Below are 115,343 nucleotides of genomic sequence, written 5' to 3' on the forward strand. Positions count from 1 at the left end.
TGCTGGGCCGGCGGCTCTCCTCGCCCGCGATCACCGGCACCGTGCACGAGACGACGCTCAACCCGGCCGCCCACCCGCTGCTGACCGAACACCGCATCTACGGCCAGATCGTGGTGCCCGGCGCTCACCACCTGGTGATGCTGGCCGCCGCGATCGACGGCCGGCACGCCGCGCCCGCCCTGACGGACGTCGTCTTCCCGCAGCCGATGCTGCTCGACCCCGGACAGGACCGGACGGTGCAGGTCGTCCTCGACGCGTCGGCCGACCAGAGCGGGACGATCCAACTGGTCAGCCGGAACACCGACGAGCCGGACTGGACCGTCCACGCCACCGGCTCGTACGACGACACCCCGACCGGCGGCGACGACACCCCGACGGACGGCGACGACGCGCACGAGACGCCGGCCGACATCCAGCGGCGCTGCGCCCCCGACCCGGAACACGTCGACTGGTTCTACCAGACCGGCTGGCGCGACGGCCTGGAACTGGAGGCCGGTTTCCGCTGGCAGAGCCGCATCTGGCGACGCGACGGCGAGGCGCTCTGCCAGATGCGGCAGGCGCAGGACACCGACCGGCACGACCGGTACGTCCTGCACCCGGGTCTGGTCGACGCCAGCTTCCAGATCGTCGGCGCGGCGCTGCCGGCCAGCGGCCAGGAATTCGCCGTGTACGTGCCGTTGGGCGTGGACCGCTTCCGCCTGCGCCGGGGCGCTGACGGGCCGATCTGGGGCCACGCCCGACTCCGACCCGGTAGCCGACCCGACGACGAGACCCTCACCGCCGACGTCTGGCTGATCGACGACGACGGTCGGATCGTCGCCGAATCCCAGGGGCTGCGACTCAAACGCGCCGAACGCTCCGCCCTGCTGCGCGCCGGACGCTCCCGTACCCCCGGGCTGTTCCACCAGGTGCGCTGGCAGCCCCGGCCGCTGCCGGCCGCCGGCCCGGACACCCCCGGCCGGTGGCTGGTCTGCGCCGACCCGTCCGACAGCACGGCGGCCCTGCTCACCGAACAGCTCCGGGTACGGGGGCAGGAGGTCGTCCTGATCCACCCGGAGCTGCCCGACGGCGGGCCCGACCTGGCCACCCTGCTCGACGCGACCACCGTCGACGCCACGCCCGCCTGGCGGGGCGCCGTCCTGCTCTGCGCGGCTGACCCGACCGGCGTCGAGCCCGAACCGGCCGACCTCACCGCCCGGCAGGACCGGACGTTGCGCACGGCGCTGCGTCTGCTCCGCGGGCTGGCCACCGTGACCGGCGGTGACACCCCGCCGCGGCTGCGTCTGGTCACCCGGGGCGCGTGCGCCACCACCGCCGGAGCGCCGGTCACGGTGACCCAGACCGCCCTGTGGGGGCTGGGCAACGTCGTCGAGCTGGAGCACCCCGAACTGTGGGGCGGCCAGGTCGACCTGGCGCCGGACGCCGACGCCACCGACGCCGTACCGGCCCTGGTCGGTGAGCTGCTCGCCCCGCCCACCGGCGACCGGATCGCGGTACGGGGCGCCGAACGGCTGGTCGCCGGCCTCGTGCCGTCTTCGGACGCCCCGCCGACGGGACCGGCGGTGACCGTCGACGCCGACGGGACGTACCTGGTCACCGGTGGCCTCGGGGCGCTCGGCCTGACCGTCGCCGACTGGCTGGTGACGCGCGGCGCCCGGCGCCTGCTCCTGGTGGGCCGGCGGGCGCCGGCCGGCGCGACGCTGACCGCGCTCGACGACCTGCGCCGCTCGGGCGCCGAGGTCACGGTGGCGTCGGTCGACGTCGCCCGACCCGACGAGGTGGCCGGGCTGGTCGCGGCGATCCCGGCCGACCGGCCGCTGCGGGGCGTGGTCCACGCGGCCGGAGTCCTGGCCGACGGCGTGCTGCTCCAGCAGACCTGGACGGACTTCGCCCGGGTGCTGGCCCCCAAGGTCGACGGCGGATGGAACCTGCACCGCGCCACCCGGGACCTGCCGCTGGACTTCTTCGTGCTGTTCTCCTCGGCGGCGTCCCTGCTGGGCACCACCGGCCAGGCCAACTACGCCGCTGCCAACGCGTTCCTCGACGGGCTCGCCCACCACCGCCGGTCCCGGGGCCTGCCGGCGGTCAGCGTGAACTGGGGGCCGTGGACCGAAGCCGGGATGGCCGCCCGCGCCGGCCAGGCCGACGGGCGGTGGGCCGCGCAGGGCATCGGCGGGATCAGCCCCGAGCAGGGGATCGAGGCGCTGGAGCAGATCCTGCGGACCGACCTGGCGCAGGTGGGCGTCCTGCCGGTTACCTGGCCGACCTACCTGCGAGGGTTCGCGCCGGGAGCGGAGCCGGCGCTGCTGCGTGAGCTGGGCCGCGCCGTGCGAACCTCCGGCCCACGTGCCGCCGACCCGACCCCGCCGGAGCTGCTGCCCGACCGGCTCGCCGCCGTCCCGCCGCAGGACCGCCTGGACCTGCTCCGCCGGCACGTGCGGGACCAGGTGGTCGGGGTGCTCGGTCTGCCGGCGACGTACCACCTGGAGCCCCGGCAGAAGCTCTTCGAGATCGGCCTCGACTCGCTGATGGCCGTCGAGCTGAAGAACAACCTCCAGCACCAACTCGGCCGCACGCTGCCCGCCACGGTCGTCTTCGAGTACCCGACCGTCGAAGCGCTCACCGAATACCTGGCCGGGGACGTCCTGGCCCTGGAGACCACGACACCGGACCCACCGGCCCCGGAGCCGACCAGCCGGGCCACGGAGACCGCCGAACGGCTCAAGGACCTCTCCGAGGACGCCCTGGAAGACCTGTTGGCGAAGAAACTCGCCTCCCTTGCCCAGCGGAGAAGGAAATGACCGAAGACCCGAAGCGCGGAGAACAGTCCGCGCTGCTGCGCGCGTTCCTCGCCATCGAGGAGCTGGAAGCCGAGCTGGACGAGGTACGGCGGGCCCGGCACGAGCCGATCGCCATCATCGGGGCGGGCTGCCGTTTCCCCGGCGGCGGTGACGGTCCGGCCGCCTTCTGGCGGTTGCTGCGCGACGGCGTCGACGCGGCCGGCGACGTGCCTGCCGACCGCTGGGACCTCGCCGACTTCTACGACCCGGACCCGGACCGCCCCGGCCGGATGTACACCCGGCAAGGGCACTTCGTCGACGGCGTCGACCAGTTCGACCCGGCGTTCTTCGGCATCGCCCCCCGCGAGGCCGCCAGCCTCGACCCGCAGCAGCGGATGCTGCTGGAGGTCGCGTGGGAGGCGCTGGAACACGCCGGGCAGGTGCCGGACCGGCTCGTCGGCAGCCCCACCGGGGTGTTCGTCGGGATCATGACCAACGACTACCTCCAGTTGCAGACCGGCGCCGGCGACCCCACCCAGCTCGACCTCTACGCCGGCACCGGCAACGACCTGAGCTTCCCGGCCGGGCGGCTGTCGTACCTGCTGGGGTTGCAGGGGCCGAGCATGGCGGTCACCACGGCGTGCTCGTCGTCGCTGGTGGCGCTGCACCTCGCCGTACGGAGTCTGCGGGCCGGCGAGTGTGACCAGGCACTGGTGGGCGGGGTCAACGCGATGCTCGCCCCGGACGCGTTCGTGACGCTGTCGAAGATGAAGGCGCTGGCCGTGGACGGCCGGTGCAAGACGTTCGACGCGTCCGCCGACGGCTACGGCCGGGGTGAGGGCTGCGGCGTGGTCGTCGTGAAACGGCTGTCCGACGCGCAGCGCGACGGTGACCGGGTTCTCGCCGTGGTGCGGGGCACCGCCGTCAACCACGACGGCCCGAGCGGCGGGCTGACCGTGCCGAACGGGTTGGCGCAGCAGGCGTTGCTGCGGGCGGCGTTGGCGGATGCGGGTGTCGAGCCGGCTGATGTGGACTATGTGGAGGCGCACGGCACCGGCACCTCCCTCGGCGACCCGATCGAGGTACGCGCCCTCGCGTCGGTGCTGGGCCGGGGCCGGCCGGTCGATCGTCCGGTGTTGGTGGGTTCGGTGAAGACGAACATCGGGCATCTGGAGGCTGCCGCCGGGGTGGCGGGTCTGATCAAGTTGGTGTTGGCGTTGCGGCACGAGCAGGTGCCGCCGCATCTGCACTTCCGCACCCCGAACCCGCACATCGACTGGGACGGCCTGCCGATCCAGGTGCCGGTGGCCCCCAGGCCCTGGCCGCGCGGTGAGCGGCCCCGGATCGCCGGGCTCAGTTCGTTCGGGATGAGTGGGACGAATGCGCATGTGGTGGTTGGTGAGGCGCCGGAGGCTGTTGAGGTGGGGGTGTCGGAGCGTTCGGTTCATGTGTTGCCGTTGTCGGCGCGGGATGAGGTGGCGTTGCGGGTGTTGGCGCAGCGGTATGTGGATTTGTTGGATAGGCCGGGTGGGCCTGCTTGGGGTGTGGTGTGTGCGGGTGCGGCGGTGACGCGTTCGCGTTTTGGGTGTCGGTTGGCGGTGGTGGCGTCTGATGTGGTGGAGGGGGTGTCGCGTTTGCGGGGGTGGTTGGCGGGTGAGGCGGATCCTCGTTTCGTGGTGTCGGGTGTGGTGGTGCCGGGTTCGGGGGTGCGGGTGGGGTGGTTGTTTACGGGTCAGGGTGCGCAGTATGTGGGTATGGCGCGTGGGTTGTATGAGTCGGTGTCGGTGTTTCGGGTGGAGTTGGATCGGTGTGCGGCGGTGTTGGATGTGGAGTTGGGTCGGTCGTTGTTGGAGGTGTTGTTTTCGTCGGGTGATGATGCGTCGGTTTTGGATGGGACGGGTTTTACGCAGCCGGTGTTGTTTGCGGTGGAGTGGGCTTTGGCGGCGGTGTGGCGGTCGTGGGGTGTGGTGCCGGATGTGGTGGGGGGTCATAGTGTGGGTGAGTTGGTGGCGGCGTGTGTGGCGGGTGTGTTGTCGGTGGAGGATGGGTTGCGTTTGGTGGTGGCGCGGGCTGGTTTGATGCAGGGGTTGCCGTCGGGTGGGGGGATGGTGGCGGTGGCTTTGTCGGAGGATGCGGTGTTGCCGTTGTTGGTGGGTTCGGGTGTGGTGGTGGCGGCGGTGAATAGTCCGGTGGAGACGGTGGTGGCGGGTTCGGTTGAGGCGTTGGATGTGTTGCGGGGGCGGTTGGCGGTGGATGGGGTGAAGTCGTCGGTGTTGCGGGTGTCGCATGCGTTTCATTCGCCGTTGATGGAGCCGATGGTGTCGGCGTTTCGGGATGTTGCTGGTTCGGTGGAGTTTCGGCGGCCGGAGCGGACGGTGGTGTCGGGTGTGACTGGTGCGGTGGCTGATGGGTCGATGGGGTCGGCGGATTATTGGGTGGGGCATGTGTTGGCGCCGGTGCGGTTTGCTGATGGTGTGCGGGCGTTGGTGGGTGAGGGTTGTTCGGTGGTGCAGGAGATTGGTCCGCATCCGGTGTTGTTGGCGTCGGCGCGGCTGTGTGTGGATGACGATGGTGGGGTGTTGTGGTTGCCGTCGTTGCGGCGTGGTCGTGATGACTGGCGGCAGATGATGACGGCGGTGGCGAATCTTTTTGTGCGGGGTGTGGAGTTGGATTGGGTGGCGGTGACGGCGGGGGTTCCGTCCCGGGTGGTGGATCTGCCGACGTACCCGTTCCAACGCCAACGCTACTGGTCCGCGCCGAAGCCGGGCAGCCAGAGCCGTCGCCGTGCCGGCGGTCATCCGCTGCTCGGGCAGCGGCTCCGCGCGCCCGCGCTGCGGGACACGGTCTTCGAAGCGGCGTTGAGCGCCACGGCGTACCCGCTGCTGGCCGAGCACCGGCTGCACGACCAGCTCGTGGTGCCGGGCGCGCACCACGTCGCCATGCTGCTGGCCGCCGCGACCGAGAACGGCGTCCAGGCCCCCGGCCTGCGGGACGTCCTCTTCGTCCGGCCGCTGGTGCTGCCGGAGTCCGGTGACCGTCCGGCGCAGACGGTCCTGTCGGCGACGGACGCCACGATGCGGCTGGTCACCTTCGACGACCCCGACTGGACCGAGTACGTCGCCGCCCGGCTCGACCCGGACGCCGTCCCCGACGAGGCGGCGCCGGACCTGGACGCGATCACCGGCGCCTGTGACCGCCCGCTCGGCGACCTCGACGCGTTCTACCGGCGGGTCACCGACGCCGGACTGTCGCTGGGCCCGAGTTTCCGCTGGCTCGACGAGGTGCGAGTCGGTGACGGCGTGGCCGTCGGCGAGATCCGTACCCCCGACGCGTTGGACACCGGCGTGCCGTACCCGGTGCATCCGGGCCTGCTGGACGCGTGTTTCCAACTGCTCGGCCTGAGCCGGCCGCAACCCGACGGCGGACTGGCGGTCCACGTCCCGTTCCGGGTGGACCGGCTGCGGGTCACGCCGTCGGACGGGACGGGGCTGCGGGCGTACGCCCGCAGCAGCGCGACCGGGACGGAGGTCGTGGGGGACGTGGTGGTCGCCGACCGTGCCGGCCGGGTGGTGGTGGAGCTGCGCGGTCTGCGGCTGCGGCACGTCGACCCGGCCGCGCTGCGCCGCCCGCCGGCCCGCGGCGACGACCTGCGGTACGAGCTCACCTGGCCGGTCGCCGACCTGACCGCCTCCGCCGGCGTGGCCCCGGGCCGCTGGCTGGTCTTCGCCGACGCGGGTGGCGTCGGTCGGGAGGTGGCCGCGCTGCTGGCCGCCGCCGGCCACACCTGCGCCCTGGTCCGGCCCGGCGCGGCGTTCACCGTGGACGGCCCGAACGCCTACCGGATCGACCCGGGCCGCGCCGGGGACGTCGCCCGGCTGCTCGACGCGGTCGGCGACGCCGACTGGCGGGGCGTGCTGCACCTGTGGGCGCTGGACGGCCCCGCCGACCCGGACGTGGACCTCACGGACCTCCAGCAGGCCCAGCGGACCGTCCTGGAGAGCACCCTGCACCTGGTGCGGACCCTGGCGACCCGCAGCATGTCCCCCCGCACGTACCTGGTGACCCGGGGTGGGCAGGCGGTCGGGGAGCCGGCCGGGCCGCTGGCGTTGGCGCAGGCCCCGCTCTGGGGCCTCGGTGGCACGGTGGCCCTGGAGCACCCCGAGCTGCGCTGTGTCCGTGTCGACCTGGACCCGGGCGACGACAGTCCCGCCGGGGACGCGGCGTTCCTCGTCGCCGAGGTGTCCGCTGACGACCGGGAGGACCAGGTCGCCCGGCGCGACGGCCAACGGCACGTGGCCCGGCTGGCCCGCTGCGCGGTCGACGGCAACGCGCCGCTGGCGGTGCCGGCCGTCGAGTCGTACCGGTTGGAGGTGGCGACCCCCGGGGTGCTGGACCGGCTGGCGTTGCGCCCGGTGGCCCGGCGGACGCCGGCGGTCGGGCAGGTGGAGCTGCGCGTCCGGGCGACCGGCCTGAACTTCCGGGACGTGCTCAACGCGCTCGACATGTACCCGGGTGAGGCCGGACCGCTCGGCCTGGAGTGCGTGGGCGAGGTGGTGGCGCTGGGCGCGGACGTCGCCGGCCTGGCCGTCGGGGACCGGGTGGTCGCACTGGCCCCGGCGAGCTTCGGCAGTTTCGTGACCGTCGACGCCAACCTGGTCGCGCCGCTGCCGGCGGTCGTCGGGGACGCCGACGGCGCGACCATCCCGGTGACGTTCCTGACCGCCCGGTACGCGTTGGACCGGATCGCCCGACTGGGGCCGGGGGATCGGGTGCTGATCCACGCGGCGGCCGGCGGGGTGGGGCTGGCCGCGGTGCAGCTCGCCCAGGCCGTCGGCGCGGAGGTGTACGCGACGGCGAGCCCGGCCAAGTGGCCGACGCTGCGACGGCTGGGCGTCCGACGGCTGTCGAACTCCCGCACCCTGGCGTTCGCCGAGGAGATCCGGCAGTGGACCGGCGGCGCGGGCGTCGACGTGGTGCTCAACTCGCTGACCGGGGACTTCATCGTCGAGAGTCTGCGGCTGCTGCGCCCCGGCGGGCGGTTCGTGGAGATCGGCAAGCGGGAGATCTGGTCCGCCGAGCAGGTGGCCCGGCTCCGCGACGACGTCAGCTACACCGCGTTCGACCTGGTGGAGTTGTCCCGGGACGAGCCGGCGACGGTCCGGGCGCTGCTGGCCGAGCTGATGCGGCGGTTCGCCGACGGGGAGCTCCAGCCGCTGCCGAGCCGGGTGTTCGGGCTGCCCCGGGCGGTGGACGCGTTCCGGCACATGGCGCAGGCCCGGCACGTCGGCAAGATCGTGGTCAGTCACGATCCGGTGGCGGCGGAGCCGGACGAGCTGGTCCGGCCGGACGGGACGTACCTGGTCACAGGTGGTCTGGGCGGTCTGGGTCGGCACGTGGCGCGGTGGCTGGTGGAGCGCGGGGCCCGGACCCTGGTGCTGGTCGGCCGCAGCGCCGGCAGCGACGACAGCCGGGCGGACGTGGCGGCGTTGCGGGCCGCCGGGGCGCGGGTCGAGGTGGTCCGCGCCGACATCACCCGGGCCGACGAGGTGTCCCGGCTGGTCGGCGAGGTCACCGCGAGCCTGCCGCCGCTGCGCGGGGTGTTCCACGCGGCCGGGGTGCTCGACGACGGCATCCTGCTGCAACAGGAGTGGTCCCGGTTCGCCCGGGTGCTCGGCCCGAAGGTGGCCGGCGCGTGGCACCTGCACCGCGCCACCCACCGCCTCGACCTGGACTTCTTCGTGCTGTTCTCGTCGGTGGCCGCGCTGCTCGGATCCGCCGGGCAGGGCAACTACGCGGCCGGCAACGCCTTCCTGGACCTGCTGGCCGCCGAGCGCCGCCGGCAGGGCCTGCCCGGGTTGAGCGTCGACTGGGGGCCGTGGCGGGGCGCGGGCATGGCCGCCGGTCTCGACGACGACCGGCAGTGGGCGGCGCGCGGCATGGGCCTGATCGACCCGGAGCGGGGCGTCGCCGAGCTGGCCGCCCTGCTCGGGCAGCCCCGTGCCCAGGTCGGGGTGGTCGCCGTCGAGTGGGGCGCCTACCTGCGGCAGTACCCGTCCGGGCGGCGGCCGCCGCTGCTGGACGACCTGGCCGCCGCGACGGGCGTCGACGCGGCCGGACCGGCCGCCGGCGGCAGCGACCACCGGGCCCTGGTGACCCTGCTCGCCGACGCCGCGCCCGACGACCGGGCCGACCTGATCGTGGCGCACGTGCGGGAGTTGGCCGCCCGGGTCCTCGGGGTGGCCGCCGCGCACACCCTGGAGACCCGCCGGCCGCTCAACGAGCTCGGCCTGGACTCCCTGATGGCGGTGGAGCTGCGCAACGCGCTCAGCCTCAGCGTCGACCGGTCGCTGCCGGCCACGGTGCTGTTCGACTACCCGACCGTCGAGGCGCTGGCCGGGTTCGTCGCCGGGGAACTCGCCCCCGCCGAGCCGGCCGCGCCGGCCGGCCCGCCTCCGACCCGGGCCGCGACGCCCGCCGCCGAACCTGACCGGGACGCCTGGCTGGCGGAGATCGCGCAGCTCTCCGACGCCGAGGTCGAGGCCCTCCTGGAGCAGGAACTCTCCCCGTCACCGAAGGACCGTCATGAGTGACCGCGCCGTACGTACGGACGACCTGACCCCGCTGCAACGGGCGCTGCTCGGCATCCGTGAGCTCCGCGCCCAACTCGCCGAGGTGGAACGCGCGAAGACCGAGCCGATCGCGGTGATCGGCATGGGCTGCCGGTTGCCCGGCGGCGCGAACGACCCCGAGTCGTTCTGGAAGCTGCTGCACGACGGGGCGGACGTGATCCGGGAGATGCCCGCCGACCGGTGGGACACCGACGCGTACTTCGACCCGGACCCGGAGACACCGGGGAAGATGAGCACCCGCTGGGGTGGCTTCCTGGACGACATCGACGGTTTCGACCCGGGCTTCTTCGGCATCTCGCCGTGGGAGGCGGCGAACATGGACCCCCAGCAGCGGCTGATGCTGGAGGTCGCGCAGGAGGCGTTCGACGACGCCGGGCAGGCCCGGGACCAGTTGCGTGGCAGCCGCACCGGCGTCTTCGTCGGGCTGGCGCACAGCGAGTACGGCTGGCTGAACTTCAACAACCCCGACCTGGCCAACGTGTACACCGCCACCGGGTCGTTCGGGTCGATCGTGGCGAACCGGGTGTCGTACGTCTACGACCTGCGCGGGCCCAGCTACACCCTGGACGCGGTCTGCTCGTCGTCGCTGCTGGCGGTGCACCAGGCGTGCGAGAGCCTGCGCAGCGGCGACTGCACGATGGCGTTGGCCGGTGGCGCGGGCCTGTTCCTCAAGCCGGAGGGGTTCGTCTGGTTCACCAAGCTCGGCGTGATGTCCCCGGACGGCCGGTGCAAGGCGTTCGACGCCCGGGGCGACGGCATCGTGCTCGGCGAGGGCGTGGCCGCGGTGGTGCTCAAGACGCTGTCCCGGGCGTTGGCCGACGGCGACCCGATCCACGCGGTGCTGCGCGGCAGCGCGGTCGCGCAGGACGGCCGCAGCAACGGCCTGACCGCGCCGAGCCGGCTCTCCCAGGAGGCGATGCTGCGTGAGGCGTACGAGCGGGCCGGCGTGGACCCGGCGGCGGTGCAGTACGTCGAGGCGCACGGCACCGGCACGATCCTCGGCGACCCGATCGAGGCGCAGGCCCTCGGCACGATCCTCGGCGCGCGGCGGGACGCCGACCGACCCCTGATGATCGGCTCGGTCAAGACCAACATCGGCCACCTCCAGATGGTGGGCGGTCTGGCCGGGCTGCTGAAGGTGATCCTCGCGATGCGGCACCGGCAGGTGCCGGCCAGCCTGCACTACACCGAGGGCAACCCGCACATCCCGTTCGACGACTACCGGCTGCGGGTCCAGGACCGGCGCGGCCCGTGGCCGTACGAGGGGCCGCTGCTGGCGGGGGTCACCTCGCTCAGCTTCGGCGGCACCAACGTGCACATGGTCGTCGAGGAGGCGCCCGCGGCCGTCGCGTCGCCGGCCGCCGGCCCGGCGGGGGAGGGTGTCGCCGAGCGGGCCCGGCTGCTGCCGCTGTCCGCTCACGACCGGGCCGCGTTGCGGGACCTGGCCGCCGGGCTGGGGGAGCACGTCGCCGACCCGGGTGTCGACCTCGACGACCTCTGTTACACCACCGCGTTGCGCCGCACCCACCACGACGACCGGCTGACCGTCAGCTTCACCTCGCGCGCCGACCTGACCGACAAGCTCGCGGCGTTCGCCGCCGGCACGGTCCGGCCGGGTCTGTCGACGGGTGACCGGACCGGCCACGTCCGTCGCCGGACGGTCTTCGTCTTTCCCGGTCAGGGCGGCCAGTGGGTCGGCATGGGGCGGCGGCTGCTGGACACCGAGCCGGTGTTCCGGCAGGCGATCGAGGAGTGCGCCGCCGCGATGGCCCCGTACGTGTCCTGGTCGCTGGTCGACGAGCTGCGCGCCGACGGGTCGACGTCCCGGCTCGACCAGATCGACGTGGTGCAGCCGACCACCTGGGCGGTCCAGGTGGCCCTGGCCGCGCTGTGGCGGTCCTGGGGCATCGTGCCCGACGCGGTGGTCGGCCACTCGATGGGCGAGGTCGCCGCGGCGCACGTCGCCGGAGCGCTCGACCTGGCCGACGCGGCGCGGGTGATCTGCCGCCGCAGCGCCCTGGTCCGCCGGATCCGGGGCCGCGGCACGATGGCCGTGGTGGAGCTGCCGTTGGCCGAGGCGCGGGCGGCCATCGCCGGGTTGGAGGACCAGCTCGCCATCGCGGTCAGCAACAGCCCCACCAGCACCGTGCTCTCCGGTGACACCACGGCCATCGAGACGGTGCTCAAGACGCTCACCGAGCGGGACGTGTTCTGCCGTCAGGTCCGGGTGGACTTCGCCTCGCACAGCCCGCAGGTGGACGAGCTGCGCGACGACCTGCTCGCCGAGCTGCGTACGGTGACGCCGCGCGCGGCGACGGTGCCGTTCCACTCGACGGTCACCGGCCGGCCCACCGACGGCCGGGAGCTCACCGCCGCCTACTGGGCGGACAACCTGCGCGAGCCGGTGCTGTTCGCCACGGTCCTCGGTGACCTGGTGACCAGCGCGCCGACGCAGGTCGTCGAGATCAGCCCGCATCCGATCCTGCTGCCCTCGGTCGAGCAGTGCGCCCGGCACGCCGGGGTCGCCGTGGCGGCGCTGCCGTCGTTGCGCCGTGACGAGGACGAGCGGGCGGTGCTGCTGGGCACGCTCGGCGCGCTGTGGACGCTCGGCCACCGGGTGGACTGGCGGCGTCAGCATCCCACCGACCGGACGGCGCTGCGGTTGCCGCGTTACCCCTGGCAGCGGCAACGCTGCTGGCTGGAGTTCGACCCCGCCGGCACGACGTCGACCGGATCGGCCGGCGTGTCGGGCGCGGCGTCGGCCGGGGCGGCGGCGTCGGGCGCGGCGGTGGAGCGCGGCGGACGGTACCTGCGGGCCGCCGCGCCCGGCGGGGAGCACTTCTGGGAGCTGGTCGTCGACCCGGCCGCCCGGCCGGATCTGGCCGGTCTCGCGGACGTGCCGGAGAGCGTCCATCTCGATCTGGCGCTCGCCGCGGCCGTCCCGGTGACCGGCGTGCCGACCTGCGCGCTGACCGACGTGACCTTCGAGGCGGGGCTCGCCACGCAGGGCCGGGTCACCCAGGTGGTGGTCGACGGCGGGCGGGACGGCGTGGCCGGCTGGCAGGTGCTCAGCCGGCCCGCCGACAGCGGCCGCGCGCCGGGGCCGTGGATCCGGCACGCCCGGGGCACGCTGCGGGCCGTCACCGGGGGCGGGCAACCGTACCTGCTGCCGCAGGAGACCCCGGACGCGGTCCGCGAGCGGTGCGCGACCGACGTGCCGGGCGAGGTCTACCGGGCCGGCCGGGCCGCGGTCGGCCGACCAGACCACGCCGGCGCGCGGGCGGTACGGCGGCTGTGGCGGCGCGACGGCGAGGCGTTGGCCCTGCTCGCCGTGCCCGACGGCTGGTCGCCGCTGGACTGGCGGCTGCTGGCCGGCGTGTTCGACCTGCTGCCGGTGGTCGCGCCGGACCCGGTCGCCAGCGCCGTCGGGCACCGGCCGGTGGCGGTGGAGAGACTGCGGGCGTACCGGCCGGCGACCGGTGAGCTGTGGGCGCACGTCCGGCTCCGCGAGGTCGGCGCCGACGCGCTCACCGGTGACCTGCGGCTGCTCGACGCCGACCTGCGGGTGGTCGCCGAGGTGACCGGCCTGCGCGCGACCCTCGGCGGACGCCCGGACGACCTGCCGTCCGCGGGCACGGCCGGGCCGACCGCGACGGCTGCCCCGGGCGCGACGGTCCTTCCGACCGCGACGGCCGACGCCTCGGGCCCGACGGTCCTTCCGGCCGCGACGGCCGCGACGGCCGTGCGGGACGACGGCGCGGCGGCGGCCGACGGACCGGCGGGCGACGGTCCGGGAGGCGGCGGCGGGGCGGCCGGTCCGACGGCGGCGCCGACGAGTCGGGCCGTGCTGTCCACCATCGCGCCCGACCGGCGGCGCGCGGCGCTCGCCGGCTACCTGGGGGAGCAGATCGCGGCGGTGCTGGGGTTGCTGCCGCAGCAGCTCGATCCGACCCAGCCGCTGCTCGGCCTCGGCCTGAACTCGTTGATGGTCTTCGAGCTGCGCAACCGCCTGCGGGTCATGTACGGCACGCAGATCGCCGCCCAGGAGTTCCTCTCCGGCATCACCGTCGACCGGATCGTCGACACCGTGCTCACCCAGCTCGACGCCCCCGGCACGCCGGCCCCGCCGGCCCCGCCGGGCACGGCGGCGGCGGCCCGGTCCGGCACGGTTCCGGGCCCGGCGGCGGTGCCGCAGTCGGCGTCGCGGCCGACGCCGCGCCGGTCGGTCGGCCCGGCCCGACCGGCCACCGCCGAGGTCAGCGTCGACCCCGCCGACTGGCTGGTCCGGGGCGTCCCGGACGCGTCGGCCCGGCTGCGGCTGTTCTGCCTGCCGTACGCGGGCGGCAACGCGGCCCTGTACCGCGCCTGGGACGACGCGCTGCCCGCCGGAGTGCAGGTGTGCCCGATCCAGTTGCCCGGCCGGGACCAGCGGCACCGGGAACCGGCGTTCACCCGGATGTCCGAGCTGACCCGGACGCTCACCGACGTGCTGCGGCCCTACCTGGACCAGCCGTACGCGCTGTTCGGGCACAGCATGGGCGCGCTCGTCGCGTACGAGACGACCCGGTGGCTGCGTCGGCGGGGGCTGCCCGCCCCGGCCCACCTGTACGTGTCGGCGGCCCGCGCCCCGCACCTGCCCGACCCCGAGCCGCCGATGCACCGGCTGCCGGAGGCGAAGCTGGTCGACCGGCTGCGGGCGATGGGCGGCACCCCGGAGGAGATGCTGGCCGACCCGGAGACCCTGGCGGTGTACCTGCCGCTGCTGCGGGCCGACTTCGCCATGGTGGAGACCCGGATCCACCAGACCGAGCCGCCGCTGGACGTCCCGCTGACCGTGTTCGGCGGCGACCGGGACGACAAGATCACCACCGACCAGCTCGCCGCTTGGCGGGAGCAGACCGTCGCCGCCTTCGACCTGACCGTGCTCCCCGGCGACCACTTCTTCGTCCAGCGTGAGCGGGCCGCCCTGCTGGCGGCGCTGGCCGCGCGACTCACCGACGACCTGACCCGACTCGACGACCCCGCCGACCCCCGCGTTTCCTGAGGAGGACCGCATGCCGTACATAGTGGCCACCGAGACCAGTCTGCCGACGTACTACTACGACCAGCAGACCCTCGCCACGACGTTGCGGAAGTACTGCCAGGCGATCGGCCTGGACATCGACCTGGACATCATCGACAGCCTGTTCCAGAACACCCAGATCGACGGCCGCTACTTCGCGATGCCGCTGGACACCTTCTTCGACCCGCCGCCGTTCAGCGTGGTCGCCGCCCGCTGTGTCGAGGAGGCCGCCGACCTCTGTGAGAAGACCGTCCGCAAGCTGCTCGCCACGGCCGGCATCGCCTCCACCGAGATCCACCAGTTCACCTCGATGCTCAGCACGGTGGTCTCGGTGCCCACCGTGGACGCCATCCTGATCAACCGGATCGAGTTCGCGCCCACCATGAAGCGGGTGCCGATCAACGGGCTCGGCTGCATGGCCGGGGTGGCCGGGCTGAGCCGGGTGGCCGACTACCTCAAGGGCCACCCGACCGACGCGGTCATCCTCCTCACCTGCGAGCTGGGCGGCACCGCGTTCTGGCAGGGCGGCGTGCAGGGCTACCTCCAGGAGGCGCTGGACCGCGACCTGACCGAGAGCTCCTTCTACACCGATCTGGTGTCGCAGATCGTCACGGTGGCGCTGTTCGGCGACGGGGTGGCCGCGACCCTGATGGTCGGCGACGAGCACCCGCTGGCCCGGCCCGGCCTGCCCCGGGTGGTGGACACCCGCTCCGGGTTCCTCCCCGACACGTTGCACGTGGCCGGGGTGGACGTGCTCGACAACGGCTTCCGCAACCGGCTCAGCGTGGACGTGCCCGGCCTGGCCAAGACCGGCCTGCGCCCGGTGCTGGACCCGCTGCTGGCCGACCACGGGCTCACCGTCGACCAGATCGGGCACTGGCTGATCCACCCCGGCGGCCCGAAGGTGCTCACCGCGACCGCCGAGGAGTTCGGGCTGACCGACGAGAACCTCAAGCTCAGCCAGCACGTGCTGCGTACCGTCGGCAACGTCTCCGGCCCGACCGTGCTGTACATGATGGACGAGACGTTCTCCTCGTACGACCTGGCGCCCGGCACCTACGGGCTGGTCGTCGGGATGGGGCCGGGCTTCTCGCAAGAGGCGGTCCTGCTCCAGTGGTGACGACGAACGCGACGCCCCGCCTGGCGCCCGGGCCGCGCGGCACGTTCCTGCTCGGCAACCTGCTCGACCTGCGGCGCGACCTGATCGGCTTCCTCAGGCAGGTCAGCGGCGAGTACGGCGACATCGTCCGGTTCACCGTCGCCGGCTTCACCGTGCACCTGGTCACCCACCCCGACCACCTGCGGCACGTGCTCCAGGTGAACAGCCGCAACTACGACAAGCAGTCGCACGAGTACCGGCCCCTCAAGCTGGCGTTCGGGGAGGGGCTGTTCACCAGCGACGGCGACTTCTGGAAGAAGCAGCGGCGGCTGATGCAGCCGGCGTTCCACCGGCAGCGCATTCTCGCCCTCGGCGAGCACATCGTCCGGGACGTGGTGGAGCGGGTGGACGCCTGGCAGCCGTACGCGCAGCGGGGCGAGTCGCTCGACGTGGCCGCCGAGATGGTCGCCCTGTCCATGAACGTGGCGACGAAGTCGCTGTTCAGCACCGGTCTGCGCGGCGACGAGGAGGTGACCACGATCGCCCGGAACCTGGACACGGTGATCGGCTACTGCCTCTACCGGACGATGGTGCCGTTCGCGCCGCCGCCGAGGGTGCCGACCCGCCGCAACCGGGAGTTCACCGCCGCGATGACCTCGCTGGACGGGATCATCTACCGCATCATCGGGGAGCGCCGGGAGCACGGCGGCGACACCTACGACCTGCTGTCGATGCTGCTGGAGGCGCGGGACGAGGAGACCGGCGAGGGCATGCCGGACAAGCAGATGCGCGACGAGATCGCCACCCTGCTGCTCGGCGGGTACGAGACCACCTCGAACCAGTTGAGCTGGGCCTGGTACGAGCTGTCCCGCAACCCGGACGTCGAGGCGAGGCTGCACGAGGAGCTGGACCGGGTGCTCGGCGACCGGTTGCCCACCGTGGCGGACGTGCCGCGGTTGGAGTACACCAACCGGATCCTGGAGGAGACGCTGCGGCTCTACCCGGTGCCGTGGCTGGAGCGGCGGGCCGCGGCGACCGACAGCATCGGCGGGTACCACGTCAAGGCCGGTTCGCTGATCTACATCAGCCCGTACCTGACCCACCGGCATCCGGACTTCTGGGCCGAGCCGGAGCGGTTCGACCCGGACCGGTTCACCCCGGAGCGCTCCGCCGACCGGCCCCGGTTCGCGTACTTCCCGTTCGGCGGCGGGCCCCGGCTGTGCATCGGCAACCGGCTGGCCCAACTGGAGGCGCAGCTCACCCTGGCGACCATCGCCCAGCGGTACCGGCTGCGCCTGGTGCCCGACCATCCGGTCGAGGCGAAGATGCAGGTCACCACCAGCCCCCGGTACGGGCTGCGGATGACCCTCGAACCCCGCCGCCCGGCGGCCTGAGCCGGGGGCGCGAGGAGATGTCCGGCATGGACGACAACCGGCTGAACAGACTCGGCGGCACGTGCGCGATCCTGGTGGGGGTCTCCTACCTGGTGGTGACCGCCTGCTTCGTGCTCGACCCGACGCAGCTCATCCACGACGACAAGCACCGGCTGTGGACCGGGCTGGCCGAGAACGGCACCCCCCGGGTGCTCTACTACTGGGCCTACGCCCTCGGCGCGATCTTCGCGTTCGGGGCGATCCCCGCCATCGCCGACCTGGTCCGCGACAGGCACGAGGGCTGGGTGCGCTGGACCACCGGCCTGGCGTACCTCTCCTTCGGGGTGACCGCGGTCGAGACGTTCCGGCTGGTGACCGCCACCCCGCTGTGGGCGACCGAGTACGCGCGCGGCGACGAGACGGTGCGCACCGCGATCGTCACCACCGACCTGCTGCTGCGCCTGGACCCGGCCACCTGGCTGCGGTTCGGCGCGCTCGGGCCGTTCTTCCTGGTGGTGAGCGTGCTGGCCCGGCGGCACGGGCTGCTGAGCCGGCCGTTGACGTACGTCGGGATGGCGTTGGGCGTGCTGACCAGCACGGCCGCGCTCGGGGTGGCCCTGGGGGTCGGGCCGCTGGTGCTGGTCTCGGCGATCCTCGGCGGCGCGGTGGCCGCGCCGCTGTGGTTCATCTGGATCGGGGTGGTCCTGCGTCGGGGCGTGCCCCGGCCGGTCGGTCCTGTTCGGGAGCCGGCGCTGGCCGGCGGCGGCGTGAAGGAGACGGACAATGGCTGACCGGCACCCACCGGGGCCGAAGGGCGTTCCGGTGCTCGGCAACCTGCCCGACCTGGGCCGGGGCATGGTCGAGTTCATGACGGAGGCGGCCACGTACGGCGACATCGCCTCGTTCACCATCGGGCCGACCCGCAACTACCTGATCAGCAGCCCGGAGCACATCCACGACATCCTGGTGACGCGTCGGGACAAGTTCACCAAGGACCCGCACGACCTGCGGACGCTGGGCCGCTGGATGGGCCGGGGGCTGCTCACCAGCGACGGCACGCACCACCGCCGGCAGCGCAAGCTGGTACAGCCGGCGTTCCGGCACCGCCGGATGACCGGGTACGGCGAGATCGCGGTGGACAGCTCGTTGCGTCAGATCGAGCGGTGGCGGCCGGGCGAGGTGCACGACATGCACCACGAGATGATGAAGCTGACCCTGAACGTGGTGTCCCGGTCGATGTTCGGCAGCGGCGTCCCCGACGAGGAGGCGCTACGGGTCCAGCGGGCGGTGGCCGGCCTGCAGGACGTCGCCATCAACATCAGCAAGTTCGGCATGCTGGTGTCGCCGTGGCTGCTGCTGCCCATGCACCAGCTCCTCAAGCGGGGCACCCGGGTGCTCGACCGGGCGGTCATGCGGATCATCGCCGAGCGGCGGGCGGCCGGCGACGAGGACCGGGGTGACCTGCTGTCGATGTTGATGCTGGCGCAGGACGAGGACGACGGCAGCGGCATGACCGACCAGCAGGTGCGCGACGAGACGGTGACCATCTTCGTGGCCGGTCAGGAGACCACCGCCAACGGGTTGACCTGGGCCTGGTACCTGCTGTCGCAGAACCCGGAGGTCGCCGGGAAGCTTGGCGCGGAGCTGGACGAGGTGCTGGGGGACCGGCCCCCGACGGCCGAGGACCTGCCCCGACTGCGGTACACCGGGATGGTGTTCAAGGAGGCGTTGCGGTTCTGCCCGCCGGCCTGGACGCTGAACAAGCGGACCCCGGTGGAGGACGTCGAGCTGGGCGGCTACCGGATCCGTCGGGGCAGCGGGATCTTCATCATGCCGTACGTGATGCACCACCTGGAGCGGTACTACCCGGAGCCGGAACGCTTCGACCCGGAGCGGTTCGCCCCCGAGCGGGAGGCGCAACTGCCCCGGTACGCGTTCATGCCGTTCGGGGGCGGCGAGCGGATGTGCGTCGGGGCCGGCTTCGCCGAGATGGAGGCGAAGCTGATCCTGGCGACCCTGGCGCAGCGGTTCCGGTTCACCCTGGAACCGGACCAGAAGGTCGCGTTGAAGCCGCTGGTCACCCTGGCCCCGAAGTACGGCCTGCGGATGCGGCTGTCCGAGCGCGCCCCCGCGGCGCACGGGAAGGCGACCGTCTGACCGGCCTCACCCGGACCAGGGGCGCCCGCCCGGCCGTCGACGCGCCGGGCGGGCCCCGGGGGTCACTCGAAGCGGGACGGGTCCCCGGCGCCGCGCCGGAGGATCTCGGCCTCGCCCTGGGAGAAGTCGATCACGGTGGTCGGCTCGGTGCCGCACTCACCGGAGTCGACGACCGCGTCGATGGCGTGGTCGAGCGTCTCCTTGATCTCCCAGCCCTGGGTCATCGGCTCGGTCTCGCCGGGCAGCAGCAGGGTGCTGGAGACCAGTGGCTCGCCGAGCTCGGTGAGGACGGCCTGGGCGACGGCGTGCCGGGGGATCCGGACGCCCACCGTACGGCGCTTCGGGTGCAGCAGCCGGCGCGGCACCTCCCTGGTGGCCGGCAGGATGAAGGTGTAGCTGCCCGGGGTGGCCGCCTTGATCGAGCGGAACAGCGCGTTGTTGATCTGCACGAGCTGACCGAGCTGCGCGAAGTCCCGGCAGACCAGGGTGAAGTGGTGATCGTCGCCGAGGTGCCGGATCTGCCGGATCCGGTCGATGCCGTCCTTGTTGCCGAGTTGGCAGCCCAGCGCGAAGCACGAGTCGGTCGGGTAGGCGATCAGCCCTCCGTCGCGGACGATCCCGACCACCTGGCCGATGCTGCGCGGTTGCGGGTTGTCCGGGTGCACGTCGAAGTACTTCGCCATTCCTCGAAGCATAGGACGGTCCGGGGGACCGGCCGCCAGCAGCCTCGATCCGCCGAGGGCGGGCGCGTGGGGCGGGTATTCTCCACCGGGCTCCGGCGCTTCGCAATTTGAAGGGATTTGTTGACATCGTCCTTTTCACCGACCAGACTCGCAAAAATAATTCGCTGTCGAGCAGTCTGGGGAGGACCGTGTCCAGGACCAGATCGACCGTGGTCGCCGCCGCGCTCGCGCTCGCCCTCACGGCGGCCGGTTGCACCGCCGGGGAGAGCGTCGACGTGGACGGGGCCGGCTCCGGCGGGGACGCCGCCGGCGGAGTCCTCCAGGCCGCCATCGGCGGCGAGCCGGACCAGCTCGACCCGCACCGCACGTCGGCCTACCACAGCTTCCAGGTGTTGGAGAACGTCTACGACACCCTGGTCGAGCCGGACGAGAACCTGCAGATGCAGCCGTCCCTGGCCACGAAGTGGACCACCAGCGCCGACCAGCTCACCTGGACCTTCACCCTCCGCGACGACGTGCGCTTCTCCGACGACTCGCCGCTGACCTCGGAGGACGTGGTCTACTCGTACCAGCGGATCATCGACGGGAAGCTCAACGCGTCGTACCGGTTCGCCACCGTCAAGTCGGTGACCGCGCCCGACCCGACCACCGTGGTCGTCACGCTGACCGCGCCCACCCCCAACCTGCTGGCCAACCTCGGCGGCTTCAAGGGCGTGGCGATCGTGGAGAAGAGCAACGTCGAATCCGGCGCGATCACCACCAGACCGGTCGGCAGCGGCCCCTTCCAGGTGGCCAACTACGCCTCCGGCGACCGGATCGAGCTGACCCGTAACAAGAACTGGTGGGGCGGCGAGCCGAAGCTCGACGGCGTCACCTTCACGTTCGTCAAGGACCCGACGGTGGCCCTGCAGAACCTGCGCGGCGGCCAGGCGCACTGGACGGACAACCTGCCGCCCCAGCAGGTGCCCGCGCTCGCCGACGGCGACGAGCTGACCGTCGAGACGACCCCGTCCAGCGACTACTGGTACGTCGCGCTCAACCAGGCCCGCAAGCCGTACGACAACGTGGCGGTGCGGCGGGCGATCGGCTTCGCGCTGGACCGGGAGGCGATCACCAAGGGGGCGAAGTTCGGGCTGGCCACTGTCAACCAGACCGCCATCCCGAAGGCCAGCGCCTTCCACTACGACTACGCGCCGTACTCGCACGACCCGGAGCAGGCCCGGCGGCTGCTCGGCGAGGCCGGCGTGAGCGGGCTGACCATGGACCTGATGGTCACCAGCGAGTACCCGGAGACCGTCTCCGCCGCGCAGGTGATCGCCGCCCAGCTCAAGGACGTCGGCGTCACCGTGAAGATCCGTACCCTCGACTTCGCCCAGTGGCTCGACGAGCAGGGCAAGGGCAACTTCGACGCGTTCATGCTCGGCTGGCTCGGCAACATCGACCCGGACGAGTTCTACTACGCCCAGCACCACAGCGACGGGACCTTCAACTTCCACAAGTACCGCAACCCGGCCGTCGACCAGCTCCTGGACCAGGCCCGGACCCAGACCGACCAGGGCGCCCGCAAACGCCTCTACGATCAGGCGGCCAAGCAGATCGTGGACGAGGCCAGCTACCTCTACCTGTACAACCCGGACGTGGCGCAGGGCTGGACGAAGGAGGTCTCCGGCTACCGGGTCCGCGCCGACCGGGCGATCCGGTTCCGCGACGTCGCCCTCGCCCGCTGACCGGGAACAGGGATGTTCCGTTTCGTCGTCCGACGGCTGCTCCAGTCGGTGATCGTGCTGCTCGGGGTGACCCTGGTGGTGTTCCTGCTGCTGCAACTCGTCCCCGGCGACCCGGTCCGGGTGGCGCTCGGCACCCGCTTCGACCCGCAGACGTACGAGGCGCTGCGGTCCCGCGCCGGGCTGGACCAGCCGTTGGCGACCCAGTACCTCAACTACGTCGGGCGGGCGCTCACCGGTGATCTCGGGGTGAGCTTCCGCAGTGGACAGCCGGTCACCACGATCGTCCTGGACCGGCTGCCGGCGACCCTGTCGCTGGCCGGCACGGCGATCGTCTTCGCGGTGCTGCTGGCCGTGCCGCTCGGGGTGCTGGCCGGGGTGCGCAGCGGCACCGCCGTCGACCACGCCGTCCGGGTGTTCAGCCAGTTCGGGGTCTCGGTGCCGGACTTCTGGATGGGGATCATGGGGATCCTCCTCTTCGCCGGGGTGCTCGGCTGGCTGCCGCCGTCGGGGTACGTGGCGCTGACCGAGGACCCGGCGCGGTGGGCGTCGCACGTGCTGCTCCCGGCCGTCACGGTGGGTCTGGTCACCGCCTCGATCCTCACCCGGTTCATCCGCTCCTCGGTGCTGGAGGCGCTCGCCGAGGACTACGTGCGCACCGCCGAGGCGAAGGGGCTGCGTCCCCGGGTGGTGGTGCTACGGCACGTGCTGCGCAATGCGCTCATCCCGGTGGTCACGGTGGTGGCGGTGCAACTGGCGAGCCTGCTCGGTGGGGTGATCGTGATCGAGGTGCTGTTCGCCTGGCCCGGGATCGGCCGGCTCACCTACGACGCCGTCCAGGCCCGTGACTATCCGGTGCTGCAGGGCGCGATCCTGCTGGTGGCGGCGCTGTTCCTGCTGGTCAACCTGCTGGTCGACATCCTGTACGCCCGGCTCGACCCGCGGATCACGGCCCGATGAGCACGGCGGGCGGCGGATTCCGCCGGGCGCTGTCCGCGCTGCGGCACGACCCGCCGGCGGTGGTCGGCGCCCTGGTGCTGCTGGTGCTGGCCGTGGTGGGCGCCGCCGGGCCGTGGCTCGCCCCGGACGGCGTCAACGACGTGGACCCGGACCGGATGCTCCAGGCCCCGAGCTGGTCACACCCGTTCGGCACCGACGAGCTGGGCCGGGACGTGCTCAGCCGGGTGTTGGTGGCCGCCCGGGTGTCGCTGCAGGTGGGCTTGGTCAGCGTGGGCATCGCGCTGGCCGTCGGGGTCACCCTGGGGCTGCTCGCCGGCTGGTACCGGGGCTGGCTGGACAACATCCTGATGCGGGCCATGGACGTGCTGTTCGCGTTCCCCGTGCTGTTGCTCGCGGTGGCCATCGTGGCCGTCCTCGGGCCCGGCCTGCGCACCGCCATGATCGCGGTGGGGGTGGTCTACACGCCGATCTTCGCGCGGGTCACCCGGGCCAGCGTGCTGTCCGTACGGGAGCAGGTCTTCGTCCGGGCGGCCGTCTCGATCGGCACGTCGGACCTGCGCATCCTGCGTCGACACGTGCTGCCCAACGTCGCCGCGCCGTTGATCGTGCAGACGTCCCTGTCGCTGGCGTTCGCCATCCTCTCCGAGGCGGCGCTGTCCTTCCTCGGGCTCGGCATCCAGCCGCCCGACCCGGCCTGGGGGCGGATGCTCTACGACGGGCGCGGGTTCGTCACCGAGGCGTGGTGGCTCGGGTTCTTCCCCGGCGCGGCGATCTTCCTCACCGTGCTCGCGTTCAACCTGGTCGGGGACGCGCTGCGGGACGTCCTCGACCCTCGTCAGCTCACCGTCAGCGAGGCGAGGAGGAACCCGGCGTGAGCGAGACGCCTGTGCTGTCCGTCGAGGATCTCGCCGTGACCATCGGCACCCGGCGGGGCGTGGCCCGCCCGGTCGCCGGCGTCGACTGGTCGGTGCGGCCGGGCCAGACTCTAGCGCTGGTCGGCGAGTCGGGCAGCGGCAAGAGCATGAGCGTGCTCGCCGCCACCGGGCTGGCCCCACGCCCGGCCCGGGTCACCGGCCGGGTCCGGCTGCTCGGCGAGGACTTCACCACGCTCTCCGCGGACCGGCGTCGGCGGCTGCGCGGGCGGCACGTCGGGTTCGTCTTCCAGGACCCGATGACCTCCCTGAACCCGGTGCTGACCGTGGGCCGGCAGGTCGCCGAGGCGTGCGAGGAGCACCTCGGGATGACCCGCCGGGCGGCGCACGCCCGGGCCGTCGAGCTGCTCGACACGGTCGGCATCCCCTCGCCGGGGCAGCGGGTCGCCGCGTACCCGCACGAGTTCTCCGGCGGCATGCGGCAGCGGGTGGTGATCGCCATGGCGCTGGCCTGCGAGCCGGACCTGCTGATCGCCGACGAGCCGACCACCGCGCTCGACGTGACCACCCAGGCGCAGATCCTCGATCTGGTGGCCGGTCTGCGGGAGCGGCTCGGCACCGCAGTCGTCTGGATCACCCACGACCTCGGGGTGGTCGCCGGCATCGCGGACACCGTGGCGGTGATGTACGGCGGGCGGATCGTCGAGCACGGCCCGGTCGACGGGGTGTTCGTCGAGCCGGCGCACCCGTACACGACGGCGTTGCTGGCCGCCCGACCCGACCCGACCGCCGGGCGGGGTGACCTGGTGGCGATCCCGGGCGCTCCACCGAGCCCGTTCGACCTGCCGCCGGGTTGCGCGTTCTGGTCGCGTTGCCCGGTCCGGGGCGACGCCCGCTGCGAGCGGGAGCTGCCCCCACTCACCCCGGTCTCCGCCGACCACCTGGTCCGCGCCTTCTACCCGGGTACGTCCGGCCGCCCACCGGGCACGTCGGACGGATCATCAGGTACGGCGGACGACGCGTCGGGTACGGCCGGCGCGTCGGACGGCGTTGTCGGCACGTCGGATCGGGAGGGGCCGTGACGGAGGACGTCGTCGCCGAGCTCGACGACCTGAAGGTGCACTTCCCGTCGCCGGCCGGTCCGGTCCGGGCCGTGGACGGGGTGTCGCTGCGCGTCCGCCGGGGCGAGACGCTGGGGCTGGTCGGCGAGTCCGGCAGCGGCAAGACCACCGTCGGCCTGGCGTTGCTGCGGTTGGTCAGACCCACCTCCGGGCAGGTCCGGGTGGTCGGCCAGGACGTCACCAAGAGCTCCCGGCGGGCGCTGCGCGGGCTGCGGCACCAGGTGGCGATGGTGTTCCAGGACCCGCAGGCCTCCCTCGACCCGCGGTTGACCGTCGGGGCCAGCGTCGCCGAACCCCTGGTGGTGCACCGGCTCGCGGCCCGTGGCGGGCAGCGGCGGACCCGGGTCGCGGAGCTGCTGGACCTGGTCGGGCTGAACCCGGACCTGGCCGACCGGCACCCGCACGAGCTGTCCGGCGGGCAGCGGCAGCGGGTCGGCATCGCGCGGGCCCTGGCCGGGGAGCCCGACCTGATCGTGTTGGACGAGCCGATCGCCTCCCTCGACCTGAGCGTGCAGGCGCAGATCATGAACCTGCTGCGCCGCCTCCAGCGGGAGCTCGGGTTGACCTACCTGTTCATCTCGCACGACCTCGCGGCCGTGGAGCATCTCAGCGACCGGGTCGCCGTGATGTACCTGGGTCGGATCGTGGAGACCGGCCCGCCCGCGCGGATCTACCAGGCGCCGGCCCACCCGTACACGGCGGCGCTGCTGTCGGCGGTGCCGGTGGCCGATCCCCGGGCGGAACGGCGGCGGCGGCGGATCATCCTGCGCGGCGAGGTGCCCAGCCCGGTCGCGCCGCCGAGCGGGTGCCGCTTCCGGACCCGCTGCCCGAGCGCCCGCCCGGCCTGCGCCGAGACCGACCCGCCGACGGCGCAGGTGACGCCCGGTCAGGAGGCTGCGTGCCTGTTCGCCGGGGACGCCGTCCGGGAGTTGCGCGCCGGCTGACCCGGCCGGTCGTCGGCCGGAAAAGAAATCGGCGTCGGCGGTGAAGAAAATCGCCCCCTGCGGGCTCTACCTGTCGTACGGCGGAGCCGGTGACACAGGGAGAGCGAGGGAGTCGATGGGCGCGGCGACGGTGCTGGTGGAGTTGGCCACCGGCGTGGTGGGTCTGCTCGTGGTCGTGACACGGTTGACGATGGAGGCGGCGGACTGGTGGTCCGGCCGTCGTCGGGTGGGTGTCGAGGATCCGACAACCGGATCGGGTCGCCTCGGACATGCTGGACGGGGACGCTCCGCTGTGGAGCACGCCGGCGCGTGGGAGGACGACGGTGCCTGACTATGCCGACTTCGACGACTTCGTGGTCCGTACCCGGTCGACGACGCTGGCCCGGGCGGTGCTGTACTGCGGTCGCCGGGCCGACGCCGAGGACGCGGTGCAGGAGGCCTACCTGGCGGCGTATCTGCGCTGGCCGGAGCTGCGTGAGCCGCGCGCCTGGGTGGAGACGACGGTGAGACGACGGTTCGCCCGGGACGCGGGACGCTGGCGCCTGCGGTGGCAGCGCTCCGAACTGGAGGTGCCGGCCCCGGCCGGATCCACGCCGGAGGAGGAGGCCGCCGCGGTCGGCGTGCTGCGGACCGTCGCGTTGCTGCCGCCCCGGCAGCGCCAGGTGCTCGTCATGGTGTGCCTGGAAGGGCTGAGCTACCGGCAGGTGGCCGAGGAGGTGGGGATCAGCGTGGGTGCGGTCGGCGCGAACCTGGCCAAGGCCCGGGAGAAGCTGACCGTCCTGCTCGGGCTCACCCCGACGACACGGGACGCCGGCGATCCGCTGGTCGCGGCCGTGCTGGCCCGGACCGGCCCGGGAAGCGGATTCGACGACGACCCGTTGACGGTGGCGCTACGGCGGGCCGAGCAGTGGCTGGCCCGTGGCTTCGACGCGGACCAGGGGTCGTTGCGCCGGCTGCGCGCCGCCCTGTTCCGCGAGGAGGGCGACCGGTGATCGCCGGGCTGCGCGCGCTGCTCGCGTTGGCGTTGCTGGCCGGCGTCTACCTGCTCACCGCGGCGGTGGTCCTGCTCTGGGCCGGCTTCGCGGTGGCGGCGGTCTGGGCGACGGGCGACCGGCATGGCGGCCCGCAGTTCAACACGACGCCCCTGCTGGTGGTGGCGGCGACCGCTGTCCCGGTGGCGCTGGCCGTGCGGGAGCTGGCCCGGGCCAGCCGCCCGGCCGGCGCCCGCCCGGACTCCCGGCTGCTGCCGAGGAACCAGGCCCCTGAGTTGTGGCGGCTGGTCGAGGAGCTGGCCAGGCAGGTAGGCACCGCGCCGCCGACGGAGATCCGGCTCGTCGACGAGGCCAACGCGTCGGTCACCGACGACTTCTGGCTGTTCGCGGTCACCCCGGCCCGGCGACGGCTCTACCTCGGCGTGCCGCTGCTGGTCGGGTTGGCCCCGGACGAGCTACGGGCGGTGCTCGCCCACGAACTCGGCCACTACGCGGGACGCCACGCGTGGTTCACCGAGCCGGCCCATCGCAGCCATGCCGCGCTGGTCATGGCCCGTGAACGGATCCGCGGGGCGATGGTCGCCAACCGTCTGATCCAGCTGTACGCGGGGCTGCTCCTGCTGACCTTCGCCGTCAGCGCCGCCCTCGCGTACCGCCTTGTGCGGCCGGTGCGGCAGCGCCAGGAGCTGGAGGCCGACCGGATCGCCGCCCGGGTGGCCGGCGCGGCGGCGCTGGCCGACGGGCTGCGGTCCGTGCCGGCGATCGGGGCGACCTGGGCCCGGTTCCAGCAGGAGATCGTCGAACCGGTGCGCCGAGGCACCGGCCGGGTGCCCGACGACCCGTACCGGGCCTTCGCGGCTCTGCTCGACGATCCGGCGTACCGGCCGGAGCTCTCGGCGTTGCGGATCGCGGCCGAGAGCCTGCCGGCCGACGGGTTCCACCCCGGCGTGCGGCGGCGGCTCGACCTGCTGGCCACCTTGACGTCCGGGGCTCCGCCGCCGCCCGCGCCGGACCTGGCCACGTCGTGGCGCGGGGGCACGACGCGGCGGGTCGTGTCGCGGCCGGGCCGCCGGCAGCCCTGGCCGCAGTGGCTGGCCACGGCCGCCGCGTACCGCGCCGACCGGGAGGTGGCCGAGCTGGCCCGGGCGCTCCGGCCGGAGGGCGGCCCGCTGACCGTCGAGGACGTGCTGACCCGGCTCGAGGCGGGGCGGGTGGACCTGCTCGCCGCCCGGCTCGACCCGGACCCGTACGCCGGTCACGCCCGGCTGGTGGAGACGGTCACCGCGACACTCGGCGCCGCCCTGGTCCGGCAGGGGCACGGCCACTGGACGACCGGATGGTTCGGCCCCAGCCGCCTCACCGGCGCGCCCGTCGACCACGACGACCTCGCCGTCTGGGCGGCCGGAGCCGTCGACGACCCGGCCGAGGCGTCCCGGCTGCGGACCCGGTTGGTCGTCCACGACGTCGACCCGGCGGGCCTGGTGACCGACCCGCCACCGGTGGCAGCCGCGCCGCGGACGTTGACCATCCCGGCCGAGGTGGACGAGGCGACCGGCCAGACCCACCGGAACATCGCCTGGGCCTCGCTGACCGTGCTGATCGGGCTGGTCACGATGGCCTTCCTCTACTGGCTCAACGACGAGCCGGCGTCGCCGCCGTACCGGCTGCCACCGGCGGCCACACCGGGGTGGACCGAGCCACCCGGGCAGTTCGGCCGGTATCCGGTGACGCCGGCCGTGCCCGTTCCTCCGGCGTGGCCGCCGCTGGCCTCCCGGCCGCCCCTACCGACGTTTCCGCTGCTGCCGACCGGACCGCCCGAGGGGGTGCGGGTGCTGCCGATCCGGTAGCCGTGCCCGGGTCAGATCCGGGTGAGCCGGATCGCGTCCGCGACGACCAGCCCCGCGCCGGTGGTCCAGCGGCTGACCCCGACCCGGTTGGCGTCGCCGGCCGGCAGGGTGAACGTGCCGAGGGCGCGCCACTGGCCGCCGCCGGTGCGTTGGTCGACGTAGACCGTCCGGTTGCCGGTGGTGGTGGCCACGATGTACGGGGCGGAGCTGTTGTAGCCGGAGTTGGCCGGCCACCAGGCGTCCACCCGGTAGCTCGCGGTCGCCGGGACGTTGACCCGGTACCAGGCCACGTCGCTGACCTGGGCGGGGTCGGCGTACCGGTAGTCGGCGCCGTACCGCTGACCGGAGTACGTCGAGATGCCCCAGTTGCTGCTGGCGGTGAGCCGACCGGCGGTGGAGTTGTCCACCACGGTGCTCCAGGCGCCGCCCGACATCCGGGCCGCGACGTCGGCGCGCATCACGTTCAGGTCGATGAAGGAGGGGTCGATCTTGCCGGTGGTGCTGGTCTCCCGGTGGCCCCGCGCGTGGCTGGCGTCCCGGCCGAGGCGGGTGAGCACGGCGGCGGTGGCGGCGATCGACGCGTTGTACTGCGCCGCCGTCATTTCCTGGCTCACCCCGTTGTAGTCGATCTCCCACCCGATCATCAGGGTGTTGCCGTCCCCGGCGGGGATCGGTCCGCTGCCGCCGCTGACGCCGGCGTGGTTGCAGCGGCCGGCGGAGATGAGGTGGAAGACGCCGTGGTAGTCGACCAGGGCCTGACAGAGCGGGCCGGCCAGGTCGGGGCGGCCGTTGATGCAGATGTTCAACGCGGGGTGGGGGTTGCTGGCGCTGGAGGTGGCGGCGGTGTGGTGCCAGAGCACCCCGATCGGGTTGAAGTCGCCGGGCCGCATCCGGTTCAGCCAGTCGCCTTCCTCCTTGACCTGTACGCCGGCCGAGCGCAGCACGTCCGCGAGCCAGGGGACGGTGGCCATCAGGACTCCTCGATCAGATCGGCCAGGCACTCCACGCGGGTGGCGGCGCGGGCCGGGGCGGGCTTGGCGACGACGGTGAAGGCGGCGGCCACGAGGGCCGGGATGCCGAGCAGGCCTCGGCGGCGCAGACGGATGGATCGGGAGGGGGACACGGCGCTCCTTCAGGGGTGACAAGAGGGGACCGCCAGGTCTACGACCAGGTTGATCGGCACGCTATATCCTCACGACCGTCTATGTCGATAGTCTTCGACGGTCAATGTCGAGATGAAATTTTGCGCCACTTCTCCCGGGTGGCGGGTAAGCGTCGACCCGGTCGTGCCCCCGGTCCGACACTCACCCGTGGCCCGGCCCGACGGGCGCGGTGCTGCTCCGTACGGTCAGGTACGGCTCGAGCAGGGTGGCCTCCGGCACCGGCTCCCCGGCGAGCTTGCGCATCAGCAGCGACACCGCCTGCCGGCCGGTCTCCTCGGCCGGCACCGGCACCGAGGTCAGCGCGGCCCGCTCGGCGAACTGGTCCGGGCAGATCGCCACCACCGAGACGTCCTGCGGCACCCGGCGGCCGAGCGTCGGCAGCGCGGCCAGCACGGGGCCCACCGCGGCCTCGTTCTGCACCACCAGCCCGGTCAGGTCCGGCTGCCGGGCCAGCAGGTCGGCCAGGACGTCCCGGACGGCGGCGGCCTCCTCCGGGCAGGGCGACGTCTCGGCGGCCACCCCGAGCCGGGCCGCGGCGTCGACGAACCCGGCCCTGGTCCGGTGCGCGAACCCGGTGCCCCGGTCGTAGACGGCGACCGGCGCGCCGAGCAGGGCGACCCGCCGGTGCCCGAGCCCGGCGAGATGCTCGACGCAGACCCGCCCGGCCCGGTGGAAGTCCAGGTCCACGCAGGTCAGCCCGGCCGGGTCGGCGGGAAAGCCGATCAACACGCTGGGCCGGGCCAGGTCGCGCAGCAACGGCACCCGGATGTCGTGCATCTCGACGTCCATCAACACGATCCCGTCGACCATCGCGCTGGCCGCGATCCGGCGCAGCCCGGCCGGGCCCTCGTCGGCGGTGAGCAGCAGCACGTCGTGGTCGAACCGCCGGGCCGTGGTGACCACGGCGGTGGCGAACTGCATGAGCACCGGCACCTGCGCCCCGGTGCGCAGCGGCAGCACCAGCGCGATCACGTTGGCCCGACGGCTGGCCAGCGCCCGCGCCCCGGCGTTCGGGTGGTAGTCCAGCAGCCGGATGCTGGCCAGCACCCGGTCGCGGGTGGCCGCGGAGATCGTCCGCTTGCCGCTGAGCACGTACGACACGGTGCTGACCGCGACCCCGGCGTGCCGGGCCACGTCGGCGATGGTGACCAGGTCCGCCGACTTCACCGGACGGGAGTCGGCGGCCCGGTCACCGGGTGACGCCGGCATCGAGCGGCTCCCGGTCCGGCTGCCGCTCGGCGGGCCCGTCCGCCACCGAGAGCAGACCGACCAGCCGGATGTCGGTGGCCGAGCGCCCCACCAGCACGCTGTGCCGGGCCTGCTCCACCACGTACCGGTCGTGGGTGGAGTCCCAGTACGCCAGGTCGGCGACCCGCAGCCGCAGCTCGACCACCCGGCGCTCGCCCGGGGCCAGCGCGACGCGGGCGAAGGTCCGCAACTGCCGCAGCGGCTGCTTGACCCGGGACCGCCGCTGCCGGGTGTAGAGCTGGACGACCTCCTCGCCCGGCCGGTCGCCGCCGTTGGTCACCGTCACGCTCACCACGACCTCCTCGTCGGCGGTCACCGAGGCCGCGCTCAACCGGAGGTCAGCGTAGTCGAAGCGGGTGTAGCCGAGCCCGTGTCCGAACGGGTAGAGCGGGTCGCCCCGGTGGTAGAGGTAGGTGGTGTCGTTGTCGATCACGTCGTAGTCGAGCAGGTCGGGCAGGTCGGCGGCGTCCCGGTACCAGGTCTGCGGCAGCCGTCCGCCCGGCTCGGCGTCGCCGCGCAGCACGTCGGCGAGCGCCGCGCCGTACTCCTGGCCGCCGTGCGCCGACCAGAGCACCGCCGGCAGGTGCTCGTCGGCCCAGCCGATCGCGTACGGGTAGCTGCTGGTCAGCACCAGCACGGTACGCGGGTTGGCGGCGTACGCCGCGGCCAGCAGCCGCTGCTGCCCGGCCGGCAGGGCCAGGTCGACCCGGTCCTCGGTCTCCCGTCCGTTGACCATCGGGTGGTTGCCGAGCACGACCACCACCACGTCGGCGGCGGCGGCCCGGGCGGCGGCCTCGACCGCCCCGTCGACGAGCAGCTCGACCCGGAACGCGGTGGCCGTGGCGGCGTCCACGGCGTCGGCGCGCAGCGCCCCGTCGGTGCCGACCGTGACGTAGCGGTCGCTGGCGACGTGGCGCAGCAGCACGGTGCCGGCCGGGCCGGGGCGGGTCCGGAAGGTCTCCCGTACCACCCACTCGCCCGGTCCGGGGCGGTCGTTGACCAGGGTGCCCTGCTCGTCGGCGCGTACGTGCCGGCCGTTGGCGGCCGACCGCAGCGCCAGCAGGTCCGCGCCCCAGTCGAACAGATCCAGGTGGCAGTCGTCGTCGACGGCGTCGGTGAGGGTGAGCGCGGCGCCGTCGGGGTCGGCGGCGCAGCGGACGTACCGGTCGCCGACCCGCAACGCGATCCGGTCCACCCCCTCGTGGGTGTCGACCGCGGAGTAGTGCCGGGCCAACCCGTCGTACGGGGTCACCGCGTACGGCAGGGCGCCGCTGTACCAGTCGGTGAGCAGCGTGTCGGCCAGCGGGCCGAGCACGCTCAGCCGCAGCCCCGGGTCGGCGGGCAGGGGAAGCAGGCCCTCGTTGCGCAGCAGCACGATCGACTGTCTGGCGGCCCGGCGGGCCAGGTCCCGGTGCGCCGGGCAGTTGACGACCTCGGGCCGCGTGCCGGCGTACGGGTCCTCGTCGGGCGGGTCCAGCTCGCCCAGCCGGGCCCGGACGGTGAGGATCCGCCGGACCGCGGTGTCCACGTCGGACTCGGTGACCAGCCCCCGGCGCAGCGCCTCGGTGAGCCGTTGCACGGTCGGCGCGCTGTCCGCGTCGTCCTCGGTGAAGTTGTCGACGCCGGCGCGCAGCGCGGCGGCGAAGCCCTGCACGTGGTCGGGCAGGTACGCCTGGCTGCCGGCGATGTTGGTCACCGCGCCGGCGTCGCCGACCACCATCACCTCGCCCGGGGCGTACCGGCGCAGCTCTTCGTCGATCAGTGGGCTCAGGTGCGCCGGCACCCCGTTGACCAGGTTGTACGAGGCCATCACGGCGACCGCCGCGTCGGCGGCGAGCGGGGCGCGGAAGGCGGGCAGCTCGTACTCGTGCAGCACCCGGGGCGGCAGGTTGCTGGAGGTGGTGTCCCGGCGGGTCTCGTTGTTGTAGCCGAGGAAGTGCTTGAGCGTCGGCGCGGTGCGCAGCCGCCACGGGTGGTCGCCGCGCAGCCCCCGGGCGTACGCGGTGGCCAGCTCGCCGGTCAGCCACGGGTCCTCGGCGAAGCCTTCCTCGTTGCGTCCCCAGCGCGGGTCGCGCAGCGGGTTGACCACCGGGGCCCAGACGTTGAGGCCGACCCGCTGCGGGTCGGCGTGGTGCATCGCGCGGACCTCGTCGCCGACGGCCGTGCCCACCGCGCGCAGCAGCTCCGGGTGCCAGGTGCTGCCGAGCCCGACGGCCTGGGGGAAGACCGTCGCCGGGCCGAGCCACGCCACCCCGTGCAGCGCCTCGGTGCCGGTCCGGAACGACCGCAGCCCGAGCCGGGGGACCGCGGCCTGGTGCTGGTGCAGCAGACCGATCTTCTCGGCGAGGGTCAGCCGGCGCAGCAGGTCCTCGACGCGGGCGCCGTGCGGGTGGCCGGTGGCGTGCGCGGTGCTGTCGTTCATCGTCGTTCCGTTACCTTTCCTGGCTAGCCGGGTCGGACCGGGCTGTCGAAGCGCTTCGACGAGCGGCCGGTCCCCGGGCACGCGGCATCGGGGGTGAGAGGTGTCCGTCGGCCCGGTCAGCGCGAAGCGCTTCGACGGCACGTCCAAGTGACCCGCCTCTGTTGCCCACGTGTTACGAGGCGGCTGTCTGAGGCTTGCACCAGCGCCATGTCCCGGTCAAGGGGTGGCGGGCGTCGATTCGGCAGGGTCAGCCGGCGGCGGCGGTGGTGGCGGGCAGCCGCCCGGCCTCGATGCCGGCCAGGGACGCGGTCGCGCCACCGAGAGCCGCCGCCTCGGCGCCCAGCGCGGAGGCGTCCAGGCGGCAGCCGCCGGCGTCCGGGGCGAGGGTGCGTTGGGTCAGCTCGGCCCGCGCGGCGGGCAGCAGCCAGGGCGCGAGCGCCGCGAAGTGACCACCGACCAGGACGGCCTCGGGGTTGAGCAGGTCGGCCAGGACGGCGACCCCGTGCCCGAGGTGCCGGCCGAGCTCGGTCAGGCCGGTCAGGGTGGGGCGGTCGTCGGCGCGGGCCAGCGCCCGGATCCGGTCGATCTCCGGGGCGAAGTCGGTGACCGCGCCGTCGGCCTCGGCGTCGGGCAGCAGCCGGCGCACCACCGCCGGCAGTCCGACCAGGGCCTCCAGGCAGCCGCGCCGGCCACACCGGCAGGTCGGGCCGGCCGGGTCCAGGGTCAGGTGCCCGAGCTCGCCGGCGAACCCCCGCCCGCCGCGCAGCAACCGGCCGTCGACCAGCACGCCCGCGCCGATGCCGGCCCCGCCGGTCAGATGGACGATGTTCGCCGCGCCGGAACGGCCACCGTGCCGCTGCTCGGCCAGGACGGCCAGGTTCGCCTCGTTCTCCACGGTGACCGGGAAGCCCGGCTCGCGCAGCGCGGCCCGCAGCTCGGCGGTGAACGGCACGTCCCGCCACCCCAGCGCGGCGGCCAGCGGCACCGTGCCGGCGGTGTCGACCAGGCCGGGAACGCCGACGGTGAGCCCCAGGGCGGCGCGGCCCTGCGCGGTGACCCGGGCCAGGGCGCGGCGGGCCAGCTTCACCACGGCGGCGGTGGTGTCGGCGGGGGAGGCGCTCAGCGCCGGGAACGCGCGCCGCCAGGTCAGCAACCGGACGCCGGCGGGGTCCACCGCGACGACGACCAGCTCGTCGGCGCTGATCTGCATGCCCAGGGCCGCGTACGGCTCGCCGTCGAGGACCAGCATGGTGGCCGGTCGGCCGACCCGGTTCTCGGTCAGCCCGGTCTCCCGCAGCAGCCGGTGCTCGATCAGCTCGGCCACCAGGCTGGACACGGTGGCCTTGTTCAGCCCGGTGTGCGTGGCGATGTCCGCCCGCGAGCAGGGGGCGTGGGCCCGCACGTGCCGCAGCACCACGGCCCGGTTGGTCGCCCGGACGTCACTCAGGTCGGTCGGCTGCGGCCCGGTCTGCATCGTGATCAACGTTCTCCGCTTTCTGCGCCGACGTGCCCCGACGGGTGCTGTCGTGGCGGTGATCGCGTCTTCATCATGCCGCACCGACGCCGTCGGCCCGGAGTGGCGTGGCTGCCGGTGGTCGGGCGTCACCCGGCCCGCGTCCCGGCGGGCGTGGACGGTGGCGGTCGCGTCGAGCGACGCCTATTTGTTGGGTTATAAGACTAACTAATCCTAGCCGGGCCGGTCCGCTTGGCAACCCGCCCCGGCGCCCCGCCCGACCTGGTCGGGGCGCCGGACCGGAGCCGGCACGGCTCAGTCGAACAGCCCGCCGAAGGGCAGCGCCGGCACCGGCTCGCCGTTGAGCACCAGCCGGGTCGGCGGGGTGGCGTCGGCGACCGGGGCCAGCGCGACCCCGGCCAGCCGCAGCGGGCCGTCGCTGGTCACCCGGAGGGTGTCGCCGTCCCGGACCGCCTCCACGACGGTGTCGCCGTCCACGTCGCACACCACCGTCCGGCCGGTCACCCCACCCCAGCTCACCAGGGTGACCTCGGGGAACGGGCCGTCGGTGACCCGGTCGGCGGCCGGCCCGAGCGGCAGCAGCGCGCCGCGCCGGACGAACAGCGGCGCCCGGGACAGCGGCACGTCGACCGGGACGTGCCGGCCGCCGGCGTGTGTCTCGCCGGTGCCGGCGTCGATCCAGTCGTCGCCGTCGGGCAGGTAGACCGTGCGCCGGCCGGTCGGGTCGTACATCGGGGCGACCAGCAGGTCCGTGCCGAGTCGGTACTCCAGGTCCCGGGTCCAGGCGGTCGGGTCGTCCGGGGTGTCCACCAGCAGGGCCCGCATCATCGGCGCGCCGGTGCGGGCCGCCACCGCCGCCGCCGAGTAGAGGTACGGCAGCAGCCGGTAACGCAACCGCAGCGCGGCCACCGCGTCCCGCTCGGCCTCGGCCGGGAAGTCCCACGGCAGCCGGCTGGTGGTGCCGTGCAGTCGGACCAGTGGCGAGAGCGCCCCGAACTGGGTCCACCGGACGTACAGGTCCGGCTCGGGGGTGCCGTGGAAACCGCCGGTGTCGTGGCTCCAGAACGGGACGCCGGACAGCCCGTGTGACAGGCCGCCGCGCATCGTGCTGGCCAGCGCCGGCCAGGTGGCGTTGACGTCGCCGCTCCACTGGGCGCTGTGCCGCTGCCCGCCCAGGAACGACGAACGGGCCCAGACCGTGTCGTGCCCGGCGACCTCCCGGGTGACCGCCGACACCGCGTCGTTGAACAGCAACGAGTAGACGTTGTGCAGCTCGACGCCGGTCATCCCGTTGGCGGCCACCGCGTCCGCCGGCACCCCCTCGGCGAAGTCGGTCTTGAACACCGCCACGCCCTGCTCCAGCAGCGGCCGGAGCAGGTTGGTGAACCAGTCGGTGGCCGCCGGGTCGGTGAAGTCGACGATCGCGCTGGCCGCGTGGCTGCCGTGCCAGACGTCGGCGACGTACGGGTCCCCGTCGGGGCGGGTCAGGAAGAACCCGTTCCCGGCGGCCTCGGCGAACAGCGGGCTGTCCGCGGAGATGTACGGGTTGATCCAGAGGCAGACCCGGAAGCCCTGCCCGGCCAGGGTGGCCAGCATCCCGGCCGGGTCGGGGAACTGCTCGGCGTCCCACCGCATGTCCGACCAGTTGCCGTCGACCTGCCAGTAGCAGTCCAGGTGCAGCACGTCGCAGGGGATGCCGCGCTCCCGGATCCGGCGGGCCCGGTCCAGCACCTGCTGCTGGCTGTCCGGGTAGAACCCGGACGAGATCCACGAGCCGAACGCCCACTTCGGCGGCAGGTACGGCCGCCCGGTCAGGCTGTCGAACCGGTCCAGCACCTCGGCGGGCGTCGGGCCGGCCAGGACGTAGTAGTCGAGCACGTCGTCGGGGACCAGGATCTGCACGCTGCTGTGGGTGGACTGGCAGACGTCGAACTCGACCGGCAGGCCGCTGTCGACCAGCACCCCGTAGCCACGGTTGGACAGGTAGAACGGCACGCACTTGTGCGAGCGGTCCGACTCGCTGCCGAAGGCGTCGAAGTTCCACATCAGGGCCCGCTGCCCGCGCTTGTCCAGCGGGGTGAACTTCTCTCCGAAGCCGACGAAGCGCTCGTCGCCCGGGGCGACGAAGCTCTCGTGCCAGGCCACCGGCCGACCCTCGGCGCGGGACCGGCCGAAGGGGAGGGTGCGCCACCGGCCGCTGATGTCCTGGGTGCCGCCGTCCTGGGTGAGCAGCACCCGGCCGTCCGGGGTGAGGAAGCGCAGCCGCCACGGGTCGAGGCGGATCTCGGCGACCAGCGCGCCGACCTCGACCCGGACCCGGGTGGCGTCGACCTCGACCCGGGCGGGCCGGCTCTGCGGCGTGACCAGGGGCAGGATCCGGGCGGAACGGCTGCGGGCCTGCGGGTCCTCGGCGAGCCGGACCCGGATCACCCCGTCGCCGGCGGCCTCCACCCGGACGACCAGGGCGTCCCCGTCCGAGGTGGCGCCCTTGAGGGTGACCCCGTCGACGTCGGTGCCCACCACCTCGGCCCGGCCGACCACGGCGGGGCCGTCGTCGCCGGCCACCCGGACCGGCAGGTCGGGCGGGTCGGCCACGAAGGTCTCGAACGGAACCAGCGGCGGGCGGTACGGCATGGGTCTCTCCTCGGTTCCCGGATCGGCAACCCTCCTAGTTTCTTTGGATACCCAACAAAGTGTCAACGCGTCAAAACTCGATCAGTCGGGACGAAACGCGTTGACAGGCTCGGGTGGTGGTCATAATTTAGCTGCGTCCCAAACAAAAGCGAGGGGTGGCGGCATGCTGGTCGGCGGTCGGCTCTGCTACGGCGGCGACTACAACCCGGAGCAGTGGCCGGCGGAGGTCTGGCAGCAGGACGTCGAGCTGATGCGGCAGGCCGGCGTCACCCTGGTCACCGTGGGCGTGTTCGCCTGGTCCCGGCTCGAGCCAGCCCCCGGCCGCTACACCCTCGACTGGCTCGACCAGGTGCTCGACCTGCTGCACGACGGCGGCGTCCAGGTCGCGCTGGCCACCCCCACCGCGTCCCCGCCGCCCTGGTTCAGCCTGGCCCACCCCGGCGCCCTGCCGGTGACCGCCGACGGGGTCCGGCTGCACCACGGCAGCCGGGACACCTACTGCGCCGCCGCGCCCGCCTACCGGGCCGCCGCCCGCCGGATCACCGGCGTGCTCGCCGAGCGCTACGCCCGGCACCCCGCCGTCGCGCTGTGGCACGTGCACAACGAGTACGGCGCCACCTGCCACTGCCGGTACGCCGAGGCCGGCTTCCGCCGCTGGCTACGCGACCGCCACGGCGACCTGGACGCGCTCAACGACGCCTGGACCACCAGCTTCTGGAGCCAGCACTACTCCGACTGGGCGCAGGTCAGCACCCCCCGGGCCACCCAGTACCTGCCCAACCCCACCCAGACCCTCGACTTCCGCCGCTACTGGTCCGACGAGCTGCTGTCGGCGTACGCCGAGCAGCGGGACCTGCTGCGGGCGGCGAACCCGGCGGTGCCGGTCACCACCAACTACGTCCTCGGCGACTGGGTGCCGGTCGACCACGGCCGCTGGGCCACCGAGGTCGACCTGGTCGCCGTGGACCACTACCCGTCCGACGCCGGCCCGGCCGCCGAGGAGCAGACCGCGCTCGCCGCCGACCTGGCCCGGGGCTGGGCCCGCCACGGCGCGCCGCGCCGGGCCGGACCGACCGCCGACGGGCGCGCGGACGCCTGGCTGCTGATGGAGAGCGCCCCCAACCTCATCTACACCCCCGGCCGGATGCACACCCGCGAGCCCGGCCGGATGGCCCGGCACAGCCTGGCGCACGTGGCCCGGGGCTCCCGGGGCGCGATGTTCTTCCAGTGGCGGGCACCGCGGGGCGGAGCGGAGCTGTTCCACTCCGCCCTGGTGCCGCACGCCGGACCGGACAGCCGCGTCTTCCGGGAGGCCGTCGCGCTGGGCGGGATGCTCGACCGGATCGCCGAGGTCGACGCCGGCGCCGTCGAAGCGTCGGTCGCGATCGGCTGGGACGCCGCCAGCGGCTGGGCGTTGCAGCAGCGCGGCCTGCCGACCGACCGGCTGAGCCACCACGACGAGGTCGCCGCCACGCACCGGGCCCTGTGGCGGGCCGGCTACACCTGCGACCCCGTGCTGCCCGGCGACCCGTTGGACCGGTACGCGCTGCTCGTCCTGCCGGCCCTCTACCTCGCCTCCGACGCCACCGCCGGCTGGGTCCACGACTACGTCCACGGCGGCGGGCACCTGGTGGTCGGCTACCTCAGCGGAGTCGCCGACGAGCACGCCCGGATCCGTCTCGGCGGGTACCCCGGCGCGTTCCGCGACGTCCTCGGCGTCCGGGTCGAGGAGTTCCACCCGCTCGCCGACGACGACGAGATCCCGCTGACCGGCGGCGGGACGGGCCGGCTCTGGTCCGAGACGGTCCACCTGGCCGGGGCGGAACCGGTCCGCGCGTACGCCGCCGGGGCGCTCGCCGGCAGCCCGGCGGTCACCCGCCACCGGTACGGAGACGGCGTCGCCTGGTACGTCTCGACCCGCCCCGACGACACGACCCACCGGAGCCTGCTCACCGGGGCCGCCCTCGCCGCCGGCGCCCGACCGGCCTGCCCCGGCGCGCCGGACGGCGTGGAGGCGGTCCGCCGCCGTGGCCCCGGGGCGAGCTGGCTGTTCCTGCTCAACCACACCGACCGCGCGCAACGGGTGCCGGCCACCGGAACCGACCTGATCACCGGGGCGGTGGCGGAAACCGGGCTGACCCTCCCCGCCGGGCAGGTGGCGGTGGTCCGGGAACGCGCCGATGCCTGACCCGGCCGGGCCCCGGATCCACTTCGACCGGCCGGCGACCGGCTGGCAGGACGCCCTGCCGCTGGGCAACGGCCGGCTCGGCGCGATGGCCCACGGCGGGCCAGCCCGGCACCGCTTCGCCCTCAACGTCGACACCCTCTGGTCCGGCGGCCCCCGCGGCCACGGCGTCACCGACGGCCCGGCCACCCTCGCCGAGCTCCGCCACCTGCTGCTGGACGAGGGCGACCCGCTGGCCGCCGGGCTCGCCAGCCGACGCCTCCAGGGCCCGAACAGCCAGGCGTACCAGCCCCTCGGCGACCTGCTGATCGACCATCCCGGCCCGACGGTCGACGGCTGCCACCGGGAGCTCGACCTGGCCCGTGCCGTCGCCACCACCCGGCTCGGCTCCGGCCTGGTCGTCGAGGCGTTCTGCGCCGCCCCGGACGACGTCCTGGTGGTGCGGCTGCGCGCCGCCGACCCGCTCGACGTCACCGTCACCCTGCGCCACCCGCACCACGAGGGCTGGACCGACCGGCCCGACCCGACGACCGTCGCCGTCGGGGGCCGCGCCCCGGCGCACGTCCCCCCACCGCACCCCGACCGCGTCGACCCGGTCGTCTACCGTCCCGGCGAGGGCACCTGCTTCGGGTACGCCGTCCGGGCGCTCGCCGCCGGCGGCACGGTCACCGCGTACGGCGACGGCCTGCGGATCACCGGCGGCCGGGAGGCGACCCTGCTGGTGGCGGCCGAGACGGCGTACCAGGGATGGGACCGGGCGCCGCACGACGACCGACGGCGGCTGCGCGACGCGGTCGTCGCGACCCTGGACGCGGCGGCGGCCCTCGGCCCGACCCGGCTGGCCGCCCGGCACCAGGCCGACCACCGGGCGCTGTTCGACCGGGTCCACCTCGACCTGCCGACCGACCCGGCCGTCACGGCGCTGCCCACGGACCGGCGGCTCGCCCGCTTCCGCGCCGGGCACCCGGACCCGGGTCTGGCGGCGCTGCTGCTCGCCTACGGCCGGTACCTGCTGATCGCCTCGTCCCGGCCGGGCGCCCAGCCGGCCACCCTCCAGGGCGTCTGGTGCGACGCCATCCAACCCGCCTGGAGCAGCAACTGGACCACCAACGTCAACGTCGAGATGAACCACTGGGCGGCGGAGACCACCAACCTGCCCGAGTGCCACCGGCCCCTGCTCGACCTGGTCGGGGAGCTGGCCGTCGCCGGCGCGCGTACCGCCCGCGAGCTGTACGACTGCGCCGGCTGGACCACCCACCACAACGTCGACCTGTGGCGGACGACCTGGCCGGTGGGGGAGGGCCGGGACGACCCGTCCTGGGCGATGTGGCCGATGGGCGGGGTGTGGCTGACCCGGCACCTGGTCGAGCACGCCGACTTCGCCGGCGACGACGCTTTCCTGGTGGAACGGGCCTGGCCGCTGCTGCGCGGCGCGACCGCGTTCGTCCTGGACTTCCTCGTTCCGGGCCCGGCCGGGACGCTGGTGACCTGCCCGTCCACCTCGCCGGAGAACACTTACCGGGACCGGGTCGGCCGGGAGGTCACCGTCGACGTCATGACCACGATGGACATCTGGCTGGTGCGGGAGCTGTTCCGGGCCACCCTGCGCGCCGCCGACCGGGCCGGCCACGGCGACGACGAGGTCGTCCTGCGGATCCGCGCCGCCCGGGACCGGCTGCCCGCGCCGACCGTCGGCCCGGACGGCCGGCTGCTGGAATGGTCCACCCCGGTGACCGAGGTGGACCCGGGTCACCGGCACCTGTCGCACCTCTACGGGCTCTACCCGGGCAGCGAGATCGACCCGGTCGACACCCCCGACTGGGCGGCGGCGGCCCGCCGCTCCCTGCGGACCCGGCTGGACGCCGGCAGCGGCGGCACCGGCTGGAGCCGCGCCTGGACGATCGCGCTCTGGGCCCGGCTGGGCGACGGCGACGCGGCCGAGGCGGCCCTGCGCGAGCTGCTCACCCGGTACACCGCCGCGAACCTGCTCAACCTGCAACCACCGGCGACCTTCCAGATCGACGGCACCCTCGGCGCGACCGCCGCCGTCGCGGAGTTGCTGGTGCAGAGCCACCGGGACCGGTTGCGGCTGCTGCCCGCCCTGCCGTCCGCCTGGCCCGACGGGGCGGTACGCGGACTGCGCGCCCGTGGCCCGGTGCTGGTCGACCTCACCTGGCGGGCCGGCCGCCTGACCCGGGCCGTCCTCACCGCCCCCGAGGACCGCGCCGTCACCCTGGCCCTCCCGCCCGCAACGCCCGGCCCCACCACCGTCCACCTCCGTGCCGCCACCCCCCTCACCATCCGCTTCCCACCCCTGCCACCCGCGTCGATCTAGGGGAAATCGTCGTTGGTGGATCTCCGCGGACGGCGGTCTGCCTAGATCGACGCGTGGGGGAGGCGGTCCACAAAGTAGGGTGGGTGGGGTGGGAGTGGATGTGATCGTGGTGGGGGCGGGGGTCGTCGGGTTGACGGCGGCGGTGCGGTTGCAGCAGCGGGGCGCCCGGGTCACGGTGTGCACCGCCGACCCGCCGGAGCGGCTCGTCTCCACCGTCGCGGCGGCGGTCTGGTACCCGACCCACACCGACGCCGATCCCCGGGTGCTGGCCTGGGCGGCGGCCAGCTACGAGGAGTTCCGCCGCCAGGCGGGCGACGGCGTGCCGGGGGTGCTGCTGCGCCGTACCCGGATGTTCCAGCGGCGGACCGCCGACGAGCTGCCCTGGTGGACGGCGGCGGCCGGGGACGTGACGGTCCACGACGCGCCCGCGCCGTACGCCCGGGAGCTGCGCTTCGTCGCCCCGCTCGCCGAGATGACCACCTATCTGGCCTGGTTGCGCCAGCGCGTCGTCGACGGCGGCGGTCAGGTGACGAGCCGCCGGGTGGACCGCCTCGACGACCTCTTCGCCGAGGCGCCCGTCGTGGTCAACGCCGCCGGCCTGGCCGCCGGCGCGCTCTGCGGCGACCCGACCGTGCTGCCGATCCGGGGCCAGGTGGTGCTGGTCGGCAATCCGGGCCTGACCGAGTCGGTACGCGACGAGGAGCACCCCGAGGGCACCGCGTACGTGCACCCACGCAGCCGGGACGTGGTGCTGGGCGGCAGCTACGAGCCCGGCCGCGACGACCTCGACCCCGATCCGGAGATCCGGGCCGGGATCCTGCGCCGCTGCCTGGCCCTGGTGCCGGAGCTCTCCCTCGCGCCGCTGCTCGGCGAACGGATCGGCCTACGGCCGGGCCGGCCCGCCGGGCCACGGATCGAGGCGGAGGCCCGCCCCGGCGGCCGGCTGGTGCACGCCTACGGGCACGGCGGCGCGGGCATGACCCTCGCCTGGGGTGGCGCGGACGAGATCTGCGCGCTGGCGTTCGCCGGGGACTGACCGGTCCCGCCGGGCCGCCGACGGCGGGCGTCGCCCCACCGGACCGGCGGCCGGTCAGCCACCGGTCAGAAGCGGCGTGCCCGTGGTGCCGCCGTCAGCGGTCGGGGCTGTCGGCGGGGGCCATCACCCGCAGCGCGTTGGCGGCCAACCCGAGCCGCAGCGGGGTGTGCCCGGCCAGCTCGCCGTCCACCTCGACCGGGGCCGGCCGGTCGGTCTCCAGCCACAGCTCGCCGACCGCGAGGAACGACGTCTCACCGAGCGTACGGCGGTGCCCGGTGGCCACGTTGCGGGCCGTGTCCACCAGCAGTCCCCGCCGGGTCGGCCCACCCACCGGGTACGCGACCAGCAGCCGGTCGTCGGCGTCGGTGTCGGCGGTGATCGGGCGGCCGGCGTGGAAACCGCCGTTGGCCACGAAGAGCTGGTGGGTGACGAACTCGTGCTCCACCCCGTCGGCCCGCACGGTGGCGCGCAGCGGACGGTGCCGGGTGAGCAGGGCCAGGGCGGTGAGCGGGTACGCCGACCGGCCGACGACCCGTTTCAGCCCCGGCGGCGTACGGAGCATGATGTCGGCGGAGAGCCCCACGCCGACGTGGTTGGCGAACGGCGTGTCACCGGCCAGGCCGAGGTCCACGTCGATGACCTTGCCCCGGCTGAGCACGTCCACCGCCCCGTCCAGGTCGAGCGGGACGCCGACGGTCCGGGCGAAGTTGTTGGTGGTGCCCAGCGGCAGCAGGCCGAGCGCCAGGTCACGGTGGGCGAGCAGCCGGGCGGCGGCGCTCAACGTGCCGTCGCCGCCGCCGGCCACCAGCAGGTCCGGGCCCAGCCCGACCGCCTCGTTCAGGCTCCGTTCGAGCTGGCCGGGCCGGTCGACGGGGTAGGTGCCGAGCAGGTCGAAGCCGGCGGCGCGCAGCCGGTCCAGGGTCCGCTCGTAGTGCTGCCGGCCCCGCCGCGACCGGGCGTTGACGACCAGCGCCGCCCGCCGGTCACGACGGATGTCCGCGCTCAGCTCCTGCTTGCTCCGCATGAGCGATGACCCTATCCGGGGGCCGACGCCGGGTGTCGACGCCGCCCGACCCGGCGTGCCCGGCGGTCGGCGGGTCGGGCGGCGCTCACCACCGCTGGTCGTGCAGCACGTCCGCCAGTGGCGGCCTGGTCGCCGGGCGGAAGGTGTCGCCCCGGTGGAAGGCGGTGGGCACCAGCGCCACCTGGTGCGTCCCGGCCGGGATGCCGAGCAGCCGCGCCACCTCCGCCTCGCGTCGCAGGTGGGCGGTCGTCCACGCGGTGCCCAGACCCCGGGCGCGGGCGGCGAGCATGAAGGACCAGACGCCGGGCAGCACCGAGCCCCACAGGCCCGCCTGGTTGCCCTGCGGCAGTGGCTCCGGGGTCACCACGCAGGCCAGCAGCAGCACCGGCACCTGGCCCAGGTGCTCGGCCAGCCACACCGCGCTGGCCAGCGACCGCTGCGCCGCCGAGCCGGCCCGGACGCCGGCCGGCGCGGCGCCCCGACCGGCCTCCGTCCCGGCCACGCCGTCCGTCGGGCCGCCGTCCGCGCCGCCGCCGTTGTCGCTGCCCCCGCCCGCGCCGCTGCCGTGCTGGTCGGCGAAGGCGGCCCGGTAGATCTCACCGAGCCGGGCCCGCGTCCGCGGCTCGGTGACCACCACCCAGTGCAGGACGTGCCGCCCCGAGCCGCACGGCGCCTGCTGGGCGACGCGCAGGCACTCCTCGATCAGCTCGCGTGGCACCGGACGGGTCAGGTCCAACCGGCGGCGCACCGCCCGGGTGGTGGTCAGCAGCTCGTCGGGGGTCAACCAGTCAGCCACCGGCCGCTCCGTCCCAGCGCAGCGGCAGCTCCCACAGCCCCCGCACGTACATGTCGGTGCGCCAGCGCAGCGCCGTGTCCGGCACGGCGATCCGCAGCCCGGGCAGGCTGGTCAGCAGGACGTCGACACCGACCCGCAGCTCCAGCCGGGCCAGCTCCGCCCCGAGGCAGTGGTGCGCGCCGTACCCGAAGGCGACGTGCGGGTTCTCCGCCCGGTCCGGGTCGAGCCGGTCCGGGTCGGCGAAGACGTCCGGGTCGCGGTTGGCCGCGTCGGGCACCGGCACCACCACCTCGCCGGCCGCCACCACCGACCCGTCGGAGAGCAGCACGTCCTCGGTGGCCACGTGCGGCACCCCGCCGCTGCCGTTGGCGCAGACGTGCCGCAGGACCTCCTCGATCAGCGGGTCCCGGGTGGCCGGTCCGGCGAGCGCCCGCGCGGTCAGCGCCGGGTCGCGCAGGATCTCGTACAGCACCGCCCCCAGCACGTTGCTGGTCGTCTCGTAGCCGGCCATCAGCATCCCGGCCGACAGGACCACCGCCTCGGCGCGGCTCAGCCGCCGGTCGTCGCGCTCCTGGCTGAGCATCCGGGCGATCAGCCCGGTCGGCGCGTCACCCCGGTCCAGTCCGGCCTGCACCGTGTCCACCAGGTCCGCGAAGTAGCCGTGCATCTCCTGGTGACACTTGCGCACCGTGTCGGCGGGGAACTTGTCGATCGACATCATCGCGTCCACCCACGGCCCGAAGCGGGGCATGTCCTCCTCCGGCACGCCCATCACCCGGCACATCACCCGCAGGGTGAACGGCACGGTGAACCGGCCCACCACGTCGGCCGGCGTCGGCCCGGCGGTGAACTCGGCGAGCTGCGACCGGGCCACCTCCTCGACCATCGACCGCATCCGGGCCACCCGGTGCGCGGTGAACGCGGGCGCCACCGTGCCGCGACGGCGGGTGTGCACCGGCGGGTCGGCCGTGATCAACGGCAGCGAGTCGGAGCTGCGCGCGAAGAGCGTCCCGGAGGTGTACGCCGACCGGCTGAACCGTCGGTCGGCCAGCACCAGCCGCACGTCCGGGTACCGCGTGAGCACCAGGGCCTCCCGGCCACCGGGCAGCCGTACCCGGCCCGGTCGGGGCTGGGCGCGCATCGCCGCGTACTGCGGCGGGGGTTCGGTCGAGGCGTCGACCGGGAACGGGAACGCCGGCAGCTCACTCATCCGGCCACCACCTCCTGCGCCAGGCTGATCACCTGGAAGACCGTGAACGTGCCGAGCAGGAACATCGCCGCCGACGGGTACGACCAGCGGGGCTGATCGTCCCGCCAGAACCGGACCGCGGCGAGGGCGGGCAGCGCCAACGGCAGCGCCGCCAGCCAGACCGGCCACCACGGGGCCCGATCGCCGGCGGTGACCGCCAGCAGCAGCGCCACCGAGGCCAGCGCCGCGCCGACCGCGAGCCCGCCCACGGTCGACCCGCCCAGCGGCTGCGAGTACGTCCGTTCGCCCGGCCGGGGCGTACGGGTGGTCTTGCGGCCGAACTCCAGGTGCAGGAAGGCCAGCGCGGAGACCACCATGCCGGCCACGCCCGACCAGGACGGGCCCAGCCCGGTGGCGTGCAGCAGCCCGGCGTAGAGGAATCCGTTGACGGCGAGCTGCACCGGGAAGTTGACCACGAAGCCGAGCAGCAGCGCGTCCCCGGCCGGCCAGCGCAGCTTCTGGTCGGCCCAGAGCAGCGCGAACGCGTAGGCCAGCACGGCCGCCAGGACCGCCAGCACCGACGGACGCCAGGCGTTGAGCGCCAGCACCAGCACCGTGCCGGCGGCGATCAGGACGCCCAGGTCACGTACCGACACCACGCCCCGGGCCAGTGGACGCTGCGGGTTGTGCTCCCGGTCGTACGGCAGGTCCCGGATGTCGTCCAGGGCCCGCATCATCAGCAGGGTCACCAGCAGGGTCACCGCGCTGACCAGCACCCCGACGTCCGGCAGCCAGCCGTCGACGCGGCGGTCCGTCACGGCGCACACCGCCGTCCCGCCGAACGCCCAGGTCACCGCGTAGGGCACGTACGCCTTGGGCGGGTAGCTGCCGGCGACGTAGCCGGCGAGGCGGTGGATCAGACCGTCGCCGGGTCGGGGGCCGGCACCCCGCGTACCGTCCCGGTCGCGCCGTCCACCTCGATCCACGCCCCGTCCTCGATCAGGGTCGTCGCGTCCGGCACGGCCACCACCGTCGGCACCCCCAGCAGCCGGCCGGTGATCGCGGTGTGTGAGAGCAGCGTGCCCCGCTCCACCACCATGCCGCGCGCCACCATCATCAACATCAACCATCCGGGGTCGGTCTCCTTTGCCACGATGATCCGGTCTCGGCAGGTCTCCGGCGGCGTCGACGGGTCCAGCACCACCCGGGCCTGCCCGACCACCACGCCGTTGCTGGACGGCAGGCCGCGCAGCTCCACCGGCCCGTCACCGGCGCTCGCCACCGGGCCGGCGGGACCGGCCAGCAGGGACGGCAGCGGCCGGTTGCGGGGGGTGGTCGGCCGCACTCCCGGGTCGGGCCCGTCGGCGGCGGCCAGCCGCTGCTCCCGGCGGCGGCGGACCACCGCGCGCAGGTCGGTGTCGACGAGCGTCCCGTCGTACGCGCCGAGCACCTCGTCGACGGTCAGGTCGAGCACGTCGAGGCGGTCGTCCAGCCGTCCCGCCTCGGTCAGCAGCTCGCCGAGCCGCCACATCACGTGCCGGGTGAGCCCGTAGAGCTGGCTGCGGCAGTACCGGGTGTCCTCCCGGGTGCGGACGAAGAACCGCAGCCCGGCGGCGAGGGTCCGGATGACCAGCCGCCTGGCCGGCGACGGGCAGTTCCTTCTCAGCTCCCGCTCCGCCTCGGCCCGGCTCTGCCGTTCCCGGGCCCGGCTGTCGGCGACGGTCAGGTCGCCGCGCACCAGCGGCCGGAGCATGGTGACGATCATGCCGGGGCGCTGACGGGGGGACGGCTCCTCCAGCTTGAGGTCGTGCGGGGCGCGGTCGCCGTAGCGGCGCAGGTGCTCCCGGGCGGCCTCGGCGAGCGCGCCGCCGTGCGTGCCGTCGACCAGTTCCCGCCACAGCCCGTCGGCGGCCCCGTCGGGGCAGTCGGCGATCCGCGCGGCCAGCTCCGGGCGGGCGCGGATCAGCTCGGCGAGCGCGATGCCCGACCGGACGCCGAGCACCGAGCGGTGTTCCCGGCCGCCCATCAGCAGGCCGCCGAGGGTACGTTGCTCGTCCCCGTCGACCCAGCGGCGCACCAGCGCCGAGGCGAAGGTGGCGGTGCCCAGCATGAAGAACGTGTTGACGAGCGTCACGCCCCACCGGACGCCGACCTCGGCCCACAGCCGGCGGTACGTGGCGACCAGCTCCTCGGCGCTGCGCTCGTCGAGGTCGCGGTGCTGCTCGACCAGCTCGTCCCACCAGCGGAGGAACCGGCGGGCCGAGCCGGGCAGCCGGGCCAGCCGCCAGAGCAGCCCGGGAACGCTGACCAGCGCCCGCCGCAGCTCGGGCCGGGACGGCCGGTAATCGCCGGTCAGCCCCATGGACACCTCCCACCAGGGCCGGATCAGCGGGAAACCGGGGATCTGGTGGTGCAGGACGAACCAGGCGTCGAGCCGGTAGTAGACCCGGCCGCGCAGCAGCCCGACCATCCGGCGCAGGTGGTGGTCGTTGGCCCGCAGCCGGCGCTCCGGCACGCCCATCCGCCGGTACACGTCCCGGAAGATCAGCCGGTAGAACTCCCGGGCCTGCGAGTACGTCAGGGCGCCCGAGATGCCGGGGTAGCTCTCGGTGATGTTGTGGTTGCTCCAGGGCACGTCGTCGTAGGCCGACCGCGGTCGGGCGGTCTCCTGCCGGGGCGGCCCGCCGGCGAACACCACCGGGCGGGCCTGCACCAGGTGGATCGTCCCGTCGGGGGTGAAGGTCCCCTCGATGTCCTGGGGCAGCCCGAAGTGCTCCTGCACCCGGGCGGCCAGCGCGGCGACCCGGCGGGCCTCGTCGTCGGTGAGCACCGGGGCGTCGGCCAGCTCCGTCGGCACCGGACGGACCACCGGGCCCGTGCCGTCGGCGGCGGGGACCATCATGCTCTTCTTCACCACGGTCTCGACGCGGACCGTGTCGGTGGCGTTGTCGACGAAGAAGTGGTCGACGTCGGCGCGTTCCTGCACCACGCCCTCTCCGATGCCGTGGGCGGCGGCGACCACGCAGCAGTCCGCGCCGGTGCGGGGGTCCCGGCTGAACGCCACGAACGACCGGACCCCGGGCACCATCCGTTGCACGCCGACCGCCACCCGGGCCGAGGAGGGCGGCAGCCCCCGCCGGGCGCGGTACAGGATCGACTCGGCGTTCAGCCCGGACGCCCAGCAGTCGACGACCCGTCGGGCCACCTCGGCCGGCGGGACGTACAGGAACGAGTCGGTCAGCCCGGCGAAGGCGTCGGTGGCGCTGTCCTCGCCCGTGCCGTCGGTGTCGGTGGCGTCGGCGACCACGCAGGCGCGTACCGCGAGCAGGTGCTCCCCGGCGGCGATCTCCGTCACCGCCTGCTCCAGCGCGGCGGCGACCTCCGGGGTCAGCGTCGCGGCACGCAGGTCGTCGGCGGTGCGTTTCGCCCAGTCCAGCAGGTGTTCCGGCGCGGCGTCCGCGGCGGGCGCGGACGCCATCGGCGCGGCGGCGACCGTGTCGAAGACCGTCACCGGCACGCAGCAGAACCCGGGCACCGGAAAGCCGGCCAGCCGGAGCTGCTCCTGCCGGGCGAACTTGTGCCCGACCAGGGTCGGGTCGGTCAGCCGGGGGTCACCGGCCCGGACCAGCGGCATCACCACACCCCCGGCACCAGTCGGGCCCGCCCGGTGGCGAACTCGGGGTAGCCGGGCGCCGCCCAGAGCACCCGTTCCTCGGTGCGGATCCGCCAGACCAGCGCGCCGGTCAGGGCCAGCAGCGCCAGGACGCTCGCCGGGTTGAGGAAGAACAGCACGAACCCGACGTTGGCCAGCAGCATCCCCGCGTACGCCGGGTGCCGGACCAGCCGGTACGGGCCGCCGGTCACGATCGGATGTTCGTCCCGCCGCAGCACGTGGTGGGTGTACAGGGCGCCGAGGGCGCGGATGGCGACGAGCCGGAGCACGATCCCGGCGACGAACAGCGCCACGGCGGGGACCATCCACCAGGAGAAGCCCGACCAGGGCACGTCGGGCGCGACCGCCACGATGACCAGGGCCAGCCGGGAGCAGGCGTAGACGGCCAGGGTGCGCACCTCCGCGACCGGCTGGGCCGGGTGGCGGAACGTCACCGGGACCTCGGCGGCCAACCAGAGCAGGTACCCGGCGGCCAGCGCCGCGGCGAGCAGGTGTTCGGGCTCGCCGGCCCGCAGCAGGTGCCCGACGCCCCGGACGACCAGCGCGGCGAACGCGACGACGAAGAGCACCCGGGTCAGCACGGTGACCGGGTCGATTCCGCTGCGCTCGCGGGTGACGCCCGGCCGGCTCATGCGGGCCGCCCGACGAGGCCACGACCAGCGTCCGGCGCGCCGCCCTGCTCGACGGCGGGGCCGGAGGGCTGCCGGAGCCGCTGGTAGACGGCGGGGGACGCGACGTGGTAGCGGAACTCCAGCCGGCCGGTGGGCGCGCCGTCGGTCAGCAGTTCCAGCGTCGTGCGCTGGGGGCCCCGGCGGGGCGGGGTGGGTGTCCACCGCAGGCCGAGGTCGCCGGTGAGGTCGCCGGGCAGGTCGGCGGTGAGGTCGAGCAGGACGAAGGTGTCCCCGGGGCGGGCCTGGCGGGCCAGGTGGTGCAGCATGGTGGCGAACTGCCGGCCGGCGTCGACGATCAGCTCCAGCCGGGCCGCCGGGTCGGCCAGCGGATGGCCGGCCGGTGGCTGCCGGATCGCGGCGGTGAGGCTGTCGCCGTCGGGCGTCGCCGCCGAGATCAGGACGTTCTCCGGCCGCCGGCGGTGGACCAGGGCCGGGTCGGCCGGGCCGGTGTCGGCGGTGACCCGGCGTCCGGCGGCGGGTCGGGCCCGGGGGGCGTCGGGGCTGAGCGCGTAGGAGCCGGCGCTCACCGTCGTCTCGCCCTGGCTGGCCCGCAACGTGACCTCGACCGGGTCCGCCCCGGAGGCGGTCGGCACGTCGACCGCCAGCTCCACCGGCCGGTCCAGCTCGGAGAAGCCCGGGAACCGCAGGGTGACGCGGGTACGCCGGCCGTCGGGCCGCAGGCCCGGCGCGCCGTCCGCGGCGGCCGACCGCAGCAGCCCGAACAGGCCGCAGACGAGGGCCATGCCGGGCACGTGGTCCAGCGGATGGTCGAAGAGGTACGGGTCGGCCGGGTCGACGGCCAGGGTGGCGTGCCACTGGTCGTGGTCGACGCCGGCCCGACGACGCCGGTCCCGCGTCGGTGTGACGCCGCTCACCCCGGCCGACCCGGCGGTCGCTATCTGATGGGTGCCCAATGCCATCTGATCTGCCCTTCGATCGGTGCCTGGTCCGATCCTCATTGGACAGAATTATTGATGCAAACACATTTCCGTGGGATTCCCATTCCGTTCATGCAATTGCCGTCTGACCAGGGTTGCGCCGGATGGAATATGTGATCTGACCCAGGCGCGCCGCAAAAGACGGCGGTCAGCGTAGATGTCCGGATGGCGTCGTTGACCGTTTACGTCCGTAAATCCTGGGCGGTTCGTCCGTCAATGTCCTGCGGCTGGCGATTATTCCGTCAGCGATCGAAAGAAGCCCAAATGTGTTTCGCGTCCTCGGTGGCGTACCAGCCCACGTCCAGCGACAGGGCGCGGGCGAGCTGCAGCCCACGGCCCCCGGATTCGAACGGCTGGGCGTCGGGCAGCTCCGGCGCCCGGGCCAGATCGTGGTCGGCCACGTCGAGCACGAAACAGTCGTCGTTGGCCAGCAACGACACGATGGTCGGCGGCAGCCCGTGCCGCAGCGCGTTGGTCGCCAGTTCGGTGGCGACCAGCACCACCAGCTCCGGCACCTCGTCCAGCCGTTCACCGGCGACCAGATGGTTGCCGGTCACCGCCTCGTGCAGCGCCGCCCGGAAGGCGCGCAGCTCGACCGGGCTGGACAGCGTCCACCGGGTCACCAGCGTCGCCTCGGGAGGAGGCGGCGACGTCCGCAGAGAGGCCATGCCCACCCGGTTACCCACCCCGCGGCCGGTCGAAGCCGATCACCGGAGACGTTCCACCGTCGCGCCCCGCCCACCCGGGTCGGCGGGGCGCGACGGGTGGGCCGGCGGCGCGGCCCGACCGGCCACGGTCAGGCGGACGCGGGCACCTTCCCGCCGGCCGGGTCGGTGGTCTCGGCCGCCGGCGGCGCGGCGGCCGTCCTGGGGGCCACCTGCGGGTACTCGCTGGTCGGCGTGCCGCCCGCGGCGGCCGCCATCACCGCGGCGGCGGCCAGGTCGGCCACCCGCTTCGCCTCCCGCTGGACCCGGGCCCGGACGTCCTTGGCGTGCCGCTCGGCGGACTCCGCCGCCCGCCGTACCTCGTCCAACCGGGTCGACTCGCTGGTGAGCTCCTGGCGCGTCTCGGCGAGCCGCTGCTGGAGCTGCGTGACCTCGCGCTCCACCGTCGCGGCCTCCTGCCGGGCCTGGCCCAGGTGCTGCTGGGCGGCGTCCAACTCGCTCTGGAGTTGCGCCACGGCCTGCCGCCGGTCCCGGATCTCCTGCTGGACGACGGTGAGCTGCTGCTGATGCGCGGCGGTCTGCTCGTCGGCGTGCTGACGCAGCTTCGCCGAGTACTGCTGGGCCTCGGCGACGAGCGTGCCGATCTTCTGCTCGGCCGCGCTGCGCTGCCGGGTGAGCTCCTGCTCGACCGCCGTACGGTGCTCGGTGAGCTCCTGCTCGGCGGCGGCGCGCCGCTCCTCGATCTCCCGTTCCACGGTGGCCTGCCACTGGCCCAGCTCCTGCTGGGTCTGCGTCCGGGCGGCGTGCACCTCCTGCTGGATCTGCGCCCGGGCCGCCTCCAGCAGCGCCTCGGCCTCGGCCCTGGTCCGCTCGACCTGCTGCGCGGTGTGCTCGTTGATCCGCTGCGCCTCCTGCTGGGCGCGTTCGTACGCGGCCTCACCCTCGGCGCGCGCCCGCTGGGCGGCCTCCCGGATCTCGGCGAGCTCGGTCTGCGCGGCGGCGTGCAGCTCCTCGTGGGCCTTCTCCTGGGCGGCCCGGCGCTCGGCCAGCTCCTGTTCGAGCTGACGCAACTGCCCGGCGGCCTGCTCCCGGGCGTCGGTGAGCGCCTGCTCCGCCTCGGCCTCCAGGGCGGCGGCCCGCTGCGCGGTGGCCTCGGTGATCGCCTCGGCCTGCTTCTCGGCCAACGCGAGGATCTGGTCCACCATCGGACCGAGGTCACGGAACGACGCCCGGTCCACCTGGGCCGGCCGTTGGCGCAGCTCGACCAGCTCGGTCTGGAGCTGTTGGAGCTGGCCGGCAAGCGTGTGGAGCTGGCGGGAGGCGTGGTCCCGGGCCGCCGTCAGCGTGGCCAGCTCCGCGTCGACCTGCTCGACGTACCGGTCCACCTGTCGTTTGTCGTAGCCGCGCAGCGCGAGCTCGAAGCTCGGCCGCGACGTCGTGCCGTCGCGTAGTGCGAACGACTCCTCGCCGTGGGACATGCGCCACCCTCCGTACGATCGCGAGCGTCGTGCCCGCGGGCGTCCACGGCACGATGCGGCGCAAGGCTACCGGCGACCGGTCGCCCGTCGTCAGGTAGCCCCGGGTCGGCGCGGTCCGACCAGGACCGGCGACCGACCGGTCCGGGTCCGGCCGGTGGGCCGGCGACGCCCGGCGGGACCAGGCCCGCCGGGCGTCGGGCAGCTCGCGGCGTCGGTTTCCGTGCCGGTCAGCGGGCCAGCGCGGAGAACTGGCCGGGGGAGCGGCCGGGCCCGGCCGGCCCCCGGTACGCCTGTGCGATGTCGAGCCACCGGTCCGCCTCCGCGCCGGTAGCGGTCAGGGCGAGGTCGTCGCGGTGCCGACGACGGGTGACCAGCAGGCAGAAGTCGACCGCCGGCCCGCTCACCCGCTCGCTGGAGTCCTCCGGACCGAACGTCCACACCGCGCCCGAGGGCCCGGTCAACTCGAAGCGGAACTCCACATCCGGGGTGGCGAGCCCCCGGGCCTGGTAACCGAAGTTCCAGGTGCGGACGGCGAAACCGACCAGGTGCTGGACCCGGTCGGTGCGCTCCGGGCGCGCCCCGAGGGCGTCGGCGATGTCCTGACCGTGCCCGAACAGCTCCATCATCCCGGCGGCGGCCAGCACCGCGGCGGGCAGCGGCCGGACCAGCCACGGCACGACGTGCTGGGGCTCCACCGACGCCAGCGCCCGGTCGGCCCCGGCCCGCTCCTCCCGCCACCGGCGCAGCAGCACCTCCGGCGGCTCCGCCAGGTAGCCGGCCATCGCGTGCGCCACGTTGGCGTCGAAGTCCGGGCCCAGTCGCGCGGTCATCGCGGTGAACGCGTCCGGCTGGGCGACGGCCAGCGCGGCCATCCGGAAGGTCGCGGCGAGGTGGGCGACCTGGTGGGCGACCGTCCAGCCGGGAGCCGGCGTGGGACGGGCCCAGTCGGCCGGGGCGAGGTCGGCGACCAGCCGGTCGACCTGCTCACCGTCCGCGGCCAGGGCGGCGTAGACAGCGGGTTGCTGGGTCACGGGAGTGTCCTCTCGGGAGACGGGCGAGGGTCAGGAACGGGTTCGCGGGGAACCGTCCGGACCCGGCGGGTCCGCGTCGCTCCAGCCCTCCGGCATCCGGAACAGCCGTCGTGGCTGCGCGGCGTCGGTCTGCGCCGCCGGGCGGGTCAGCCGCAACAGCACCACCACCCCGGCGATCACCAGCGCGTTGACCACCAGCAGCACCGCGCTGATCGGGTCGACCCCGTGCTGGTGGCTGGTGACGAGGTCGGCGTTCGCGTCGCGTTCCGCCTGACTGGGGGTCGGCGGGACGCGGCCCGTGCCGACGCTGAACCGCCGCCAGCCGTCGGTCTCGGCGCCGTCGGTGAACTCCACGTGGTACACGATCGTGAAGACGCCGGAGTCGACGATCTCGACGGACTGGCTCAGGGTGGCGCCGCGCAGGGTGGGCTCGTCGGGTGAGCTGACCCGCCGTCCGCGCTCGTCCACCACCGCCAGGTGCGAGCGGTCGACGTCCGGGACGGCGGAGAAGGTGAGGGTCACCTCCCGCGGCGCGGCGGTCAGCACGGCCTGGGCCGGCGGGACGCTGGCGGTCAGGTCGGCCCCGACCGCCCCCTCCGCCGCGGTGGCGGGGGAGAGGGCGGCGACAGCCAGGGCCAGGACGGCGACCCGACGGCCGGTCAGGTGGGGCATGTCAGGCGGGCGAAGGCGTCGAGACCGACCGGCGGGCGGTGACCGCGGGCGCGCAGGAACACGTCATCCGGGCCTGCTCGGTCGCGTTCGGCCGCAGGTGGAAGTACATCGCGATCACCATCGGGACGAAGACCACGGAGTTGTAGAACAGGTGCAGCTCGACCCGGCCGAAGAACAGTTGCGCGACGCTGGTCGGCACGGCCGCGCCGAAGAACGTGACGCCCAGTTGGGCCTGGACGAACAGCAGGGCGTGCTCGATGTGGTGCCAGAACTGGATGGCCAGCGAGATGGTCCACCAGGTCCGGGCCCGGCCGACGAAGCCCGGCCGCAGCAGGAACAGGCCGATCAGCATGACCAGGGCGTACCCGTAGTGCAGCCACTCCGAGGTCACCAGCCAGGGGAAGAACTGGCCGAGCACGCCCCGGGAGGCGGGCCGGGCCATCCCGAGCACCCAGATCTGGTACGCCTGCACCAGATGCTCGGCCCAGTGCGCGACCACGACGAACAGGTAGAGACGGAGCGCCAACCGGTGGTGCTGTCCGTTGATCCGCTTCAACAGTCCGGGAGCCCGGGCTCCCACGGTTGCCGACATGGCGATCTCCATCCGTGGCAGGGACTGGCGCAGACCACGCTAGCGGCGGTCGCGCCGAACATGTTCTTCGATGTTGCGGGGCCCGGTCCGGCGTCCACATCGGCCGGTCGGTCAGGCCGCAGTGGAGTGATCGGAACGCACGGTGACCGTCATGCTGAGCTGTGCCGCTCTCACCAGCACGGTTCGGTCAAGCAACCGAGAAGATGCCGACGCTACGGCGTCGGCCAGACGATGAGACGGCCCGGCCGCCGCCGTGCCGTCCCGCAGCTTCGACCAGTCAGTGCTCCCACGACAGGAGGCACGTCAGTGCAATCCCACGATGCCGGTCCCGATCCGGCACGGACGATGACCCTAGAGGCCTTCGCCGACACCATCCTCCCCGGTGAGAAGCGCGCCCCCGACGACCGGGCGGTCGCCGGGGTCTCGGCCGGTGGTGGCGCGGTCGCCTCCGGCGCGATCGACGTGCTCCGGACCGAGGAGGGTGGCATGGCGCCGGCCCTGGACGCCCTGGCCGACGGGCTCAACGAGCACGCCGAGCGCTACGCCGAGGAGAGCTCGCTGTCGCTCGACGACGACGTGCCGCCGTTCGTGGCCCTCGACTACGACCACCGGGTGGCGCTGGTGCGGGAACTGGTCGCGGCCGACCACCCCGAACGGGAGGCCTGGGTGAGCGTGGCGATGTTCAGCACCATCGCCTTCGACGCCGCCGCCCACCTGCACACCACCGACGCGCTCGCCGCAGGTCACCCCGGCATGACCACCCTGGGCTACTACGGCCCGGACTCCGACGGGCTGTGGCGTTTCCCGTCCTACTCGTACGGCCGGGTGCTGGCCCGCCCGCACCCCGACACGACCCCCTCCGGGAGCCCGGCATGACCCGTACCGAGAGCACCGACGTCCTCGTCATCGGCAGCGGCTTCGGCGGCGCCATCACCGCGTACCACCTGGCGGCCGGCGGGGCCAGGGTGGTGGTCCTGGAGCGCGGGCCCTGGCTCGAGGGCCCCGAGTTCGACCAGGACTTCAAGTTCGGCTCGTCCACCACCCGGGCGTTCGACTTCGTCGTCGGCGACGGCATGAGCGTGCTCAGCGGCAACTGCGTCGGCGGCGGCAGCGTCGTCTACTTCGCCGCCATGCCGCGCGCGCCCCGCTTCGTCTTCGACCGGCAGGGCTCCATCGGCCGGCGGATGTGGCCGACGGCGATCGACCGCGACAGCCTGGACCCGTGGTACGACCGGGTCGCGGAGGCGCTGCCGATCAGCCAGCAGACCTGGGACGACGTGCCGTTCGCCGGCGGGCTCTTCGGCGCGGCCTGCGCCCACGCCGGGCTCACGGCCAACCCGGTGCCGGTGGCGATCGACCACGCCAAGTGCACCAACTGCAACTGGATGATGTCCGGCTGCCGGTTCGACGCGAAGCGGTCCCTGCTGCTGAACTACCTGCCGGCGGCGGTGGCGCACGGCGCGGAGATCCGCCCGCTGCACGAGGTGCAGCACCTGACGCGCACCGACGACGGCGGCTACCGGGTGCACTACAGCATCGTCGACGAGGTCGACTACCGGGTGCACGTGTCCAGCGGCACGATCGACGCCAAGATCGTGGTGATGGCCGCCGGGGCGGGCGCGACGCCGGTGATCCTGCAACGCTCCGAGCCGCACCTCGGCACGATGCCGCACGCGGTCGGCCGCTACTTCTCCGGCAACGGCGAGCGGCTCAACACCGCGATCATCGACGAGGAGAAGGTCCGCGACGTGCTCGGCCTGTCCCGCCCGGACGGGGTGCCGTACGAGGCGTACCAGATCGGCAAGGGTCCGTGCGTGGCCACCTGGGACCGGTTGGACGGCTCGCTGCCGGAGTACAGCCGCTTCTCGCTGGAGCAGCTCTACTTCCCGCCCGGGTTCGGCACCATCCTCGCCCAGGTGCCGGACGCCACCGGGCCGACCTGGTTCGGCAAGGAGAAGAAGGAGATCCTCCGCCGGTGGCGGTCGTGGCTGACCGTCTTCACCATGAGCGAGGACGACAACGAGGGCGTGTTCGGCCCGCCGCCGGAGACCGGCAACTCGATGCGGTTGTCCCAGCAGATGCTCGGCCGGGGCGCGCTGAGCTACCGGCCGACGGCGAACACCCGGCGTGGCTGGGCGGAGTCGGACGCCGCGGTGAAGGACATCCTGGAGCGGGACGGCCTGTCCCGGGTGATGCCGTGGACCAACGAGGTGGTCGGCGCGTACACGGTGCACCCGCTGGCCTCCTGCCGGATCGGGGACGACCCGGCCACCTCGGCCCTGGACGACCGGCACGAGCTGCGCGACCACCCGGGGATCTTCGTCACCGACGGCTCCGCCGTGCCGGGCGCGCTCACCGTGAACCCGGCGATGACCATCGCCGCGCTCGCCGAGCGGGCGGTGCCGGGGATCGTCCGGGCCGCGCAGGAGCGCGGGGTCGCCGTCCGGTACGGCGCGCCGGCGCCGGACGGGTCCACCGCCGGCCGGCGGGGCGTGCTGCCGCTGGTCACCGGCTCCGCCCGGAGCTGACCGACCGGGTCAGGCGGGGACGTCGGCGTCCCCGTCCGGCCCGGCCAGCGGGACGGGGTCGGCCCCCGGCTCCGCCGGCCGCTGCCGCTGGTGGGTGAGGAAGCGGGGGGAGAACCGGGTGGTCACCTCGTCGTCCTCCAGGGGGCGGCCGCAGTCCACGCAGCTCACCACCGCCCGGACGGGGCCACCACAGCTCTCGTGTTCGGCGAGGCGGGGTGGCCCGCCCGGGCCGGCGAGGTGCCGGTCGCCCCACTGCATCAGGGCCAGCACCACCGGCGTCAGCTCGTGACCCCGGTCGGTGAGCCGGTACTCGTGTCGCACCGGCCGGTCGTGGTACGGCACGCGGTCGAGCACCCCGGCGGTGACCAGGGTGTTCAGCCGGTCGGCGAGGATGTTGCGGGAGATGCCGAGGCTGCGCAGGAAACCGTCGAAGCGGGTCACGCCCAGCAGCGCGTCCCGCACGATGAGCAGGCTCCACCGCTCGCCCACGACGTCGAGGGCGCGGGCGATCGAACAGGCCGGTACCGAACTCAGACGGCTTTGCATTGGGTCATTCTAGGGACTTCGACGTTATCGATCGACCGTTGTCGAATAATTGGTGGATCGGTCCGCGTCGGCCCGACACGAGGGAGTGCAGCGTGCGATCCTGGTTGCTCAGAACGGCGGTGCGCCGGTCGCTGGTCGACGTCCGCCACGTCACCCCGGTGCGCCCGGGCGCGGCCCGGGGGCCGCTGGCCGACCTCTACCGGCAGGTCGAGCAGGAGTTCGGCGTGCTGGCCCCGCCGGTCGTCCTGCACTCGCCGGAGCCGACCGCGCTGGCCGCCTGCTGGGCCATGCTGCGGGAGTCGCTGGTGGCCGGCGGCCGGGTCGACCGGGCCGCCAAGGAGGCGGTCGCGGCGGCGGTCTCCCGGTCGAACACCTGCCCGTACTGCGTCGAGGTGCACGGCTCGGCGTTGCGCGCCCTGGCCGGCGCGGCGGAGGCGGCGGCGGTCACCGGAGGACGAGCGGACGAGGTGACCGACCCGGTGGTGCGCGACCTGACCCGCTGGGCCGGCCGGGCACACCTGCGGGACGCCGCCGACGACAGGCCGTTCCCGCCGGCGCACGCCCCGGAGATCGTCGGCGTGGTGGTCACCTTCCACTACATCAACCGCATGGTGAACGTCTTCCTCACCGACTCCCCGCTGCCGGCGTTCGCGCCGCCCACCGTCCGGGCCTGGTTGCTGAAGCTGCTGCGGGCCACGGTCCGGCGCACCGTCGCCCTGGTCCACCCGCCCGGCGCCGCCGCGCACCGGCTGCCGGCCGCCGCCCGCCCCGCCGACCTGGACTGGGCGCAGGGCGACGAACCCCTGGCGGACGCCTTCGCCAGGGCGTACGCCGCGATCGACCGGGCCGGGGCGCGGGCGCTCGACGCGCCGGTCCGGGCCGTGGTCGAGGCGGAACTGGACCGGTGGGACGGGCAGCCGACCGGGCTGAGCCGGTCCTGGACGCAGCCGCTGGTCGCCGTGCTGCCCGAGGCCGACCGCCCGGCGGCCCGGCTGGCGCTGCTCGCCGCGCTGGCGTCGTACCAGGTCGACGACACGCTGATCGCCGACGTCCGGGCCGGTGGACTCGACGACGCGGACCTGGTCGCGTTGGTCGCCTGGGCCAGCCTGGCCGCCGCCCGCCGGATCGGCGCCCGGGCCTGGCAGGACGCCCGGGCCGGGCACGGGGTCGAGGCCGGGCACGACGCCCGGGACGGCTACGACGCCCAAGAGGGGCACGACGCCCGGGGTCGGCACGGCGTGCGGGCCGGGCACGACGTGCACGCCGGACTCGGCGTCTACCCCGCCGCCGTCGACGCGCCGGCGGGGGCGCGGTGCCCGGTCGGTCCGGCGGCCGGGGCGGACGACCGCGCCGCCGCCCCGGCGGGGTCGGGGTGCCCGGTCGCCCCGCCGGCCCGGCCCGACGGGCGGACCGGGGTCGGCGGGCCGGACGGGCGGGCGGTCACGCCGGCGGACCGACCGCCCGTCCCGCCTGCCGCGGGCTGAGGTGCCCCGCCTCGACCAGCCAGCGCACGGTGTCCGCCACGGTCAGCTCGAACGGTCGGCCGGGCGCGCCGAGCAGCCGGTCGGTGGCGGCGGTGTCGACCCCACGGGCCACCCGGCAGGTGTAGATCGCGCCGTACTGGGCGGGCAGGTCCACCGGCAGCGCCCGCTGGGCCAGGTCGGCCAGTCGGCCGACGGGCAGCATCGAGACGGCCGGCAGGCGCACCGAGGGCAACCGTCGGCCGGTCACCCGGCGCACCGTGCGGACGTACTCGCCGGTGTCGACGAACCGGCCGGGCCCCAGAAACCGGCCGCCGCCCTGGCCGGGACGCAGCACGGCGACGTGCAGTCGGGCCACGTCGCGGACGTCGCCGACCGGGAACCCGCCGGTCGGCCAGATCGGCATCAGCCCGCGCAGCAGGTTGCGCAGCCGCGCCGACTGGTCGCCCAGGTGCGGGTCGTGCGGGCCGAGGGTGGCCACCGGGTAGGTGATCACCACCGGCGCGCCCTCGGCCTGGTGCCGGCGGGCCACCAGCTCCGCCTCGGCCTTGGTGGCCAGGTAGGTCTCCCGGGGTCGGCCGACCGGTGAGTCCGGGGTGACCGGATCGTGGTCGGCCGGCAGCAGCGCGCCGAAGGTCGAGACGTACCCGATCGGGTCGACGCCCGCCGCCCGCGCGGCGGCGAGCACCACCTCGGTGCCCCGGACGTTCACCGCCCGCATCCGGGCGTGCCGGCGCGGATCGAAGCTGTACACCGACGCGGCGTGCAGCGCCGCGGCGCACCCGCGCACCGCCGCGGCGACGGCCGCCGGGTCGGTGACGTCACCGACGACGACCTCCACGTCGTCCGGGTCGACGCCCAGCGGCGCGAGCGCCGGGCGTACCCGGGCGGGGTCGCGGACGAGCAGCCGCACCGGCCGGCCGTCGCGCCGCAACGCGGCCACCGTGTGCGATCCGACGAACCCGGTGCCACCGGTCACCAGAACGGTCATGCGCTCCGCCTCCTCCATGCCGTGTCCCTCGGTGATTATCGACGGGCGTCGGTGGCCGATCTTCTCCGCGAATGCCCCCTTCGGGGGTGCCCGACGCCACTGCCGCGCGGGCCGGCGACCGGCCGGGGAGGTGCGCAACCTCGAAGTTCGCCCCGGTCCGTGGCGGGGGGAATGCTGGCAGCAGTCACCCCGACGGCACCTCGACGGAGCGTGACGACGGGCTCCGGTCGGCGTCGCGCCGCCGGGCGTCCGGGCGTGACGCGTCCGCCCGGGACCGGGAACCACACCAACCAGGGAGGCGGACGTGCTCGCCAGCCGAGTCGTGTCGTCGGTCGTCCAGCGCCAGGTCAAGTACGTCACGCCGGTGCCACCGGCGGAGGCCGGCGGCGTCGTCGCCGCCGTCTACGCCCAGGCCGCCGAGGAGCAGCGGCTGGTCACGCCACCGTTGCTGCTGCACTCACCCGCCCCGGACACGCTCGCCGCGTACTGGATGCTGATGCGGGAGCCGCTGATGACCGGCGGCGTGGTCGACCGGATGGCCAAGGAGGCGGTCGCCGCCGCCGTGTCGGTGAGCACCATCTGCCCGTACTGCGTCGACATGCACAGCGCCGGCATGTACGCCGACGCCGACGCCGACGACGCGGAGGCGATCGTCGCCGACCGGGTGGAGAACGTCGCCGACCCCCGGATCCGCCGGCTGGCCACCTGGGCCCGCAACGCGCACCTGCCGGACACCGCCGTGGAGCTGCCGCTCACCGGGGCGGAACGCGCCGAGCTGGTGGGCGTGGTGGTGGGCTTCCACTACCTGACCCGGATGGTGAACGTCTTCCTCTCCAGCTTCCTGGTGCCGCCCCGGCTGACCCCGGCCGCCCGGCGGCGGGTCAAGCACGGCATCGGCCGGCTGCTCGGCCGCACGCTGCGCGAATCGTACGAGCCCGGTCGGTCGGTCTCCCTGCTGCCGGCCGCCGACCTGCCCGACGACGCGGCGTGGGCGGCCGGCAACGAGGCGGTCGCCGAGGCGGCGGCCCGGTCGTACGCGGCGCTGGGGGCGGCCGGCGGGCGGTCGCTGTCGCCGGTGGTGCGTGCGCTGGTGCTGGAGCGGCTGCGCGGCTGGCGGGGCGAGGAGACCGGGCTGAGCCGGCAGTGGTGCGAGGACCTGGTCGACGGGCTGCCGGAGCCGGACCGGGCGGCCGGCCGGCTGACCCTGCTGACCGCGCTGGCCTCGTACCAGGTGGACGAGGAGGTGGTGACCGAGTTCCGCCGTCACCACCCGGAGGACCGGGCACTGGTCGAGGCGGTGGCCTGGGCCAGCTTCGTCACGGCCCGGCAGATCGGCGCGTACCACCTGCCGCCCGGCGGCCCGGCCGACCACTGACCGGGCCCACCCGGGGTTCGGCCACGCCGAACGCGGTCCCGAACCGGGCGCGCCGGCCGCCTGTCGGGCCCACCCGGTCGACGGCCCGCCCGGCCGGGCCACCGGCCGCCCGAGCAGGCGGGCCAAGCCGGCCCGCGCCGTGCGGGTCGGTCCGTGCTACCACCATCGGAGGATCGCATGTCGACCGTACTGGGCTCGCTGCGCCGGCTCGTGCTGGCGCCGTCACTGGCGGAGGTCGGCTTCGCCCGCCGGGGCTTCCCGCAGCCGGACTCCGCCGCCGCCCGTCACCTGGAGGCCGTGCCCCAGTCGGTGGTCTGCGGCTTCGAGTGGGGCATCGACGCCCGCGACCAGTGGGAGCTGGAACGCCGGCTGGAGCTGGTCGACCCGGCCCTGCGCGGTTTCGCCTACGAGGGCGCCACGATGGCCTGCACGGTGCTGGACGCGATGCGCGGCGGCCGGGGCGCCCGCACCCGTGCGCTGCTGCTCGGGCCGGGTCGGCCGCACCTGTTCCTCGCCTACATCGGGATCGGCTTCGCCATGGCCCGGTTGCCCCGGCCGCTGTGGCGCACCGTGGTGCCCGACCTGCCCGGCATGCCGTACCACCCGACGATGACCTGGCTCGCCGTCGACGGCTACGGCTTCGACAAGGCGTACTTCGACACCCCCCGGTACGTGGACGCCCAGGAACGGCTCGCGCCGTACCCGTGGCAGGGCTTTACCGACTACTTCCACCGCGCGGTGGACCAGGGCGTCGGCCGGGCCCTGTGGTTCATCCACGGCGCCCGGGTCGCCGACGTGGACGCCGCGGTGCGCCGGTTCGCCAGCGAACGGCACGCGGACCTGTGGAGCGGGGTGGGGCTGGCCGCCGTCTTCGCCGGCGGCTGCGACGCGGCGGACCTGGCCGGTCTGCCTGTGATGGCCGGTGAGCACCGGGGCGACCTGGCCCAGGGCGCGGTGTTCGCGGCCAAGGCGCGCGCGTTCAGCGGCCTGGTGCCCGCGCACACCGCGACGGCCGTCGACGCCCTGCTCGGCATGAGCGTGGACGCCGCCGCCACGCTCGCCGACGACGTCGCGGTCGACCTGCGCTCCGCCGAGGGCGTGCCGCCGTACGAGGCGTGGCGGCAACGGATCCGCGGGCACTGCCTGGCCCGCCAACACTGAAAGATCGGGGCGACGCTCACGGATTAATGTGTGTGGAGGAGCCCGCTGTTTGTGCGTCGACCTGATCTGCCGCCGATCAGGTCGACGCTTTGTGTGAAACCTAATCCGGCCGCCTTCGCACGCGGGAAGAAGACTTTGCCCCGGCCGGCTGACAGTATTTGTCAAGGCAGCGCGGGCTGTTGTTCGTCTTTCCTTCCCTGGAGGCGCTTTGTCTGATCTTTGGCGTGCGCTCAGGCGCCGCATCATCACGCCGGACGTCTCCGAGACGAGCCTTGAGGTGCGGGGATTCCACCCCAAGAACGAGGCGTCCAAGGAGATCCTGGAAAACGTCGGAAAATCGTTCCTCGCCGGTTACGCAATTGCTGCGGAAGCAAAAGACCAGAGCGTCGCCGGGCGCCGTATCGACGAGCTGCCGCCGCGATTTCGTGGGTTCGCCTTCGAGGGCGCGGCAATGGCCTACGCGGTCATCGACGGCCTGTCGCCGTGGCGGCGGGACAACAGCCCCCGTTTCCTGATCGGTCCCGGTGACCCGCACGTCTACATGGCGTACGTGGGGATCGGCTGGGCGATGGCCCGGGTGCCCCGGTTCCGGTGGTCCCGGCTCACCCTGCCCGACCCGTTGCTGCGTTGGCTCGCGCTGGACGGCTACGGGTTCCACCAGGCGTACTTCCGGACCGACCGGTACGTGTACGGCCGGTACCGCGACCCGTCGTTCACCTGGCACGGCGGCGGCCCGCAGTCCTACGTGCCGCGGGCCGTCGACCAGGGCATCGGACGGGCGATGTGGTTCGTGTACGGCACCGACCCGGTCCGGGTGGCCGACGCGATCGACGGCTTCGAGCCGGAGCGCCACCAGGACCTGTACAGCGGCGCGGGTCTGGCGGCCACCTACGCCGGTGGCGTCGACGAGGAGGAGCTGCGGACCTTCTGGAACCGCGCCGGCGAGCACCAGCCGTTCGTCGCGCAGGCCAGCGCGTTCGCCGCCGAGGCCCGGATCCGGGCCGGTCTGCTCGTGCCGCACACCGAGCTGGCCACCCGGGTGTTCTGCGGAATGCCGGCCGTGGCGGCGGCCAGCCTGACCGTTCAGCGCCGTCCGGAGGGACCGGACGGCGACCAGCTACCGGCCTACGAGCTCTGGCGACAGCAGGTCGCCCAGGAGTTCGCGGCCATCGGGAGGAAGTAGCACATGGCAGTGACAATTGGCTGGCTGCGTCGGCACCTGGCTGGAGTCGTCGCTCTCGCCCTCGTCGTGAGCATGTTCTTCGTGTCCCGCCTGCCGAGCGCGTCGGCGGCGGAGCGGGAGGACATGGCGGGCGGCTACGCCTTCAGCCCGATGGCCATCGCGTTGCCCGGCGGCGCCCCGCAGCAGACCATCCGTAAGGTCAACCAGCGGTACCGCAACATCGACGCCTGGATCTCGTCGGTGGGCGCCGGCGTCGCCATGAACGACCTCGACGGCGACGGGCTCGCCAACGACCTCTGCATCACCGACCCGCGCACCGACCGGGTGCTGGTCACCCCGACCCCGGGGGCCGCGCAGGACCGGTACGCGCCGTTCGCGCTCGACCCGGCCCCGCTGCCGATGAACGACGTGATGGCCCCGATGGGCTGCGCGCCGGTCGACGCCAACGAGGACGGCCGGATGGACCTGCTGGTCTACCTCTGGGGTCGGACCCCGATCATCTACCTGGCCCGGGCCGGCGCCACCACGTTGTCGACGGACGCGTACCGGCCGTACGAGCTGGTGCCCGGGGACGCCAGCACGTACACCGAGCCGCAGTGGAACACCAACGCCGTGGCCATCGACGACTTCGACGGTGACGGCCACGTGGACATCTTCATCGCCAACTACTTCCCGCACGGGCCGGTGCTCGACGACTCGGTCAACGGCGGGGTGGAGATGAACCACTCGATGTCACAGGCGTTCAACGGCGGCGAGGACTACTTCTTCCGGTGGACCGGCGCGACCGCCGGCGCCGAGCCGACCGTCGCCTTCCAGAAGGTGGACAACGTGCTGCCCCGGGACGTCTCCAAGGGCTGGGCGCTCGCCGCGGGCGCCAACGACCTCGACGGGGACATGCTGCCCGAGCTGTACGTGGGCCACGACTTCGGTCCGGACCGGTTGCTGCACAACACCTCCACGCCGGGGAAGATCTCGTTCGAGGTGGTGTCGAGCGCCCGGGGTCGGGCCTGGACGCCGAAGTCGAAGCGGGTCGGTGAGGACTCCTTCAAGGGCATGGGCGTCGACTTCGGCGACCTGGACCGCGACGGCCTCTACGACATGTACGTCAGCAACATCACCACCAGCTTCGGCATCGAGGAGAGCCACTTCACGTTCGTCAACGACGGTAAGAACCACGAGGACGTGCGCCGTCAGTTCGCCGACGGCAAGGCGCCCTTCACCGACAAGAGCGCGCCGCTCGGGCTGGCCTGGTCCGGCTGGGGCTGGGACGTCAAGATGGCCGACTACAACAACAGCGGCGAGCTGGTGGTGACCCAGGCGACCGGCTTCGTCAAGGGCGACGTCAACCGCTGGCCGCAGTTGCAGGAGCTGGCCACCTCCAACGACGACCTGCTGCGCAACCCGCTGTGGTGGCCGCACCTGACCGCCGGCGACGACATCGGCGGCAGCCAGCGGCTGCACTTCTTCGCCAAGGGCGACGACGGCCGGTACGTCGACCTCGCCGGTGAGCTGGGCATCGACATTCCGGTGCCGACCCGCGGCATCGCCACCGGCGACGCCGACGGCGACGGCCGACTGGACTTCGCCGTGGCCCGCCAGTGGGACGAGACCGTCTTCTACCACAACGACAGCCCGTCGCCGGGCGCGTTCGTCGGCCTCAAGCTGACCCACGCCCCGATCGACGGCGCGACGGTCGGCTCGCCCGCCGTCGGCGCGCAGGTCCGGGTGACCACCTCGGACGGCCGCAAGTTCGTCGGCCGGGTCGACGGCGGCGGCGGGCACTCCGGCAAGCGCAGCAACGAGGTCCACATCGGTCTCGGCGCGGACGTCACCGGCCCGGTCGAGGTCTGGATCTGCTGGCGCGACCGGACCGGACAGACGCGTGAGCAGACCCTCCAGTTGTCCCCGGGCTGGCACTCGCTCCAGCTCGACTCGCAGGCTCAGGAAAGGTGACCGACATGGCTGCGACCTCGATCGCCCCGCCGCGTCACAACCCCAAGGTCATCAAGGCGTTGCGGAACTTCGCGATCTCCATCTCGGTCTTCAACATCGCCGGGTATCTCGTCCTCGGCTTCGAGCAGCCCTGGCTGTGGCCGTTCGTGGCGCTGGCCACCGGGTACACCGTCGAGATCGTGCTGGAGATCATCGGCGCCCGGGCCGAGGGCCGTCCACCGCGCTTCCTCGGTAACGGCTTCCGGGGGCTGGTGGAGTTCCTCTACCCGGCGCACATCACCAGCCTCGCCATGAACATGCTGATCTACGTCAACGACCAGATCCTGGTGCTGATCTTCGGCGTCTGTGTCGCCGTCGGCGGCAAGTGGCTGTTCCAGGCCCCGCTCAAGGGCCGGATGCGGCACTACATGAACCCGTCGAACTTCGGCATCGCGGCGATCCTGGTGCTCTACCCGTGGGCCAGCATCGCGCCGCCGTACCACTTCACCGAGCACCTCACCGGCCCGCTGGACTGGGCGCTGCCGGCGCTGATCATCGTCGGCGGCACCCTGATCAACGGCAAGCTGACCGGCCGGATGTGGCTCATCCTGGGCTGGGTGCTCACCTTCGCCCTGCAGGCGGTGATCCGGGGCGTCATCCTCGACCTGTCCATCCCCGGCGCGCTGGCCATGATGACCGGAACGGCGTTCGTGCTGTTCACCAACTACATGGTGACCGACCCGGGCACCTCACCGTCGCGGCCCGGCGCGCAGTTCGCCTTCGGCTCCGGCGTGGCGCTCGTCTACGGGCTGCTGACCGGGTTCGGCATCGCGTACGGGATCTTCTTCGCGACCGCGATCGTCTGCCTCGTCCGGGGCGGCTTCCTGTGGTCGCTGCACTTCGTGGACAAGGCGCGCCGGGAACGGGAGGCGGCCGAGTCGGCCGCCGCCGAACACTCGGCCGCCGAGCGGGAGACCGCCGACCCGACGCCGGTGGCCGGAGCCCCCGCGCCGTCGGTCAACGGCACGGTCACAGGTGGCAAGGAGGCGGTGCCGGCATGAGCAGGATCGCGATGGTGGGGATGGCGTGCCGGTACCCGGACGCCGTCTCCCCCCGGGAACTGTGGGAGAACGCGCTGGCCGGACGGCGGGCCTTCCGCCGCCTGCCGGACGTGCGGATGCGACTGGAGGACTACTGGGACGCCGACCCGGCCACCCCGGACCGGTTCTACGCCCGCAACGCCGCGGTCATCGAGGGCTACGAGTTCGACCGGATCGCCTACAAGGTCGCCGGGAGCACGTACCGCTCCACCGACCTGACCCACTGGCTGGCCCTGGACGTGGCCGCCGCCGCGCTCGCCGACGCCGGTTTCCCGATGGCCGAGGGGCTGCCCCGGGACCGCACGTGCGTCATCGTCGGCAACAGCCTGACCGGTGAGTTCTCCCGCGCCAACCAGATGCGGCTGCGCTGGCCGTACGTGCGGCGCATGGTGGCCGCCGCGCTCAAGGAACAGGACTGGAACGACGACCAGCTCAGCTCGTTCCTGGCCGACTTCGAGACCCGGTACAAGACGCCGTTCCCGGCCATCGACGAGGACACCCTCGCCGGCGGCCTGTCGAACACCATCGCCGGGCGGATCTGCAACCACTTCGACCTCAAGGGCGGCGGGTACACCGTCGACGGGGCCTGCTCCTCGTCGCTGCTGTCGGTCGCGACCGCCTGCAAGTCGCTGATGGACGGCGACGTCGACGTGGCCGTCGCCGGCGGGGTGGACCTGTCCATCGACCCGTTCGAGATCGTCGGCTTCGCCAAGACCGGCGCGCTGGCCCGCGCCGAGATGCGCGTCTACGACCGCAACGCCAACGGGTTCTGGCCCGGCGAGGGCTGCGGCATGATCGTGCTGATGCGCGAGCGGGACGCGCTGGAGGCCGGCCACCGGATCTACGCCACCATCGCCGGCTGGGGCATCTCCTCCGACGGCAAGGGCGGCATCACCCGGCCGGAGGTCAACGGCTACCGGCTGGCGCTGCGCCGGGCGTACGAGCGGGCCGGTTTCGGCATCGAGACGGTAGGCCTGTTCGAGGGCCACGGCACCGGCACCCCGGTGGGTGACGCCACCGAGCTGACGGCGCTGTCGCAGGCCCGGCAGGACGCCGACCGGGCGGCGCCGCCGGCCGCGATCGGCTCCATCAAGGGCATGATCGGTCACACCAAGGCGGCGGCCGGGGTGGCCGGCCTGATCAAGGCGGCGATGGCCGTGCACCACGAGGTGCTGCCCCCGGCGCTCGGCTGCGTCGACCCGCACGAGCTGCTCACCGCCGCCGACGCGCCGCTGCGGGTGCTGCCGAAGGCCGAGGAGTGGCCCTCCGACGTGCCGGTCCGCGCGGGCATCACCGCGATGGGCTTCGGCGGCATCAACACCCACGTCGTGCTGGAGAAGCGCAAGCCCCGCCGCCGCGCCTCGCTGGACAGCCGGACCCGGTCGTTGGCCTCCTCGAAGCAGGACGTGGAGCTGCTGCTGTTCGACGCCCTGTCGGCGACGGACCTGCGCGACCGGGTCCAGCGGCTGATCGACTTCGTGCCGTCCGTCGCGTACGCGCAGCTCGCCGACCTGGCCGCCACGTTGCACGGCGAGCTGCGCGACCTGCCCTACCGGGCGGCGGTCGTGGTGTCCTCGCCGGAGGACGCCGAACGGCAGCTCCAGCGGGTGGCCGACGCGTTGGACGCGGGGGAGACCCGGCTGTTCTCCGCCGACGGGCGCTGCTTCCTCAACCATGTCAGCGGTCCGGGCCGGGTCGGGTTCCTCTTTCCCGGCCAGGGCTCCGGGCGGGGCACCAGCGGCGGGGCGCTGCGCCGCCGGTTCGCCGAGGTCGACGAGGTCTACCAGCGGGCGGCGCTGCCGGCCACCGGCGACATGGTCGCCACCCACGTCGCCCAGCCGCGCATCGTCACCGGCTCGGTCGCCGGGCTGGCCGCGCTGAGCAACCTCGGCATCGAGGCCACCGTGGCGGTCGGCCACAGCCTCGGCGAGCTGTCGGCGCTGCACTGGGCCGGCGCCATCGACCGGGACACCCTGCTGCGGGTGGCCGGGGTGCGCGGCGCCACGATGGCCGAGCACAGCGCCTCGGGCACCATGGCCAGCATCGCCGCGTCCGCCGAGACGGTCGACGGGATGATCAGGGGCACGTCGCTGGTCGTCGCCGGATACAACGGGCCGAACCAGACCGTCGTCGCCGGCCCGGTGGACGCGGTGGAGGAGTTCTGCGTCACCGCCCGCGACGCCGGGCTGGGCGCGACCCCGATCGCCGTGTCGCACGCCTTCCACTCGCCGCTGGTCGCCCCGGCCGCGGCGGCGTTCGGCGCGCGGCTGACCGAGGAGACCTTCGGCCAGGTCGGTCGGCCGGTGGTGTCCACGGTCACCGGAGAGGTGCTGCCCGCCGACACCGACCTGCCCGCGCTGCTGCACCGGCAGATCACCGACGCGGTGCTGTTCGCGCAGGCCGTGGCGGTCGCCGCCAAGGACATCGACCTGTTCGTCGAGGTCGGGCCGGGTCGGGTGCTCAGCGGGTTGGCCAGCGCGATGAGCGAGGTGCCGGCTGTCGCCCTGGACACCGACGACGAGTCGCTGGCCGGGCTGCTGCGGGTGGTCGCGGCGGCGTACGCGGTGGGCGTGTCGGACGTGCACACCGGCCTGTTCCACGGCCGGCTGGTGCGGCCGTTGCAGGTCGGCTCGCAGTTCGCGTTCTTCGCCAGCCCCTGCGAGCAGGCGCCGGACGTCGACGTCCGGGAGGCGGTCCGACCGGCGGTCGCGGCCGGCGCGTCGGCGTCGCCGTCCGTGGCGGAGGGCGCGAGCACCCTGGAGATGCTGCGGACGCTGGCCGCCGAGCGCGCCGAGCTGCCGCTGGAGATGGTCCGCGACGACAGCCGGCTCCTCGACGACCTGCACCTGAGCTCCATCACGGTCGGGCAGGTGGTGAACCAGGCCGCGTCGCGCAAGGGCATCCCGGCGTCGAGCACGCCCACCAACTTCGCCACCGCGACCGTCCGGGAGCTGGCCCAGGCACTGGACGAGCTGGCGTCGACCGCCCGGCCGGGCGACACCGCGACGACCAGCGTGGTGACCGGCGCGGCGGCGTGGGCGCGGGCCTTCTCCGTCGACCTGGACGCGGAGCCCTCGCCGACCCGGTCGGCCGGCGAGAGCAACGGGCGCTGGCAGGTCTACGCCCCCGACGAGCACCCGGTCGCCGGCCGGCTACGGCAGCGGCTGGAGCAGAGCGGGGTCGGTGACGGCGTGCTGGTCTGCCTGCCGGCGGACTGCCAGGAGGAGCACCTGGAGCTGGCGCTGCTCGGGGCCCGGGCGGCGTTGGGCGCCGGCGGGCGCACCCGGTTCGTGCTGTTCCAGCCGGGTCGGGGCGCGGCCGGGCTGGCCAAGACCCTGCGGCTGGAGTCGCCGGGCACCCGGGTCACCGTCGTGCACGCCCCGGTGGACGCCGAGGCGGTCGACCGGGTGGTGGCCGAGGTCGCCGCGACGACCGAGTTCGTCGAGGCGTACTACGACGCCGACGGGACGCGACGGGTGCCCACCCTGCGGCCGATGTCGGTCCGGGCCGCCCGCACCGACCAGCCGCTGGGCGCCGAGGACGTGCTGCTGGTCACCGGTGGCGGCAAGGGCATCACCGCCGAGTGCGCGCTGGCCGTGGCCGAGGAGACCGGGGTACGGCTGGCCGTCCTCGGTCGGTCCGACCCGGCCGACGACGAGGAGTTGGCGGGCAACCTGCGGCGGATGGCCGACAGCGGCGTGGCGGTGCACTACGCCCGCGCCGACGTCACCGACGCCGAGCAGGTGCGCCGGGCGGTGCAGGAGGTCACCGCGGCGCTCGGCCCGGTCACCGCGGTCCTGCACGGGGCCGGTCGCAACGAGCCGACCGCGCTCGGCGGGCTGGACATGGCCGCCTTCCGGCGGACCTTCGCGCCGAAGATCGGCGGCCTGCGGGCGGTGCTGGCCGCGGTCGACCCCGACCGGCTGAAGCTGCTGGTGACCTTCGGCAGCATCATCGGCCGGGCCGGTCTGCGCGGCGAGGCGCACTACGCCACCGCCAACGACTGGATGGCCGACCTGACCGCCGAGTTCGGTCGGGAGCACCCGGGTTGCCGCAGCCTCTGCCTGGAGTGGTCGGTCTGGTCCGGCGTGGGCATGGGGGAGCGGCTGTCGGTGGTGGAGAGCCTGGCCCGCGAGGGCGTCACCCCGGTCACCCTCGACCAGGGCGTCGCGCTGATGCGCCGGCTGGTCACCGACCCGGACGCGCCGTCGGTGATCGTGATCAGCGGCCGTACCCAGGGCATCGACACCGTCCGGTACGACGTGCCGGAGCTGCCGTTGCTGCGGTTCGTGGACAAGCCGCTGGTGCGGTACCACGGTGTGGAGCTGGTCGCCGAGACCCGGCTGGCCGCCGGCACCGACCTCTACCTCGACGACCACCTGCTCGACGGCAACCTGCTCTTCCCCGCCGTGTTCGGCATGGAGGCGATGACCCAGGTGGCCGTGGCGCTGACCGGTCGGACCACGGTGCCCTGGATCGAGCAGGCCGAGTTCCTGCGCCCGATCGTGGTGCCGCCGGGCGGGGAGACCACCATCCGGATCGCCGGCGTGGTGACCGACGACGACACCGTCGACCTGGTCATCTTCAGCGCGGAGACCGGGTTCGCCGCCGAGCACTTCCGGGCCCGGCTGCGGTTCACCGACGAGCCGACCCCGGTCGGCCCGCCGGACCAGATCGCCGACGGTCTGCCGCCGGTGCCGATGGAGCCGCACCGCGACCTGTACGGCGACGTGCTGTTCCAGGGGGGCCGCTTCCAGCGGCTGCGCCGCTACCACCGCTCCGCCGCGCGGCACGTCGACGTGGCCGTGGCCGCCGTCGAGGCCGACGACTGGTTCGCCGGTTACCTGCCGGGTGAGCTGCTGCTCGGCGACCCCGGCATGCGCGACGCCCTGATGCACGGCAACCAGGTCTGCGTCCCGGACGCGACCCTGCTGCCGCAGGGCATCGAGCGGGTGTACCCCGGCGGAGACCGGCTCGCCGCCGCGGGTGAGCTGCGGTACTGCGCCACCGAACGCAGCCGGGACGGCGACACGTACGTGTACGACATCGCCGTCCGGGACGCCGCCGGCGAGGTCGTCGAGCGGTGGGAGGGTCTGCGGTTGCGGGCCGTCCGGAAGAAGGGCGGCGCCGGCCCGTGGGTACCGACGCTGCTCGGTTCGTACCTGGAGCGGTCCCTCAACGACCTGGTCGGCGCGGACGTGGCGGTCGTGGTGGAGCCGCACGGCCCGGACGAGCCGGCGGGTGTCGCGCAGCGGCGCGCGGTCACCGCGGTGGCCGCCGGCCGGGCGCTCGGCGGACCGGTCGAGGTGCGGTACCGGCCGGACGGCGGGCCGCAGGTCGACGGGGACCGGGCGATCTCCGCCGCGCACGGCGCGGGGGTCACCCTCTGCGTCGCCGCGTCCGGCCCGCTGGGGTGCGACGTCGAGGCGGTGGCGGCCCGGTCGGCGACCGACTGGCAGCAGCTCCTCGGCGCCCACCACCCGCTCGCCACCCTGGTCGAGCGGGAGTACGGGGAGGACGCGGACAGCGCGGCGACCCGGGTGTGGACGGCCATCGAGTCGTTGCAGAAGTCGGGGCTGACCACGGGCGCTCCGCTCGCGTTGCTCCCGGGCGACCGGGACGGCTGGGTGGTGTTCGCCTCCGGCGCGCTGCGGATCGCCACCCTGCGCACCACGCTGCGCGGCGGCGGCGCGCCGGTGGTGTTCGCGGTGCTGACCAGTCGGACGGAGGGCTGAGTCGTGGCTGACTACTACGAGTACCTGCACACGGTGGGCTTCGAGGAGACCAACCTCGTCGGCAACGTCTACTACGTCAACTACCTGCGCTGGCAGGGGCGTTGCCGGGAGATGTTCCTCAAGACCCAGGCCCCGGAGGTGCTGGCCGACCTGCAGGACGACCTGAAGCTGTTCACGCTCAAGGTGGACTGCGAGTTCTTCGCCGAGATCACCGCGTTCGACGAGCTGTCGATCCGGATGCGGCTGGTGGACCTGGCGCAGACCCAGATCGAGTTCAGCTTCGACTACGTCCGGCTGGATCCCGGCGGGGGCGAGACGGTGGTGGCCCGGGGACGGCAGCGGGTGGCCTGCATGCGCGGGCCGAACACCCGTACGGTGCCGTCCCGGGTGCCCGAGGCGCTCATCCGCGCGCTGCGGCCGTACACGTCGACGGTGAAGGTGTAGCGGCGATGACTCCGGCGTGCGTGACCCCGGAGCGCAGGGGAGGACCAAGGTGAACGGCGACCAGCAACCGATCGGGGACGTTACCGATCCCCAGCAGCTCCGCCGGATCTTCGGCGCCTTCGCCACGGGCGTGACCGTGGTGACCGTGGGCGGCGCGGAGCCGCACGGGATGACGGCCAACTCGTTCACCACGGTGTCCCTGGACCCGCCGCTGGTGCTGATCTCGGTGGACCGGCGGGCCATCATGCACGCCGCCCTGGAGTCCACCAGCCACTTCGGGGTGTCCGTCCTGGCCGCCGACCAGGAACTCGTCGCACGCCACTTCGCCAACCGCTGGCGGGGGCTCGGCCGGGCCCAGTTCGACGCCGTCGACTGGGTGCCCGGCCGGGCCACCGGCGCGCCGCTCATCCAGGGCGCGCTGGCCCGCTTCGAGTGTGAGCTGTGGCGGTCGTACGACGGCGGCGACCACACCCTGTTTCTCGGTCTGCTGCTCACCGCCGAGCAGCAGAACGACGACGAGCCGGTGCTGTTCCTGCGGGGACGGTTCCGGCAGGTCGACCCGGAGCGAAGCGAGGTCCGCACATGACCCTGACCGAGGCGCGTCGGGTGCCACCCGGTCCGACCGGCCCGGCCCTGGCGAAGACGCTCTGGATGTTCGGCGCGGACCGGCTGGGACTGATGTCGTCGGCCGCCCGGCGGTACGGCGACGCGGTGCGACTGGCCCCGCCGCCGAAACCGTTCTACTTCTTCAACCACCCCGACCACGCCAAACACGTGCTGGCGGACAACAGTCAGAACTACCACAAGGGCATCGGGCAGGTGCACGCCCGGCGGGCGCTCGGCGACGGCCTGCTGACCAGCGAGGGTGAGCTGTGGCGTCGGCAGCGCCGGACGATGCAGCCGGTGTTCCAGGCCCGGCGCATCGCCGGCCAGGCCGCCGCCGTCGCCGAGGAGGCGGCCGGGTTCGTCGACCGGCTGCGGCGTACGCCACCCGGTCAGCCGGTGGACGTGGTGCACGAGTTGACCGCGCTCACCCTGGGCGTGCTGGGCCGGACCCTGCTCGACGCCGACCTGGGCGAGTTCCAGTCCATCGGCGGCTCGTTCGAGGCGATGCAGGACCAGGCGATGTTCGAGCTGGCCACGATGAGCGCGGTGCCCATGTGGGTGCCGTTGCCGAAGCAGTTGCGGTTCCGGCGGGCCCGCCGCGACCTGCAGCGCATCGTCGACCACCTGGTGGCCGACCGGGTGGCCCGGGACGGGGCGGGGACCGGGCGCGACGACGCCCTGTCCCGCCTCATCCTGTCCACCCGGGAGGATCCCGACCCGGGGCACGGCCGGCAGCGGATGCGCGACGAGCTGGTCACCCTGCTGCTGGCCGGGCACGAGACCACGGCCAGCACGCTGGGCTGGGCGTTGTACCTGGTCGACAGGCATCCCGAGGTGGCCGAGCGGCTGCACGCGGAGGCGGTCGAGGTGCTCGGCGACCGGCTCCCGACGTACGAGGACCTGCCCCGGCTCCGGTACACGAACATGGTCATCGAGGAGACCATGCGGTTGTACCCGCCGGTGTGGATGCTGTCCCGCAAGGCGCAGGGCGCGGACCGGGTCGGCGGGTACGACGTGCCGGCCGGCGCCGACGTGCTGATCTGCTCGTACACCCTGCACCGGCATCCGGCGTTCTGGTCGGATCCGGAGCGGTTCGACCCGGAGCGGTTCGACCCGGCCACCCCGAACGAGCGGCCCCGGTACGCCTACCTGCCGTTCGGGGCCGGGCCCCGGTTCTGCGTCGGCAACCACCTCGGGCTGCTCGAGGCGACCTTCGTGCTCGCCCTGATCGCCCGGGACCTGCGGCTGAGCCTCACGCCGGGGCACCGGGTGGTGCCCGAGCCGATGCTGTCGCTGCGGGTGCGCGGCGGCCTGCCGATGCGGGTCGAGGCGGCTCGCTGACGCTGCTGCTGACGGTCCGCCCGACGCGTGACGGCGTCGGGCGGACCGTCCGGCCGTGCCGTGCCCGGGTCGGTCGTCCGTCTGCGGCCCGGGCCGTCGTCCGGGGTCGGCGCGTCCTGTCCCATCCTTTGAACGCTGCGGGGACCGAGTCGGCACAGCGTGCGTAAACACGATTAACGGTTGGGTCCGGCGCATCCGACAATCCGTCGTCCCCGCCGGGTCGAACCGGGGGGCACGACGTCGCCGGCCCGGTCCACCGCGCATGGTGGACCGGGCCGGCGACATGGTGACCCGCGGTCACCGTCGGCCGGCGCTCCCGCCGACCGACGACGACCCCACGGGCACGCCTGTCAGGTCGGCTAGCGGCGACCGGCCGCCATCGACTGCTGCTCCCGCTCCCGTTCCAACGCCGACCGCCGGACGTCGAGCAGGGCCAACAGGACCGGCGGGTCGACAATTCGCATCGGCTTCAGCGGAAGTTCGACGTCCAGCACGCTGTCCCGTTGCATGAGCAGCGGGCCGTAACTGCTCACGAACGTCATATCGCCGTTCGGGTTGTCCTCCGATTCCGCCGCCACGGAGTGCGCCAGGAGATGCCAGACGCCGCTGGGGACCGGATCCAGCACGAATTCACCGGCGCCGTCGAGAATGCAGCACTGCACCGGACGTCCCTCCGGTATCCGCTGCGGGAATACGCCGATGAAAATTCGCCCCATCGGGTGGCCTGATTCGGCGGCGACCTTTCCGCGGATCGCGCCGGTGGGCCGACTGAGCACCGAGTCGCTGTCCTCCACCGGGACGAACGGGGTGAAACCGCCCAGTCGGCGGTAGGTCGTCGGGGACAGGCCGACGCTCCTGGTGAAGCGGGAGCTGAAGGTCCCGACGCTGGCGTAGCCGACCCGCAGGCTGACGTCCGCGACGCTCAGCGAGGTCGACGTCAGAAGCTTCTTCGCGTGTTGCAGTCGGAGGGCCGAGAGGAAACGGCCCGGGGAAATTCCGGTGACCCGCTGAAAGATGCGGGAAAAATGAAACTTGCTGAACAGGGCCGCCCGGGCCATGTCGTCTACCGTCAATTGTTCAGACAGGTTTCCCTGCATGAAGTTGATTACCCGTTCAGCGGCTTTCTCGCTCGCGTCCACGAAGGCCTCCCCCTTGCAGAAACGATCCAACAATCAGTCGACGTGGCTGTGGCTCCGTCCAGGGGCCGCCCCTTCCGCCTGCTCGGCGACGTCGCCCCGGGGGGTACGCGCCACCTGCCGGCCAGTGTTCGAAGGAGGTTGTAAATTGAGACCTATAGCGTTGCCTCAATGTCGATACGATGCTAGCCCAGGTCAGACTCGATGTGCAATATCCAATGACGCCCATGGTTACCCAATGTAGTTGCCGGTGAGTGTCAGACGATGCTAACCGACCTCTTCCGCAGGTGTCCCTAATCGATTAGCCAGTCCTGCTATCCATTTTCCCCAGCCGGCCATCCTCACGGCTGGTCTGTGATAGTGGGACCCTGCTGCCTCCGTCATATTCCTGTGGCAGACTGGATCGACGGCTGGCGACCCTTCTCCGGGGAGTTCTATGCGCATCTCGGAACTAGGCCGGCGCAGCGGTTTGCCGGTGGCGACCATCAAGTTCTACCTGCGGGAAGGGCTCCTACCTGCCGGCGCCCGGACGGCGCGCAACCAGGCCGAGTACGACGAGACCCATCTGGTGCGCCTGCGGCTGATCCAGACGCTCACCGGGGTCGGACGGCTCAGTCTGGCCTCGGTGCGCGAGGTGCTGGCGGCCGTCGACGACCGGAACATGTCCGTGAACGGGAAGTGCGCGGTGCTCAACCGGGCCCTCCTTCCCTCCCCTGACCTGGGCGGGAACGGGAAAGCCGAGGGGGAGCTCGCGCGGGCGCAGGTGGACCGGTTCATCGACACGTTGGGGTGGCGCATCCCCGGCGACGCGCAGGCGCGCACGGCGATGGCCCAGGTGCTCGTGGTCCTGCGTCAGTTGGACGGGGACTTCACGATGGACTTCTTCGCGCCGTACGCCGACGTCGTGTGCCGGCTCTCGGCGTACGACCTGGCCGGGCGGACCGCGTCCGGTTCGTCGGATCAGATGGCAATAGAGTGGGTGGCCCGGGTCGTCCTCTTCGAAGCTGGTCTGGCTGCTATGCGTGGACTGGCGCATGAGCACCATATCGCCGTTCACGCTGATGAGGTACGGGGCAGTAGCGGACAGTAGTCACACGAATACGAAGTGAGCAAGGAGCAAGAACGGTACCGGAAGAGAACCCACTGGTAGCGGCGTTGCGGCCGGCGCGGGTCAGCGCGGCGCCGGTCGCCGTCCCCAGTCCATCCGGGACCAGGGCAGGGCGAGTTGGTCGGGCGTGACGACCTGACGTGGCGTCAGACCGGCCAGGTCGGGCGCCTCCTCGGGCCGGGCGAAGACCGAGTCGACATACCGGTGGCCGGTGTCGGCGGCGACGAACAGCACCGGCCGGTCCGGACGCAGCCGTCGTTCCCAGCACGCGGCGAGGTAGGCGGCGCCGGTGGAGAGCCCGGCGAAGACGGCGTGTCGGCGCAGCAGCTCCACGCTGCCCGCCCGGGCGGCGGGAAAGCCCACCCAGTGGACGGTGTCGTACCGCTCGTGCGCGACGTTGGCGAACGGGATGGAGCTGCCGATGCCGGCGATGATGATGTCCGGGTCGGCCACGTGCTCCGCGCCGAAGGTGACGCTGCCGAACGGTTGCACGCCGACCAGGCGTACCGCCGGGGAGCGCCGCCGCAGGTATCCGGCCAGCGCCCCCGTGGAGGCCCCCGACCCGACCCCGCCCACCAACACCAGCTCACGGACGTCCAGCTCCCGGCGGATCCGGTCGGCGACCGCCTCGTACCCCAGGTAGTGGATCCGGTCGTGGTACTGGCGCATCCAGTGGTACTCCGGGTGGGCGGCGAGGATCTCCCGGATCCGGGCCACCCGCCGGCTCTGGTCGAGTTTCAGGCTGGCCGAGGGAGGCATCTGCTCCAGCCGCGCGCCGAGCACGGCGAGCTGGGCCCGCAGCGCCGCGTCGACGGTGGTCGACCCGACGATCAGGCAACGCAGGCCGTGGCGGTGGCAGGCCAGCGCGAGCGCGTACGCGTAGATGCCGCTGGAGCTGTCCAGCAGGGTGTCGCCCGGCCGGATCACCCCCCGGTCGAGCAGCTCGCGCACCGCGGCCAGCGCCGAGACGACCTTCATCGTCTCGAACCGCAGGCAGATCAGTCCGTCGTCGACCCGGACCAGGTCCGGTCGGCCCACCGCGTCGGCGATGTGGTCGTACACCATGTCTGCCTCCCGGCTGAGATGTCGAAGATCCGTCCCACCGGCAGGCCGTACGCGGTGAGCTGGGCGACCGCCCGGCGCAGCCGGTCGGACAGGTCGGGCGGGTCCGGGGCGAAGAGCAGACCGGCGACGTTGCCGCTGTGCGCCACCTGGACCCCGACGGCCCCGGTCCGGTCGGCGACCCGCTCCAGCGTCGCCAACTCCGGCTTGGGCAGCAGCCGCTGGTTGCGGCGCGCGCTCTCGGTGCTGACCTGACCGAGCAGGGCGAGGTCGGCGTCGCGCACCGCGCGGCGCAGCGCCGCCCGCAGCTCCTCGAACGCGGGGGCCTCCCGGCGCGGCGGCGTGGGCAGGGCCAGGGTGTCCACCGGGCGACCCCCGCCGGTGACGCAGGACAGCACCACGGCGGCGGGCAGCGGCCGGCCGAACTCCTCCAGCACCAGGGCCCGCCGGGAGTCGAACAGCGCCGCGGTGTCGTCCCGCATCAGCGGGTCGCAGGCCCGCTCGGCCCGTACCGCGATCCGGGCCACCGTCTCCGGCGGCAACCGGACGGCGAAGCTGGCCGCGACCGCCCGGATCGCGGCGATCACGTCACTGGTCGACGAGCCCATCCCGATGCCGACCGGCGTGCTCCCGCGCAGCCACAGCCGTCCACCGCAGGGGCGCTCGCCGGCCAGCCCGGCGCAGGCGCGTACGGCGATGGCGGCGGCGCGGCGGGCCTTGTGCCGGTCGGCGGGGACGACGTCGAGCCCGGTGGCGGGACTCCCGGGCCGGCGGACGAAGGCGGCGGCGCTGCCCGCGTCGGGCAACGGCAGGGTGACCAGGCCGCGGCACGGCCGCCCGTCGGCGTCGAGGAAGACCCCCTGGAGGATCTCGCCGTGATGACCGGTGGCGTGACCGACCCCGGCCGGGCCGGGTAGACGCGTCGGCCGGGGGCCGCCGCCCGGGCGGCCGGTGCGGTCCACGCTGCCGGCCGGACCGGTCACGATCTGCCGTCGTCGCTGCCGACCGCTGCCGCGCGGTACCGGTAGACGACTGTCGGATCGGCGCTGAACTGGGAGAACGGGAAGGGCTCGGCGCACAGCGCGGTCACCCCGGAACCCAGGAACGCCCGCGCCACCGCGCTGCCGGTCTGCGCGTACACCACCAACGGCAGGCGGTGGTCCCGGCAGTGCCGCAGGATCTGGTCGAACGAGCCGTTGCCCAGGGTCATGCCGGTCGCCACCACCGCGTCCGCCGTGGCGAGCACCTCGGTCATCGAGGCGCTGACCGGCTCACCCCACTGGGTGACGCGCAGGTTGAAGTCGCAGGGCAGACAGACCCCGCCCCGGTCCCGGATCGCCGCGACCAGCGGGTTGACCACGCCGATCAGGGCGACCTTCGTCCCGGCGGCGACGTCGAGCAGGCCGGCGACCGCCGCGTCCCGGGCCCGGGCGCGGACCTCGGGCGGCCCCGCCGGCAGGGTCACCGGCTCGGCTCCGACGGCCTCCCGGTGTGGCCGGGTCTCGGCCAGGTAGGCGTCGAGCGCGGCGAGCCGCAGCGCGGGCGGGCCGTCGGTGAGCAGCGCCGCCAGCGTCCGACCCGAGGCGTCCGCGCAGATCGCCGGGTCGACCGCGCCGGCCTCCACCGCGCAGGCCCCGAAGGAGCGCCCCGACCGGACCAGGACGTACTGGTTGCGGTAGGTGGTGTCGCCGCCGGCCAACCGGGTCCCGTGGTGCAGCCAGAAGACGCTGGTGGCGACCGTGGTCGCCGGGTCCGGGCCGAGCGTTCCGGCCAGCACGTCGGTCAGCAGGGCGGACAGGTCGGCCCAGCGCCGGGCCGGGGCCGTCACGCCCGCGCCCCGGGCCGGATCCGGAACAGGTACGTGAGCACGCCGTCCTGCCAGTCGTGCACGTGCTCCACGGCGGGCGTCAGGCCGGCGTCGAGCGCGTGCCGGATGATCGTCCGCAGGTCGGCGGTGTTGGAGGCGACGAGGAAGACCTCCCCGTCCGGGGCGAGCAGGTCCCGTTCGACGAGTTGCCGGAAGAAGCGGGCCAGCAGGGGAGCGCCCACGCAGACGTTGCGCACCACGTCCGGGTCGGCGCTGACGGTCTGGCTGACCGCGGGCGGGTTGAAGGTGACGACGTCCAGTTCGACGCCGTCGGGGAAGCCGTCGAAGAGGTCGGCCACCACCGGCACGAACCGTCCCGTGGTCTGCGCGGCCAGCCGCGCGTGGTGCCGTCGCGCGGCGGCGACGCTCTCCGGGTGGACGTCGACGGCGTAGATCTCGGCGGCGCCGGCGTGCGCCGCGGCGACCGCCTCGACGCCGAGCCCGACGCCCATCGCCGCGTACCGCCGCCCGGCGACCGGGATCCGGCCGTCGAGGAGGCGGTCGTGGATCATCCGGCTGGTGCCGCCGGGCAGGAACACCCCCGGCGGTACGTCGAACACCCAGCCGTTCCACTCGTGCCGCCGCTCGCTACGCAGGTCGGCCCGGGGCTGGTTGAGGGCGATGATCTGTTCCGCCGGCAGCGGCGGTGGCAGCTCGTCCAGAAGGGACGGCCCGGTCGTCACGTGGTCCATGCGGCTCCCTGAGGTCTGTGGGCGTCCGCCGCGAGCGGCGGACGGGGTTGGCGTGTCGTCACTGCGCAGGCACGGAGAGGAATGCTAGGAATGACTTTCATTGCGGTCAAGGCCCTGCGTGAGTCTTTCCCGGGGTGGGTGGATCGCCGGGGGTGGCGAAAGACTATGACAACCGTTGTCATGTAGGCTCCTCGGCGGTCCTCCGGCGGCCCATGCCGTCGGCGATCCCGGCACGGGCGGGGCGGCCCTGTCCAGGGACGGACCGCGGCCGGCCGGGCAGCCGGGCCGCAGTGACGAACAAGGAGCGACGTTTCGTGACAGCAACCTCGGCGCCCCCCGACCCGACCCGCGCCCGCCGGGGCACGGTGCTGCGGGACCGGGCGTTCCTGCGACTGTGGACCGGGACCACGGCCTCCGGCCTGGCCACCTGGGCGCTGCCCTTCGTGCTCGGGCTCGCCGTGCTCGACCGGCGGCTCTCCGGCGCCGGCCTCGGCCTGGTCCTGGCCGCCCGGACCGTGGGCTTCCTCGCCGCGGTGCCGGTCGGCGGGGTGCTGGCCGACCGGCTGTCCCGGCGACGCGTGGTGCTCTGGTCCGGACTGGCCGCGACCGCGGCCAGTCCGGCGCTCGCCCTCGGACTGGGACGCTCGACCGCGCTGATGGCGGTGGCCGCCGCGGTGATGGGCGCGGGACAGGGCGCCTGCCGGCCCGCGTTCCAGGCGCTCACCGCGGAGGTGGTCCCCGAGGGCCGCCGACAGGGTGCCAACGCCGCCATCACGCTCGCGGTACGGGTGACCACCCTGGTGGCCCCCGCCTCGGTCGCCCTGCTCGCCACCGTCGTCGAGGTCGGACCGCTGCTGCTGGGCGTCGGCGGCCTCTGGCTGCTAGCGGCCCTGGTCCCCCCGCGCGGGCGGGCGACGCCGACCGTCGCGGCCCCCCGGACCGGCTTCGTCACCGAGTTCGTCGAGGGCCTGCACGAGGCCCGCCGGCACCCCTGGTTCCTCGCCGGACTGGCCGCGCTGACCGCGGTCATCGCCACCGGCTACTCCGCCACCGGTGTGCTCCTGCCACTGGTCAGCCGCGACCGCTACGGCACCGAGGCGGTGCTGGCCGCGGTGCTGACCGCGTACACCGTGGGCGCGCTGGCCGGCGCGGCGCTGGTCGCCCGGTGGCAGCCGGCCGCCCGGGGCTGGAGCGCCCTGGCCGGTCTGGCCGCCTACGGCTTCGCGCCGCTGAGTCTGCTGCTCGACGTGCCGGCGGCGGTGGTCGTCGCCGCGTACGTGCTGGCCGGAGTCGGCATCGAGGTGTTCAACGTGCCCTGGTTCACCGCCATCCAACGGGAGGTGCGTCCGGACCGGCTGGCCCGGGTCTCCGCGCTGGACTTCCTGCTCTCCTACGGGCTGGCCCCGGTGGGGCTGGCGCTGATCGTCCCTGCGGTGGACGCCTTCGGCGCGCCGGTCGTCCTGGGCTGCTGCGCGGCGGTCTGTTTCCTGGCGCCGGCGCTGGCCGCCCGCGCGCCCGGCGGCCGGGAATTCTCCCGGTGATCCCACGCCAGCTCCCGACCCCGGCCGACGTGGTCACCGCCGCCGGACCCGTCGAACGCCCCGCCGCCACCCCCGCCCTGGTGACGTCCCTGCTGCTGGTCGCCCTGCTCGTCTCGGTGGTGGCGGTGATCGGCCTCGGCGCGGCGACGGTGCCGCCGGTCGACACCGCCCGCTACCTGTGGGCCGGGCTCACCGGCGGCGTCATCGACGCCGACGAGGTGACCCGCTACCAGATCATCTGGCAGATCCGCGCCCCCCGGGTGCTCCTCGCCGCCTGCGTCGGCGCCGGCCTCGGCGTGGTGGGGGTGGCGGTGCAGGCCCTGGTCCGCAACGCCCTCGCCGACCCGTACGTGCTCGGCGTCTCCTCCGGGGCGTCGGTCGGCGCGGTCGCGGTCACCGTCACCGGTGGCCTCGCCGTGGCCGGCGGCTACGCCGTCTCCGCCGGCGCGTTCCTCGGCGCGCTGGCCGCCACCGCGCTGGTCTTCGTCGCCGCCCGGGGCCGGGCCGGGCTCACCCCGCTACGGCTCGTGCTCACCGGCGTGGTGCTCTCCTTCGGCTTCCAGGCGATGATGGCGGTGATCGTCTACCTCGCCCCCAACAGCGAGGCGACCGCCACGCTGCTGTTCTGGTCGATGGGCGGGTTCGGGGCGGCGACCTGGGGCGCGCTCCCGCCGGTCGCCGCGACGGTGCTCGTCGGCGTCCTGTTGCTGCGCCGGTCGAGCCGGACCCTGGACGTGCTGACCTTCGGGGACGAGACCGCCGCCAGCCTCGGCGTCGACAGCGGACGCGCCCGTACCGGCCTGTTCGTGCTCACCGCGCTGGTCACCGGGGCGATGGTCGCGGTGAGCGGGGCGATCGCCTTCGTCGGGCTGGTCCTGCCACACCTGGTCCGGCTCCTGGTCGGCGCGGCCCACGCCCGGGTCCTCACGGTGACGCCACTGGCCGGAGCGCTGTTCATGGTCTGGGTCGACCTGCTCTCCCGCACCGTGGTCGCGCCCCGCGAGCTGCCGCTGGGCGTGCTCACCGCGCTGATCGGGGTGCCGGTCTTCCTCACCCTGATGCGCCGCCGCGGCTACCTGTTCGGCGGACGGTGACGGGCATGGAGCTGAGCCTGTCCGAGGTCACCGTCGCCGTCGACGGCCGGCGGATCGTCCGGGAGCTGTCCCTGCACGTCGACCGGGGGGAGACGGTGGGCCTGGTCGGGCCCAACGGCTCCGGCAAGTCCACCGCGCTGCGCTGCGTCTACCGGGCGCTGCGCCCCACCCGGGGCGTCGTACGGGTCGGCGGAACGGACCTGGCCACCCTGTCGCTGCGCGACAGCGCCCGCACGGTGGCCGCGCTCACCCAGGACGGCGGCGCCGACCTGGACTTCACCGTCGCCGAGGTGGTCGCCCTCGGTCGGGTTCCGCACCTGCGTGGCAACCGGCCGCTGAGCCGGCGCGAACGCGAGCTGTGCGCGTCGGCGATGACCCGGCTCGGCATCGACCACCTTGCCGACCGGGGGGTGCTCGGTCTCTCCGGCGGGGAACGGCAACGTGTCCTGGTGGCCCGCGCGCTGGTCCAGGAGCCCGACGTGCTGGTCCTCGACGAACCGACGAACCACCTCGACGTACGGCACCAGATCGAGTTGCTGTCCCTGCTGCGGGACGCCGACGTCACCGTGCTGGTGGTGCTGCACGACCTGAACCTGGCCGCCGCCGCCTGCGACCGGATCGGCGTGCTCGCCGACGGGGCGCTGGTCGCCGTGGGCGCCCCCTGGGAGGTGCTCACCCCGCCCCTCCTCCAGGACGTCTTCGGGGTGGCCGCCACCGTCGTCGCCCACCCGCTCACCGGTGACCCGCAGATCCTCTACGCCCTGCGCCCACCGGCCGACCCGCCGGGCCTGCCCGGCACGCCGACCCCGCCTGGCGTCGCGCCGACCCCGCCTGGCGTCGCGCCGACCCCGCCTGGCGTCGCGCCGACCCCACCTGGCGTCGCGCCGACCCACCTGGCGTCGCGCCGACCCCGACCGACCCGCTGACCCCGACCGAGATGGAGAGCCACCGACCATGACCGCCCACCCGTCGCGCCTGCCCCTGCCGGCCCGTACGCTCGCCGCCGGCCTGACCGCCGTCCTGCTGCTCACCGCCTGCGGCGCGGAGGTGGCCGATTCCGCCTCCGAGGCCGGCACGGTGACCGTGCCGCGCTGCGGCGAGCAGGTGGAGTACCGCACCCCGAAGCGCGCCGTGGTCTACGAGGGCGGCAGCGCCGACAAGCTGTTCGCCCTCGGCCTGACCGAGCACGTGCACGGCTACGTGATGCCGCCCGCCAACCCGCCGGTGACCAGCTCACCGTTCGCCGCCGAGTACGCCAAGGTGCGTTTCCTCAGCGACGACCTGCTCAACAAGGAGCTGGTGGTGCAGGAGCGGGCCGACCTCGTCGTCGCCGGCTGGAACTCCGGCTTCAGCGACCAGCGGGGCATCACCCCGGAGATCCTCGACAGCCTCGGCATCCAGAGCTTCATGCACACCGAGTCCTGCTTCAACTATCCCGGCTTCCCCGAGCGGGTCACCCCGTTCGAGGGGCTCTACGCCGACCTGGACCGGCTCGGCCGGATCTTCGGCGTGCCGGAGCGGGCCGAGGAGCTGGTCCGGGACTACCGGCGACGGGTCGACGCGGTGGAGGCCCAGGCGCCTGCCGAACGGCTGCCGGTGTTCCTCTACGACTCGGGCACCGACCAGCCGTTCACCGCCGGCCGACAGGTGCCGCCCACCGACATCATCGCGTCCGCCGGCGGTCGCAACGTCTTCGCCGACCTGGACGCCCGGTGGACCCGGGTGAGCTGGGAGGCCGTCGTCCAGGGACGGCCCGAGGTCATCGTCGTGCTCGACTACGGCGACCAGCCGGCAGCGGACAAGATCGCCTTCCTCAAGTCGTTCCCCGCCACCCGCGACCTGCCGGCCGTGGTGCACGACCGGTTCTTCGTCCTCGACTACAACGAGGGGATCAGCAGCCCCCGCAACATCGACGGGGTGGAGAAGTTCGCCGCCTACCTGCGCGGCGTCCGCCCCTGACCGACGCCACCGGCCGGTGTCGTACCCGTCGGCTAGGGTCGCCTCCCATGGTGACCGAGACGGACGTCGCGCTGCCCGACGGGCGCGTCCTGCACGTGTACGACACCGGCGGCGACGGTCCGGCCGTCTTCTGGCACCACGGCACGCCGAACGTCGGCACGCCGCCGCGACCGCTGCGCCCCCTCGGTGACCGGCTCGGGCTGCGGTGGCTCTCCTGCGACCGGCCCGGCTACGGCGGCTCCACCCCGCATCCGGGGCGGAGCCTCGCCTCGGTGGCCGCCGACGTCGCCTGCGCCGTCGACGCGCTCGGCGTCGACCGGTTCGCGGTGTTCGGTCACTCCGGCGGCGGCAGCTTCGCCCTGGCCTGCGGCGCCCTGCTCGCCGAGCGGGTCCTCGGGGTGGTCGCGGTGGCCGCCGTCGCGCCGTACGACGCCGCCGGGCTGGACTGGTTCGCCGGCATGTCCCCCGCCGGCCGGGCCGGTCTGCGGGCCGCCGCCGCGGGCCGGGCGGCGAAGGAGGCGTACGAGGCGACGAACACCGACGGTGATCCCGGCTTCGTGGCGGCGGACTGGGCCGCGCTGGAGGGGGAGTGGGGCTGGTTCGACGAGGTGGTCCGCCCGGCCCTGGCCGGTGGGCCGGGCGCGATGATCGACGACGACCTCGGCTACGTCGCCCCGTGGGGCTGCGACCCGGCGCAGGTCACCGCGCCGGTGCTCGTGCTGCACGGCGGCGCGGACCGGGTGGTGCCGGCCGGCCACGGCGAGTGGCTGGCCCGGCGGTGCCCGTCGGCCGAGTGGTGGCTCCGCCCCGACGACGGGCACCTCTCCGTCCTGCGGCACGCCGGGCCGGCGCTGGAGTGGCTCCACGAACGCATGCGATGACGTCACACCCGGCGCCGGGCAGCCGGGGGCCCGCAGGTGGTCGGGCGGGGTGCCCAGCTCGGTGGCGGCACACGGAAAGCCCTGCTCACGCCCCTGTCGCCCGGCCCGCCCCGTAAGGAATCATGACCCGGCGGGACGCTGCCGGGAGGAGAAGTGATGCGGGGTCGGACGGAGCAGGCAGGTGATCGGTTGGCACGCTGGGAGCGGCTGACCGCCGTGCCGTTGACCATACTGTCGGTGCTGTTCCTGGTGCTGTACGCCGTGCCGATCCTCCGGCCGGACCTGTCGCCGGTGTGGCGGGAGGTCTGCCAGTCGACGGGAGTGGCGATCTGGTTGCTCTTCTGGGGCGACATCCTGGTCCGTCTGGGCGTGGCCGACGACCGGCGGCGCTTCCTGCGGGAGCACCTGTTCGACCTGGTCGTGCTCCTGCTGCCGCTGCTGCGGCCACTACGCGCCGTACGGCTGGTCATGGTGGTGTTGAACATCAGCCGGCGGACGGAGACCTGGGCCCGCGGGCGGCTCGCCGTCTACGTCGCCATCACCACCACGCTGCTGGTGCTGGTCGCGGCCCTGGCGGTGCTCGATGCCGAACGGACTGCTCCGGACGCCACCATCGTCTCCTTCGGCGACGCCCTCTGGTGGGCCACCGTCACCATCACCACCGTCGGCTACGGCGACTTCTACCCGGTGACCACCGCCGGCCGGTGGGTCGCGTTGGGGCTGATGATCGGAGGCATCGGTCTGATCGGTTTCGTCACCGGCTCCCTGGCGACCTGGATCGTGGAACGCGTCTCCGCCTCGGCCGGGCGTCCGACGACGGCGACCAGCGAGGACGTGGCGGCGCTGCGGGCCGAGATCGCCGCGCTGCGGTTGCGCCTGGACGCGGACGCCGCCGGTGCGCAGCCGCCGTCGACCGGCCGGTCAGCCGGGCGTCCGGCCCAGCAGCGAGCTGACCCGGGTGGCCAGGGCGACGGAGGCGTCGATCTCGACCTTGCGGATGGACACGCTCTCCACGTTGAACCCGAACGGTGACCCGAGCCGTCGACAGAATGCCGTGAGCTCACGGGCGTTGGTCAGGCACTGCTCGTACGACTCGGTGAGCGGGTCCTCGGCGTGCCGCAGGGCGTTGGCCAGCCAGCGCGGCACGGCCACGCCCAGCCAGGTGAGGAAGGCCAGGGTTTTCAGCGAGCCGCACACCGACAGGGTGAAGACGACCGGCCGGGGCGCGACGCCCCGTTCCCGGCAGGCGTAGTGGTAGTCCGACACCGTGCTCTTCGCGGCGTCCACGTCGTAGACCACCTGGGAGACGAAGAAGTCACAGCCCTGCTCCTGCTTGGCCAGCATCCTAAGGTGCTCGTCCCCGGCCCGGGTGTGGCGTTCGGGGATGACCACTCCGCCCAGGGGCAGCTCCGGCCGGGTCGCCCGACGCAGCTCGTACGCCCGGGGCAGGGTGGTGTGGACCTCTTTGGCGCGGGAGGACGCGCCCACGAAGACGGTCGCCACCCGGGCCGGCTCGGTCTGCCGCAGCCAGGACCGCAGCTCGGGCTCCGGGTACTTGCCGACACAGCGGTAGATGACGGCGGGGCGGTCCCACCCGGTCAGGTGCCGGGCCTGGAACTCCGCCGGGTCCATCGTCGGCAGGTACGGGAAGGGGCGCTCGGCCGGGTTGCGGTCGCTCTCGTCGGCGATGTCGTAGAGCACCAGGGCGTCCACGTCCAACGGCGTCAACCGGGCCAGGGTGACCCGGGCGATCTGCTCGACCTCCGCCTCGGTGGCGCTGCGCCGGGGCGGGGTGAGCCCGAACAACAGCAATCCACGTCGGCTCTTCGCGAGCATGTCGCCCACCGCGTCGACGGGGAGTTCCGCTTCCGGCGCCTCCGGACGATCTGGCATGTCGGGCACAGTAGTCGAACGACCACCCGTCGGGGCGCCCGACGGCCGGGACGTCGGTGCCGCGCCCTCGGCCCGGTCTGCGTGGTGGCGCGGCGGGACCGGGACGGAGGGCGGGAAATCTGATTTCCCGCCGGCGGGCCGTCGGTGACAATGCGGGGGTGGATCATCAGGCCCTGGTGCGGCTGAGTAAGCGGATGTCCCTCGCGCTGCGGCACGAGCCGGGCCGCTTCGGTCTCGTCCCCGACCGGGGCGGGTGGGTGCCGGTCGACGCGCTGCTGTCCGGGCTGCGGATGAGCCGTGCCAACCTGGACGCCGTGGTCACCGGCAACGACAAGCAGCGCTTCGCCGTCGAGTGGGGACCGGACGGGGTGGAGCGGATCCGGGCCAGTCAGGGACACTCCATCCCGGTCGACCTCGGGCTCATCCCGGCGACGCCACCGGACCGGCTGTACCACGGCACGGGACGGGCGGCGCTGACGTCCATTCTGGACACCGGTCTGCGTCGCGGCGAACGCCACCACGTGCACCTGTCGCCAGATGTCGACACCGCCCGACGGGTGGGCGCCCGACGGAGCGGCCCGGTGGTGGTGCTCACCGTCGACGCGGCGGCCATGACGCGGGACGGTCATCTCTTCTTCCGCAGCGCCAATGGTGTCTGGCTGACCGACAGGGTGCCGGCGGCCTACCTGACGCCCTGACCGGGCGCGGCCCCGCCGCCGTACCGGGCGTCGGTGGACGTGCCGGACCCGACCGGGGTCGCCCCGGTCGGGTCCGGCACGGTGTCCGCGGCCCGGGTCAGCCGGCGATGGTGGCGTGCATCTCCCAGACGAGGATCTCGGCCGGCTCGGTGGCGGTGACCCGCTGCCCACCGGTGGCGGTGAACCGGACCGCGTCCCCGGTGCCCAGCGGGCCGGAGCCCTCCAGGTCCACCGCGCCCCGGGCCACGAAGAGGTGGACGAAGGGCGCGTCCGGCAGGTCGACGCCGCCACCGGGCTGCAACCGGGCGGCGTAGAGGCCGGCGTGCCGGTTACGGATCCGGATGGCGGCGGCCCCGTCGTGCTTGTCCAGGCCGGAGGCGACCGGCACCAGCCCGCCGCCGAGCAGCTCGGCGTCGATTTCGAGCTGCTCGTAGCCGGGGGTCACCCGGGCTTCGTCGGGCAGCACCCACATCTGGACGAAGTGCACCGGCTCGGTGTGCCTGTCGCCCTCGAGCCGCCAGGAGTCGTTCTTCTCCGAGTGCAGGATGCCGCGGCCGGCGGTCATCCGCTGGGCCAGGCCCGGGTAGATGATCCCGGAGTGGCCGGTGGAGTCCTGGTGGACCAGCGAACCCTGGAGCACCCAGGTGACGATCTCCATGTCCCGGTGCGGGTGGGTGTCGAAACCGGTGCCCGGCCGGACGATGTCGTCGTTGTTGACCAGGAGCAACCCGTGGTGGGTGTTGTCCGGGTCGTGGTGGTGGCCGAAGGAGAACGAGTGCTTCGAGTCCAGCCAGGCGATGTCGGTGGTGAACCGTTCGGCCGACCGGCGGATGTCGACGCGGGGGGTCAGCAGGTTGCTCACGGGAGGATCCTTTCCCAGGGACGGCCGACGGGGGAGGAGGGTCGGGGCCTGAGCCCCGACCACTCAGGACTGCTTGATCGCCGAGATCTCGAACTCGAGGACGACCTTGTCGCTGACCAGCACGCCACCGGTCTCCAGGGCGGCGTTCCAGGTGACGCCGTAGTCCTTGCGGTTGATGGTCACCGCGCCTTCGAAGCCCATCCGCAGGTTGCCGAACGGGTCGGTGGCCACGCCCTCGTACGTGAAGGGGACGGTCACCGGGCGGGTGACGCCCCGGACGGTGAGGTCGCCGGTCAGGTCGAAGGTGTCCGCGCCGGTCTGCCGGAACTCGGTGGAGACGAAGGTGATCTCGGGGTACTGCTCCATCGCGAGGAAGTCGTTGCCGCGCAGGTGCTCGTCGCGCTGGGCGTTGCGGGTGTCGATGCTGGCCGCCTTGATGGCGACGGTGACCGTGGTGGCGGCGGGGTCGGCCCCGTCGAAGATCACCCGGCCGTCGAACTCGTTGAACGCGCCGCGCACCTTGGTCACCATGGCGTGCCGGGCGACGAACCCGATGCGGGTGTGGCTGGGGTCGAGCACGTAGGTGCCGGTGAGCTGGGCCAACTCGGCGGTGGGGGTCGGGGCGCTCATGACGTCCTCCTGGTCTCGCTGACTCGATGATGTGTCATTTACGTTCGCCTCAACCTACATGACCCATCATTCATTCCGTACATGATGTGTCATCCATCACTGGTAGGGTGGAGGCATGACCCGATGGCTCGACGACGACGAACAGCACGCCTGGCGGGCCTGGCTCCGGTTGCAGAGCCGGTTGACCGCGCACCTGGGGCGGCAGTTGCAGCAGGAGTCCGGCCTGTCCCTCGCCGACTACGAGGTCCTCGTGCAGCTCAGCGAGAGTCCGGACGACCGGCTGCGCCCCTACGCCCTGCAGGAGCTGCTCGACTGGGAGCAGAGCCGGCTGTCCCACCACCTCAGCCGGATGCAACGTCGGGGCCTGGTCGAGCGGGAGGAGTGCCCCAGCGACCGGCGGGGAGCGTTCGTGGTGCTCACCGCCGCCGGTCGGGCCGCCATCGAGGCCGCCGCCCCCGGCCACGTGGCCGCCGTCCGGGCGTTCTTCCTCGACCACCTCGACCGGGACGAGCTGCGTACCCTGGGCCGTCTCACCAGCCGGGTCGTGACCCGGTTGGACGCGGCGGCCGGTCGCCGCTGATCCGGTGGGTCAGCGCGGTGTGCCGCCGACCGGCGCCCGCCGTCCGCACGGCGACCGCCAGGGCCCGACGCGAGCCGGCCAGCACGACCAGCTTCCGGGCCCGGGTGACGGCGGTGTAGAGCAGGTTTCGCTGCAGCATCAGGTACGAGCCCATGGTCACCGGCACCACCACCGCCGGGTACTCGCTGCCCTGCGACCGGTGCACCGTGATCGCGTACGCGTGCTGCAACTCGTCGAGCTCGTGGAAGTCGTACCCGACGTCCTCGTCCTCGTCGGTGCGTACGGTGAGCGTCTGCTCGTCCGGGTCGATGCCGGTCACCATGCCGACGGTGCCGTTGAAGACCCCGGCCGCGCCCTTGTCGTAGTTGTTGCGGATCTGGATGACCTTGTCGCCGACCCGGAACACCCGGGAGCCGTGCCGCCGTTCCGGGGCGCCCTCCCGGTGTGGGGCGAGCGCCTGCTGCAACAGCGCGTTGAGGTTCCCCGCGCCGGCCGGGCCCCGGTGCATCGGGGTGAGCACCTGGATGTCGCGCGGACGCAGGCCGAACCGACGGGGGATACGCCGGGAGACGATCTCCACCACCTGCTCGGCGGTGACCTCCGGCTCGTCGCTGGGGAAGAGGAAGAAGTCCGGGTACCGGTCGAACACGGGCGGCTGACCGGCGTTGATCCGGTGCGCGTTGACCACCACACCCGACTCCTGCGCCTGCCGGAAGATCCGGGTCAGCCGGACCCGGGGCACCGTCTCCGCCGCGAGCACGTCCCGCAGCACCTCGCCGGCGCCCACCGACGGCAACTGGTCGACGTCGCCGACCAGCAGCAGCCGCGCCCCCGGCGGCACCGCCTTGACCAGCTTGTTTGCCAGGATCAGGTCGAGCATGGACGCCTCGTCCACCACCACCAGGTCGGCGTCGAGGGGATTGTCCCGGTCGAAGCTGGCGTCTCCACCGGGGCGCAGCTGGAGCAGCCGGTGCACGGTGGTGGCCGGCTGGCCGGTCAGCTCGGTCAGTCGTTTGGCGGCCCGGCCGGTCGGCGCGGCCAACACGATCCTCGCCCGTTTCGCCGCCGCCAGCTCGATTATCGACCGGACCGTGAAGGACTTGCCGCAGCCCGGTCCGCCGGTGAGCACGGCCACCTTCGCGGTCAGCGCGAGCTTCACCGCCTGCTCCTGCTCCGGGGCCAGCTCCGCGCCGGTGCGGGCCCGCAGCCAGGCCAGCGCCCGCCCCCAGTCCACCCCGGCGAACGCCGGCATCCGGTCGGCGGGGTCGCGCAGTAACCGGAGCAGGCTGCCGGCCAGCGCGGACTCGGCGCGGTGGAACGGGACCAGGTACACCGCCGGGATGACCCCGCCCTCTGTCGTCGGGTTCGGCACCGCCTCGCGGACCACGCCCTCCTCCGCGACCAGCGTGGCCAGGCAGTCGGCGACCAGTGCCGCCGGCACCTCCAGGATGCCGGCGGCGTCGGCGACGAGGTTCGGTTCGGGCAGGTAGCAGTGCCCGTCGTCGGCCGCCTCGGAGAGGGTGTGCCGGATGCCGGCCTGCACCCGCTGCGGGCTGTCGTGCGGGATGCCCACCGCCCGGGCGATGCTGTCGGCGGTCTTGAAGCCGATGCCCCACACGTCGGCCGCCAGCCGGTACGGCTCGTGCCGCACCACCGAGATCGCGCTGTCGGCGTACTGCTTGTAGATGCGTACGGCGTGCGAGGTGGACACCCCGACGCCCTGGAGGAAGACCATCACCTCCTTGATGGCCTTCTGCTCCTGCCAGGCCGCGCCGATCGCCGCGGTGCGCTTGCGGCCCAGGCCGTGCACCTCGACGAGGCGGCCCGGCTCGTGCTCGATGACGTCCAGGGTCTGCGCCCCGAACGCCGCCACGATCCGGGCGGCCATCTTCGGCCCGATCCCCCTGATCAGGCCGGAGCCGAGATACCGTTCGATGCCCTGCACGGTGGCAGGCAGCACGCTGGTGCAACCGTGCGCCTCGAACTGCCGGCCGTACTTCGGGTGTGAGCCCCAGCGTCCGACCAGCCGTAGCCGCTCCCCGGGCTGCACGCCGGGCAGCGCGCCGACCACCGTCAGCAGGTCCGTCCCGGAGCGGTCGGTCGCCACCCGGGCGATCGTGTAGCCGGTCTCCTCGTTGACGTAGGTGATCCGCTCCAGCACCGCCTCCAGCGTCGCCCCCCGGCCGGGCGCGGCGGCCACCGTGGGCGGGGCTGCGGGCGGGGCTGCCGGGGTGGACGCGGCGGGCGGTACGGCGGTCATCGCAGACGATGATGACAGAACCGACCGACGGGCAGCGCCCGACCGTCCCTGGCGCTTCCACGGCCGTCCTGGTCGGGCGGCGCTGGTCGGGGTGGGGCAGGGGCGGGTCAGGCGGCGCCGTGCGGGTTGCCGGTGGTCAGCCGGATCGTGAAGCCTTCCACGCCCCGGTGCATCGTCACGTGGTCGCAGGACTGGTGGACGATCCACAGACCGAGCCCGCCGGCGACGCCGCTGCCGGCGGGGAGCAGCCCGGCGTACGGGTCCTTCGGCCCGTCGCCGCCGTCGCTGACCGCCACCACGATGCGGTCCGGGCCGCTCCAGAGCCGGAACCGGATCGGCGGACGACCGTGCCGCAGCGCGTTGGTCACCGTCTCGCTGACCGCCACGACCAGGTCCTCGACCTCGTCGGCGGAGACCTGACCGTGGTAGGCGGCGCGGACGGCCGCGCGGGTCTGCACCGCGGTCGGGTCGGTCAGCTCGACCGTCGGCGTGGCGTGCTGGATCGGATCCGGCAGAGCCGGACGGGGCTCGGCCAGGTAGACCGGCGGCTCGGTGTACGTCTGGCTCGGCAGCCGCCGGCCGTCCGGCAGGGCGACCCGGGGGTGGGTCCGCAGGACGTCCGCGAGCACCGGGGCCGGGGTGGTCCGCCGGTCGTACGCGCACATGCTCCACAGCGGGAACTCGTCGTACGCGTGGTTGATGGCCGACTCGTACCGGGCCCACCAGTCCCAGGTCACGCCCAGGGCGGCCGGTGGCATCTCGCCGACGATCCGGATCTGCCCGGCGCCGGCGGTGACCTGCTCGGCGAGCAGGCGTCGGTACGACCGGATCGCGCCGGCCGGTCGGGCGTAGACGTCGCCGCCGGTGAGGAACCGCACCGCCGTGCCGGCGGGCAGCGCCGACCGGACCAGGGCGGCGTGCGGCTCCCCGAAGGACACGAACGTGGGCTCGCCCGCCTCGACCCCGCCGAGCAGGAACGGCAGCACCACGGCCAGCAGCTCGTCGTCGGAGTCGTAGCAGACCGCCTCGTGGAAGTAGCCGACGTGACCGGCGGCGGCGCCCGTTCTCACCGGCTCACCTCCACGTGCAGGCCGGGCAGGTCGAGCAGCGCGGCCAGCCGGGCCAGCGCTGGTCGGGCGGTGCGGAGCAGGACGCTCTCCGCGCCCCGGGCGTGGGCGTGCTCGTACAGCCGGATCAGGCAGCGGTGGTCGATGAAACGCAGGTCGGTGGCCTCCACGACCAGCCGGCCGTCGACCGGGCGGGGGTCGGCGCGGGCCAACGTGGCCAGGAAGACCTCGTGGTGGGAGATGTCCAGCTCACCGGCGAGCACGGTGTGCCCGTCGCCCAACGCGCCGGCCTGCAACCGGAAGCGGACGTCCTCCGCGTTCGTCTCGGGGTGCAGGCAGGCGAGGTCGGCGATGGCGCGGTCGCCGAGGGCGCGCCGGTCGTACACGCACATCGCCGACATCGGCCAGCCGCGCATGTAGCGGTCGACGAGGTGCTCGTAGCGGGCGAAGGCGTCGAGTTGGGCCGGGGTGCGTACCAGCGGGGTCGCGTCGGCGGCCACCCGTAGCCCGGAGTAGCCGGCGGCCAGCGCCGCCTCGGTCGCCGCCGCGTACGCGGAGACCTGGCTGGCGGGGTCGACGACCTCGTCGGCGCCGTAGGCCGACTCGACGGCCACGAACCGGGCGGCCCCCCGGCGCAGCGCGTCCTGGAACTCGCCGGTCGCACGCAGCCGGTCACCTACCGGGTTCGAGCCGGGGGCGACATACCAGACCTGGTGACCGGCGGCGAGCCCGCCGGCCAGGAAGTGCGCGACGGCGTCGTGCAGGGCCGACGGGTCGTCGTAACGCCAGCAGACGTGCCGGTACGTCGTCGGCTGCGGTGTCCGGCCGATCACTCCGGGCGGGAGACCCATGCCGTCAGTCTAGGCCGGGCCGGCCCGAGGGGTGCGGGTCGCCCGGGTCGACAGGCGGTCCCGGCCTCCGGGCGTCCGGCCGATTGACCGAGGCATCGACACATGTCAGTGTTTTGGCACATCCGCGTCAGGAGGCCCCATGACAGGTAGAACGCTGACCACGGCCGTCGCCCTCGCCGTCGGCGTCGCGCTGACCGTGCCACCCGTCGGGTTGGCCGCCGCGTCCGCGCCGGCCCGGACCGTCGTGGCGGCCCCGCCCACCGCCCTCGCCGCCCCGGACATCGCCGTGTCGAACGTCCAGGCGCATCTCACCCAGTTCCAGACCATCGCCACCGGCAACGGCGGCCACCGCCGCGCCGGATCGGCCGGCCACACCGCCTCCGTCGCGTACGTCAGGGCCAAGCTCCAGGCAGCCGGCTACACGGTGACCGAGCAGACCTGCACGAGCTGCGTGTACCGGTCGAACAACCTGATCGCCGAATGGCCGGCCGGCCCCGCCGACCAGGTGGTCATGTTCGGCGCCCACCTCGACGGCGTCTCCGCCGGCCCCGGCATCAACGACAACGCCTCCGGCTCGGCGGTCCTGCTGGAGAACGCGCTGGCGCTCGCCGCGCAGCGGCCGGCGACGATCACCAAGCGGGTACGGTTCGCCTGGTGGACCGACGAGGAGCAGGGCCTCAACGGCTCGAAGTTCTACGTCAACTCGCTCAGCGCCACCCAGCGCGGGTACCTCAAGGGCTACTACAACTTCGACATGGTCGGCTCCACCAACGGCGGCTACTTCATCAACCGGCTCACCTCCACCACCGCCGCGCCGCTCAAGGCGTACTGGGACTCCCTCGGCATCGGGCCCGAGGAGAACGTCGAGGGGCAGGGCCGCTCCGACGACTACCCCTTCCAACAGGCCGGCATCCCCACCTCCGGCTACGCCGCCGGGGCCAGCGCCCGCAAGACCAGCGCGCAGGCCGCCAAGTGGGGCGGCGCCGCCGGATCGTCGTACGACCCCTGCTACCACCGGTCCTGCGACACCACCGGCAACATCAGCGCCACCCACCTGAACCGCAGCGCCGACGGCGTCGCGTACGCCATCTGGCAGCTCGCCGTGGGCAGCGGCACGCCCGGCGCCTGCGTCGGCGGACAGCTCGTCGGCAACAGCTCCTTCGAGTCCGGCACGACCCCGTGGACCGGCACCACCGGCGTGATCACCAGTTCGACGTCCCGGCCGGCCCGCACCGGCTCGTACAAGGCGTGGCTGGGCGGCAACGGCAGGACCGGCACCGAGACGCTGTCCCAGTCGGTCACCCTGCCGACCGACTGCGCCAGCTACACCCTGGAGCTGCACCTGCGGATCGACACCGCCGAGACGACCACCAGCCGGGTGTACGACCGGCTCACCGTGACGCTGGGCGGCGCGACGCTGGCGACGTACTCGAACCTGAACGCCGGCAGCGGCTACGTGGCCCGGACGTTCGACGTGGCCGCGTACGCCGGGCAGACCGTCACCCTCACCCTGACCGCCACGGAGGACGCGTCGTTGCAGACCAGCTTCGTGGTCGACGACGTGACCCTGCAGGCGGGCTGACCCTGGTGGGGGTCCTCCGCGAACGCGGACGGCCCCCACCGGAGCCCGCCCGCACCGGTCAGCGGCGCGCGGTGGCCGACGGTGGCGCGGTGCCGCCCTGCGGCGCCTCGGCGGTCATCAGCCGGATGATCTCGGCCCGGTCGGCGGCCGACGGCAGTCCCCACTCCGGCCGGTAGCCGTACACCTCGGGCAGGGGAGTGGCCGAGGTGCGGCCGTCGACCAGCTCCACCGCGCTGGACTCGATCAGCCCCGGATGCTCGACCCCGCACGCCTCGGCCACCTTCATCAGGTCCCGCCGCAGCGTCCGTACGTAGTTGGCGGCCCGGACCGACTTGCGGGCCGGGTCCAGACCCCGGGCGAGCCACGGGCTCTGGGTGGCGACACCGGTCGGGCAGGTGTCGGTGTGGCACTTCTGGGCCTGGATGCAGCCGATCGCCAGCATCGCCTCCCGCCCGACGTTGACCATGTCGCAGCCGAGCGCGAAGGCGACGATCGCGTTGTCCGGCAGGCCGAGCTTGCCCGCGCCGACGAAGACCACCTGCTCGTGCAGGCCGCGCTCGGCGAACGTCCGGTAGACCCGGGTGAAACCCTGCTGGAAGGGGAGCGACACCGAGTCGGTGAAGATCAACGGCGCGGCCCCGGTGCCCGCCTCGCCCCCGTCGATCGTCACGAAGTCGACGCCGCGCCCGGTGTCCCGCATCAGGTCGGTCAGTTCCTCCCAGAAGTCCAGATCACCGACAGCGGACTTGATGCCGACCGGCAGGCCCGTCTCGGCGGCGAGCAGCTCCACCCAGTCGAGAAGGCTGTCGCAGTCGGAGAACTCGGCGTGCCGGGACGGGCTGACGCAGTCCCGTCCCACCGGGATGCCCCGGGTGGCGGCGATCTCCGCCGACACCTTGGCCGCCGGCAGCAATCCGCCCAGGCTGGGCTTCGCGCCCTGGCTGAGCTTGATCTCCAGCGCGCGCACCGGCGCGTCCGCCACCACGTCCTTCAGCCGGTCGAGGCTGAACCGTCCCTGCTCGTCCCGGCAGCCGAAGTACGAGGTGCCGAGCTGGAAGACCAGCTCACCGCCCCGCCGGTGGTACGGCGACAACCCGCCCTCGCCCGTGTTGTGCAGGCAGCCGGCCAGCGCCGCGCCCCGGTTGAGCGCCTCGACCGCGTTGCCGGACAACGAGCCGAAGCTCATTCCGGAGATGTTCACCACCGAGTCGGGGCGGAACGCGCCCTTGCGGCCCCTGGCCCCGCCGAGCACCTTCGCGCAGGGCAGCCACACGTCGTGCCCGGCGGTCGGGCTCGACGGCGGGACGGCCCGACCGAAGGTGCGGTGTTTGATGATCGGATAGCCGGAGGTGTGCTCGATGTCGTTGTCGGTGCCGAACCCGAAGTAGTTGTTCTCCCGCTTCGCCGACGCGTACACCCAGCGCCGCTGGTCCCGGGTGAAGGGCCGCTCCTCGTCGTTGCCGGCGACGATGTACTGCCGCAGTTCCGGCCCGATCGACTCCAGCAGGTAGCGGGCGTGGCCCAGCACGGGGAAGTTGCGCAGCAGCGCGTGGTCACGCTGGAGGAGGTCGCGTGCGGCCAGCGCCGCCAGCGCGGCGGTGACCGCGGGTACGGCTCGACGTGCCCAGTTCATGCGGTCCACCCTTTCCTCGATCGTCACCGCCCAAACCGGAAGTCGGTCCGCCGACCCGACGGCACTCACGCGGTTAAATGTCGTACCCCGGTCGCACCATGTCGGTATGGCTGTTTCCGCTGTGACCCACCTTCACGATCAGCCGCGCACCCTCCCGCTGCGTGAGGCCCGCACCCGGCTGACCCAGCTCGTCGCGATGGCCGAGCTGACCGACACCGTCACCGTGCTCACCCGCGACGGCGACCCCCGCCCGGTGGCCGCCATCGTGCCGGCCGCCGCGGCCCGCAGCGGGGCGCAGGCCCGCGCCGACGCCGAACGCGTGGCGGCGGTCAGCGCCGGCTGGGCCCGCCGGCTCGACGAGTCCCACCAGCGCGGCGCCCGCCGGCACGCCGCCGAGCTGCGGGCCGTCACCGAGGCGCTCGCCGAGGTCTGGGCCGAGCTCGACCGGCGGGTCGCTCCGGGCAGCGACCCGGCGCTGGCCCGACTGCGTGCCGCGCACGCCGACCTGCTGCGCGACTGACCGACCCGGCCCGCCCGGCGGCGGAGACTGACTGACCCGGCCCGCCCGCCGGCGGAGGCGGGCGGCTGCCGCCTGCCCGATCGTCGAGCGCGCACACGCGTCGGTCGCCGCCACCTGACCGTCGGGGTGGACGTAGGCCGCCTACCCGCCCGACCGTCGATCTTGGACGGGCGCGCCGACCATCCGCCGAACCAACGGGACATTGACGGCGAACCGTGATGCCGAGCCATGTTCGAGGTATTCATAACGGGCGTATTAGCCAATCCGTCGATTGACGTTCTTGCGCGCTGATCTGCCGATCGGTAAGTTGTCTCGTCGTTGGAAGTCCGACTTCGGTCTGATTTCATCGGCTCGATGCGCGGTCCGTCCGGCGGGCCGTGCCCGTCGCGAAAGGGATCGGTGCAACGGCCGGCTGGATAGCGCTGCCCAACGGCCTACGGTGCTTTGTCTCCGAGTCACCTCCGGCAGGTGTCCACACTGCCGGAGCGAAGGTACGCGGTCCTGCCCGGCGGGCTCGAACGGCCCGTGGTCGATCACGAGGTGACGTTGGTGCGCGACGTGGAACGGTGGCTGACCACCGATGTCGATCCGGTCGAATTTCCCTACTCGGCGGTGCTCGCCGAATTTCTCCAGGTCGGAAAACACTTCGTGGCCAAGGACTCGTTGGCCGTCCTCGACCACGCCCGGGCGAGGCTGCCGGCCGGAACCCGACCGGGCATGCCCCGGCTGCGGCGGTTCCTGGACTGCGCCCTGGACAAGTGGGACGGTCGGTACGACTACCACACCTACCTTGGCCTGCCGATCCTCGCCGCGCCGGCCGACCTGACCCCCGACGAGGCCGCCAGGCACCGGGACCGACGCGTCCTGCTCCTGCTGACCGACCTGCTCCGTTTCGAGTTGGCCGCCGACACCGGGGCCACCGGACTGTTGCCGATGCAACGGCCCGACCAGGACCGGTTGGCCCGGCGGCTGCGTCTGGCGGTACGGGCCGCCCGTCCGGCCCTGGCCCGGTTGAGCCCGGGCGCCACGCTCACCGCGACCGACCCGGTGACGTCCGCCGCGGAACTCTGCGCGGCGGTCGAGCCCACCGCCCCGGAACGGCTCGACCTGCGGCTGTCCATGTTGCCGGTGTACGTCATCCACGACGAGTACCTGTTCATCCGGGTACTCCAGGCGTACGAGTCGACTTTCGCGTTGCTGGCCGTCCTGCTGCGGGCGGCCCGCAGGGCGCTGGCCGGCGGGGACGCCGTCACAGCCGCCGACCGGCTGACCGGGGCGACCGAGGCGTTGACCGGCTCGGCGACGCTGTTCTCCCTGACGGCCACCATGCAGCCCGACTCGTTCCGGACGTTCCGGGCGTACACCGAGGGAGCCAGCGCCATCCAGTCGCACAACTACAAGCTGGTGGAGTCGCTGTGCCGTACCCCGGACGCGGATCGGCTGGACGGCGCGGCCTACCGGTCCGCCCCACCGGTGCGCCGTCGGGTGCTGGGCGGGCAACCGACCCTCGACGAGGCGTACCGGCGGGCGGTGGACGGCGGACTGCTCGACCGGACGGGCCGGGCCCTGGTCGCCGGCCGGATGCGCGGCTTCGCCGAGGCGCTGCTGACCTGGCGGCGCACCCACCACCGGCTGGCCGTCCGGATGCTCGGGGAGCGCACGGGCACCGGGTACACCGAGGGGACCCCCTACCTCGCGGCGGCCCGCTCGGTGCCGGTGTTCCGGACGGTGGACGCCGTGACCCCGGCGCAGGCCGACGAGCCGTCGCCGCCGGCCTGACCGCCAGACCCGCCGGTCCACCGGGGCCTGCCGGTTCTACGCGTCGGACCGGGGGGCCGCCGTCGGCCTGCGGCCGGGCGGGGCGCCGGTCGCCGTCCCGCCCGACCGCCCGACCGCCCGACCGCCCGAGCGGTCACCGGTCGGCGAAGCGCTCGGCGAAGGCCACCAGGTCACGCCGTTCGATGGCCGCGGCCATCAGGTCCGGGAAGGCGTCCGGGGTGCAGGCGAAGGCGGGCACCCCGAGGGCGGCCAGCGCCGCCGCGTTCGTCCGGTCGTACGCCGGAGCGCCCTCGTCGGAGAGCGCCAGCAGCACGACCACCTGCACTCCGGCGGCGGTCATCTCGGCCACCCGGCGCAGCATCTGCTCCCGTACCCCGCCCTCGTAGAGGTCGCTGATCAGGACGAAGATGCTGTCCCGGGGACGGGTGATCAACTGCTGGCTGTAGCCGATCGCCCGGTTGATGTCGGTGCCGCCGCCGAGTTGGGTGCCGAAGAGCACCTCGACCGGGTCGCTGAGCTGGTCGGTGAGGTCCACGACCGCGGTGTCGAAGACCACCAGCGAGGTACGCAGCGACCGCATCGAGGCCAGCACCGCGGCGAACACCCCCGAATAGACCACCGAGGCGGCCATCGAGCCGGACTGGTCGACGCAGAGCACCACGTCCCGCTGCACGGCGCTGGCGCGTCGCCCGTACCCGACCAGGCGCTCCGGGATCACCGTACGGTGCTCCTGCTGGTAGTGCTTGAGGTTGGCGCGGATCGTGCGGTCCCAGTCGATGTCGGCGTGCCGGGGGCGGTTGATCCGGGTGGCCCGGTTGAGCGCGCCGGTCACCGCCGCCCGGGTCTGTTGCGCGATCCGCTGCTCCAACTCCGCCACCACCCGGCGGACCACCTGACGGGCGGCGTCCTTGGTCCGCTCCGGCATCACCCGGTTCAACGACAGCAACGTGCCGACCAGGTGTACGTCCGGCTCGACGGCGGCCAGCATCTCCGGCTCCAGCAGCAGCCGGTCGAGGCGGAGCCGTTCGATGGCGTCGGCCTGCATGACCTGCACCACCGTCGACGGGAAGTACGTCCGGATGTCGCCCAGCCAACGGGCCACCCGGGGAGCGGAGCCGCCCAACCCGGCCGAGCGGCGGGACCCGTCGCCCGGGCTGTCGTCTCCCCCGTCGTAGAGCGCGGCCAACGCCGCGTCCATGGTGGCGTCGCCCTTGCCGAGGCCACCGCAGGCCGCGTCGGCGGGGCCGCCGAGCACCAGCCGCCACCGGCGCAGCCGTTCCCGGCGCGCGTCGTCGGTGGTCCGCCGGGGCGTGTCACCGGTCTCCGTGGACGTGGTCACCTGATCTCCCGTCCGAGCAGGGCGCCGAGCGTGGGCAGGACCGCCGCCGCCCGGTCGTGGTCGAGGTCGAGGCCGATCGCCGCCGCGGCGGGCCCCGACCGGTCGTCGTCGCCACCCCGACCGTCGGCGGTGACCCGGTCGGCGATGGACCGCCGCTCGCCGGCGGCGAAACCGCCGAAGGTGCGCCGCAGCAGCGGCAGGACCTCGGTGAACGAGTCGGCGGGAATGCCGGTCAACCACTCGTCCACCAGCGTGAGCAGGGCGTCGTCGTGCACCAGCAGCAGCCCCCCGCCGCCGAGGAAGCCCTCGACCCAGGCGGCGCCGTCGGCCGGGGTCACGCCCGTGGTCAGCGGCAGACCCATCCGGCGGCGTACCTCGGCGCGTTCCAACCGGCCGGCGTCGTACAGCAGCCGGACCAGCCGACCGGCGAGCAGGCCGGGCAGCCCGTCCCGGTCGGCGACCGAGGCGAGAGTGTCCAGCCAGCGGCCCTGCTCGTCGTCGTCGAGCAGGTTGACCGCGGCGTGCACGGCGTCGAGATGCGTCCGCAGCTCCCGGGCCGCGTCGCCGGACAGGCCGTTGACCGCGGCCGGCAGCCCGGCCCGGATCCGGGCCAGCAGCCCGGCGGTGACCTCGGTCAGCCCGCCCAGCTCGCTGCGCCGCACGTCCCCGTAACGCAACGTGCGGACCAACGCCGGCACCGCCGCCATCAGGTGGGCCACGTCGCTGTCCAGCGCGGCCCGGGTGTCCAGGGCCCGCAGCACCGGCGGGTAGGCGTCGCCCAGGTCGGCCAGCAGGCAGACCTCCACCAGGGCGGTGACCTCGGCGAGGCTACCGGCGGCGCGGGCCGAGGCGGCCACCGCCGCGGTCGCGGCGGAGGCCACCGTGGTGCCGTGGGCGCTCGCCTCGACCAGCCGGACCGCGAACTCGGGCTGCCACCGGAGCCGCCACTGCTCCCGGAAGGTGCCGGAGCCGCGCCGCCGGGCGTCCGGCTCCCCCCACGGCACCCCCAGCACCCGCAGCCGGTGCAGCAGCCGGCTGCGCCCGAGGTGGACGTCCTGGCGCAGGTCGAGATCCACCTCCCGGTCCAGCGCCTCCGGCTTGAGCCGCAGGCTCTTCTGCTGGGCGGCGAGGTCGCGGGCCAGCGGCACCGCCGGCATGTCCTCGGGGACCGCGCCGAGCCGTTCGCCGACCACCAGCCGCCGGCCGATCAGCTCCAGCCGCAGCGGATCGCCCTCGCAGAGCACCGAACCGCTGGCGTCGGTCAGCTCGGTCAGCCCGGCCAGTGGCCGCCCCCGCAGGGTGGCCAGCGTCTCGGCCAGCCGGGTGGCCTCGATGACGTGCGCGGACGACGCCGGCACCCCCTCGTCGCGCAGCACTCCGGCGGCGGCGACCAGCCACCGGGCCACCACCTCGTCACCGGAGGTGAACAGGTGGTGGTACCAGCCGGGGGAGCGCACCCCGGCGGCGTAACCCTGCCAGGAGGCCAACCGCCCGTACGTCCACGGCACCCAGGTGAAGGTCACCTTGGCCTTCCGTCGGCCCTTCAGCAGCGCCGCGTCGGCGCTGGCCGGCACCTTCCGGGCCAGCGCCGGCACGTGCCACGCGCCGCAGACCACCGCGATGTCGTCGTGGGTACGGCGGACCTGTCGCAGCACGGTGCGCATGTGCGCCTCGCGGAGCAGGTCGTCGGGATCCTCCACGGAGCTCTCGCGGATCGCCGCCATCGCCTCGGCGATCGCCGGGAACGCCGGGGCGCCCCGGTGCTCGACGACGTCCTCCCACCAGCGCTCCGGGTCGTCGTAGCCGGCCGCGGCGGCCAGCTCGCCGATCGGGTCCACCGGCCGGCGCGGGGTCTCCGGGTCGGCCCCGCCCGTGGCCGGGCCGGCGGCTCCACCACCGGCCGGGTCGTCGGTCGGCGACCCCGCCCCGGTGGGGCTGTCGGTCGACGCCCCGTCTCCCGCCGGGCCGCTCGTGGGTGGGCTGTCGGCTTCGGGGCCGCCGACCGGCCCGGGCGCGACGTCCGCCCCCCGGGCGTCGTCGGCCGCGCCGAGCCGGTACGCGTACGGCAGGTCGAAGAAGCGCACCGGCACGTCGTGGCGCGCCGCCCAGCGGATCGCCTGCCACTCCGGGGAGAACACGGCGAACGGCCAGAAGCCGGCCCGCCGGGGATCGTCGGTGGCGTACCCGAGCAGGGCCACCGGTGGTTCGAGCCGTTCGTCGGCCACCCAGCGCAGCAGGTCCTCGGCCTCCGGCGGGCCCTCCACCAGCAGGATGTCGGGGCGTTGCGCGGCCAGGGCCGCCACCACGGCCCGGGCCGAGCCGGGACCGTGGTGGCGGATGCCGTAGAGCTGCTCAGGCATCGCGGGCGGCGCGGTAGAAGGCCCGCCACTCCTCGCGTTCCCGGACGACCGTCTCCAGGTACTCCCGCCACACCACCGCGTCGGAGACCGGATCCTTGATCACCGCGCCGACGATGCCGGCGGCCACGTCGGCGGGACGGAGCACCCCGTCGCCGAAGTGCGCGGCGAGCGCCATGCCGTTGGTGAGCACCGAGATCGCCTCGGCGGTGGAGAGGGTGCCGGTCGGTGACTTCAACTTGGTGCGGCCGTCCTCGGTCAGGCCGCCGCGCAGCTCCCGGAAGATCGTGACGACCCGGCGGATCTCCTCCACCGCGGTCGGCACCTCGGGCAGGTCGAGCGAGCGGCCGAGCTGCGCCACCCGCCGGGTCACGATGTCGACCTCCTCCTCGGCGGAGGCGGGCACCGGCAGCACCACCGTGTTGAAGCGGCGGCGCAGCGCGCTGGACAGCTCGTTGACGCCGCGGTCCCGGTCGTTGGCGGTGGCGATGACGTTGAAACCGCGCTGCGCCTGCACCTCGCTGGTCAGCTCCGGCACCGGCAGGGTCTTCTCCGACAGGATGGTGATGAGGGTGTCCTGGACGTCGGACGGGACCCGGGTCAGCTCCTCGACCCGGGCGATCGTGCCGGTCTCCATCGCCCGCATCACCGGGCTCGGCACCAGCGCCGCCGGTGACGGGCCCTCGGCGAGCAGCCGGGCGTAGTTCCACCCGTAGCGGATCGCCTCCTCGGCGGTGCCTGCCGTGCCCTGCACCAGCAGCGTCGAGTCACCGCTGACCGCGGCGGCCAGGTGCTCGGAGACCCAGGTCTTCGCGGTGCCCGGCACGCCGAGCAGGAGCAGCGCCCGGTCGGTGGCCAGCGTCGCCACCGCGATCTCCATCAGTCGGCGCGGACCCACGTACTTCGGGGTGATCTTCGCGCCGTCGCCGAGCAGGTAGGTGACCACCGCCTGTGGGGAGAGCCGCCAGCCGGGCGGGCGGGGCCGGTCGTCGGCGGCGGCCAGCGCGGCCAGCTCGTCGGCGTACTGGTGTTCGGCGTGCGGTCGCAGCGCGGTCAACGGAACTCCTTGTGCATCTCGGATCGGAAGGTGAGGACGGCGGCTAGTTGCGCCACGGCGCGCACCGCCGTCGGTTCGGCGTCCGTCTGCTCCAGCTCGTCGGCGAGCTGCCGGACGCGGCCGGCCGCGCCGGGCGCGGCCGGAACGGCGCAGAGCCGGCACAACTCGGTCAGGTGCCAGTGGTTGCCCTTGTCGCGGGCCCGGTTCTCGATGGCGTCGACGACGGCGCCGGTCAGCTCGTCGGACCAGTCGCCGGGGTGCAGCCGGAGCAGTTGGTTGGCCCGGTGCGGATCGCCCCGCAGGGCGTGGGTGATCATCTTGGCCAGCCGCCCGGCGGGCATGATCGCGTAGAGCGGCCACAATGCCTGGCCCGGCAACTGCCGGTCACCCGCCCGGCCCGTCCCGGCGGCGTCGACCAACGCCTGCGCCCAGGCCGGGTCGCGTTGCTCGGCGGCGGCCCGGGCCCACCCCTGGCGCAGGACCGGCGCCCAGTCGTCGACCACCGGCAGCGCCACGACCTGCGCCGGGTCCCGACCGAGCAGGGTCGTCCAGGTCGACAGGGGGGTGTGGGCGAGGGTCTCGATCAGCAGCCAGGCCCCGACGCCGACCCCCCGGGGCGGCTGCGGATCGACGCCGTCGCGGCGCATCGCCCGGTCGCACTCCTTCGGTGCCTCGACGACCAACCCCCGCCCGTCCGGGCTCGGGCGGACGCAGCCCAGCGCCCGCTGGGTCGTCCGGCGGCGCAACGCCGAGTCTGGTAGCTGACGCAGCAGCGTCAGGGCGGCGTCCCTGACCTCCCGTCGCCGGTCGTCCAGCGCCCTCTCCAGGAACGGCTCGTCGGCGGGGGAGAGGCCGACCTCCAGCGCCGCCACGAACCGGGCCCGGTCGGTGGCGTTCTCCCCGGCGAAAGCGGCGGTCAGCAGCTCCCGGGCGGCGTCCGGGGCACGGCCACGCAGCCGGGTCAGGTACGCCACCCGCTCACCGGCGGTGCCGGTCTCCCACTCGTCGCCGCCCGCCCCGCCGGACCCGGTGCCGCCGTCGGGAGCGGTCGGGGGCAGGGTGGTCAGGGGCTCGGCGGTGGCCGGCGCGCGCCCGTCGGCCGGAGCATCCTCGGCGGGCGCTTCGTCCCACAGATAGCCCCAGTCCGAGCGCAGCCCGGCGAGCCAGCGCCCCCGCCGTCCGCCGAGCCGGCTCACCAGGGGCCGCAGGGAGCGGTCCCGCCGGCCCTCGTCCAGCAGCGCCGGCAGCGTGTCGACCGGCGCCAGCGCGCCGTGCCGGTCGGCCAGACCCAGCCACTCGGCGAGCAGCTCCTGTTGGGTCTGCGCGCCACCGGGCGCGCCGCCCTCGGCCAGCAGCAGGCGCAGCCGGGCGGTCGGCGCGGACGACAGCACGGGCGTCGACTCGGCCGGCGCGGCGGGCACCGGCGTGCGCCCGCTTGCCGGTCGGGTCCCGGCCCGGCGGTACGCCACCGCCACGGCGGCCCCCTCCAGCAACCCGCCGGGGCCGTCCCCGCCGGTCTCGACCGGCCGCCCGGCGACCGAGACCGGCCCGGACCAGGGCCGGCGGGCGGTGCCCACCAGCGCGGCCGACAGCAGGTCGGTCGGCAGCTCCGGGCGGTGGCGTCCCCGCGCGCCGACCGGCACGCCGGCCGCGGCGGGCAGGTAGTGCCCGTCCGACCAGGCGGCCAGCGGACGCAGGCCGTTCGGGCCCAGCTCGGCGGCCACGTCGACCGGCCGGCCACCGGCGCCGGCCAGCAGCCACCACGGCTCGTCGTGCCCGGGGAGCAGCGGCAGCGCGTCACCGGCCCGGTCGACCAGGTGCCCGCCGCGGCTCGGCGTCACCCCGGCCAGCACCACCGGCGTCGTCTCCCGCCAGGGCTCGGCGGCGAGCGCCGCGGCGTACCCGGCCAGCGCGGCGCGGACGTCGACGGCGCCAGCCGGGGCCGTCAACGGGGTCGGCGCGCCGTGCCGGGTGGCGACCAGCGCCCGCAGCGGCAGCGCGCCCGGGTAAAAGCAGAGGTCGGCGTCGATCTCGGTGCCCGGCACCACGTCGGCGGGGAAGGCCTGGCCCGGCGCGGCGAACGCGAGCACCAGCGCGAACCGCCCGCTGCGCGCGCCGCGCAGCCAGCTCCGCCGGGTGGTGACCTTGTCGTCGCCGGAGTCGACCTGACCGAGCACCTGCCAGTGGTCCCGTAGTGGCGGGGTGGCCAGCACCTCCTCGGTGGTGGTCGGGTAGCCGACCCGGGACCGCACGGTGGCGGCCAGGTCGGCGGGGAGCGCGTCGAGCCGGTCGTGGGCGGTCACCAGCAGCCGGATCAGGGCCAGCTCACCGAGGAGGCGGTCAGCCCAGTGCGGTCCCACCCCGACGTCGCGCCCGAGTCGGCGTACCGTGCCGGCCACGGCCGGGGCCTGGGCGTCGACCAACCGGGCGGCCATCGCGTCGAACGGGCCCCGGCCGGCCTGCTCGGTGACGGCGAGCCCCTGCTCCGCCTGGTCGTCGAGCCAGCGGCGCAGCTCGTCCAGGCCGGCGGCGACCCGGGTGGCGCGTTGCTGGACCCGTTTCGCGGCGGCGGCCGCGTCGGCCGGGCCGGCGGCGGAGCGGGGGGTCGCCACGCGGGCCGCGCGGGCCGCGCGGCCGGCCTGCCACTCGGTCACCCACGGCGGGGCCTCCGCCTCGCCCGCTCCGGTCTCGGCCCAGAGCAGCAGCAACCCCAGGGCGTGTTTACAGGGAAATTTCCGGCTCGGGCAGGAGCAGCGGTACGCGGGACCGGCCAGGTCGACACAGACCTGGTACGGGTTCTTGCCGCTGCCCTTGCACAGCCCCCACAACACCTCGCCGGTCAGCCCGGACGCCGACCACTTGGCAGCGCCGCTGACGCTGCGGGCGCCCTTGCCGGCGGAGGCGTCGGGGGCGAGAGCGAGGACCTGCGCGGTGGACCAACGATCAACTGGCACGGGCGGAACTGTAGGGGGTCGGTACGACAGGCCCGCGCCGCCGTCGACGCGCGCACTCCCCGCCGGTATCACCTCACGCCTGGTGAAACCCCTGATCGGGGCGGAGCCGACCGCGAAGGATCCTCTAGTCTGCGTAGGACAGTTCTGAGACCCCGGGGAGGCGACCGTGTCGCGCAGTGACGCCGGATCCCGCGCGGATTCCGCGCCGTCCGGGGTGGATACCTCGGTGCCCCACTCCGCCCGGATCTACGACTGGTGGCTGGGCGGCAAGGACAACTTCGCCGTCGACCGGGCCACCGGCGCGGCGATGCTGGAGGCGATCCCGACGCTGCGGATGATGGCCGCGGAGAACCGGCGGCTGGTCCACCGCATCGCCCGCTACCTGGTCGCCGAGGCCGGGATCCGGCAGTTCCTCGACATCGGCACGGGCATCCCCACCCGTCCCAACCTGCACGAGATCGCGCAGGCGATCGCCCCGGAGACCCGGGTGGTGTACGTCGACAACGACCCGATCGTGCTGGCGCACGCCCGGGCGCTGATGATGAGCCACCCGGCGGGGCGCAGCGAGTACGTGCACGCCGACCTGCGCGACCCGGAGCGGATCCTCGCCGAGGTGACCCGCCGCGGCACGCTCGACCTGGGGCAGCCGGTGGCGCTCACCCTGATCGCGATCCTGATGCTGCTCGGCGAGGCCGACGACCCGATCGGCAGGGTGCGTGCCCTGACCGACGCGCTGCCGTCGGGCAGCTACCTCGCGATCACGCACCCGACGCCCGACTTCAATCCCGAGGCGGTGGCCGCGGCGGTCGCCGCCGCGACCGCGAACGGGGTGACGCTGGTGGCGCGTACCCGGGCCGAGGTGGAGCGGTTCTTCGACGGCTGGGAGCTGGTCGACCCGGGGATCGTGCCGGTGCCCGCCTGGCGGCCCGACGGCGCGCCGCCGGTCGACCCGGAGGCGGTCTACTACTGGTCCGGGGTGGCCCGCAAACGCTGACCGGCCCGGGGGCGCGAGGGCCCATGGTCGCAGGTCACGGCTACGGTCCGGATGCGATCCTGATCACAGGGCAACAAAGAAGTTGCAGATCCTGCAACTTCACTCGTACCGTCAGGCCGTGACCACGACGGAGGGGCGTCGGGACCGTCGCAAACGGCAGACCCGGGCCGCGTTGAGCATGACCGCGCTGAAGATGGTCGCCGAGCGGGGGATCGACCACGTCACCGTGGACGAGATCAGCGAGGCGGCCGGCGTCTCGCCACGTACGTTCTTCAACTACTTCACCGGCAAGGACCAGGCGATCATCGGCGACCAGGTGGTCGACGGGTCCCGCCTGGTGGCACGGTTGGCCGCCGTACCCCCGCGGACGCCCGCGTTGGCCGCCCTGCACGCGGCGCTGGCCGAGGTGCTCGACGACATGCAGGCCCACCGTGAGCTGTGGTTCCTGCGGATGCGGGTGGTCGAGGGCAACCCGACCCTGCTGCCCCGTCTGGTCAGCGCCGGCGTGGAGAACGAACGGGTGATCGCCGAGGCGCTCGCCGCGCGGCTCGGCCTGCCCGCCGACCACCCCCACCCGGCGCTGGTCTCCGCCGTCGCCGGCACGGCGCTGCGCGTCTGCATGGGCCAGTGGGCCCGCAGCGGCGGCGAACGCGCCCTCACCGACCTGGTCGACGAGGCGTTCGCCGCCCTCGCCGCCGGCCTGCCCCCGCCACCACCCGGCTCGTGACCGTCGAGCCGCGTCTGCCCGCCCCGTCCACCGGCTCGTGACCGTCGAGCCACCCCCCGGCGTCGTCCGCCCCGGGGAGACTCTTCCGCAACCAGAATGAGGAAACTCGATGACCGCTTCCGCGCCGCCGGCCGGAGTCTCCGACGCCGTCGCCGGGCGCATGTCCCGACGTGAGGTGCTCCAGGCCCTCTCCGGGCTCATGGTCGGCCTGTTCGTGTCGATTCTCGCGTCCACCGTGGTGGGCAACGCGCTGCCACGCATCATCGCCGATCTCGACGGCAGCCAGACCGTCTACACCTGGATCGTCACCACGGAGCTGCTCGCCATGACGGCGACCGTGCCGCTGTGGGGCAAGATGGCCGACCTGTACAGCCGCAAGCTGCTGATCCAGCTCTCGCTCGGGCTGTTCGTGATCGGCTCGCTGATCGCCGGCCTCACCCCCAACGTCGAGGTGCTGCTGGTCAGCCGGGTCGTCCAGGGGGTCGGGGCCGGCGGAATGACCGCGTTGGCCACCATCGTCATGGCGGCCATGATCCCGCCACGGGAGATGGGTCGGTACGCCGGCATCTTCGGCGCGGTCTTCGGGGTCGGCACCGTCGCCGGGCCGCTCATCGGCGGCCTGCTGGTGGACACCTCCTGGCTGGGCTGGCGCTGGTGCTTCCTGATCGGCGTGCCGTTCAGCCTGGTGTCGATCGTCCTGCTCCAGCGCACGCTGCACCTGCCGGTCGTCCGCCGCCAGGTCCGCATCGACTGGTTGGGCGCGCTGCTCATCACCACCGGCGTCTCGACGGTGCTGATCTGGTCGTCGCTGGCCGGCAACAAGTTCGCCTGGGCGTCCGGCTGGACGGCGCTGATGGTGCTCGGCGGCCTGGCGCTGCTCGCTGGCGCGTTGTACGTGGAGTCCCGCGCCGCCGAGCCGATCATCCCGCTGGACCTGTTCCGCAACCGGACCGTCTCGTTCGCCATCGTCGCCAGCGTCCTGGTCGGCGTGGCGATGTTCGGCGGCTCGGTCTTCCTGTCGCAGTACTTCCAGATCGCGCTGGGCAAGTCGCCGACCGTGGCCGGCCTGATGAGCCTGCCGATGATCTTCGGGCTGCTGGTCTCGTCCACCGTCGCCGGCCAGCTCATCACCAAGTACGGCCGGTGGAAGGTCTACCTCACCGGCGGCGCGGCCACCATGACCGTCGGGATGGCGCTGCTGGGCACCATCGACGCCCACACCAGCGTCCTGCTGCTGTCGGTCTACATGGCGGTGCTCGGCATCGGCGTCGGCATGCTCATGCAGAACCTGGTCCTCGCGGCGCAGAACGACGTGCCGGCCCACGAGCTCGGGGCCGCCACCTCCGCGCTGACCTTCTTCCGCAGCATGGGCGGCGCGATCGGGGTGAGCGCCCTCGGCGCGGTGCTCGCCAACCGGGTCACCTCGCTGATGACCGAGAAGCTCGGCCCGGCAGCGACCGGGGGCGGCGGCTCCACCGAGGTGCCCGACATCACGACGCTCCCGGAACCCGTACGCCGGATCGTCGCCGAGGTCTACGGCACCGCCACCGCCGACCTGTTCCTGATCGGCGCGCCGATCGCCTTCCTGGCGTTGATCGCCGTGCTGTTCATCAAGGAGAAGCCGCTGCACACCATCAGCGGCGACGAGCGTCGGGTCCGCGAGGAGGCCGCCGGGATCGGCGCCGCCCACTGAGCCGCGGGAGAGGGCCCCTTCCTGTCGCCTCGCGGGCGGGAAGGGCCCGTCCGGTCACCCGGGCCGACGCGTCGACGGTCTGCCGCCGCCGGACCCCGGACGGGGCGGGCGGGCGTCCGGCGCCAGCCGGGCCCGGTCCGCGGCCGCCGCGCCCGAGGACCAACCCTCCTCGTCCCGGATGGTCAGCCGCCCCCGGGTCACCTCGGGGAACAGCGTCTCGGCGCGCCGCCGGACCGCGTCGGAACGGGTGGCGAGCACCGGCAGCAACCGCTCGCCGCCGTCGGTCGCCGCCGCCTCCCGGCTGGTCCGTTCGGTGGCCGCGCGCAACCGCTCCCCGATCCGCAGGGCGAACGCGTTCAGGAACGACTCGTCGTACTCGCGGGTGCGTCGGCCGCTGGCCCGCCGCCGCTGCGCCCGGCCCCGCAACATGGCCGTCGTGGCCTGCACCAGCAGCGACGTGTAGAGCACCTCGACCGCGTCCAGGTCCGCCGGGAAACCCAGCACGGTGGCGAAACCGAGATCGTCGGACCACACCGACTCGCACCGGTTCGCCGCCGCGACCTCCTGCGCCAGCAGCGCCTTCGCCCCCGCGTACGGGGCGTCGGTGCCGAGCCGGATCCCGCCCGGCTGGTCGGCCGGCCCGGTCTCCAGCAGCGCCTCGTCGATGCTGTGCCGGGCCATCAGCTCCTGCGCCTTGCCGGTCAACGCCTCCGCCTCGGCCGGGTACGACGTCGACTCCGCCTTGGCCAGCAGCGCCCGGACCCGATCCAGCATGCGTGACCCGCTGCGGCCGGACGGGGCCGCGCCCACCTCGGACGCCCCCGGTGGAGGCCGCAGCACCGCGACCGGCGGCAGCGACTCCAGCACGGCCAGCACCTCGACGACCTCACGCAGCGCGGTCACCCGGTCCAGTCGTTCCCGGGCCGCCCAACCGGCCAGGTGAGCGGCGTCGTCGGCCCACCACACCCGGGCGTCCAGGGCGGCGAGCTGCTCGTCCCACCAGGCCGGCGTCCGGGCCTGACCGCGCCGGTCGGCGGCGAGCACGTCGGCCAACAGCCGCCCCGGGCGGACACCCGCCCGGCGGATCACGATCCGAGCCACGTCGACCGGCTGCCAACCCCGGGGCCACAGCCGGCCGACCGCGCGGACCAGCCGCCCGGACAGCGCCGGGTCCACCGCCGTGGGGTCGCCGACCACCAGCCGGTCGAGCTGCCGCTCCGCCAGCCGTACGTCACCGCTGCGGGCCGCCGCGATCGCGTCGCCGATCAACGCCTCGACGTCCGCCACCGTAGGCTCCTCGTGCTCGGCTCGACTGGTCCGTCGACACGCTACCGCCGGTCGTCGGCCCCGCCGTGCGGCGGGTCGGCGACGCTGGCCAGGTGGTCCCGGGCGGCGCGGGCCGCCAGGCAGTCGGCGCCCGGCACACCGGGCAGCGGCCGTCCGCGCCCGGCCGGTGGTCGCGCAGGATCCACCGGGCGGAGAGGGTCAGCCGGTTACGGAGCTGGGCGGGGGACAGGTCGTCCCGGCTCACCGGAGCAGGCCGATCGCCGTCGCCAGGCGCGCCACGCCGACCACGTCCGGCGCGTCCCGGTGGACCTCGGCGACCACCGTACGCGCGGCCGGTCGGCAGCGGACCTCGGCCGGCGCGGTGCGGTCCGCCTCGACCAGCAGGCGGCCCGCTTCCGCCAGGTCACCGAGTTTGAGGTACGCCCGGGCGAGGTCGAGCAGATGACCGGCCCGATGCTCGGCCGGCAACAGTCGCCACCCGGGATCGGCGGTGACCGCGAGGTGACGTTCCCGGGCATCCCCGGGGCGACCCAGCTCGACCGTCGTCAGCACCCGGACCAGCTCGACCGCGACCGGCCCGAAACCGAGCACGTGGCGGTCGTGACCCGGGCCGCCCCGCTCGGCCAGATCGGCGGCCCGGGCCACGAGCTCGGTGACGCCGTGGGGGTCGCCGCGACCGGCGGCGGCGAGCGCGGCCTGGAGCAGCAGCGCCCCGGCCACCGCCACCTGCTGCGGTGACCCGTCGCCCGGCCCGACGGGCGTGACACGGTGGGCGGCGGTGACCGTGGCGGCCATCGCCAACCGGTGCCAGCCGAGCGCGCGCAGCGCCTGCCCGAGCGGCACCACCGCGGTCGCCGCGAGCACCGGATCACCGCCGGCCACGGCCACCGCCCGGTCGGCGGCCAGCCAGCCGAGATCCGGCTCACCGAGCTTCACCAGCAGCGACGAGGTGATCCGGTACGCCTGCACCAGCAGTTCGGCGCCGTCGTCGGGCCGCCGGGCGTGCAGGCGGCGGGCGACGTCCACCAGGCCCGGCAGCATGCGTACGAGCTGGGGGTAGTGGGCGTGCTGGTAGGACAGCCAGGCGTGCCCCACCTGCCGGGCCACCTCGTTCGTCGTCGGCCCCGGCCGGACGCCGCCGAACACCTCGTACCGCGACAGCGCGGCCCGCACCCCGTCCAGCCCGTCCACCACGCCCGCCGCCGGGGCCGCCGGCCCGGCCTCCCGGCCGAGCAGCACCACCGGGTCGACCCGCAGCACCTCGGCGATCTCCTCGATCACCGAGAAGCGGTCCAGGCTACGGACCCCACGCTCGACCTTGTCCACCCAGCTCTTGGACTTGCCGATC

General features: G+C 73.9%; 83 protein-coding genes and 1 pseudogene (2 of these 84 cut by a window edge). 44 read left to right on the forward strand and 40 right to left on the reverse strand.

Annotated features, from left to right (window positions below):
- The 7 genes in view from O7606_RS04450 to O7606_RS04480 are tightly spaced (at most 26 nt apart) and all read left to right on the forward strand, a layout consistent with a single transcriptional unit that may run on beyond the window.
- Positions 1–2,801, forward strand: the 3' portion of a protein-coding gene (locus O7606_RS04450; protein WP_281597738.1) for a type I polyketide synthase. 2,797 nt of this gene lie to the left of the window's left edge; 2,801 of the gene's 5,598 nt are visible here — the last part of the coding sequence; its start codon lies beyond the left edge, outside the window; it ends in the stop codon at positions 2,799–2,801.
- Positions 2,798–9,370 carry a type I polyketide synthase gene (locus O7606_RS04455; RefSeq protein ID WP_281597739.1) on the forward strand — a complete coding sequence of 2,191 codons (6,573 nt, stop codon included), beginning with the start codon at positions 2,798–2,800 and terminating at the stop codon, positions 9,368–9,370. The genes O7606_RS04450 and O7606_RS04455 overlap by 4 nt, the downstream gene beginning before the upstream one ends.
- Positions 9,363–14,453 (forward strand): type I polyketide synthase, encoded by a 5,091-nt coding sequence (locus O7606_RS04460; RefSeq protein WP_281597740.1) that lies wholly within the window; start codon positions 9,363–9,365, stop codon positions 14,451–14,453. Before O7606_RS04455 ends, O7606_RS04460 begins: the two co-directional genes overlap by 8 nt.
- Positions 14,454–14,463: 10 nt before the next feature.
- Positions 14,464–15,591, forward strand: a complete 1,128-nt coding sequence (locus O7606_RS04465) for a 3-oxoacyl-[acyl-carrier-protein] synthase III C-terminal domain-containing protein (protein WP_281597741.1) — start codon at positions 14,464–14,466, stop codon at positions 15,589–15,591.
- On the forward strand, positions 15,588–16,964 hold the full coding sequence (locus O7606_RS04470) for a cytochrome P450 (protein ID WP_281597742.1): 1,377 nt from the start codon (positions 15,588–15,590) through the stop codon (positions 16,962–16,964). The genes O7606_RS04465 and O7606_RS04470 overlap by 4 nt, the downstream gene beginning before the upstream one ends.
- 26 nt (positions 16,965–16,990) lie before the next feature.
- Positions 16,991–17,734, forward strand: a complete 744-nt coding sequence (locus tag O7606_RS04475; RefSeq protein ID WP_281597743.1) for a DUF4386 family protein — start codon at positions 16,991–16,993, stop codon at positions 17,732–17,734.
- On the forward strand, positions 17,727–19,100 hold the full coding sequence (locus O7606_RS04480) for a cytochrome P450 (RefSeq protein ID WP_281597744.1): 1,374 nt from the start codon (positions 17,727–17,729) through the stop codon (positions 19,098–19,100). Before O7606_RS04475 ends, O7606_RS04480 begins: the two co-directional genes overlap by 8 nt.
- A gap of 62 nt (positions 19,101–19,162) precedes the next feature.
- Here O7606_RS04480 and O7606_RS04485 read toward each other — a convergent pair whose 3' ends face one another.
- Positions 19,163–19,783, reverse strand: coding sequence for an L-threonylcarbamoyladenylate synthase (locus O7606_RS04485; protein ID WP_281597745.1), 621 nt, complete (start codon positions 19,781–19,783; stop codon positions 19,163–19,165).
- A 188-nt stretch (positions 19,784–19,971) separates the two neighbouring features.
- Between O7606_RS04485 and O7606_RS04490 the strand changes: the two genes are divergently transcribed.
- From O7606_RS04490 to O7606_RS04520, 7 genes are all read left to right on the forward strand, one after another.
- Positions 19,972–21,510 (forward strand): ABC transporter substrate-binding protein, encoded by a 1,539-nt coding sequence (locus O7606_RS04490; protein WP_281597746.1) that lies wholly within the window; start codon positions 19,972–19,974, stop codon positions 21,508–21,510.
- A gap of 12 nt (positions 21,511–21,522) precedes the next feature.
- Positions 21,523–22,467 carry an ABC transporter permease gene (locus O7606_RS04495; RefSeq protein WP_281597747.1) on the forward strand — a complete coding sequence of 315 codons (945 nt, stop codon included), beginning with the start codon at positions 21,523–21,525 and terminating at the stop codon, positions 22,465–22,467.
- Positions 22,464–23,342: an ABC transporter permease gene (locus O7606_RS04500; RefSeq protein ID WP_281597748.1), complete on the forward strand. Its 879-nt coding sequence runs from the start codon at positions 22,464–22,466 to the stop codon at positions 23,340–23,342. Before O7606_RS04495 ends, O7606_RS04500 begins: the two co-directional genes overlap by 4 nt.
- The gene (locus O7606_RS04505) at positions 23,339–24,421 is read left to right on the forward strand and encodes an ABC transporter ATP-binding protein (protein ID WP_281597750.1); all 1,083 of its coding nucleotides are present in this window, start codon (positions 23,339–23,341) and stop codon (positions 24,419–24,421) included. The genes O7606_RS04500 and O7606_RS04505 overlap by 4 nt, the downstream gene beginning before the upstream one ends.
- Complete coding sequence (locus tag O7606_RS04510) at positions 24,418–25,404, forward strand: oligopeptide/dipeptide ABC transporter ATP-binding protein (protein ID WP_281597752.1); 987 nt, start codon at positions 24,418–24,420, stop codon at positions 25,402–25,404. Before O7606_RS04505 ends, O7606_RS04510 begins: the two co-directional genes overlap by 4 nt.
- A gap of 323 nt (positions 25,405–25,727) precedes the next feature.
- Positions 25,728–26,396: a sigma-70 family RNA polymerase sigma factor gene (locus O7606_RS04515; protein ID WP_281597753.1), complete on the forward strand. Its 669-nt coding sequence runs from the start codon at positions 25,728–25,730 to the stop codon at positions 26,394–26,396.
- Positions 26,393–28,243, forward strand: coding sequence for a M48 family metallopeptidase (locus tag O7606_RS04520; RefSeq protein ID WP_281597754.1), 1,851 nt, complete (start codon positions 26,393–26,395; stop codon positions 28,241–28,243). Before O7606_RS04515 ends, O7606_RS04520 begins: the two co-directional genes overlap by 4 nt.
- Before the next feature lie 11 nt (positions 28,244–28,254).
- Here the strand turns inward: O7606_RS04520 and O7606_RS04525 are convergent, their stop codons facing one another.
- From O7606_RS04525 to O7606_RS04550, 6 genes are all read right to left on the reverse strand, one after another.
- On the reverse strand, positions 28,255–29,214 hold the full coding sequence (locus O7606_RS04525) for an N-acetylmuramoyl-L-alanine amidase (protein WP_281597755.1): 960 nt from the start codon (positions 29,212–29,214) through the stop codon (positions 28,255–28,257).
- Entirely contained in the window at positions 29,214–29,366 is a 153-nt protein-coding gene (locus tag O7606_RS04530) for a hypothetical protein (RefSeq protein WP_281597756.1), read from the reverse strand. The genes O7606_RS04525 and O7606_RS04530 overlap by 1 nt, the downstream gene beginning before the upstream one ends.
- A 181-nt stretch (positions 29,367–29,547) precedes the next feature.
- On the reverse strand, positions 29,548–30,615 hold the full coding sequence (locus O7606_RS04535; protein WP_281597757.1) for a LacI family DNA-binding transcriptional regulator: 1,068 nt from the start codon (positions 30,613–30,615) through the stop codon (positions 29,548–29,550).
- Positions 30,596–33,076, reverse strand: coding sequence for a glycoside hydrolase family 3 C-terminal domain-containing protein (locus tag O7606_RS04540; RefSeq protein ID WP_281597758.1), 2,481 nt, complete (start codon positions 33,074–33,076; stop codon positions 30,596–30,598). The genes O7606_RS04535 and O7606_RS04540 overlap by 20 nt, the downstream gene beginning before the upstream one ends.
- A 247-nt stretch (positions 33,077–33,323) precedes the next feature.
- The gene (locus tag O7606_RS04545; RefSeq protein ID WP_281597759.1) at positions 33,324–34,550 is read right to left on the reverse strand and encodes an ROK family transcriptional regulator; all 1,227 of its coding nucleotides are present in this window, start codon (positions 34,548–34,550) and stop codon (positions 33,324–33,326) included.
- Positions 34,551–34,844: 294 nt separating this feature from the next.
- Positions 34,845–37,184 (reverse strand): TIM-barrel domain-containing protein, encoded by a 2,340-nt coding sequence (locus tag O7606_RS04550; RefSeq protein WP_281597760.1) that lies wholly within the window; start codon positions 37,182–37,184, stop codon positions 34,845–34,847.
- A gap of 163 nt (positions 37,185–37,347) precedes the next feature.
- Between O7606_RS04550 and O7606_RS04555 the strand changes: the two genes are divergently transcribed.
- From O7606_RS04555 to O7606_RS04565, 3 genes are all read left to right on the forward strand, one after another.
- Complete coding sequence (locus tag O7606_RS04555) at positions 37,348–39,372, forward strand: beta-galactosidase (protein ID WP_281597762.1); 2,025 nt, start codon at positions 37,348–37,350, stop codon at positions 39,370–39,372.
- Positions 39,365–41,704 (forward strand): glycoside hydrolase family 95 protein, encoded by a 2,340-nt coding sequence (locus O7606_RS04560; RefSeq protein WP_281597763.1) that lies wholly within the window; start codon positions 39,365–39,367, stop codon positions 41,702–41,704. Before O7606_RS04555 ends, O7606_RS04560 begins: the two co-directional genes overlap by 8 nt.
- Before the next feature lie 88 nt (positions 41,705–41,792).
- Positions 41,793–42,740 (forward strand): FAD-dependent oxidoreductase, encoded by a 948-nt coding sequence (locus O7606_RS04565; RefSeq protein WP_281597764.1) that lies wholly within the window; start codon positions 41,793–41,795, stop codon positions 42,738–42,740.
- A gap of 94 nt (positions 42,741–42,834) precedes the next feature.
- Here the strand turns inward: O7606_RS04565 and O7606_RS04570 are convergent, their stop codons facing one another.
- The 12 genes from O7606_RS04570 to O7606_RS04625 form a co-directional block, all read right to left on the reverse strand.
- Positions 42,835–43,764: a diacylglycerol kinase family protein gene (locus O7606_RS04570; protein ID WP_281597765.1), complete on the reverse strand. Its 930-nt coding sequence runs from the start codon at positions 43,762–43,764 to the stop codon at positions 42,835–42,837.
- Positions 43,765–43,849: 85 nt separating this feature from the next.
- The gene (locus O7606_RS04575; protein ID WP_281597766.1) at positions 43,850–44,560 is read right to left on the reverse strand and encodes a nitroreductase family protein; all 711 of its coding nucleotides are present in this window, start codon (positions 44,558–44,560) and stop codon (positions 43,850–43,852) included.
- A complete protein-coding gene (locus O7606_RS04580) occupies positions 44,553–45,770 on the reverse strand; it encodes a cytochrome P450 (RefSeq protein WP_281597767.1) in 1,218 nt (405 codons plus the stop codon). Before O7606_RS04580 ends, O7606_RS04575 begins: the two co-directional genes overlap by 8 nt.
- Positions 45,767–46,735 (reverse strand): hypothetical protein, encoded by a 969-nt coding sequence (locus O7606_RS04585; RefSeq protein WP_281597768.1) that lies wholly within the window; start codon positions 46,733–46,735, stop codon positions 45,767–45,769. Before O7606_RS04585 ends, O7606_RS04580 begins: the two co-directional genes overlap by 4 nt.
- Positions 46,666–49,383, reverse strand: a complete 2,718-nt coding sequence (locus O7606_RS04590) for a PEP/pyruvate-binding domain-containing protein (RefSeq protein ID WP_281597769.1) — start codon at positions 49,381–49,383, stop codon at positions 46,666–46,668. Before O7606_RS04590 ends, O7606_RS04585 begins: the two co-directional genes overlap by 70 nt.
- A complete protein-coding gene (locus O7606_RS04595; RefSeq protein ID WP_281597770.1) occupies positions 49,383–50,054 on the reverse strand; it encodes an isoprenylcysteine carboxylmethyltransferase family protein in 672 nt (223 codons plus the stop codon). Before O7606_RS04595 ends, O7606_RS04590 begins: the two co-directional genes overlap by 1 nt.
- Positions 50,051–50,968, reverse strand: coding sequence for an AfsA-related hotdog domain-containing protein (locus O7606_RS04600; protein WP_281597771.1), 918 nt, complete (start codon positions 50,966–50,968; stop codon positions 50,051–50,053). Before O7606_RS04600 ends, O7606_RS04595 begins: the two co-directional genes overlap by 4 nt.
- 305 nt (positions 50,969–51,273) lie before the next feature.
- Entirely contained in the window at positions 51,274–51,699 is a 426-nt protein-coding gene (locus O7606_RS04605) for an ATP-binding protein (RefSeq protein WP_281597772.1), read from the reverse strand.
- 128 nt (positions 51,700–51,827) lie between these two features.
- Positions 51,828–53,174 (reverse strand): hypothetical protein, encoded by a 1,347-nt coding sequence (locus tag O7606_RS04610; RefSeq protein ID WP_281597773.1) that lies wholly within the window; start codon positions 53,172–53,174, stop codon positions 51,828–51,830.
- A 227-nt stretch (positions 53,175–53,401) separates the two neighbouring features.
- Positions 53,402–54,205, reverse strand: coding sequence for a TIGR03084 family metal-binding protein (locus tag O7606_RS04615; RefSeq protein WP_281597774.1), 804 nt, complete (start codon positions 54,203–54,205; stop codon positions 53,402–53,404).
- 30 nt (positions 54,206–54,235) lie between these two features.
- On the reverse strand, positions 54,236–54,877 hold the full coding sequence (locus O7606_RS04620; RefSeq protein WP_281597775.1) for a copper resistance CopC family protein: 642 nt from the start codon (positions 54,875–54,877) through the stop codon (positions 54,236–54,238).
- Between the two features lies 1 nt (position 54,878).
- The gene (locus O7606_RS04625) at positions 54,879–55,469 is read right to left on the reverse strand and encodes a hypothetical protein (protein WP_281597776.1); all 591 of its coding nucleotides are present in this window, start codon (positions 55,467–55,469) and stop codon (positions 54,879–54,881) included.
- A gap of 345 nt (positions 55,470–55,814) precedes the next feature.
- On the opposite strand from O7606_RS04625, the gene O7606_RS04630 reads away from it, so the two are divergent.
- Both O7606_RS04630 and O7606_RS04635 read left to right on the forward strand, forming a co-directional pair.
- Complete coding sequence (locus O7606_RS04630) at positions 55,815–56,345, forward strand: DUF5987 family protein (protein WP_281597778.1); 531 nt, start codon at positions 55,815–55,817, stop codon at positions 56,343–56,345.
- The gene (locus O7606_RS04635) at positions 56,342–57,997 is read left to right on the forward strand and encodes a GMC family oxidoreductase (RefSeq protein WP_281597779.1); all 1,656 of its coding nucleotides are present in this window, start codon (positions 56,342–56,344) and stop codon (positions 57,995–57,997) included. Before O7606_RS04630 ends, O7606_RS04635 begins: the two co-directional genes overlap by 4 nt.
- A 9-nt stretch (positions 57,998–58,006) precedes the next feature.
- Here the strand turns inward: O7606_RS04635 and O7606_RS04640 are convergent, their stop codons facing one another.
- Entirely contained in the window at positions 58,007–58,543 is a 537-nt protein-coding gene (locus O7606_RS04640; RefSeq protein WP_281597780.1) for a helix-turn-helix domain-containing protein, read from the reverse strand.
- Between the two features lie 92 nt (positions 58,544–58,635).
- On the opposite strand from O7606_RS04640, the gene O7606_RS04645 reads away from it, so the two are divergent.
- Complete coding sequence (locus O7606_RS04645; RefSeq protein WP_281597781.1) at positions 58,636–60,027, forward strand: carboxymuconolactone decarboxylase family protein; 1,392 nt, start codon at positions 58,636–58,638, stop codon at positions 60,025–60,027.
- Here O7606_RS04645 and O7606_RS04650 read toward each other — a convergent pair.
- Complete coding sequence (locus O7606_RS04650; protein WP_281597783.1) at positions 59,984–61,015, reverse strand: NAD-dependent epimerase/dehydratase family protein; 1,032 nt, start codon at positions 61,013–61,015, stop codon at positions 59,984–59,986. The two genes, O7606_RS04645 and O7606_RS04650, sit on opposite strands and share 44 nt — an antisense overlap.
- Positions 61,016–61,319: 304 nt before the next feature.
- Between O7606_RS04650 and O7606_RS04655 the strand changes: the two genes are divergently transcribed.
- The 9 genes from O7606_RS04655 to O7606_RS04695 all read left to right on the forward strand — a co-directional run bounded on the left by O7606_RS04655 (position 61,320) and on the right by O7606_RS04695 (position 75,892).
- Positions 61,320–62,390, forward strand: coding sequence for a carboxymuconolactone decarboxylase family protein (locus O7606_RS04655; protein ID WP_281597784.1), 1,071 nt, complete (start codon positions 61,320–61,322; stop codon positions 62,388–62,390).
- Positions 62,391–62,567: 177 nt separating this feature from the next.
- Positions 62,568–63,551: a DUF1702 family protein gene (locus O7606_RS04660; RefSeq protein ID WP_281597786.1), complete on the forward strand. Its 984-nt coding sequence runs from the start codon at positions 62,568–62,570 to the stop codon at positions 63,549–63,551.
- Positions 63,552–63,759: 208 nt separating this feature from the next.
- Positions 63,760–64,734 (forward strand): DUF1702 family protein, encoded by a 975-nt coding sequence (locus O7606_RS04665; protein WP_281597787.1) that lies wholly within the window; start codon positions 63,760–63,762, stop codon positions 64,732–64,734.
- A gap of 3 nt (positions 64,735–64,737) precedes the next feature.
- Positions 64,738–66,687 carry a CRTAC1 family protein gene (locus O7606_RS04670; RefSeq protein WP_281597788.1) on the forward strand — a complete coding sequence of 650 codons (1,950 nt, stop codon included), beginning with the start codon at positions 64,738–64,740 and terminating at the stop codon, positions 66,685–66,687.
- 5 nt (positions 66,688–66,692) lie between these two features.
- Positions 66,693–67,727, forward strand: coding sequence for an enediyne biosynthesis protein (locus O7606_RS04675; protein WP_281597789.1), 1,035 nt, complete (start codon positions 66,693–66,695; stop codon positions 67,725–67,727).
- The gene (locus O7606_RS04680; RefSeq protein WP_281597790.1) at positions 67,724–73,501 is read left to right on the forward strand and encodes a type I polyketide synthase; all 5,778 of its coding nucleotides are present in this window, start codon (positions 67,724–67,726) and stop codon (positions 73,499–73,501) included. Before O7606_RS04675 ends, O7606_RS04680 begins: the two co-directional genes overlap by 4 nt.
- A gap of 3 nt (positions 73,502–73,504) precedes the next feature.
- A complete protein-coding gene (locus O7606_RS04685; RefSeq protein ID WP_281597791.1) occupies positions 73,505–73,945 on the forward strand; it encodes an acyl-CoA thioesterase in 441 nt (146 codons plus the stop codon).
- 49 nt (positions 73,946–73,994) lie between these two features.
- The gene (locus O7606_RS04690) at positions 73,995–74,531 is read left to right on the forward strand and encodes a flavin reductase family protein (RefSeq protein WP_281597792.1); all 537 of its coding nucleotides are present in this window, start codon (positions 73,995–73,997) and stop codon (positions 74,529–74,531) included.
- A complete protein-coding gene (locus O7606_RS04695) occupies positions 74,528–75,892 on the forward strand; it encodes a cytochrome P450 (RefSeq protein WP_281597793.1) in 1,365 nt (454 codons plus the stop codon). The genes O7606_RS04690 and O7606_RS04695 overlap by 4 nt, the downstream gene beginning before the upstream one ends.
- A 359-nt stretch (positions 75,893–76,251) precedes the next feature.
- On the opposite strand, the gene O7606_RS04700 is transcribed toward O7606_RS04695, so the two are convergent.
- Positions 76,252–76,989 (reverse strand): helix-turn-helix transcriptional regulator, encoded by a 738-nt coding sequence (locus O7606_RS04700; protein ID WP_281599485.1) that lies wholly within the window; start codon positions 76,987–76,989, stop codon positions 76,252–76,254.
- A 475-nt stretch (positions 76,990–77,464) separates the two neighbouring features.
- Between O7606_RS04700 and O7606_RS04705 the strand changes: the two genes are divergently transcribed.
- Entirely contained in the window at positions 77,465–78,118 is a 654-nt protein-coding gene (locus tag O7606_RS04705) for a MerR family transcriptional regulator (RefSeq protein ID WP_281597794.1), read from the forward strand.
- Positions 78,119–78,199: 81 nt separating this feature from the next.
- On the opposite strand, the gene O7606_RS04710 is transcribed toward O7606_RS04705, so the two are convergent.
- Genes O7606_RS04710 through O7606_RS04725 form a run of 4 tightly spaced genes read right to left on the reverse strand, consistent with a single transcriptional unit; the run spans position 78,200 to position 81,757 of the window.
- Positions 78,200–79,201, reverse strand: a complete 1,002-nt coding sequence (locus O7606_RS04710; protein WP_281597795.1) for a pyridoxal-phosphate dependent enzyme — start codon at positions 79,199–79,201, stop codon at positions 78,200–78,202.
- Positions 79,135–80,181 (reverse strand): hypothetical protein, encoded by a 1,047-nt coding sequence (locus O7606_RS04715; RefSeq protein WP_281597797.1) that lies wholly within the window; start codon positions 80,179–80,181, stop codon positions 79,135–79,137. Before O7606_RS04715 ends, O7606_RS04710 begins: the two co-directional genes overlap by 67 nt.
- A complete protein-coding gene (locus O7606_RS04720; RefSeq protein WP_281597798.1) occupies positions 80,178–81,026 on the reverse strand; it encodes a DUF364 domain-containing protein in 849 nt (282 codons plus the stop codon). The genes O7606_RS04715 and O7606_RS04720 overlap by 4 nt, the downstream gene beginning before the upstream one ends.
- Positions 81,023–81,757, reverse strand: coding sequence for a methyltransferase (locus tag O7606_RS04725; protein ID WP_281597799.1), 735 nt, complete (start codon positions 81,755–81,757; stop codon positions 81,023–81,025). Before O7606_RS04725 ends, O7606_RS04720 begins: the two co-directional genes overlap by 4 nt.
- Positions 81,758–82,071: 314 nt before the next feature.
- Between O7606_RS04725 and O7606_RS04730 the strand changes: the two genes are divergently transcribed.
- From O7606_RS04730 to O7606_RS04755, 6 genes and pseudogenes are all read left to right on the forward strand, one after another.
- On the forward strand, positions 82,072–83,298 hold the full coding sequence (locus O7606_RS04730; protein WP_281597800.1) for an MFS transporter: 1,227 nt from the start codon (positions 82,072–82,074) through the stop codon (positions 83,296–83,298).
- The gene (locus O7606_RS04735) at positions 83,295–84,392 is read left to right on the forward strand and encodes an iron ABC transporter permease (protein WP_281597801.1); all 1,098 of its coding nucleotides are present in this window, start codon (positions 83,295–83,297) and stop codon (positions 84,390–84,392) included. Before O7606_RS04730 ends, O7606_RS04735 begins: the two co-directional genes overlap by 4 nt.
- A gap of 5 nt (positions 84,393–84,397) precedes the next feature.
- Positions 84,398–85,318: an ABC transporter ATP-binding protein gene (locus tag O7606_RS04740; protein WP_281597802.1), complete on the forward strand. Its 921-nt coding sequence runs from the start codon at positions 84,398–84,400 to the stop codon at positions 85,316–85,318.
- Positions 85,319–85,346: 28 nt separating this feature from the next.
- Positions 85,347–86,351, forward strand: coding sequence for an ABC transporter substrate-binding protein (locus tag O7606_RS04745; RefSeq protein ID WP_281597803.1), 1,005 nt, complete (start codon positions 85,347–85,349; stop codon positions 86,349–86,351).
- A 47-nt stretch (positions 86,352–86,398) separates the two neighbouring features.
- On the forward strand, positions 86,399–87,232 hold the full coding sequence (locus O7606_RS04750) for an alpha/beta hydrolase (protein ID WP_281597804.1): 834 nt from the start codon (positions 86,399–86,401) through the stop codon (positions 87,230–87,232).
- A 156-nt stretch (positions 87,233–87,388) separates the two neighbouring features.
- Positions 87,389–88,114, forward strand: a pseudogene (locus O7606_RS04755) (potassium channel family protein); the annotation flags it as partial.
- A 39-nt stretch (positions 88,115–88,153) separates the two neighbouring features.
- On the opposite strand, the gene O7606_RS04760 reads toward O7606_RS04755, so the two are convergent.
- Positions 88,154–89,125, reverse strand: coding sequence for a methylenetetrahydrofolate reductase (locus O7606_RS04760; RefSeq protein ID WP_281597805.1), 972 nt, complete (start codon positions 89,123–89,125; stop codon positions 88,154–88,156).
- A 158-nt stretch (positions 89,126–89,283) separates the two neighbouring features.
- Between O7606_RS04760 and O7606_RS04765 the strand changes: the two genes are divergently transcribed.
- Positions 89,284–89,823: an RNA 2'-phosphotransferase gene (locus tag O7606_RS04765; protein ID WP_281597806.1), complete on the forward strand. Its 540-nt coding sequence runs from the start codon at positions 89,284–89,286 to the stop codon at positions 89,821–89,823.
- Between the two features lie 97 nt (positions 89,824–89,920).
- On the opposite strand, the gene O7606_RS04770 is transcribed toward O7606_RS04765, so the two are convergent.
- Both O7606_RS04770 and O7606_RS04775 read right to left on the reverse strand, forming a co-directional pair.
- Entirely contained in the window at positions 89,921–90,685 is a 765-nt protein-coding gene (locus O7606_RS04770; protein WP_281597807.1) for a pirin-like bicupin family protein, read from the reverse strand.
- Positions 90,686–90,748: 63 nt separating this feature from the next.
- Positions 90,749–91,315, reverse strand: a complete 567-nt coding sequence (locus tag O7606_RS04775; RefSeq protein ID WP_281597808.1) for a YceI family protein — start codon at positions 91,313–91,315, stop codon at positions 90,749–90,751.
- Positions 91,316–91,430: 115 nt separating this feature from the next.
- On the opposite strand from O7606_RS04775, the gene O7606_RS04780 reads away from it, so the two are divergent.
- A complete protein-coding gene (locus O7606_RS04780) occupies positions 91,431–91,895 on the forward strand; it encodes a MarR family transcriptional regulator (protein WP_281597809.1) in 465 nt (154 codons plus the stop codon).
- Here the strand turns inward: O7606_RS04780 and O7606_RS04785 are convergent.
- From O7606_RS04785 to O7606_RS04795, 3 genes are all read right to left on the reverse strand, one after another.
- The gene (locus O7606_RS04785) at positions 91,846–94,155 is read right to left on the reverse strand and encodes an ATP-dependent RecD-like DNA helicase (protein ID WP_281597810.1); all 2,310 of its coding nucleotides are present in this window, start codon (positions 94,153–94,155) and stop codon (positions 91,846–91,848) included. The two genes, O7606_RS04780 and O7606_RS04785, sit on opposite strands and share 50 nt — an antisense overlap.
- A 107-nt stretch (positions 94,156–94,262) precedes the next feature.
- Complete coding sequence (locus O7606_RS04790) at positions 94,263–95,225, reverse strand: anti-sigma factor RsbA family regulatory protein (protein ID WP_281597811.1); 963 nt, start codon at positions 95,223–95,225, stop codon at positions 94,263–94,265.
- Positions 95,222–96,073, reverse strand: a complete 852-nt coding sequence (locus O7606_RS04795) for an MEDS domain-containing protein (protein WP_281597812.1) — start codon at positions 96,071–96,073, stop codon at positions 95,222–95,224. The genes O7606_RS04790 and O7606_RS04795 overlap by 4 nt, the downstream gene beginning before the upstream one ends.
- A 139-nt stretch (positions 96,074–96,212) precedes the next feature.
- Between O7606_RS04795 and O7606_RS04800 the strand changes: the two genes are divergently transcribed.
- Positions 96,213–97,655, forward strand: coding sequence for a M28 family metallopeptidase (locus O7606_RS04800; protein ID WP_281597813.1), 1,443 nt, complete (start codon positions 96,213–96,215; stop codon positions 97,653–97,655).
- A 58-nt stretch (positions 97,656–97,713) separates the two neighbouring features.
- Here O7606_RS04800 and O7606_RS04805 read toward each other — a convergent pair whose 3' ends face one another.
- Positions 97,714–99,288: an FMN-binding glutamate synthase family protein gene (locus O7606_RS04805; RefSeq protein WP_281597814.1), complete on the reverse strand. Its 1,575-nt coding sequence runs from the start codon at positions 99,286–99,288 to the stop codon at positions 97,714–97,716.
- Between the two features lie 106 nt (positions 99,289–99,394).
- Here O7606_RS04805 and O7606_RS04810 point away from each other — a divergent pair, with 106 nt between their 5' ends.
- A complete protein-coding gene (locus O7606_RS04810; RefSeq protein WP_281597815.1) occupies positions 99,395–99,808 on the forward strand; it encodes a type II toxin-antitoxin system Phd/YefM family antitoxin in 414 nt (137 codons plus the stop codon).
- A gap of 540 nt (positions 99,809–100,348) precedes the next feature.
- On the forward strand, positions 100,349–101,587 hold the full coding sequence (locus O7606_RS04815; RefSeq protein ID WP_348651154.1) for a tryptophan 2,3-dioxygenase family protein: 1,239 nt from the start codon (positions 100,349–100,351) through the stop codon (positions 101,585–101,587).
- A 133-nt stretch (positions 101,588–101,720) separates the two neighbouring features.
- Here the strand turns inward: O7606_RS04815 and O7606_RS04820 are convergent, their stop codons facing one another.
- Genes O7606_RS04820 through O7606_RS04835 form a run of 4 tightly spaced genes read right to left on the reverse strand, consistent with a single transcriptional unit; the run spans position 101,721 to position 109,294 of the window.
- The gene (locus tag O7606_RS04820) at positions 101,721–102,926 is read right to left on the reverse strand and encodes a VWA domain-containing protein (protein WP_281597817.1); all 1,206 of its coding nucleotides are present in this window, start codon (positions 102,924–102,926) and stop codon (positions 101,721–101,723) included.
- Positions 102,923–105,286, reverse strand: coding sequence for a DUF5682 family protein (locus O7606_RS04825; protein WP_281597818.1), 2,364 nt, complete (start codon positions 105,284–105,286; stop codon positions 102,923–102,925). The genes O7606_RS04820 and O7606_RS04825 overlap by 4 nt, the downstream gene beginning before the upstream one ends.
- Positions 105,279–106,340, reverse strand: coding sequence for an AAA family ATPase (locus O7606_RS04830; protein ID WP_281597819.1), 1,062 nt, complete (start codon positions 106,338–106,340; stop codon positions 105,279–105,281). Before O7606_RS04830 ends, O7606_RS04825 begins: the two co-directional genes overlap by 8 nt.
- Positions 106,337–109,294 (reverse strand): SWIM zinc finger family protein, encoded by a 2,958-nt coding sequence (locus tag O7606_RS04835; RefSeq protein ID WP_281597820.1) that lies wholly within the window; start codon positions 109,292–109,294, stop codon positions 106,337–106,339. The genes O7606_RS04830 and O7606_RS04835 overlap by 4 nt, the downstream gene beginning before the upstream one ends.
- Positions 109,295–109,460: 166 nt before the next feature.
- Between O7606_RS04835 and O7606_RS04840 the strand changes: the two genes are divergently transcribed.
- From O7606_RS04840 to O7606_RS04850, 3 genes are all read left to right on the forward strand, one after another.
- Entirely contained in the window at positions 109,461–110,288 is an 828-nt protein-coding gene (locus O7606_RS04840; protein WP_281597821.1) for an SAM-dependent methyltransferase, read from the forward strand.
- Between the two features lie 118 nt (positions 110,289–110,406).
- On the forward strand, positions 110,407–111,015 hold the full coding sequence (locus O7606_RS04845; RefSeq protein ID WP_281597822.1) for a TetR family transcriptional regulator: 609 nt from the start codon (positions 110,407–110,409) through the stop codon (positions 111,013–111,015).
- 109 nt (positions 111,016–111,124) lie between these two features.
- Positions 111,125–112,708: an MDR family MFS transporter gene (locus tag O7606_RS04850; protein WP_281597823.1), complete on the forward strand. Its 1,584-nt coding sequence runs from the start codon at positions 111,125–111,127 to the stop codon at positions 112,706–112,708.
- Between the two features lie 54 nt (positions 112,709–112,762).
- Here O7606_RS04850 and O7606_RS04855 read toward each other — a convergent pair whose 3' ends face one another.
- The 3 genes in view from O7606_RS04855 to O7606_RS04865 are tightly spaced (at most 55 nt apart) and all read right to left on the reverse strand, a layout consistent with a single transcriptional unit that may run on beyond the window.
- Positions 112,763–113,995 (reverse strand): DUF2786 domain-containing protein, encoded by a 1,233-nt coding sequence (locus O7606_RS04855; RefSeq protein ID WP_281597824.1) that lies wholly within the window; start codon positions 113,993–113,995, stop codon positions 112,763–112,765.
- 41 nt (positions 113,996–114,036) lie between these two features.
- Positions 114,037–114,180, reverse strand: a complete 144-nt coding sequence (locus O7606_RS04860; RefSeq protein ID WP_281599916.1) for a hypothetical protein — start codon at positions 114,178–114,180, stop codon at positions 114,037–114,039.
- A 55-nt stretch (positions 114,181–114,235) separates the two neighbouring features.
- Positions 114,236–115,343, reverse strand: partial view of a helix-turn-helix domain-containing protein gene (locus O7606_RS04865; protein WP_281597825.1) — the 3' portion only. It continues 86 nt past the right edge of the window; 1,108 of the gene's 1,194 nt are visible here — the last part of the coding sequence; its start codon lies off the right edge, out of view — the gene reads right to left on this strand; the stop codon is at positions 114,236–114,238.

The sequence above is a fragment of the Micromonospora sp. WMMD882 genome, from assembly GCF_027497255.1.
Lineage (GTDB): Bacteria > Actinomycetota > Actinomycetes > Mycobacteriales > Micromonosporaceae > Micromonospora.

Bases quoted from the DNA above. Each gene is read 5' to 3' on its own strand.
- O7606_RS04650 (WP_281597783.1), bottom strand. From the start codon at position 61,015: ATGACCGTTCTGGTGACCGGTGGCACCGGGTTCGTCGGATCGCACACG.
- O7606_RS04475 (WP_281597743.1), top strand. From the start codon at position 16,991: ATGGACGACAACCGGCTGAACAGACTCGGCGGCACGTGCGCGATCCTG.
- O7606_RS04800 (WP_281597813.1), top strand. From the start codon at position 96,213: ATGACAGGTAGAACGCTGACCACGGCCGTCGCCCTCGCCGTCGGCGTC.
- O7606_RS04570 (WP_281597765.1), bottom strand. From the start codon at position 43,764: ATGCGGAGCAAGCAGGAGCTGAGCGCGGACATCCGTCGTGACCGGCGG.
- O7606_RS04630 (WP_281597778.1), top strand. From the start codon at position 55,815: ATGACCCTAGAGGCCTTCGCCGACACCATCCTCCCCGGTGAGAAGCGC.
- O7606_RS04525 (WP_281597755.1), bottom strand. From the start codon at position 29,214: ATGGCCACCGTCCCCTGGCTCGCGGACGTGCTGCGCTCGGCCGGCGTA.
- O7606_RS04595 (WP_281597770.1), bottom strand. From the start codon at position 50,054: ATGAGCCGGCCGGGCGTCACCCGCGAGCGCAGCGGAATCGACCCGGTC.
- O7606_RS04590 (WP_281597769.1), bottom strand. From the start codon at position 49,383: ATGCCGCTGGTCCGGGCCGGTGACCCCCGGCTGACCGACCCGACCCTG.
- O7606_RS04750 (WP_281597804.1), top strand. From the start codon at position 86,399: ATGGTGACCGAGACGGACGTCGCGCTGCCCGACGGGCGCGTCCTGCAC.
- O7606_RS04465 (WP_281597741.1), top strand. From the start codon at position 14,464: ATGCCGTACATAGTGGCCACCGAGACCAGTCTGCCGACGTACTACTAC.
- O7606_RS04625 (WP_281597776.1), bottom strand. From the start codon at position 55,469: ATGTCGGCAACCGTGGGAGCCCGGGCTCCCGGACTGTTGAAGCGGATC.
- O7606_RS04805 (WP_281597814.1), bottom strand. From the start codon at position 99,288: ATGAACTGGGCACGTCGAGCCGTACCCGCGGTCACCGCCGCGCTGGCG.
- O7606_RS04555 (WP_281597762.1), top strand. From the start codon at position 37,348: ATGCTGGTCGGCGGTCGGCTCTGCTACGGCGGCGACTACAACCCGGAG.
- O7606_RS04550 (WP_281597760.1), bottom strand. From the start codon at position 37,184: ATGCCGTACCGCCCGCCGCTGGTTCCGTTCGAGACCTTCGTGGCCGAC.
- O7606_RS04455 (WP_281597739.1), top strand. From the start codon at position 2,798: ATGACCGAAGACCCGAAGCGCGGAGAACAGTCCGCGCTGCTGCGCGCG.
- O7606_RS04760 (WP_281597805.1), bottom strand. From the start codon at position 89,125: ATGCCAGATCGTCCGGAGGCGCCGGAAGCGGAACTCCCCGTCGACGCG.
- O7606_RS04495 (WP_281597747.1), top strand. From the start codon at position 21,523: ATGTTCCGTTTCGTCGTCCGACGGCTGCTCCAGTCGGTGATCGTGCTG.
- O7606_RS04485 (WP_281597745.1), bottom strand. From the start codon at position 19,783: ATGGCGAAGTACTTCGACGTGCACCCGGACAACCCGCAACCGCGCAGC.
- O7606_RS04540 (WP_281597758.1), bottom strand. From the start codon at position 33,076: ATGAACGACAGCACCGCGCACGCCACCGGCCACCCGCACGGCGCCCGC.
- O7606_RS04560 (WP_281597763.1), top strand. From the start codon at position 39,365: ATGCCTGACCCGGCCGGGCCCCGGATCCACTTCGACCGGCCGGCGACC.
- O7606_RS04780 (WP_281597809.1), top strand. From the start codon at position 91,431: ATGACCCGATGGCTCGACGACGACGAACAGCACGCCTGGCGGGCCTGG.
- O7606_RS04580 (WP_281597767.1), bottom strand. From the start codon at position 45,770: ATGAGTGAGCTGCCGGCGTTCCCGTTCCCGGTCGACGCCTCGACCGAA.
- O7606_RS04705 (WP_281597794.1), top strand. From the start codon at position 77,465: ATGCGCATCTCGGAACTAGGCCGGCGCAGCGGTTTGCCGGTGGCGACC.
- O7606_RS04670 (WP_281597788.1), top strand. From the start codon at position 64,738: ATGGCAGTGACAATTGGCTGGCTGCGTCGGCACCTGGCTGGAGTCGTC.
- O7606_RS04695 (WP_281597793.1), top strand. From the start codon at position 74,528: ATGACCCTGACCGAGGCGCGTCGGGTGCCACCCGGTCCGACCGGCCCG.
- O7606_RS04740 (WP_281597802.1), top strand. From the start codon at position 84,398: ATGGAGCTGAGCCTGTCCGAGGTCACCGTCGCCGTCGACGGCCGGCGG.
- O7606_RS04605 (WP_281597772.1), bottom strand. From the start codon at position 51,699: ATGGCCTCTCTGCGGACGTCGCCGCCTCCTCCCGAGGCGACGCTGGTG.
- O7606_RS04610 (WP_281597773.1), bottom strand. From the start codon at position 53,174: ATGTCCCACGGCGAGGAGTCGTTCGCACTACGCGACGGCACGACGTCG.
- O7606_RS04785 (WP_281597810.1), bottom strand. From the start codon at position 94,155: ATGACCGCCGTACCGCCCGCCGCGTCCACCCCGGCAGCCCCGCCCGCA.
- O7606_RS04680 (WP_281597790.1), top strand. From the start codon at position 67,724: ATGAGCAGGATCGCGATGGTGGGGATGGCGTGCCGGTACCCGGACGCC.
- O7606_RS04710 (WP_281597795.1), bottom strand. From the start codon at position 79,201: ATGGTGTACGACCACATCGCCGACGCGGTGGGCCGACCGGACCTGGTC.
- O7606_RS04620 (WP_281597775.1), bottom strand. From the start codon at position 54,877: ATGCCCCACCTGACCGGCCGTCGGGTCGCCGTCCTGGCCCTGGCTGTC.
- O7606_RS04850 (WP_281597823.1), top strand. From the start codon at position 111,125: ATGACCGCTTCCGCGCCGCCGGCCGGAGTCTCCGACGCCGTCGCCGGG.
- O7606_RS04480 (WP_281597744.1), top strand. From the start codon at position 17,727: ATGGCTGACCGGCACCCACCGGGGCCGAAGGGCGTTCCGGTGCTCGGC.
- O7606_RS04660 (WP_281597786.1), top strand. From the start codon at position 62,568: ATGTCGACCGTACTGGGCTCGCTGCGCCGGCTCGTGCTGGCGCCGTCA.
- O7606_RS04775 (WP_281597808.1), bottom strand. From the start codon at position 91,315: ATGAGCGCCCCGACCCCCACCGCCGAGTTGGCCCAGCTCACCGGCACC.
- O7606_RS04725 (WP_281597799.1), bottom strand. From the start codon at position 81,757: ATGGACCACGTGACGACCGGGCCGTCCCTTCTGGACGAGCTGCCACCG.
- O7606_RS04640 (WP_281597780.1), bottom strand. From the start codon at position 58,543: ATGCAAAGCCGTCTGAGTTCGGTACCGGCCTGTTCGATCGCCCGCGCC.
- O7606_RS04635 (WP_281597779.1), top strand. From the start codon at position 56,342: ATGACCCGTACCGAGAGCACCGACGTCCTCGTCATCGGCAGCGGCTTC.
- O7606_RS04675 (WP_281597789.1), top strand. From the start codon at position 66,693: ATGGCTGCGACCTCGATCGCCCCGCCGCGTCACAACCCCAAGGTCATC.
- O7606_RS04535 (WP_281597757.1), bottom strand. From the start codon at position 30,615: ATGCCGGCGTCACCCGGTGACCGGGCCGCCGACTCCCGTCCGGTGAAG.
- O7606_RS04825 (WP_281597818.1), bottom strand. From the start codon at position 105,286: ATGCCTGAGCAGCTCTACGGCATCCGCCACCACGGTCCCGGCTCGGCC.
- O7606_RS04700 (WP_281599485.1), bottom strand. From the start codon at position 76,989: ATGCAGGGAAACCTGTCTGAACAATTGACGGTAGACGACATGGCCCGG.
- O7606_RS04795 (WP_281597812.1), bottom strand. From the start codon at position 96,073: ATGGGTCTCCCGCCCGGAGTGATCGGCCGGACACCGCAGCCGACGACG.
- O7606_RS04545 (WP_281597759.1), bottom strand. From the start codon at position 34,550: ATGCAGACCGGGCCGCAGCCGACCGACCTGAGTGACGTCCGGGCGACC.
- O7606_RS04460 (WP_281597740.1), top strand. From the start codon at position 9,363: ATGAGTGACCGCGCCGTACGTACGGACGACCTGACCCCGCTGCAACGG.
- O7606_RS04745 (WP_281597803.1), top strand. From the start codon at position 85,347: ATGACCGCCCACCCGTCGCGCCTGCCCCTGCCGGCCCGTACGCTCGCC.
- O7606_RS04810 (WP_281597815.1), top strand. From the start codon at position 99,395: ATGGCTGTTTCCGCTGTGACCCACCTTCACGATCAGCCGCGCACCCTC.
- O7606_RS04500 (WP_281597748.1), top strand. From the start codon at position 22,464: ATGAGCACGGCGGGCGGCGGATTCCGCCGGGCGCTGTCCGCGCTGCGG.